Annotated in this window: 99 protein-coding genes, 2 pseudogenes and 1 riboswitch (1 of these 102 cut by a window edge); of the genes and pseudogenes, 56 read left to right on the top strand and 45 right to left on the bottom strand. The window is 64.2% G+C overall.

Features of this window, described 5'->3' with window-relative positions; genetic code table 11:
- The 11 genes from DH08_RS10380 to DH08_RS10430 form a co-directional block, all read right to left on the bottom strand.
- A partial coding sequence (locus DH08_RS10380; protein WP_192179221.1) for an NAD(P)(+) transhydrogenase (Re/Si-specific) subunit beta occupies window positions 1-238 on the bottom strand: 238 nt, incomplete at its 3' end.
- Between the two features lies 1 nt (window position 239).
- On the bottom strand, window positions 240-662 hold the full coding sequence (locus tag DH08_RS10385) for an NAD(P) transhydrogenase subunit alpha part 2 (RefSeq protein WP_006202404.1): 423 nt from the start codon (window positions 660-662) through the stop codon (window positions 240-242).
- Window positions 662-1954, bottom strand: coding sequence for a Re/Si-specific NAD(P)(+) transhydrogenase subunit alpha (locus DH08_RS10390; protein ID WP_192179222.1), 1293 nt, complete (start codon window positions 1952-1954; stop codon window positions 662-664). Before DH08_RS10390 ends, DH08_RS10385 begins: the two co-directional genes overlap by 1 nt.
- An 84-nt stretch (window positions 1955-2038) precedes the next feature.
- Entirely contained in the window at window positions 2039-2263 is a 225-nt protein-coding gene (locus DH08_RS10395; RefSeq protein WP_192179223.1) for an aa3-type cytochrome c oxidase subunit IV, read from the bottom strand.
- Window positions 2264-2643: 380 nt separating this feature from the next.
- A complete protein-coding gene (locus tag DH08_RS10400; RefSeq protein ID WP_192179224.1) occupies window positions 2644-3201 on the bottom strand; it encodes a dihydrofolate reductase family protein in 558 nt (185 codons plus the stop codon).
- 227 nt (window positions 3202-3428) lie between these two features.
- The gene (locus tag DH08_RS10405) at window positions 3429-3578 is read right to left on the bottom strand and encodes a DUF3096 domain-containing protein (protein WP_006202401.1); all 150 of its coding nucleotides are present in this window, start codon (window positions 3576-3578) and stop codon (window positions 3429-3431) included.
- A gap of 114 nt (window positions 3579-3692) precedes the next feature.
- Window positions 3693-4457, bottom strand: coding sequence for an N-acyl amino acid synthase FeeM domain-containing protein (locus DH08_RS10410; protein ID WP_246800768.1), 765 nt, complete (start codon window positions 4455-4457; stop codon window positions 3693-3695).
- Window positions 4458-4625: 168 nt separating this feature from the next.
- Window positions 4626-6938, bottom strand: coding sequence for a putative bifunctional diguanylate cyclase/phosphodiesterase (locus DH08_RS10415; protein ID WP_192179226.1), 2313 nt, complete (start codon window positions 6936-6938; stop codon window positions 4626-4628).
- 143 nt (window positions 6939-7081) lie between these two features.
- Window positions 7082-10555, bottom strand: coding sequence for an indolepyruvate ferredoxin oxidoreductase family protein (locus DH08_RS10420; protein WP_192179227.1), 3474 nt, complete (start codon window positions 10553-10555; stop codon window positions 7082-7084).
- Window positions 10556-10762: 207 nt separating this feature from the next.
- Window positions 10763-11290, bottom strand: coding sequence for a hypothetical protein (locus tag DH08_RS10425; protein ID WP_192179228.1), 528 nt, complete (start codon window positions 11288-11290; stop codon window positions 10763-10765).
- Window positions 11283-11891 carry a CGNR zinc finger domain-containing protein gene (locus DH08_RS10430; protein WP_192179229.1) on the bottom strand — a complete coding sequence of 203 codons (609 nt, stop codon included), beginning with the start codon at window positions 11889-11891 and terminating at the stop codon, window positions 11283-11285. The genes DH08_RS10425 and DH08_RS10430 overlap by 8 nt, the downstream gene beginning before the upstream one ends.
- 99 nt (window positions 11892-11990) lie before the next feature.
- Between DH08_RS10430 and DH08_RS10435 the strand changes: the two genes are divergently transcribed.
- From DH08_RS10435 to DH08_RS10450, 4 genes are all read left to right on the top strand, one after another.
- Window positions 11991-12896, top strand: a complete 906-nt coding sequence (locus DH08_RS10435; RefSeq protein WP_192179230.1) for a branched-chain amino acid ABC transporter permease — start codon at window positions 11991-11993, stop codon at window positions 12894-12896.
- A 188-nt stretch (window positions 12897-13084) separates the two neighbouring features.
- Window positions 13085-13690, top strand: coding sequence for a TRAP transporter small permease subunit (locus DH08_RS10440; RefSeq protein ID WP_192179231.1), 606 nt, complete (start codon window positions 13085-13087; stop codon window positions 13688-13690).
- Window positions 13687-15477, top strand: coding sequence for a TRAP transporter large permease (locus DH08_RS10445; RefSeq protein WP_192179232.1), 1791 nt, complete (start codon window positions 13687-13689; stop codon window positions 15475-15477). Before DH08_RS10440 ends, DH08_RS10445 begins: the two co-directional genes overlap by 4 nt.
- 19 nt (window positions 15478-15496) lie before the next feature.
- The gene (locus DH08_RS10450) at window positions 15497-16525 is read left to right on the top strand and encodes a zinc-dependent alcohol dehydrogenase family protein (RefSeq protein ID WP_192179233.1); all 1029 of its coding nucleotides are present in this window, start codon (window positions 15497-15499) and stop codon (window positions 16523-16525) included.
- A 90-nt stretch (window positions 16526-16615) separates the two neighbouring features.
- Here DH08_RS10450 and DH08_RS10455 read toward each other — a convergent pair whose 3' ends face one another.
- Window positions 16616-17725, bottom strand: coding sequence for a TRAP transporter substrate-binding protein (locus DH08_RS10455; RefSeq protein ID WP_192179234.1), 1110 nt, complete (start codon window positions 17723-17725; stop codon window positions 16616-16618).
- A gap of 307 nt (window positions 17726-18032) precedes the next feature.
- Here DH08_RS10455 and DH08_RS10460 point away from each other — a divergent pair.
- Window positions 18033-18805, top strand: a pseudogene (locus DH08_RS10460) (gamma-glutamyl-gamma-aminobutyrate hydrolase family protein).
- Between the two features lie 9 nt (window positions 18806-18814).
- Here the strand turns inward: DH08_RS10460 and DH08_RS10465 are convergent.
- From DH08_RS10465 to DH08_RS10485, 5 genes and pseudogenes are all read right to left on the bottom strand, one after another.
- On the bottom strand, window positions 18815-19228 hold the full coding sequence (locus DH08_RS10465) for a hypothetical protein (RefSeq protein WP_192179236.1): 414 nt from the start codon (window positions 19226-19228) through the stop codon (window positions 18815-18817).
- 121 nt (window positions 19229-19349) lie between these two features.
- A complete protein-coding gene (locus DH08_RS10470) occupies window positions 19350-20333 on the bottom strand; it encodes a 2-hydroxyacid dehydrogenase (RefSeq protein ID WP_192179237.1) in 984 nt (327 codons plus the stop codon).
- Entirely contained in the window at window positions 20330-21352 is a 1023-nt protein-coding gene (locus DH08_RS10475; protein WP_081482146.1) for a LacI family DNA-binding transcriptional regulator, read from the bottom strand. The genes DH08_RS10470 and DH08_RS10475 overlap by 4 nt, the downstream gene beginning before the upstream one ends.
- Window positions 21353-21420: 68 nt before the next feature.
- Window positions 21421-22305, bottom strand: a complete 885-nt coding sequence (locus tag DH08_RS10480) for a DMT family transporter (protein WP_192179238.1) — start codon at window positions 22303-22305, stop codon at window positions 21421-21423.
- A 175-nt stretch (window positions 22306-22480) separates the two neighbouring features.
- Window positions 22481-22879, bottom strand: a pseudogene (locus DH08_RS10485) (DUF2000 family protein); the annotation flags it as partial.
- A gap of 35 nt (window positions 22880-22914) precedes the next feature.
- On the opposite strand from DH08_RS10485, the gene DH08_RS10490 reads away from it, so the two are divergent.
- A complete protein-coding gene (locus tag DH08_RS10490) occupies window positions 22915-23787 on the top strand; it encodes an AraC family transcriptional regulator (protein ID WP_192179239.1) in 873 nt (290 codons plus the stop codon).
- 104 nt (window positions 23788-23891) lie between these two features.
- On the opposite strand, the gene DH08_RS10495 is transcribed toward DH08_RS10490, so the two are convergent.
- A complete protein-coding gene (locus DH08_RS10495; RefSeq protein ID WP_192179240.1) occupies window positions 23892-24362 on the bottom strand; it encodes a MarR family winged helix-turn-helix transcriptional regulator in 471 nt (156 codons plus the stop codon).
- Window positions 24363-24582: 220 nt separating this feature from the next.
- Window positions 24583-25311: an intradiol ring-cleavage dioxygenase gene (locus DH08_RS10500; RefSeq protein ID WP_192179241.1), complete on the bottom strand. Its 729-nt coding sequence runs from the start codon at window positions 25309-25311 to the stop codon at window positions 24583-24585.
- A 104-nt stretch (window positions 25312-25415) separates the two neighbouring features.
- Here DH08_RS10500 and DH08_RS10505 point away from each other — a divergent pair, with 104 nt between their 5' ends.
- Window positions 25416-26426 (top strand): CobW family GTP-binding protein, encoded by a 1011-nt coding sequence (locus tag DH08_RS10505; RefSeq protein ID WP_192179242.1) that lies wholly within the window; start codon window positions 25416-25418, stop codon window positions 26424-26426.
- Between the two features lie 222 nt (window positions 26427-26648).
- Window positions 26649-27623: a WD40 repeat domain-containing protein gene (locus tag DH08_RS10510; RefSeq protein WP_192179243.1), complete on the top strand. Its 975-nt coding sequence runs from the start codon at window positions 26649-26651 to the stop codon at window positions 27621-27623.
- Window positions 27624-27629: 6 nt separating this feature from the next.
- On the opposite strand, the gene DH08_RS10515 is transcribed toward DH08_RS10510, so the two are convergent.
- On the bottom strand, window positions 27630-28082 hold the full coding sequence (locus DH08_RS10515) for a hypothetical protein (protein ID WP_192179244.1): 453 nt from the start codon (window positions 28080-28082) through the stop codon (window positions 27630-27632).
- A 157-nt stretch (window positions 28083-28239) separates the two neighbouring features.
- Between DH08_RS10515 and DH08_RS10520 the strand changes: the two genes are divergently transcribed.
- The 3 genes from DH08_RS10520 (at window position 28240) to DH08_RS10530 (ending at window position 31752) form a co-directional block, all read left to right on the top strand.
- The gene (locus tag DH08_RS10520; RefSeq protein ID WP_192179245.1) at window positions 28240-29622 is read left to right on the top strand and encodes an aspartate aminotransferase family protein; all 1383 of its coding nucleotides are present in this window, start codon (window positions 28240-28242) and stop codon (window positions 29620-29622) included.
- On the top strand, window positions 29619-31040 hold the full coding sequence (locus DH08_RS10525; protein ID WP_192179246.1) for a glutamine synthetase family protein: 1422 nt from the start codon (window positions 29619-29621) through the stop codon (window positions 31038-31040). The genes DH08_RS10520 and DH08_RS10525 overlap by 4 nt, the downstream gene beginning before the upstream one ends.
- A gap of 175 nt (window positions 31041-31215) precedes the next feature.
- Window positions 31216-31752, top strand: a complete 537-nt coding sequence (locus DH08_RS10530) for a UdgX family uracil-DNA binding protein (RefSeq protein ID WP_246800770.1) — start codon at window positions 31216-31218, stop codon at window positions 31750-31752.
- On the opposite strand, the gene DH08_RS10535 is transcribed toward DH08_RS10530, so the two are convergent.
- The 4 genes from DH08_RS10535 to DH08_RS10550 form a co-directional block, all read right to left on the bottom strand.
- Complete coding sequence (locus DH08_RS10535) at window positions 31753-33018, bottom strand: glycerate kinase type-2 family protein (RefSeq protein WP_192179247.1); 1266 nt, start codon at window positions 33016-33018, stop codon at window positions 31753-31755.
- Window positions 33015-33518 carry a heme-degrading domain-containing protein gene (locus DH08_RS10540; RefSeq protein ID WP_192179248.1) on the bottom strand — a complete coding sequence of 168 codons (504 nt, stop codon included), beginning with the start codon at window positions 33516-33518 and terminating at the stop codon, window positions 33015-33017. The genes DH08_RS10535 and DH08_RS10540 overlap by 4 nt, the downstream gene beginning before the upstream one ends.
- A gap of 73 nt (window positions 33519-33591) precedes the next feature.
- Window positions 33592-34905 carry a guanine deaminase gene (gene guaD, locus DH08_RS10545; protein WP_192179249.1) on the bottom strand — a complete coding sequence of 438 codons (1314 nt, stop codon included), beginning with the start codon at window positions 34903-34905 and terminating at the stop codon, window positions 33592-33594.
- A 2-nt stretch (window positions 34906-34907) separates the two neighbouring features.
- On the bottom strand, window positions 34908-36125 hold the full coding sequence (locus DH08_RS10550) for a urate hydroxylase PuuD (RefSeq protein WP_192179250.1): 1218 nt from the start codon (window positions 36123-36125) through the stop codon (window positions 34908-34910).
- Between the two features lie 137 nt (window positions 36126-36262).
- Here DH08_RS10550 and DH08_RS10555 point away from each other — a divergent pair, with 137 nt between their 5' ends.
- From DH08_RS10555 to DH08_RS10565, 3 genes are all read left to right on the top strand, one after another.
- Complete coding sequence (locus tag DH08_RS10555; RefSeq protein WP_192179251.1) at window positions 36263-37183, top strand: LysR family transcriptional regulator; 921 nt, start codon at window positions 36263-36265, stop codon at window positions 37181-37183.
- A gap of 77 nt (window positions 37184-37260) precedes the next feature.
- Window positions 37261-38235, top strand: coding sequence for an LLM class flavin-dependent oxidoreductase (locus DH08_RS10560; RefSeq protein WP_192179252.1), 975 nt, complete (start codon window positions 37261-37263; stop codon window positions 38233-38235).
- Complete coding sequence (locus DH08_RS10565; RefSeq protein WP_192179253.1) at window positions 38232-39491, top strand: LLM class flavin-dependent oxidoreductase; 1260 nt, start codon at window positions 38232-38234, stop codon at window positions 39489-39491. The genes DH08_RS10560 and DH08_RS10565 overlap by 4 nt, the downstream gene beginning before the upstream one ends.
- Before the next feature lie 6 nt (window positions 39492-39497).
- Here DH08_RS10565 and DH08_RS10570 read toward each other — a convergent pair whose 3' ends face one another.
- Entirely contained in the window at window positions 39498-40331 is an 834-nt protein-coding gene (locus DH08_RS10570) for a PhzF family phenazine biosynthesis protein (protein WP_192179254.1), read from the bottom strand.
- 268 nt (window positions 40332-40599) lie between these two features.
- On the opposite strand from DH08_RS10570, the gene dps reads away from it, so the two are divergent.
- Window positions 40600-41088, top strand: coding sequence for a DNA starvation/stationary phase protection protein Dps (dps, locus tag DH08_RS10575; protein WP_192179255.1), 489 nt, complete (start codon window positions 40600-40602; stop codon window positions 41086-41088).
- A gap of 21 nt (window positions 41089-41109) precedes the next feature.
- On the opposite strand, the gene xdhC is transcribed toward dps, so the two are convergent.
- The 4 genes from xdhC to uraH all read right to left on the bottom strand — a co-directional run bounded on the left by xdhC (window position 41110) and on the right by uraH (window position 46266).
- The gene (gene xdhC, locus DH08_RS10580; RefSeq protein ID WP_192179256.1) at window positions 41110-42006 is read right to left on the bottom strand and encodes a xanthine dehydrogenase accessory protein XdhC; all 897 of its coding nucleotides are present in this window, start codon (window positions 42004-42006) and stop codon (window positions 41110-41112) included.
- Between the two features lie 61 nt (window positions 42007-42067).
- Window positions 42068-44410, bottom strand: a complete 2343-nt coding sequence (gene xdhB / locus DH08_RS10585; protein ID WP_192179257.1) for a xanthine dehydrogenase molybdopterin binding subunit — start codon at window positions 44408-44410, stop codon at window positions 42068-42070.
- Window positions 44410-45891: a xanthine dehydrogenase small subunit gene (gene xdhA, locus DH08_RS10590; RefSeq protein WP_192179258.1), complete on the bottom strand. Its 1482-nt coding sequence runs from the start codon at window positions 45889-45891 to the stop codon at window positions 44410-44412. Before xdhA ends, xdhB begins: the two co-directional genes overlap by 1 nt.
- Before the next feature lie 3 nt (window positions 45892-45894).
- Entirely contained in the window at window positions 45895-46266 is a 372-nt protein-coding gene (gene uraH / locus DH08_RS10595; protein ID WP_192179259.1) for a hydroxyisourate hydrolase, read from the bottom strand.
- 175 nt (window positions 46267-46441) lie between these two features.
- Here uraH and puuE point away from each other — a divergent pair, with 175 nt between their 5' ends.
- The 13 genes from puuE (at window position 46442) to DH08_RS10660 (ending at window position 61071) form a co-directional block, all read left to right on the top strand.
- Window positions 46442-47866 (top strand): allantoinase PuuE, encoded by a 1425-nt coding sequence (gene puuE / locus DH08_RS10600; protein WP_192179260.1) that lies wholly within the window; start codon window positions 46442-46444, stop codon window positions 47864-47866.
- A gap of 75 nt (window positions 47867-47941) precedes the next feature.
- Window positions 47942-48805 carry a bifunctional allantoicase/(S)-ureidoglycine aminohydrolase gene (locus DH08_RS10605; RefSeq protein ID WP_192179261.1) on the top strand — a complete coding sequence of 288 codons (864 nt, stop codon included), beginning with the start codon at window positions 47942-47944 and terminating at the stop codon, window positions 48803-48805.
- Window positions 48802-49305 (top strand): ureidoglycolate lyase, encoded by a 504-nt coding sequence (locus tag DH08_RS10610; protein WP_192179262.1) that lies wholly within the window; start codon window positions 48802-48804, stop codon window positions 49303-49305. Before DH08_RS10605 ends, DH08_RS10610 begins: the two co-directional genes overlap by 4 nt.
- The gene (locus DH08_RS10615; protein WP_192179263.1) at window positions 49305-49898 is read left to right on the top strand and encodes a nucleoside deaminase; all 594 of its coding nucleotides are present in this window, start codon (window positions 49305-49307) and stop codon (window positions 49896-49898) included. Before DH08_RS10610 ends, DH08_RS10615 begins: the two co-directional genes overlap by 1 nt.
- 83 nt (window positions 49899-49981) lie before the next feature.
- The gene (locus DH08_RS10620; RefSeq protein ID WP_192179264.1) at window positions 49982-51967 is read left to right on the top strand and encodes a CocE/NonD family hydrolase; all 1986 of its coding nucleotides are present in this window, start codon (window positions 49982-49984) and stop codon (window positions 51965-51967) included.
- Between the two features lie 154 nt (window positions 51968-52121).
- Entirely contained in the window at window positions 52122-53708 is a 1587-nt protein-coding gene (locus tag DH08_RS10625) for an ABC transporter substrate-binding protein (RefSeq protein ID WP_192179265.1), read from the top strand.
- Between the two features lie 16 nt (window positions 53709-53724).
- Complete coding sequence (locus tag DH08_RS10630) at window positions 53725-54684, top strand: ABC transporter permease (RefSeq protein WP_192179266.1); 960 nt, start codon at window positions 53725-53727, stop codon at window positions 54682-54684.
- Between the two features lie 10 nt (window positions 54685-54694).
- Window positions 54695-55519, top strand: coding sequence for an ABC transporter permease (locus DH08_RS10635; protein WP_192179267.1), 825 nt, complete (start codon window positions 54695-54697; stop codon window positions 55517-55519).
- Window positions 55519-57174 (top strand): ABC transporter ATP-binding protein, encoded by a 1656-nt coding sequence (locus DH08_RS10640; RefSeq protein WP_192179268.1) that lies wholly within the window; start codon window positions 55519-55521, stop codon window positions 57172-57174. Before DH08_RS10635 ends, DH08_RS10640 begins: the two co-directional genes overlap by 1 nt.
- A 99-nt stretch (window positions 57175-57273) precedes the next feature.
- Window positions 57274-58113: an alkaline phosphatase family protein gene (locus tag DH08_RS10645; protein ID WP_345892374.1), complete on the top strand. Its 840-nt coding sequence runs from the start codon at window positions 57274-57276 to the stop codon at window positions 58111-58113.
- Between the two features lie 282 nt (window positions 58114-58395).
- Window positions 58396-58962: a sigma-70 family RNA polymerase sigma factor gene (locus tag DH08_RS10650; protein ID WP_192179270.1), complete on the top strand. Its 567-nt coding sequence runs from the start codon at window positions 58396-58398 to the stop codon at window positions 58960-58962.
- Window positions 58959-59627, top strand: coding sequence for an anti-sigma factor (locus tag DH08_RS10655; protein WP_192179271.1), 669 nt, complete (start codon window positions 58959-58961; stop codon window positions 59625-59627). Before DH08_RS10650 ends, DH08_RS10655 begins: the two co-directional genes overlap by 4 nt.
- Window positions 59617-61071, top strand: a complete 1455-nt coding sequence (locus DH08_RS10660; RefSeq protein ID WP_192179272.1) for a S8 family serine peptidase — start codon at window positions 59617-59619, stop codon at window positions 61069-61071. The genes DH08_RS10655 and DH08_RS10660 overlap by 11 nt, the downstream gene beginning before the upstream one ends.
- A 61-nt stretch (window positions 61072-61132) precedes the next feature.
- Here DH08_RS10660 and DH08_RS10665 read toward each other — a convergent pair whose 3' ends face one another.
- The gene (locus DH08_RS10665) at window positions 61133-62152 is read right to left on the bottom strand and encodes a substrate-binding domain-containing protein (RefSeq protein WP_192179273.1); all 1020 of its coding nucleotides are present in this window, start codon (window positions 62150-62152) and stop codon (window positions 61133-61135) included.
- 361 nt (window positions 62153-62513) lie between these two features.
- Between DH08_RS10665 and DH08_RS10670 the strand changes: the two genes are divergently transcribed.
- The 5 genes from DH08_RS10670 to DH08_RS10690 all read left to right on the top strand — a co-directional run bounded on the left by DH08_RS10670 (window position 62514) and on the right by DH08_RS10690 (window position 69061).
- Window positions 62514-63869 (top strand): ABC transporter substrate-binding protein, encoded by a 1356-nt coding sequence (locus tag DH08_RS10670; protein ID WP_192179274.1) that lies wholly within the window; start codon window positions 62514-62516, stop codon window positions 63867-63869.
- 212 nt (window positions 63870-64081) lie between these two features.
- Window positions 64082-65095 (top strand): carbohydrate ABC transporter permease, encoded by a 1014-nt coding sequence (locus tag DH08_RS10675; RefSeq protein WP_192179275.1) that lies wholly within the window; start codon window positions 64082-64084, stop codon window positions 65093-65095.
- A 1-nt stretch (window position 65096) separates the two neighbouring features.
- Window positions 65097-66251, top strand: coding sequence for a carbohydrate ABC transporter permease (locus tag DH08_RS10680; protein WP_192179276.1), 1155 nt, complete (start codon window positions 65097-65099; stop codon window positions 66249-66251).
- A 5-nt stretch (window positions 66252-66256) separates the two neighbouring features.
- Window positions 66257-67921 carry a beta-galactosidase BglA gene (bglA, locus tag DH08_RS10685; protein WP_192179277.1) on the top strand — a complete coding sequence of 555 codons (1665 nt, stop codon included), beginning with the start codon at window positions 66257-66259 and terminating at the stop codon, window positions 67919-67921.
- 27 nt (window positions 67922-67948) lie between these two features.
- Window positions 67949-69061, top strand: coding sequence for an ABC transporter ATP-binding protein (locus tag DH08_RS10690; protein WP_006202338.1), 1113 nt, complete (start codon window positions 67949-67951; stop codon window positions 69059-69061).
- Between the two features lie 80 nt (window positions 69062-69141).
- Here DH08_RS10690 and DH08_RS10695 read toward each other — a convergent pair whose 3' ends face one another.
- Entirely contained in the window at window positions 69142-69381 is a 240-nt protein-coding gene (locus DH08_RS10695) for a DUF680 domain-containing protein (RefSeq protein WP_192179278.1), read from the bottom strand.
- A 76-nt stretch (window positions 69382-69457) separates the two neighbouring features.
- Window positions 69458-69664, bottom strand: a complete 207-nt coding sequence (locus DH08_RS10700; RefSeq protein WP_192179279.1) for a DUF680 domain-containing protein — start codon at window positions 69662-69664, stop codon at window positions 69458-69460.
- A 513-nt stretch (window positions 69665-70177) separates the two neighbouring features.
- Window positions 70178-70379: riboswitch (cobalamin riboswitch) on the top strand.
- A 114-nt stretch (window positions 70380-70493) separates the two neighbouring features.
- Here DH08_RS10700 and DH08_RS10705 point away from each other — a divergent pair.
- Both DH08_RS10705 and DH08_RS10710 read left to right on the top strand, forming a co-directional pair.
- Entirely contained in the window at window positions 70494-71741 is a 1248-nt protein-coding gene (locus tag DH08_RS10705) for an aromatic ring-hydroxylating oxygenase subunit alpha (RefSeq protein ID WP_192179280.1), read from the top strand.
- A 20-nt stretch (window positions 71742-71761) separates the two neighbouring features.
- The gene (locus DH08_RS10710; protein WP_192179508.1) at window positions 71762-72862 is read left to right on the top strand and encodes an FAD-binding oxidoreductase; all 1101 of its coding nucleotides are present in this window, start codon (window positions 71762-71764) and stop codon (window positions 72860-72862) included.
- A 10-nt stretch (window positions 72863-72872) separates the two neighbouring features.
- Here the strand turns inward: DH08_RS10710 and DH08_RS10715 are convergent, their stop codons facing one another.
- From DH08_RS10715 to DH08_RS10740, 6 genes are all read right to left on the bottom strand, one after another.
- Window positions 72873-73619, bottom strand: coding sequence for a ferredoxin reductase (locus DH08_RS10715; RefSeq protein WP_192179281.1), 747 nt, complete (start codon window positions 73617-73619; stop codon window positions 72873-72875).
- Window positions 73616-74227: a molybdopterin-dependent oxidoreductase gene (locus DH08_RS10720; protein ID WP_192179282.1), complete on the bottom strand. Its 612-nt coding sequence runs from the start codon at window positions 74225-74227 to the stop codon at window positions 73616-73618. Before DH08_RS10720 ends, DH08_RS10715 begins: the two co-directional genes overlap by 4 nt.
- A 133-nt stretch (window positions 74228-74360) precedes the next feature.
- Complete coding sequence (locus tag DH08_RS10725) at window positions 74361-75902, bottom strand: DegQ family serine endoprotease (RefSeq protein ID WP_192179283.1); 1542 nt, start codon at window positions 75900-75902, stop codon at window positions 74361-74363.
- A gap of 216 nt (window positions 75903-76118) precedes the next feature.
- Window positions 76119-76868 carry an MBL fold metallo-hydrolase gene (locus DH08_RS10730; protein ID WP_192179284.1) on the bottom strand — a complete coding sequence of 250 codons (750 nt, stop codon included), beginning with the start codon at window positions 76866-76868 and terminating at the stop codon, window positions 76119-76121.
- Window positions 76868-78034 (bottom strand): diphosphate--fructose-6-phosphate 1-phosphotransferase, encoded by a 1167-nt coding sequence (locus tag DH08_RS10735; protein ID WP_192179285.1) that lies wholly within the window; start codon window positions 78032-78034, stop codon window positions 76868-76870. Before DH08_RS10735 ends, DH08_RS10730 begins: the two co-directional genes overlap by 1 nt.
- Before the next feature lie 99 nt (window positions 78035-78133).
- The gene (locus tag DH08_RS10740) at window positions 78134-78895 is read right to left on the bottom strand and encodes a L,D-transpeptidase (protein ID WP_192179286.1); all 762 of its coding nucleotides are present in this window, start codon (window positions 78893-78895) and stop codon (window positions 78134-78136) included.
- 256 nt (window positions 78896-79151) lie between these two features.
- Between DH08_RS10740 and DH08_RS10745 the strand changes: the two genes are divergently transcribed.
- From DH08_RS10745 to xylB, 3 genes are all read left to right on the top strand, one after another.
- The gene (locus tag DH08_RS10745; protein ID WP_192179287.1) at window positions 79152-79775 is read left to right on the top strand and encodes a LysE family translocator; all 624 of its coding nucleotides are present in this window, start codon (window positions 79152-79154) and stop codon (window positions 79773-79775) included.
- Window positions 79776-79899: 124 nt separating this feature from the next.
- Window positions 79900-81222 (top strand): tetratricopeptide repeat protein, encoded by a 1323-nt coding sequence (locus tag DH08_RS10750; protein WP_192179288.1) that lies wholly within the window; start codon window positions 79900-79902, stop codon window positions 81220-81222.
- Between the two features lie 82 nt (window positions 81223-81304).
- A complete protein-coding gene (xylB, locus tag DH08_RS10755) occupies window positions 81305-82759 on the top strand; it encodes a xylulokinase (protein WP_192179289.1) in 1455 nt (484 codons plus the stop codon).
- Between the two features lie 32 nt (window positions 82760-82791).
- On the opposite strand, the gene DH08_RS10760 is transcribed toward xylB, so the two are convergent.
- Window positions 82792-83154, bottom strand: coding sequence for a nuclear transport factor 2 family protein (locus DH08_RS10760; protein WP_006202322.1), 363 nt, complete (start codon window positions 83152-83154; stop codon window positions 82792-82794).
- A gap of 110 nt (window positions 83155-83264) precedes the next feature.
- Between DH08_RS10760 and xylA the strand changes: the two genes are divergently transcribed.
- On the top strand, window positions 83265-84590 hold the full coding sequence (gene xylA / locus DH08_RS10765; protein ID WP_192179290.1) for a xylose isomerase: 1326 nt from the start codon (window positions 83265-83267) through the stop codon (window positions 84588-84590).
- 192 nt (window positions 84591-84782) lie between these two features.
- Window positions 84783-84986 (top strand): hypothetical protein, encoded by a 204-nt coding sequence (locus tag DH08_RS10770; protein WP_006202320.1) that lies wholly within the window; start codon window positions 84783-84785, stop codon window positions 84984-84986.
- 84 nt (window positions 84987-85070) lie between these two features.
- On the opposite strand, the gene DH08_RS10775 is transcribed toward DH08_RS10770, so the two are convergent.
- Window positions 85071-86051, bottom strand: coding sequence for a GlxA family transcriptional regulator (locus tag DH08_RS10775; RefSeq protein ID WP_192179291.1), 981 nt, complete (start codon window positions 86049-86051; stop codon window positions 85071-85073).
- A gap of 77 nt (window positions 86052-86128) precedes the next feature.
- On the opposite strand from DH08_RS10775, the gene bcoG reads away from it, so the two are divergent.
- From bcoG to DH08_RS10840, 13 genes are all read left to right on the top strand, one after another.
- Window positions 86129-87046: a 3-dehydrocarnitine:acetyl-CoA trimethylamine transferase BcoG gene (bcoG, locus tag DH08_RS10780; protein WP_192179292.1), complete on the top strand. Its 918-nt coding sequence runs from the start codon at window positions 86129-86131 to the stop codon at window positions 87044-87046.
- A 16-nt stretch (window positions 87047-87062) separates the two neighbouring features.
- Entirely contained in the window at window positions 87063-87692 is a 630-nt protein-coding gene (locus DH08_RS10785; RefSeq protein ID WP_192179293.1) for an HD domain-containing protein, read from the top strand.
- Complete coding sequence (locus DH08_RS10790) at window positions 87689-88783, top strand: carnitine 3-dehydrogenase (RefSeq protein ID WP_192179294.1); 1095 nt, start codon at window positions 87689-87691, stop codon at window positions 88781-88783. Before DH08_RS10785 ends, DH08_RS10790 begins: the two co-directional genes overlap by 4 nt.
- Window positions 88784-88787: 4 nt before the next feature.
- Window positions 88788-89951 (top strand): acyl-CoA dehydrogenase family protein, encoded by a 1164-nt coding sequence (locus DH08_RS10795; protein ID WP_192179295.1) that lies wholly within the window; start codon window positions 88788-88790, stop codon window positions 89949-89951.
- Window positions 89952-89992: 41 nt separating this feature from the next.
- Entirely contained in the window at window positions 89993-92071 is a 2079-nt protein-coding gene (locus DH08_RS10800; RefSeq protein ID WP_192179296.1) for an acetate--CoA ligase family protein, read from the top strand.
- Complete coding sequence (locus DH08_RS10805; RefSeq protein WP_192179297.1) at window positions 92064-92846, top strand: carnitinyl-CoA dehydratase; 783 nt, start codon at window positions 92064-92066, stop codon at window positions 92844-92846. The genes DH08_RS10800 and DH08_RS10805 overlap by 8 nt, the downstream gene beginning before the upstream one ends.
- A gap of 21 nt (window positions 92847-92867) precedes the next feature.
- Complete coding sequence (locus DH08_RS10810) at window positions 92868-93830, top strand: alpha/beta hydrolase (protein WP_192179298.1); 963 nt, start codon at window positions 92868-92870, stop codon at window positions 93828-93830.
- Window positions 93831-94250: 420 nt separating this feature from the next.
- Window positions 94251-96212 carry a hypothetical protein gene (locus DH08_RS10815; protein WP_246800771.1) on the top strand — a complete coding sequence of 654 codons (1962 nt, stop codon included), beginning with the start codon at window positions 94251-94253 and terminating at the stop codon, window positions 96210-96212.
- 10 nt (window positions 96213-96222) lie between these two features.
- Window positions 96223-100074, top strand: a complete 3852-nt coding sequence (locus DH08_RS10820) for a DUF7929 domain-containing protein (protein ID WP_192179300.1) — start codon at window positions 96223-96225, stop codon at window positions 100072-100074.
- A gap of 127 nt (window positions 100075-100201) precedes the next feature.
- Window positions 100202-102154, top strand: coding sequence for a hypothetical protein (locus DH08_RS10825; RefSeq protein ID WP_192179301.1), 1953 nt, complete (start codon window positions 100202-100204; stop codon window positions 102152-102154).
- A gap of 244 nt (window positions 102155-102398) precedes the next feature.
- Window positions 102399-103076: a ribulose-phosphate 3-epimerase gene (rpe, locus tag DH08_RS10830; protein WP_192179302.1), complete on the top strand. Its 678-nt coding sequence runs from the start codon at window positions 102399-102401 to the stop codon at window positions 103074-103076.
- Between the two features lie 341 nt (window positions 103077-103417).
- Window positions 103418-104164: a GntR family transcriptional regulator gene (locus tag DH08_RS10835; RefSeq protein WP_192179303.1), complete on the top strand. Its 747-nt coding sequence runs from the start codon at window positions 103418-103420 to the stop codon at window positions 104162-104164.
- 63 nt (window positions 104165-104227) lie between these two features.
- Entirely contained in the window at window positions 104228-105754 is a 1527-nt protein-coding gene (locus tag DH08_RS10840; RefSeq protein ID WP_192179304.1) for a malonate--CoA ligase, read from the top strand.
- 36 nt (window positions 105755-105790) lie between these two features.
- Here the strand turns inward: DH08_RS10840 and DH08_RS10845 are convergent, their stop codons facing one another.
- The 5 genes from DH08_RS10845 to DH08_RS10865 form a co-directional block, all read right to left on the bottom strand.
- A complete protein-coding gene (locus DH08_RS10845) occupies window positions 105791-106903 on the bottom strand; it encodes an NAD(P)/FAD-dependent oxidoreductase (protein ID WP_192179305.1) in 1113 nt (370 codons plus the stop codon).
- Window positions 106904-107045: 142 nt separating this feature from the next.
- Window positions 107046-108218 (bottom strand): N-acetylglucosamine-6-phosphate deacetylase, encoded by a 1173-nt coding sequence (gene nagA, locus DH08_RS10850; RefSeq protein WP_192179306.1) that lies wholly within the window; start codon window positions 108216-108218, stop codon window positions 107046-107048.
- Complete coding sequence (locus DH08_RS10855; RefSeq protein WP_192179307.1) at window positions 108215-109252, bottom strand: SIS domain-containing protein; 1038 nt, start codon at window positions 109250-109252, stop codon at window positions 108215-108217. Before DH08_RS10855 ends, nagA begins: the two co-directional genes overlap by 4 nt.
- A complete protein-coding gene (locus DH08_RS10860) occupies window positions 109249-110028 on the bottom strand; it encodes a GntR family transcriptional regulator (RefSeq protein ID WP_006202301.1) in 780 nt (259 codons plus the stop codon). Before DH08_RS10860 ends, DH08_RS10855 begins: the two co-directional genes overlap by 4 nt.
- A complete protein-coding gene (locus DH08_RS10865; RefSeq protein ID WP_192179308.1) occupies window positions 110025-110906 on the bottom strand; it encodes a BadF/BadG/BcrA/BcrD ATPase family protein in 882 nt (293 codons plus the stop codon). Before DH08_RS10865 ends, DH08_RS10860 begins: the two co-directional genes overlap by 4 nt.
- Before the next feature lie 199 nt (window positions 110907-111105).
- Between DH08_RS10865 and DH08_RS10870 the strand changes: the two genes are divergently transcribed.
- From DH08_RS10870 to DH08_RS10880, 3 genes are all read left to right on the top strand, one after another.
- The gene (locus tag DH08_RS10870) at window positions 111106-112065 is read left to right on the top strand and encodes an N-acetylmuramic acid 6-phosphate etherase (protein ID WP_192179309.1); all 960 of its coding nucleotides are present in this window, start codon (window positions 111106-111108) and stop codon (window positions 112063-112065) included.
- A gap of 2 nt (window positions 112066-112067) precedes the next feature.
- The gene (locus DH08_RS10875; RefSeq protein ID WP_192179310.1) at window positions 112068-113327 is read left to right on the top strand and encodes an ABC transporter substrate-binding protein; all 1260 of its coding nucleotides are present in this window, start codon (window positions 112068-112070) and stop codon (window positions 113325-113327) included.
- Between the two features lie 221 nt (window positions 113328-113548).
- Window positions 113549-114352, top strand: the 5' portion of a protein-coding gene (locus DH08_RS10880; protein ID WP_192179311.1) for a carbohydrate ABC transporter permease. The gene runs 126 nt beyond the window's last position; only the first 804 of its 930 coding nucleotides appear in the window; its start codon is at window positions 113549-113551; its stop codon lies beyond the right edge, outside the window.

A 114352-nucleotide genomic window follows, 5' to 3' on the forward strand; every position in this document is an offset into this window, starting at 1 on the left:
TGCGCCGCGCCGTGACGGCGCCGACGGAACCGCCGATCAGCAGCCCGAGCACGATCAGGCCGAAGCCGCCGGCCGACGGGACCGCCAGCGCCAGCGTCGTGACAATGGCGATGCCCATGCCGATCATGCCGTAGAGATTGCCCTGGCGGCTGGTGGTCGGATGCGACAGGCCGCGCAGCGCCAGGATGAACAGGATGCCGGAGACCAGATAGAGGAAGGAAGCGAAGTTGGCGTTCACGTCACTTGTCCTTCTTCTTGTACATGGCCAGCATGCGCTGAGTGACGAGGAAGCCGCCAAAGATGTTGACCGACACCAACATCAGCGCAACGAAGCCGAAGCCGGTGGCGATGCCGGACGCCGAGATGCCGACGGCCAGCAGCGCGCCGACGACGATGACCGAGGAAATGGCGTTGGTGACGGCCATCAGCGGCGTGTGCAGCGCCGGCGTGACCGACCACACGACATAATAGCCGACGAAGATCGCCAGCACGAAAATGGCGAAGCGGAAGACGAACGGATCGATGGCGCCGCCCGACAGTGCGTGCGCGGCGTCACCCGCCGCCTCGGTGCCGGGCGTGGTCGCGAGGTTCTGCACCGCAAGGCGAACTGCGGCGCTCGCCTGGTCGAGCTGGTCGAGGGCTTTCTGCAAGGTCTGATCCATCACGCGATCCCCTTCGGCTTGGCAGCGGACTTGCCCGTGGCGGCATTCTTGCCGGCTGCCTTTTTCGGCGCGGCTTTCTTCACCGACGCATCGGCGACCATGGTCTTCGCCGGGATCGCCGCCGGTTCGACGTGTTGGCCCTTTGGCGGCTCTGCCGCCGCCTTGGCGAAGGCCGGGTGCACCACCTTGCCGGCATCGGTCAGCATGGTTGCCTTGACCAGCTCGTCATCGCGCTTGATGGCAAGCGTCTTCGTCGCCTTGTCGACCAGCGTCTCCAGGAAGGCAAAGAGGTTCCTGGCATAGAGCAGCGAGGCCGAAGCGGCGACGCGGCCAGGCACGTTGAGATGACCGACGATCTTGACGCCGTTGGCCGTCGTCACGACCTTGCCTGGAACGGCGCCCTCGACATTGCCGCCGCGCTCGACCGCGAGGTCGACGAGCACCGAACCCGGCTTCATCGACGCGACCATCGCCGCCGAGACCAGCTTCGGCGCCGGACGGCCGGGGATCAGCGCCGTGGTGATGACGATGTCCTGCTTGGCGATGTGTTCGGCAGTCAGTGCCGCTTGCTTGGTCTGATATTCCTTCGACATTTCCTTGGCGTAGCCGCCGGCGGTCTCGGCCGCCTTGAACTCCTCGTCCTCGACCGCAAGGAATTTGGCGCCGAGTGACTGCACCTGTTCCTTCACCGCCGGACGCACGTCGGTGGCGGTGACAACAGCGCCAAGCCGGCGCGCCGTGGCGATCGCCTGCAGGCCGGCGACGCCGACGCCCATGATGAAGGCCTTCGCCGCCGGCACGGTGCCAGCCGCCGTCATCATCATCGGCAGCGCCCGGTCATATTCGGCGGCCGCGTCGACCACCGCCTGGTAGCCGGCGAGATTGGCCTGCGAGGACAAGACGTCCATCGACTGCGCGCGGGTGATGCGCGGCATGAATTCCATCGAGAAGGCGGTGACGCCTGCCTTGGCAAGTGCGGCGACGGCGGCATCGTTGCCATAGGGGTCCATGATGGCGATGACGGCGGCGCCGGACTTGTAGCCCTTCAGCTCCGCATCCGTTGGCCGGCGCACTTTCAGCACCACATCGGCCTTGGCGGCATCGCCGGCCTTGCCGATCGCGGCGCCCGCTTTGGCGAATTCCTCGTCGGGAATGCGCGAGGCCGTGCCGGCGCCGGTCTCGACGACCACGTCGAACCCCAGCGCCGCCAGCCGTTTCACCGTGTCGGGCGAGGCCGCGACGCGCGGCTCGTTCGCATCGAGTTCACGAGGGATGAAAACCGTCTGTCCCACCGCATGATCCTTTCGGCTGGAACCTGTTGCGCAAGACGCCGGCCGGACCTCCGGCAGCGTCCCTAGCGAAGGATTTCGGAAAGTTTATCGGAGAATGAAGGCGCCGGCAGCCAGGATCAGGGCGCAGAGGATGGTCGCCGAGAAGAAACCGCCAACGAAGAAGCCGAACGCCATCGCGATAACTATGGCGAGGCAAAAGAGCGAACCGTATTTGGCCAGCGCCAGGAAGCCCGCATAGGTGCGGTCGTGCTCGGAATAGTCCATCTTCGCGCCCAGTTCGACAGGACCGGACGGCGTGTGCTCAGCCATAGGAATACCCCTTCGAAGACATCTTTGAGGCACATAGCGAAAAGCCGGGCCAAGAGCAATGGCGCTATTGCCGCATCGCCGGAGACAACAGCCTCAAAGGAAAGTTGAAAGCCGTCCGTCGAGGCGCTTGCCCCTGGCTTTCGTGGGGGAGTGACGGGTCGGGTGCCTTGCGGAACCGACACAAGCTTCAGTGGCCGTCTAGCCCGTGAGCGGACACGCCGAAGGTCGGCAATGGGTGGGAAGCCGCCATTGCCCACAAGGCCTCCGGCCTGATCAACCGAGCTCCCATGGCAGAAGCAGCGGGTATGCCGTATTGCGCGGCGAGAAGGCTTCCTACGACGCGCAGGCCCGCGATCTGGGCGCGAAGAGGCTGCTCTGGGTCAGCGCGCGCGCCGGTAATGCATGGCGACCGCGCCGCTGCGGAGCGGCGTGGCCGAGATCAGCTCGAGCCGTCGCGTGCTGGGCAGCCCGCTCTGGTAGAGGGTCGGGCCGTGGCCGGCGATCCTGGGGTGGACGAGGAGCTTGTACTCGTCGATTAGATCCAGCCGGTCCAGCTCGGTCGCGAGCTTGCCGCTACCGAGGAGCACGCCGGCCGGGGTCGCGTCCTTGAGCCTCTGCACGCCCGTGCGCAGGTCGCCGACGATGTGGTGGCTGTTGGTCCACGGGAAGGCACTTCGCGTCGACGACACTACGTACTTCGGCTTGGCCTCCAGCTTGAGCGCCCACTCGCGTATCGCCGGCGGCGCCTCCTCGTCGCCGCGGGCGACTGCCGGCCAGTAGCTCTCCATCATCTCGTAGGTGACGCGACCCCACAGCATCGCCCCGCCCTCGTCCATAAGGCGGGTGAAGAAGGCGTGCGTCTCGTCGTCGGCAATTCCCTCCTGGTGGTCGACGCAGCCGTCCAGGGTGACGTTGATGCTGAAGGTCAATAGTCCCATGCGGCGAGTCTAAGCCATACAATGGAGAACACGTAGGCCGATTGCTCGTGGTTGATGTTGAAATTCCGCAATGGGTCGATCATTGCCATCAACACCAGGCCGGCCAGCGGACCTCCGCTCGGTCCGCATCCGGCGCTGGCGCGGGATTCCGTTTTCGACCCTTCTCGGAAGGTCAGAACGTCCGCTTCGCGACGCCGTTGGCGCCCCCTATCGCGGGTTCCGGGATATCAGCCCGCCAGGTGCGGGAACAGTCCGAGCAGGCCGGCGATGATCAGATAGATCGCGACGATGTAGTTCAAAAGCCGCGGCATCACCAGGATCAGCACACCGGCAATCAGCGAGATCAGCGGGGTGAGCGCGATCGCGGAAATGGTCATGTTCTTGGTCCTTTCTCGAGTTGATGTCCGCCGTCCTCAGCCGATGCAGCGACATTATCTGTCGCCGCGACAAGCCGGACTCCTTGCCGGCACCATCACAAAACCCGTGAAGGCTCAGGCGGCTTCGGAGAAATACTTGGCCGTCGGCAGGATGGTCAGCGGTGCAAGCTCGCCGGTCGGCGCTTTCGCGAACAGCATGCGCCGTTCCAGCGCCGTCGAGTGGAAGAACGGAAAGCGCTGCAGCGTCGGCGCCATGTTCTGCTCGCAGAGCGATTCATAGAAGAAGATCGGCATGGTGAAAGGCGGATAGATGCGCGGCTCACCAACCTGCACCGAACCGAAGATGCGATGATAGAAGGCCGTGTGCTCTTCCCGGATCATCGAGACACAACTCGTGGCGTTGAAGAACGTGTTGGCGATAACCGCAAGCCGCAGCGTGACATAGGGCAGGGCCCGGTGGGTCGACGACAATTGCGGGTCGACCGCCAGCCGGCTGGGGTCGATGAAGGTTTCGCCCCGCGCCAGGCGCAGGAGCAGCCTGTCGCCGAACACCGTCATGATTGGCGCTTCGGGTGTCTCGCGGCTCAGGTGGTGGAGCCTGACGGTGCTGACAAGCTCGCCTTCCATGAAGACGCCGAAACAATAACAGTTTGGGACTTCGTCGAGATGATCGGCAAGCTTCTGCTCGACGATGGTATCAAGCAGGCCGTGCGAATGGAACGCCTTGTAGCGCAGCCGGGAGATCGCTTCGAAATCCTCGCCGCTTTCACAGCGCCGGTACTCGACGCGCTCCAGAAGGTCGAGCACGTTGCGCGCGAACAGCGAAGGAGGCTGAGATCTGGCAGCCGAAGCCGCCGCAGGCCGACCTGACTCACGCATGTCCATATTCTTCCCTCGTACCGCCGCAGGAGAACAATATCGGACGAGAGAGTGAACAAGAAGATAAAACTACAATCGTCTTCGTTTACCGAAGGTTAACCTTAACAATTGGTTAACGCGCGGAAAAATCACCTCCTCTTGAGCCGGCTTCTGAAACGTGATCGAGGATCAGGTGGTGGCGCGCTTTGCGACCGGCCGCAGTTCCGCGGCAAAAGGCCAGGTCACGTTGGACATGGTCTCGATGCCCGACGCGCTGAGCGCGGCGCCGAAGAGGAAGCCCTGGACCAGGTCCGGCTTCACCGTATGCAGCAGGATCTTCAGCTGTTCGAAGGTTTCCACGCCTTCGACGGTGACAGTCAGGCCGAGAATCCGGGTCAGGTCGACGACGCCCTTCAACAGGTCGAGCGAGCGCGGGTTCTGGGTGACGTCCATCAGGAACGAACGGTCGATCTTGATCTTGTCGAGCGGCAGCTTGTGGAGGTAGCTCAGGCTCGAATAGCCGGTGCCGAAATCGTCGAGCGCGATGCGCACGCCAAGCTGCTTCAGCTCCTCGATGTACTGGCGCGTCAGCGACTTATCGTCGAGCAGCGCGGTTTCGGTGACTTCGATCTCCAGGCGGGCGGCCGCGAGCCCGGACGTGGCCAGCGCGTCGCGGACCTTCTGGATGACGTCACTGTTGCGGAAGTCCTTGGCGGAAAGGTTGACCGAAACGCTGGTCTGGTCGGGCCATTTGGCGCATTCCGCGCAGGCGGCCTGAAGAACGAAGGTGCTGATCTCGGAAATGATGCCCATTTCCTCGGCCAGCGGAATGAAGATGCTGGGCGAAATCGGCCCGAGATCGGGATGGTCCCAGCGGCACAATGCCTCGCAGCTGGCAATGCGCATCGTGCTCATCGAGACGATCGGCTGATAGACGACGCGCAGGCCCTTGCTCTCGATCGCGCTGCGCAAGTCCGCCTTCATCAGCTGGCGATTGCGGAAGGCGGCGTCCATCGCGGCCTCGAACAGCCGCCAGTTGTTCTTGCCGAGTTCCTTGGCCTTGTAGAGCGCCAGGTCTGCCTTGACGATCATGGCGTCGACGTCGGTGTCCTCGACCTTGGACAGCACAGCGCCGGCGCTGGCCTGGATGCGCAGCCCATGCCCGGCGACGTCGACCTCGCCCTGCAGGTCGCCGAAAACCTGGTCGAGCAGGCTGGTCAGGTGGCTTTCGTCCTCGATGCGGTCGAAAAAGACCATGAACTCGTCGCCGCCGAAGCGGCTGACGGTGATGCCGTGCCCGGCAACCGCCGCCAGTCGTTCCGCCACGGCATAGATCAGCCCGTCGCCGACCGGGTGGCCCAGCGTGTCGTTGACGCTCTTGAAATCGTCGAGGTCGAGCACGGCCAGGCCGCAGAGACGGTCGCGGTCGCCGGAGGCCATCGCTTCCCCGACCAGTTCGTGGAAATAGGCGCGGTTCGGCAGGCCGGTGAGGTTGTCGTAGCGCGCCATGAAGCGGATTTTTTCTTCGGCCTCGACGCGGGCCGTGACATCCTCGAAGGTGATGACGCCCAGGTTCTGGCTGCCTTCGCGTGCCGAAAACTCGTAGTGCTGGCCGGTGGAGAAGGAAACCAGCACCTTGCGGTCGCGCCCTTCGCGTAGCGCCCGCGTCAGCTGCGCCTCGACATAGCGGCAGTCCTTCGGCGCCAGCATGCCGCCGGCAACGCCGCGCAGGAGCAGCGAATGGATCGATCGCCCGAGCAGCTGGTTCGGCGATTTGAGCGACATCAGATGCGCGGCCTCAGCGTTGCCGACCACCACCTTGCCGTCGGGGCCAAGCATCACCAGGCCATGCGACATGGTGTTCAGCGCCCGGTTGAAGCGTTCGGCCAGCCTGGCCGCGGTCTTGCGCTCCGAAATGGCGTCGAAAAGCACCGTGCGGACGTGAGCGGCCATTCGCGTGATGATGAAGATGAACGGCACGATATAGAGGCCGAGGATGAAGGTTGGCACGTCGCCCTTGAGCATCAGCCCGATCGCGATCGGCAGCACGACCGTGAAGGCCTGCACCGCGACCATTGTCTTGGAGCCGTAATTGCGACCGACGATCGTCACCGTCGAGCCCATTATGACGGCGATCGCGGCACTTTCTCCGAACATATCCGGGATGAGGTAGATGGTCGTGAGGCAGAAAAGCCCCATGAAGAAAGCCTGGATGGTGCCGCCGACCAGATAATAGCGTTCCCAGGTCTTGGCCGCTTCATAGCTGTCGAAATTGCCTTCGCGCTGGCCTTTGCGGATGCCGTAATAGCGGTAAAGGCCGGCGCCGAGCATGACTGCCGCCAGGGCGAGGTAGGCCGGATGCTTTGAGGTCAGATAGACAAGAACACCGATGAGTCCATGGCAAAAAGCGCCGATCAGCAGGATTCCGGGATCGTTGAACAACGATCGCACGAACCCAGCATAGACGTCCTCACCTATCTCTCCGGTTTTGTGTTCTTGCATGGCCCGCGGTGTCGCACGAACCGCAGTCATTTCACATTCGCCTTAAGAAAGGTTTAGAGACGCCGTTTCAGGCCCTGTCGTCAAGTATCTTCCCCATGGGCAAGCCCGGGAAACTGGTCTTCAGGTAAACAAGGCGTATCGGCTTACTCGGCGGCTTGAAGTTCGGGCCTTGCAGGGATTTTTGCCAGGCGCTCGAGCAGCCGCGAGCGTTCTCCGGCGGCCTTTTCGGCGCTTGCCTGCCTGACGTGGCCGTAACCGCGAATGAGCGCCGGCACCGAGGCCAGCGCGGCGGCGGCCTCGATCCGGCCCGGCGCCAGCGCCGCGGTGACAAGCTCCAGATCAGCCTCGTATTGGGCAAGAAGCTGCCGCTCCATGCGCCTTTCCGCGCTGTAGCCGAACAGGTCGAAAGCGGTGCCGCGCAGGCCTTTCATCGCCGCCAGCAGGCGGAACCCCTTCATCATCCACGGGCCGAAGCTCGACTTGCGGGGCGTGCCGTCCTTGCCGCGCCGGCCCATGATCGGCGGCGCCAGATGGAATTCGAGTTTTTCGTAGCTCTGGAACTGTTTTGACATTTCGGCGGCGAAGGAGCCGTCGGTGTAGAGCCGCGCCACCTCATACTCGTCCTTGATCGCCATCAGCCTGAACAGGCTTTTTGCGGCGGCCTCGGTCACAGCGGTCGAACCCGGCACCGCCTTGGCTTCGGCAGCGCGTAGCGCGCCGATCCTGGCAGCATAGCGCTTGCCATAGGCGGCGTTCTGATAGGCGCTCAGGAAGGCGACGCGGCGGGCAATGATGTCGTCCAGCGTCTCGGCGATCGCGTTTGCCGCCTTGCCCGGCTGAGCAATGAGACCACGCACGAAATCCGGCTGATGGGCGGCGCGGCGGCCCCAGCGGAAGGCGGCGATGTTCATCGCCACCGCTTGGCCGTTGAGTTCGATCGCCTTCTCGACTGCCTCGGCCGACAGCGGCAGCCCGCCATGCTGGAAGGCAAAACCGAGCATGAACATGTTGGCGCCAAGCGAGTTGCCGAACAAAGCGGTTGCGGTGCGGGTGGCATCGAAGAAATGCGCCCTGTCGTCACCGGCGGCGGAGCGAATGGCCTTTTTCAGCCGTTCGACGGGCAGCGAGAAGTCGGCCGAGCGTGCGAATTCGCCCGGCATGATCTCGGCGGTGTTGGCGAGGAAGATGGTGTGACCTTCACGCACCGCCGCCAGTACCTTCTGGGCGCCGGAGACGACGAGGTCGCAGCCGAGCACCAGATCGGCCTTTCCGGCCGAAACCCGGATGGCGTGGATATCGTCCGGTGTACGCGCGATGCGCACATGGGTGAACACCGAGCCGCCCTTCTGGGCCAGCCCGGCCATGTCGATCATGCCGCAGCCTTTGTCCTCGAGATGGGCCGCCATGCCGAGCACCGCGCCGATGGTGACGACTCCGGTGCCGCCGACACCGTCGATGATCGCCGCCCAGCCTTGCTCGCCGAGCGGGAATTCGGCCGGCGCCGGCACACCGTCGAGCGGGTCGGACTTGCCGGCGGTGCCCTCGGCCTTCCTGATCCTGGCACCATGCACGGTGACGAAGGACGGACAGAAGCCGTTGATGCAGGAGAAATCCTTGTTGCAGCTCGACTGGTCGATCCGGCGCTTGCGGCCGAATTCGGTCTCGACCGGCTGGATCGAGACGCAATTCGACTGCACACCGCAATCGCCGCAGCCCTCGCAGACCAGCTCGTTGATGAAGACGCGCTTGTCGGGATCGGGGAAGGTGCCGCGCTTGCGGCGGCGGCGCTTTTCTGCGGCGCAGGTCTGGTCGTAGAGCAGCACGGAGATGCCTTTGACCGCGCGCAATTCGCGCTGGACGAGGTCGAGGTCGTCGCGGTGATGGATGGTGACATCGGCCGGGAACTCGGCTTTGCCGGCATATTTGCCCGGCTCGTCGGTAACGACCGCGATCCGCTCGACGCCCTCGGCGCGCACCTGCCTGGCGATCATGTCGACGGTCAGGCCGCCTTCATGCGGTTGGCCGCCGGTCATGGCGACGGCGTCGTTGTAGAGGATCTTGTAGGTGATGTTGGCGTCGGTCGACAGCGCGAAGCGGATCGCCAGCGCACCGGAGTGGTTGTAAGTGCCGTCGCCGAGATTCTGGAAGATGTGGTCGCGTTTGGAGAACGGCGCCTGGCCGATCCATTGCGCGCCCTCGCCACCCATGGCGGTGAAGCCGACGGTGTTGCGGTCCATCCACAGCGCCATGAAGTGGCAGCCGATGCCGGCGGCGGCCAGCGAGCCGTCCGGCACCTTGGTCGAGGAATTGTGCGGGCAGCCGGAGCAGAAGAACGGAGTGCGCGAGGCGATGTCCGACGTGTCCGCGAGCATCGCCTGGAACTGGCGTAATTTCGCCACCCGTGCGGCGATCTCCTCCGACGGACCGATGGTGCGCAGGATCCGCTCGCCGAGCGCAATTGCAATCTCGTTGGGATCGAGCGCACCCTTGGCCGGGAACAGCCAGTCGCCGCGTTCGTCCTTCTTGCCGACGATGACCGGCTGCGTGGCGGTGCCGTAGAGGTTTTCGCGCAGCTGCACCTCGATCAGCGAACGCTTCTCCTCGACCACGACGATGGTGTCGAGGCCGTGGGCAAACTCGGCGATATGCTGGAGGTCGATCGGCCATGGGCAGCCGACCTTGAACAGCCTGATGCCGATGCGGTTGGCGGCAGCCTCGTCGATGCCGATATCCTCCAGCGCCTGGCGGACGTCGAGATAGCTCTTGCCGATGGTGATGACGCCGAGCTTCGGCTTGCGGCCGCCCGAATAGACGATCCGGTTCAGCCCGTTGGCGTGGATGAAGGCGGACGCGGCGGCGCGTTTATACTCATGCAGCCGCTCTTCCTGGCCGAGCATGTCGATCTCGTGGCGGATGTTGAGGCCGCCGGGCGGCATCTCGAACTCCGGCACGACGATGTTCAGCCGCTCGAGCGAGGCATCGACCGAAGCCGTCGATTCGATGTTGTCCTTGACGCATTTGATCGCCGCCCAGGTGCCGGCGAAGCGCGACATGGCAAAGCCGTAGAGCCCGTAATCGATGATCTCCTGGACGCCGGCCGGATTGAGGATCGGCACCATCGTGTCGACGAACAGGAACTCGGTGGCATGCGCGTTGGTCGAGGATTCGGCCATGTGGTCGTCGCCCATCAGGGCAAGCACGCCGCCATGCTTCGAGGAGCCGGCGAGATTGGCGTGGCGGAACACGTCGCCGGAACGGTCGACACCCGGACCTTTGCCGTACCAGACCGAAAAGACGCCGTCATGCGTGCCTTCGCCCAAAAGTTCGGCCTGCTGCGTGCCCCAGCAGGCGGTGGCGGCAAGCTCTTCGTTGAGGCCGGGCTGGAAGACGATGTCGGATTGGGCGAGTTGCTTCTTGGCCTTCCACAATTGCATGTCCAGGCCGCCGAGCGGCGAGCCGCGATAGCCGGAAACGAAGCCGGCGGTGTTGAGGCCAGCGCGACGGTCGCGCTCGCACTGCATCAACAGCATACGAATGACGGCCTGCGCGCCGGAGAGGAAGATGCGCTCCTTTCCAAGATCGAACTTGTCGTCGAGCGCGACGTCGTGCAGCGTCATCAGGCATTTCCTCTGCGGAGGCCGCGCCGGAGCGCGCAGCCAACGTAGGAGTCGGATGCCGCAGTCTTTCTCCCCTTTGCAGGGGAGGTCAAACAAAATCGAAGGTGCCAGGCAGCGCGCAACGAACGATCCGATACGCTTTCCACGGCGTACGAAAATTGCGCCGTGGCGGTCTGGAAAGCGAGTTCCAGCAGCTGTGCGGGCGTGTCAGGCCTTCGAGCAATCCGGCTTCGGCTCGCCCGGCAGCTTGCCGTCGACATGGCCGACCATGTCCTTGTTGAGCTCGTAGACCGGGCCGACCACCAGGGGACGGTCGGGCAGGATCGACTGATCGAGCGACGAGGTCAGCGTCGTCTCGAAGCTCTGCAGAAGCGTGCCGCTTGAATCCTCGATGCGGATCGATACCGCATAGGGCTTGTCCTTGACCACGCAGGTCAGCGGCGGGCTGGTCAGCGTTATGTGCGGCAGCTTCGGCCAGATCTTCTGGTTGACGATGATCGGGTCGCCGCCGGCCGGGTTCTGGAAACTGACCACGGCAACCTGTCCTTCGCCCATCGGCCGCAGCGGATTGAGCGTGATGACATAGGTGGCGATGCCCAGCCGGTAGTTGAACTCGAACAGCTTGCCGGAAATGGCGAACAGCTGCTCCTTGCCGGAGTCGCGGCACGCGCCAAGCACTGCTGCCGCCAGCAAGGCGGCGCCGAGAACCATCGAACGCGAACATGTCCTAGACATTGCTGACCTCCCTGGCCGCCGTGCGGCGGCGATAGTAGCGGTTTGCCTTCTGGCGATTGCCGCAGACCGCCATGTCGCACCAGAGGCGGCTGGAGTTGCGGCTGCGGTCGACGAACAGCCAACTGCAGTTGGGACAGATTCTCAGCCTGGCGACGGTGTCGTCGCGCAGCAGCGACAGCGCCGAGACGGCAAGTGCCGCCTCGAAAGCGATCGGCGTCGCCGGGTCGCCGAACGGCTGTCCCGGCGCGCCGATTTCGGTCCGGCTGCCGGCCAGGCCTTCGGCGCAGGCTTGCAGGAACCCCGGCAGATCGCCGGTGGCCAGAGCGCCTTTCGACACCGCATGGCGAAACAGGCGGTCAGTCGTCTCGCGGATCGACAGCACGACCGGGGCAATCTCCGCCGGGGACTGCGCTTCCAGCCGACGCCCGCCAAGCTCCGTGGCGCGAAAACCGCTGGCCGCGTCGGCAAAGCGGGCGATCTCGGCCCGATTGTCGAAGCGGTCGAAGGTCTTTTCCGGATCGAACCGCAAAACGACCGTGTTCGCAGCGTCGAGCGCGAGGATGCCGCCGGTGAAGCGATGCGGGGTCCAGGAGACTGTCATGCCAGAAATCTAACCGATAAATCGCATTTGACAAGTTAGATTCCGAATGCAAACGTCCCTTGGGGATGTGGGTTCGCCACCGTCACCCAAGGGTGCTGCATGCTGTATTTCTTCCAGCAGGTTCTGAACGGGCTGCATTCGGGCGCGCTCTATGCCTTGCTCGCCTTCGGCTATGTGCTGACCAATGGGCTGCTGCACCGGACCAACCTTGCCTATGGCGCCATGTTCGCCTTTTGCGGGCACGCGATGATCCTCACGGCTGCCTTCGGCTACCAGGCGCTGTGGCTGACGCTCTATGCCGCGGTCGCGCTCGGCATCGTCGCCGCGCTCCTCTATGCGGCGCTGATCAGCCACGTCTTGTCGCGCAGCGTCTTCGAACCCCTGGCCGACCGCTCGCCCAACGCGATCGTGGTGACGACGCTGGGCATCTTGCTGGTGCTGTCGGAGGCCAGCCGCATCGCCGCCGACACCCATGATCTCTGGCTGCCGCCGATGCTGGCCCGGCCGGTGATCTTCGCGCAGAACGCCGGCTTCAAGGCGACGCTGACACTGATCCAGTTGCTCGACTGCGCAGCCGTGATAGGCGTGCTGGCGCTCACCGCCTGGGCGTTCGCCCGCTCGGGCTTCGGCCGCTCCTGGCGGGCGGTGTCGGACGATCCCAGGGCCGCCGCAATGTGCGGCGTCGACGTGCGCGCGGTGTTTCGGCTGGCGGTGCTGTTCGGCGGTCTGTGCGCTGCGCTGGCCGGCGTCCTTGCCGGCATCTACTACGGCAACATCAGCTTCGGCACCGGCCTGGTTTATGGGCTGAAGATCCTGTTCGTGACCGCTGTCGGCGGTTATCTCTCGCCGCTCAAGGCGGCGCTTGGCGCGGCCGCCTTCGGCATGGCCGAATCGCTCTGGGCCGGCTATTTCCCACTCGAATGGCGCGATGCCTGGATGTACCTCTTCCTCGTCGCCATGCTGGTGCTGATCGGCGCCGGCCGCGACCAGCAGAAGATCGCCTGACGCGTCTGCGACTTTGGTTGGATGCCGCTCGGTCAACCGGCGCTTTATCCCCACTCTCGTTTCACAACAGCGTTCGCCGGACCTATGCCTTGTTGACCAGCCCGGCCACGCACGGCATACCGTTAGGCCACAGCGGCGCGGCGGAAAATAAGGGGAGCCGGCGCGCCTCCGACATCAGGGAGGAATGCATGGCAGGGCTTCTCGCTCTATCCAGAACGATCGACCGTGTGAACGAGTTCATCGGCAAATGGGTATCGTGGCTGATCCTGCTGGCAATCCTGGTCAGCGCCGGCAACGCAGTCATCCGCAAGGTCTTCGACATATCGTCGAACGCCTGGCTGGAGCTGCAGTGGTACCTGTTCGGCGCCGCCTTCATGCTGGCAGCCGCCTATACGCTGAAGCAGAACGACCATATCCGCATCGACATCGTCTACGGCATGTTCTCGCGCCGCGTGCAGCACTGGATCGACCTGCTCGGCCACCTCTTCTTCCTGATGCCATTCGTGACGTTGATGGTGATCTATTTCGTGCCTTACGTGTCGCTGTCGTTCCGCAGCGGCGAAATGTCGAACAATTCCGGCGGCCTGATCATCTGGCCGGCAAAGGCCATCCTGCTGGTCGGCTTTTTCCTGCTGGCGCTGCAGGGCATCTCCGAGATCATCAAGAAGATCGCGATCATGCGCGGCGACATGGAGGATCCCAATCCGTTCATATCGGCGCATGAGCAGGCTGAACTCGAGGCCAAGGCACTCGCCGAAGAAGCCAAGGCGCTTGCTCAGGAGGTGCGCTCATGATCGAGTTCATCGCCCAGAACATGGCGCCGATCATGTTCGCCTCGCTGATCATTTTCCTATTGATCGGCTATCCCGTCGCTTTCTCGCTCGCCGCCAACGGCCTGATGTTCTTCTTCATCGGCGTCGTGCTGTCGCCCTATTCGGGCGGGTCGATCAACCTGGCCTGGCCGCTGCTGCACGCACTGCCCGACAATTTCTACGGCAGCCGGGTGATGTCCAACGACACGCTGCTGGCGATCCCCTTCTTCACGTTCATGGGCATCGTGCTCGAACGATCCGGCATGGCCGAGGATCTGCTCGACACGATCGGCCAGTTGTTCGGACCGATCCGCGGCGGCCTGGCCTATGCGGTGATCTTCGTCGGTGCGCTGCTGGCAGCCACGACGGGCGTGGTGGCGGCGTCCGTCATCGCCATGGGCCTGATCTCGCTGCCGATCATGCTGCGCTACGGCTATGACCGGCGCCTGGCATCCGGCGTCATCGCTGCTTCTGGCACGCTCGCCCAGATCATCCCGCCGTCGCTGGTGCTGATCGTGCTGGCCGACCAGCTCGGCCGCTCCGTCGGTGACATGTATGCCGGCGCGCTGATCCCCGGCCTCGTGCTGACCGGCATCTACATGCTCTACATCCTGATCATGTCGATCGTCCGGCCGCAGTCGATGCCGGCGCTGCCGCTGGAGGCACGCACGCTCGGCCACGGCGTGCTGTCGCTGCTGGCGGCGCTGCTGGTAACGGTTGCGGTTTCCTACGCGGCGTATCGCTATTTCGCGCCAACACATGGCGACAATGCCGACATCCTCGGCGCCTGCGTCGGCGTGGTCCTGATATACGTCGTGGCGATCGCCGACCAGCGGCTGAACTTCAACATGATGTCCAGGCTGGCGCAGCAGGTGATCATCGTGCTGATCCCGCCGCTGGCGCTGATTTTCCTGGTGCTGGGCACCATCTTCCTCGGCATCGCCACTCCGACCGAAGGCGGCGCCATGGGCGCCGTCGGCGCGCTGGCGATGGCGGCGATGAAGGGGCGGCTGTCGCTCGACGTAATCAAGCAGGCGCTGGCCTCGACAACCAGGCTGTCGTCCTTCGTGCTGTTCATCCTGATCGGCGCGCGCGTGTTCTCGCTGACCTTCTACGGCGTCAACGGCCACATCTGGGTCGAGCATCTGCTGACGTCGCTGCCGGGCGGCGAGATCGGCTTCCTCATCGGCGTCAACATCCTGGTCTTCCTGCTCGCCTTCTTCCTCGATTTCTTCGAGCTCGCCTTCATCATCGTGCCGCTGCTGGCGCCGGCCGCCGACAAGCTCGGCATCGACCTGATCTGGTTCGGCGTGCTCTTGGGCGTCAACATGCAGACAAGCTTCATGCACCCGCCCTTCGGCTTCGCGCTGTTCTACCTGCGTTCGGTCGCCGCGCGCGTGCCCTATCTCGACCGCCTCACCGGCAAGCAGATCGCGCCGGTCACCACCGGCCAGATCTATTGGGGCGCGGTACCCTTCGTCTGCATCCAGGTGATCATGATCGGCCTGACCATCGCCTTCCCGCAAATGGTGATGCACTACAAGGGCGCGGCGGTCGATCCCGGCACGATCGACATTCAGCTGCCGGACATGCCTGGTCTGTCACCGCTCGGCACGCCGCCGGCGGATGGCGGCGCCCCGGCCAATGGCGGCGCCGCACCGGCGGCACCTGCCAACGACCTGTCGCAACCACCGAACTTCGGCGACGCTCCGCCCGCCAAGCCGGCGCCGCCGGCAACTGACCTCTCGCAGCCACCGAATTTCAACTGATGCTGGAGGCCCGACAGCCATGAAAGCGGTCCGCCTGGAGGCGGTGGGCAGCATCGCGCTGCGCGAGGTCGGCAAGCCGTCAGCCGGGCCGGACGACTTGCTGGTGCGCATAGAGGCCTGCGGCGTCTGTGGCACCGACCGGCATCTGTTCCACGGCGAGTTCCCCTGCAAACCACCTGTGACGCCCGGGCATGAATTTTCCGGCATCGTCGAAGCGGTCGGGGCTGCCGTATTGGGCTTTTCCGTCGGCGACCGGGTCACCGGCGATCCCAACATCGCCTGTGGCCGCTGCAAGCATTGTCACGCCGGCCGGGTCAATCTCTGCAGCAATCTCAATGCCATAGGCATCCATCGCGACGGCGGCTTTGCCGACTATGTCGTGCTGCCGCAAAAGCAGGCGTTTCTTCTGCCCGCTGACCTCAAGCCTACGCATGGTGCCTTCTGCGAGCCGCTCGCCTGCTGCCTGCACGGCGTCGATCTGGCCGCGATCAAGCCGGGCGCTTCGGTGGCCGTGCTCGGCGGCGGTGTGATCGGTCTGCTCACCGTGCAACTGGCGAAGCTCGCCGGAGCGACCACCATCATCCTGTCGACGCGCCAGGCCTCGCGGCGCGCGCTTGCCGAGGATCTCGGCGCGACGGCAACGGTCGACCCAGGTGCTGCCGATGTCATCGATGCCGTTGCCGGACCGTCCGGACTGGTGCCCGGCGGCGTCGACGTGGTGTTCGAATGCGCCGGCGTGCGCGACACCGTCGAGCAATCGATGCGGCTGGCGAGAGCCGGCGGCACGGTCATCATCGTCGGCGTGGTGCCGCAAGGCATGAAGGTGGCGTTCGAGCCCTTCGACCTGTTGTTTCGCGAGCTGAAGGTACTGGGCTCCTTCCTCAATCCCTACACCCACGGCCGCGCGGCCCAGCTCATCGCCTCGGGCGCGATCGAGATCGAGAGGCTGATCTCCAGGCAGGTCACTCTCGAAGAGGCGCCGGCGGTGATCGCCAATCCGCCTGCCGCCGGCGAGGTCAAGGTGCTGGTGGTGCCAGGCCAGGGCTGAGCCGCCTCCCCGCAAACCTTGGTAATCTGCCGTCCCGAAAAACCCCAGGCGAGCCGCCCGGGGTCTTTTTGAGCAGGAAAATCGTAGCGCCTACAGCTTGCCGTTGCGCTGCTGGACCATCATGAACGTATCGTAATTGTATTCGGCCACCTGGGCCCACAGATAGTGCTCCTTGCGGAAGCCCTTGATCGAGTCCCAAATCTTCTTGAACGGCGCGTTCGAGGCTTCCATTTCGGTATAGACCTCGTTCGCCTTCTCGAAGCAAGCGGCCATGATCTCCTGGCTGAAGGGCTTCAGCTTGGCGCCGCCGGCCACCAGCCGCCTCACCGCCGCAGGATTGAGAGAGTCGTATTTCTGCAGCATGTTGGCGTCTGCGGCTTGCGCGGCAGTGTGTACCAGCGACTTGTAGGCCGGCGAAAGCTCTTCGTATTTCGCCTTGTTGAACATCAGATGGACCGTCGGTCCGCCTTCCCACCAGCCGGGATAGTAGTAGTAGGGCGCGACCTTGTAGAAGCCGAGCTTCTCGTCGTCATAGGGGCCGACCCATTCGGCGGCGTCGATGGTGCCCTTTTCCAGCGCCGGATAGATGTCGCCGCCGGCGATCTGCTGTGGCACGACGCCAAGCTTGGCGACCACCTTGCCGGCAAAGCCGCCGATGCGCATCTTCAGGCCGGAGAGGTCGGCGACCGTGTTGATCTCCTTGCGGAACCAGCCACCCATCTGCACGCCGGTGTTGCCGCCCGGCAGGCCGAACAGCCCCTGCGTGGCGAGGAACTCGTTGAACAGGTCGATGCCGCCGCCATGATAGTGCCAGGCATTGATACCGCGCGCGTTGAGCGAGAACGGCACCGCCGCGCCAAGCGCCCATGTCGGGTCCTTGCCCCAGTAATAATATGCCACCGTGTGGCAGGCCTCGACGGTGCCGGCGGTGGTGGCGTCGGCGGCCTGCAGACCGGGGACGAGCTCGCCGGCGGCGAAAACCTGGACCTGGAAGTTGCCGTCGGTCGCTTCCGACAGCATCTTGGAGAACACTTCGGCGCCGCCATAGATCGTGTCGAGCGACTTCGGGAAGGACGACGCCAGCCGCCACGTCACTTTCGGGTTGGATTGGGCGATAGCGGGCGCGGCAAGCGTCGCAGCCGCCGCCGCGGCCCCCACACCGGTTACGCCTGCCTTGCGGATGAATGAACGACGATCCATGCAGTTCCTCCCTTTTGGATCAGCAGACCGATTTTCGGGAACATCCTCGATATCCCGGCTCGGCCTTGGGGCGAAACAATACACAGGCAAAAGGTCGAGTCCAGCGCGACAGCCGGATTTGGCGGCGGCGCTTTCGCGGAATTCGCAGCGTCGGCGCACGGCCTGCAACTATAGTCTAATGCCAAATCCCGGACGCGATTCCGTGGCCCATACGACGCGATGAAACTTGTCATGGAAAAGCGCCTTCGGATCGCCTATTTTGTAGGCAGAATAATTCCTTAGCTCCCAATGGATACCGGAACCAAAAATGCAGCAGCCGCTCGTCGCCATCTCGACCGACGTCCGCCAATTCGACAACTACACCTGGCATGCCGCCCCGCAGCAATATCTGGAGGCGGCGATTTCGGGCGCCGGCGTCTTCCCGGTGCTGGTGCCGTCCTTCGGCGAGCGGCTCGATCTCGATGAACTCTTGTCGTCGGTCGACGGCGTCATGGTCACCGGTTCGAAGTCCAACGTGCATCCCTCGCTCTATGGCGGCGACGCCAGCGAAAAGAACGGTCCTTACGATCCGGCGCGCGACGCCACGACACTGCCGCTGATCCGCCGGGCGGTGGAGCGCGGCGTGCCGCTGCTCGCAATCTGCCGCGGCATCCAGGAAATGAACGTGGCTCTGGGTGGCACGCTGGGCACCGAGATCCAGGAGCGCGAGGGCACGCTCGACCACCGCGCGCCGGTGAGCGACAATCAGGACGAGCGCTTCGCCATCCACCAGAAAGTAACGATCAAGCCCGGCAGCTGCCTGGCAGGCGTGTTCGGCGCCGGCGAGATCATGGTCAACTCCGTGCATCGCCAGGCGGTCGATCAGCTAGGTCCGAAGCTGCAGATCGAAGCGGTCGCCGACGACGGCACGGTCGAGGCGGTCTCCGTGCGAGACTCACGCGCCTTCGCCGTCGGCGTGCAATGGCACCCCGAATACTGGGTCAAGTCGGACGATACCTCGGCAAAGATATTCCGTGCCTTCGGCGATGCCGTGCGCTTGCACGCGGCGGCAAAGTCGGGGCGCGCGCCGCGGCTGAATAATCCCGATTATCAGTTGCCGGCAGCCGAATAATCTCGGTTGTCGGCTGCCGCCAGCGACAGCAGCGGCAAAGCCGGCGCGTAGGATTCATAGCCGTCGCCATCGGCAACGGCGAAGGTGACGATCGGATCGACGCCGTTGGCGCTGAAGGCAACCGCCCCGTCCTCCCGCTCGCGCCAGAATTTCGCGCGCTCGATGCCGGGCAAAAGCCGGCGGCAGGTCGAGGCGATCGTCAGCAGCGACAGACCTTCCGAGACTTCAGCACCGCGTTTCACCGCGCAGGCCGCCTCGTCGCCATTGGCTGTCAGCCGGTAGGTGCTGGATGGCTGAGCTTCCCTGGCGACGCTTGCGCCACTGCCGCCGTGAAAAAGCTGAACGCCGCCGGCCAGTGTGGCAACCCCAATCAATGCAGGAAGCACCTTCACCCTTCTTCTCCGCGCATTTGAAGTGCGTGGGGGCAACGCGCTTCAAGAATCTTGCCTAACGAAGTATGCAGAATGATTTCAAAGCGTTAAGCCGACGTTAATAAGTGTGGCGGCCTGCCGTTCAGCTGCGCGGCCTGACCTGCATCGTCTCCGGCACGGGGGTCAGCGGCCGGCGCTCGGCGAACCAGGACACCAGATTGTCGACGCAGAGGTCCGCCATGGCGCGGCGGGTATGCTCCGAAGCCGAGCCGACATGCGGCAGTAGCGAGGTGTTGGGGGCGGCCAGCAGTGCCTGCGGCACATTTGGTTCGTCGGCAAAGACGTCAAGCCCGGCGGCGGCGATGGTGCCGCTGGCAAGCGCCGCGGCAAGGGCAGCCTCGTCGACCGTGCTGCCGCGGCCGATGTTGACGAAGACGCCGTTCGGCCCGAGCGCCGACAGGATCTCGGCATTGACGGCCTTCTCCGTCGAAGTGCCGCCCGGTGCGACCGAGATCAGCGTGTCGACCGCTTCGGCAAGCCCCTTCAGCGTCGGATGATATTGATAGGCCAAGCCCTCGACCTGGCGGCGGTTGTGATAGGCGACCGGTAGGCCGAACGCTTCCAGCCGCCGGGCGATGGCCAGCCCGATGCGGCCCATGCCGAAGATGCCGACGCTGCGGCCGCGCAAAGTAAGCCGGCTCAGGCGATAGGCGCCGTTCTTCACCCAGCTGCCGTCGCGTAGCCATTTCTCGGCGGCATACATTTCGCGCACGGTGTTGATCAAAAGGCCGATCGCCGTGTCGGCGACCTCCTCGGTCAGCACGTCGGGCGTATTGGTGACCATGATACCGCTTTGCGCGGCGTGGCTGGCGTCGACCGAATCGTAGCCGACTCCGAAATTGGCGATGATCTCGAGATTGGGCAGGGCGTCCATCAAGGCGGCATCTATCCCGCCGAACGAAGCGATGCCGCGCACCGTGCGCCGCATCTCCTCGGTGACAAGAGCCGGGTCGGCCTCTTCGATCGTCACCCGCTGGAATGCCTGGTCGATGCGGCCGATGGCGTGCTCGTTGAAATGGCCGGGCACCAGAATGGCGACCGGCTCTTCAAGTTCAGGCTTTGTCATGCACGCTCCACCGGCTTGCCGGTCGACTGACGCACATGCAGTTCCGGCTTGATCAGTTCCTGCGACGGCCGCACCGTCTGTCCGTTCAGCTTGTCCAGCAAGGCGCTCGCGGCGCGACGGCCGACCTCGCGCTGGCCGTTCCAGACCGTGGTCAATGCCGGCGTTGCGATCGCAGCCTCCTCGAGATCGTCATAGCCGGTGACGGAGATGTCGACGCCCGGCACAAGGCCAGCGCGCGCGATGCCGTTCATCAGCCCGATGGCGACGAGATCATTCCAGCAGCACGCGGCTGTCGGCTTGTCTTTCAGCGCCAAAAACTGTCCAGCGGCCTCGAAGCCGGCCTGCTTGGTGCGAGGGCCGGCGATGCGCCAGGACGGCCTGACCTCCAGTCCGGCCGCCTCCATGGCGTTGACATAACCCTGGTAGCGGTCGCGGCCGGTCGAGGTCTGGTCGGTGCCGCCGATCATGGCGATGCGCTTGTGGCCGAGCGAGATCAGGTGGTTGGTGGCAAGGCCGGTGCCATAGGAATCGTCGCCGCGGAAGACCGGCACGTCGGCCCCGGCCACCGTGCGCGCAATCAGCACCGCCGGCAGGCCGTTTTCCTCGGCCATGATGATGTCTTCGGCCGGTGTGCCGATGGCCGGCGACATGATGACGCCGTCGGCGCCGAGCTGCAGCAGCGTGTCGATGAAGGTGCGCTGCTTTTCGAGCTGGTCGTAGTGGTTGGATAGGATGAAGGTCTGCCGGCTGCGGTCGAGCTCGCTTTCGATCGAGCGCAGGATTTCGGCGAAGAACGGGTTCATGATGTCGTGCACGACGACGCCGACAATGCCCGAGCGCGAGGTGCGCAGGCTGGCGGCGCGGCGATTGTAGATATAGCCGATGGCGCGGGCATGTTCCTTGATGCGGTCGCGGGTGCTGCCGGCGACCAGCGGGCTGTCGCGCAGCGCAAGCGATACCGTGGCCGTGGACACGCCAAGGGCATCCGCGATCGTCGAAAGCTTGATCTTCTGTGCCAGCGCCTTGCGCTCCCCGAAGCGATTTAAACTGTTTAAAGGCGGCTCTTATGCCATCGATCGGGAGCAAATCAAAGTTTTTTTGCCAGCGTTTCCGCCTCCGCGTCAAGCGCCGCGTGATTGCGCAGGCGAAGCCGGTGTTCGCGATGGATGATGTAGAGGCCGCTGGCGACGATGATGGCCGCGCCCACAAGCGTCCAGCGGTCCGGAAACTGGTGGAAGATGATCCAGCCGGACAGGATCATCCACACCATCTGCGAATAGGGGTAGGGGGCGAGTGCCGTGGTCGTTGCCAGACGATAGGCCTGGACCAGCAGCCAATGACCGGTGGCGCCGAACACGCCGAGCATCAAGAGGATGAACCAGTGCCAGGCGTCCTGCGGCAGCGACAGCGAGAACGGCAGTGTGGGCAGGAGCAGCACCGACGGCGCCAGCGCCGAGAACAGGATAAGGCTTTCGGACGTCTCCGTCGCCGACATGCGGCGCGTCATGATGACATAGAAGGAGTTCGACAGCATCGAGCCGAGCGCAAACAGATGGCCTATGCCAAAAACGCCGACACCCGGCCGGGTGATGACCAGCACACCAACAAAGCCGGACAGGATCGCCATCCAGCGCCGCCAGCCCGCCCATTCGCCGAGCAGTGGACCGGCAAGTGCGGTGATCACCATCGGGCCGAAGAAGTAGATCGAAGTGGTCTCGGCCAGCTGCAAGGTGCGCAGCGCCATGATGTTGCACATGGTCGATCCGAACAGGAAGGCGCCGCGTAATATGTGTGCCGGTAAATTGTTGGCGCGGAACCGCGATGGCTCGCGCCATCCACGCAGAAAGACACCGACCAGCAGCACATGGACGACGAAGCGGGCCCAGGCGACGATCAGCGCCGAGATGCCGGCCAGCACGAGGTATTTGCTGCTGGTGTCGAGAAAGGTGAAGCAGACATAGGTGGAAAGCATCAGCAGCATCGCCGCCGGCGGCGTTGCGCTTTCGTCTGGTTTTCTGGGAACGCTCAATTTCAGGCCGAAGGAAGGTGGGCAGACACCAACCTTTGCGGCAATCGTCGCCGGCCGACAAGCCAATTGTCGGCTGTGGCCGGACCAAAAGAAGCCAGTGCAACAATGCCCAGGCGTTCAGGCGGGCGCCCTTGGTGATCTTGTCGACCAGTTTCTTCTCGGCGCGCAGCGCGATGCCGACGACCTTGGCATCCTCGGGCGCGAATTCGGCGAAGACGGCGCGGTTGGCGGCGTCAAAGCCCGTCGAGAACATCTCCTCGACATAGAGCGACGTCGTCACGCCGCGCTCCAGCGCGCGCCGGTGGATCGCGCCAAGCGTTGCGCTGTCGGCTGCAAGCACGATGACCGGCTGGATCGACAGCGGGTTGTAGATATTGCCGGTCCGGTCGCGATAGGGCTCGCCGATGATATCGGCGAACTGCGCGACGATGCCGGTGGTCAGGAAGGCGGTGACGTTGAGCTTCTGCCAGACGGGAAGATCGTGCCTGAGCACGATTGCAAATTTCGTATCGAACATGAGACAGTCGCCAGATCCAGAGTGTTGTTGAAGTGATGACGCACGATCTAGGCCGAGAGGCCCTCCAGGGTCTTGAACGTTTGTGCTGGGATGCGGCCGATGACGGTATCGTCTCGGCGCCCGGCACGGCGGGCATAGAGCGCATCGAGGCGCGCTTCCACGGCAACGCCTTCGATCTCCACCGCCACGATACCTACGCGATCGGGGTGACGCTGCACGGCGTGCAGAGCTTCCGCTATCGCGGCGCGGCGCATCATAGCCTGCCTGGCCAGATCATCGTTCTGCACCCCGACGAATTGCACGACGGCGGCGCCGGCACCGAGGAAGGCTTGCACTACCGGATTCTCTATCTGGAGCCGTCGCTGCTGCTCGACTGCCTGGGCGGCGCGCCATTGCCTTTCGTCGATGATGCCGTGGTGAGCGATCCGGCCTTGCGCGGCACACTGCTTTCTGCACTGGCGCCGCTCGATGAGGAACTGGACGAGCTGTTTGTCGCCGATTTCATTGCGCAGCTGGCGCAGAATCTGGGGCGCCATGCCGGGCAGCCGGCAAAGCCGATGGAAAAGACGGCGTGGCGCGCCGCAGCACTTGCGCGCGACTATCTGGAAGAGAATGTCGAGCGGGCGGTGCGGTCCGATGAACTGGAAGCCGTCATCGGCCTCGACCGCTATGCGCTTTCGCGCCATTTCCGCGCGACCTATTCCACGAGCCCGCACCGTTTCCTTTTGATGCGCCGGCTGCAGCGGGCACGGCGCATGATCGAGGCGGGAGAGGCGCTCGCCGAGATCGCCATTGCCGCCGGCTTCAGTGACCAGAGCCACTTCAACCGGCATTTCAAGAAGGCGTTCGGCCTGACGCCTGGACGCTGGTCGGCGCTGGTGCGCGGCTCATCGGTGGCGGCAGCCTAGATATCGAAGACGGAGGATGTAAGCCGGACGACGCAAGATGCGTCGCCGGTTAGAGGACGACGCTTTCGCATCGCGCAGGCGAGACGACGCTGACGCGTCGCTCGTTAGTCGTCGAGATCGGCGTCGTCGTCGATCAGCACCAATTCCTCATTCGAGAGATTGGCTTCAATGCGGGCAAGCAATTTGAACAGCGCCTTCTGGTCTTTCTTGTCGAGGCCCTTCAGCGCCTGCTTCTCGGTCTTCTTCACCGATTTCTCGATGGCGTGGATGATCTCGCGGCCGGTGTCGGTGAGGAAGATGTGCGCCTGACGGGCATCGTTCACCGAAGCGCGCTTTTCCAGGAAACCCTGCGCTTGCAGCCGGTTGATGGTCTTGGTGATGGTCGGCGGGCGCACGCCGAGGCGACCGGCGAGGTTGCCCGGTGTCTGGCCGTCCTCGCGGTCGAGCGACAGCATGATCTGGTCCTGTCCGGCATAGAAGCCGTGCGCCAGAAGCCGCGCGGCAAGTGCCGTACGCGCCAGCCGCGCCGCCGAATGCAGCCGGCTCATTGTTGCAGTCTTGTCCGCCTTGGCCATGGTCATCCCTCTTCGGCCGAACCGGTGCCGGCAGCATAGAGCCTGCCTGCCGGTTGGCAATCGACGATCAAAAAGAATCCGGCTTGCGAAAACAGCTTTGCCGGCAAGCATTGCGATGTCCGCCGTGGTGAATGCCAGATGTTTATTTCAGTTAGATGACAAACGACTTTTTGGGCCGGGGGACTCTTCCCGTGGCCATGGGCGGGGCTCCAAACGGAGCTCAGCCGGCCTTCACAGCGACGACCAGCAGGGCCTGATAGGCATCCGCTGCCTCGCGCAAGGCGGCCTGCGACAAGGGTCCAGCCCGTCGCGCTATGCCGTCCCGCGCATTCGAGGTGTCGCGTTTGCCGGGACGGTCGTTGTAGGGCGAGACGGTCGCAAAGATCTGATCGCTCAGGCCGTCGGGGAAAAACAATTGGCCGGTCATCACCGATCGTTCGTCGGGGAAGACCTTGAAGTGGATGTGGGTGGTGCGGCCGCGATACCAGCCGGGATAGATGGTGGCGAAGGAGACGATGCCGCTTTCGTCCGTCTTCTGCCAGCCGCGCAGGAATGTCTGGCCGGAGGTGTCGACATCTTGGCCGTCGCCCTGTCCGGGATAGCCGGAATAGGCGCCTTGCGCATCGCAATGCCAGATATCGACGCGCGCACTGGCAAGCGGGCGACAGGCGGTATCGACCACCTGCAGCCGCACATTGAGACCGACTCCCTTCTTGCCTTCGGTAACATCGGCGCGTTGGAGTTTCGGGTCGAAATAGAACGGCCCTTCCGTCACCTCCGGCGTGATGGTGCAGACGCCGGCACCGGCGTCGAACAGGGCAAGCCCGGCATAGGGTGAAGTCTGCGCCGTTGCGGCAGCCGGCAGGAAAGCGCCGCCGCCGGCGGTGACGGCGATGAGGCTCAGCGCCTGACGCCTGTTCAACGGCATGGTAGGCGGCTTGTCGGACATCTGGCTCCTCTCGCAGCGGCCAGTATGGCCCAGCGGTTTGCTACGTGCAAAAGCAAAGCGCACATCCTATATGGAGCCGACAATCACCTTTTCGAGGCCTACACATGAGCGATGCACAGACGCAGATCCCCGTAACCGTCCTGACAGGCTATCTCGGCGCCGGCAAGACGACGCTGCTCAACCGCATCCTCTCGGAAAGCCACGGCAAGCGCTATGCCGTCATCGTCAACGAATTCGGCGAGATCGGCATCGACAATGATTTGATCGTGGAGTCCGACGAGGAAATCTACGAGATGAACAATGGCTGCGTCTGCTGCACGGTGCGCGGCGACCTGATCCGTGTCGTCGAGGGCCTGATGCGCCGGCCCGGCCGTTTCGACGCCATCGTCGTCGAGACCACCGGCCTTGCCGACCCGGTGCCGGTGGCGCAGACCTTCTTCATGGACGACGACGTGCGCTCCAAGACCAGGCTCGACGCGGTGGTGGCGCTCGTCGACGCCAAGCACCTGCCGCTCAGGCTGAAGGATTCCAAGGAGGCCGAGGACCAGATCGCCTTTGCCGACGTCGTCGTGCTCAACAAGACCGATCTCGTCACGCCCGACGAACTCGCCAAGGTCGAAGCGACGATCCGCGCCATCAACCCGGCGGCCAGGATCCATCGCACGACGCGCGCCGGCGTGGCGTTGGCCGAGGTGCTCGACCGCGGCGCCTTCGATCTTTCGCGGGCGCTGGAGAACGATCCGCATTTCCTCGAGGCGCATGATCATGATCATGATCATGACCACGACCACCATCACCATCCCTCCGACATCCACGATGTGACGGTGCAGTCGGTGTCGCTGCGCGGCGGCGAGATGGATCCGAAGAAATTCTTCCCCTGGATCGAAAAGATCACCCAGATGGAAGGCCCGAACATCCTGCGGCTGAAGGGCATCATCGCGCTCAAGGGCGATGACGAGCGCTACGTCATCCAGGGCGTCCACATGATCATCGAAGGTGATCACCAGCGCGCCTGGAAGGTCGGCGAAAAGCACGAGAGCCGGCTGGTCTTCATCGGCCGCGAACTCGACGCTGAACGGCTGAAGAAGAGCTTTGACGCCTGCCAGGCCGCTTGATTTCCAGGTCAGTTTAGGGTTAGCGCTGCCCCTTCTTCCTTCTCCCCTTGTGGGAGAAGGTGGCCGAGCGAAGCTCGGTCGGATGAGGGGTGTTCCAGCTTGGCGCCGACGGTAATCCGTCCAACACCCTCATCCGTCTTGGCGCTGCGCGCCAATCCACCTTCTCCCACAAGGGGAGAAGGGCGTAGACGACCAGCGACAATCTCGAATGGACCAGTCCGCATGCCCACCGTCGCCCCGCTTGATCTCGAAGGCCATTGCGTTGCCGCCGTCTTCCTCGGCGACGTGCCGCATTTCGCGCTGGCCGATGGCGTCGTCCACCGGCTCGACCATGGCCACAAGACCGTGCAGGCCAATGACGGGCTGCTCGCCGCCTTCCATGATGCGGCCAACGACCGGCTGATCACCGCCGGCGAGGACGGCAAGGTGTTTGCCATTGGCGCCGGCGGCAATGCTGCAGAGTTGGCGAGCGCCGGCAAGAAATGGATCACCAGCGTCGCCGCCGGGCCGCAGGGGGCCATCGCCTTCGCCTCCGGCAAGACCGCCTATGTGCGCTTCGCCGATGGCAAGACCAAAGAATTCACGCATCCGCGTTCGGTCGAGGGGCTGACCTTCTCGCCCAAGGGCATGCGCTTCGGCGTTGCCCGCTACAATGGCGCGACGCTGCATTTCCCAGCCGCCGAGGGCAAGCCGGTCGAGCTCGAATGGGCCGGCGCCCATACCGGCATCACCTTTTCGCCCGATGGCGCCTTCCTCGTCACCACCATGCAGGAAAACGCATTGCATGGCTGGAAGCTGGCCGACGGTAAACACATGCGCATGAGCGGCTATCCTGGCAAGGTCAAAAGCCTGTCGTGGAGCGCCAAGGGCAAATGGCTGGCGAGTTCCGGCGCGCCGGCGGCAATCGTCTGGCCGTTTTCGGGCAAGGACGGGCCGATGGGCAAGGCGCCGCTGGAGCTCGGCACGCGTGGCAACGCCATGGTGACCACTGTCGCCTGCCATCCGAGCCAGGATGTCGTCGCCGTCGGCTATGATGACGGCATGGTGATGGCGGTGCGCTTTGCCGATGCCAAGGAGGTGCTTCTGCGCCGTCCGGGCAAGGGCGCCATCACCTCGATGATGTGGGACAAGGAAGAGCGCCGCGTCGCCTTCGGCAGCGCCACCGGTGACTGCGGCGTCATCGACATCACGGCTTGAACGCCCCTACTCGGCCCCGCACGATACTTTGCCGGTGACTTCAACCGGCTTGCCGTCCTGGTCCGTATCCGCCGCGGCGTCGTAGATGGCGAGCGTGTAGCGCCCGTCATAGACGCCTTCGTCGCTGGTCTTGGTCAGGATCGTCAGTTCGACCGAATTGTAAGTCGGCGCGGCCTCGTGCTCGCGATAGATGTTCAGCCGCAATTCCTTGCCGTCGAGCCAGTACTGCGTCAGATTCGAATCCTCGAACACGGTCTTGCGCAGGCTGTCACCGGCAGGTCTGTCGAGAATTTCGAGATCGCCGCGAAAGTTGAATGTCGGCCCGCCCATTCCCCTGGTGACGCCGGCTTCGACCTCGAATTTTACCGCCTTATCCTCGGCGGAGCACCAGATGCCGCCCGACGCGAAGGCGGAGCCGGCCGACAAAAGCAACGTAGCAGTGCAGATAATCGCCCGCATTTTTCTCCCCCAAAACCACAAGCCCGCCAGTATTGGCGCCGGATTTTGCCTCGAGGTCAAGCGCCAGCCGAGTGGCACTGAGCCAATGCAGGGCAACCAGGCGGCCAATTGCGGGTTGAGACTGCGATTGTCTACAGTGGCCGGCGAGAGGGCCCTCATGCATTCAATCGACCATTCAAGGACTTCGATCGGTGGCATCGGCCGCGACCGCGTCGCCAGGCTGCGCGAGACGGAGGCGGAGGTTTTCCGCAAGGCGCGGCCGAAATCGGCCGCAAAAATCGGCAACGGACTGCCCGGCTTCTTCGGCGGCGTGCCGATGCATTGGATGAACGACTGGCCGACGCCGTTCCCGATCCTGGTCGACAGCGCCAAAGGCGCGACCATCACCGATATCGACGGCAACCGGCTCGACGATTTCTGCCTCGGCGACACCGGCTCGATGTTCGGCCATTCGCCGCCGCCGGTCGCGCGTGCCATCCGCCGCCAGGCCGGGCGCGGCCTGACCTACATGCTGCCCAGCGAGGATGCGCTCGCCATCGGCCCGCTGTTGCCGCAGCATTTCGGCCTGCCGTTCTGGCAGATTGCGACGACGGCGACCGATGCCAACCGCTTTGCGCTGCGCGTCGCCCGCGCCGTCACCGGCCGGGAAAAGATCCTGGTCTTCAACGGCTGCTATCACGGCTCGGTCGACGAGACGATGGTGCGGCTGGTCGACGGCAGGCCGGTCAACCGGCCGGGGCTGGCTGGCGAATTCCGCGACCTCACCCGTACAACAGGGATTGTCGAGTTCAATGATTTGCCGGCGCTGGAAGCCGCACTGCGCGGCAAGGATATTGCCTGTGTCATCACCGAACCGGTGCTGACCAACTCCTGCATGGTGCTGCCTGACCCCGGCTTTCACGACGCGCTGCGCAAACTGACCCGCGCAGCCGGCACGCTGCTCTTGATCGACGAAACCCACACCATCTCGACCGGGCCCGGCGGCTACACCAGGACATACGGGCTGGAGCCGGACCTGTTCGTGCTCGGCAAGCCGATCGCCGGCGGCGTGCCGGCGAGTGTCTGGGGCATGAGCGACGATGTCGCCACGCGCTATGCCGCCTATAACCTGACCAAGCAGCCGGGTTATTCCGGCATGGGCACGACTCTGTCGGGCAATCCGCTGCAGTTCGCTGCGATGCGCGCCACGCTGGAAGAGGTGATGACCGACGAGAACTATGTGCATATGGGCCGCCTGGCGCTGCGGCTCCACGCCGGGCTGAGCGGGGTCATCGACCGCTATCGCCTGCCCTGGCACGTTGCCCGTGTCGGCGCCCGCGTCGAGTTCATCTGCGCACCCGGCCCGCTGCGGAATGGCAGCGAGGCCGAAGCAGCGCATGCGCCGGAGCTCGAGGCCGCGATCCATGTCGCACTGGTCAACCAGGGCGTGCTGATCGCTCCCTTCCACAACATGATGCTGATCTCGCCGGCAACCACGGCAGCCCAGGCCAACCGGCTGATCAGCGCCTTCGGCGCGGTTGCGGCAAGGCTTGCGGCATGAGACAAGCGCGCATGCCAACCCCAACTGCCATAGTGGCCTCACCTTCGGGCTCGACGCCCAGCGAAGCGAAAGCTTTCCTCGACACCCATCCCGAGATCGAGGCTTTCGATATCGTGCTGACCGACGCCAACGGCGTCGGCCGCGGCAAGATCGTGCGCCGGCACGAATTGATGAGCATTTTCGAGGGCGGCCGGCACATGCCGATCTCGATCCTCGGCCTCGACATCACCGGCGAGGACGTGCACGAGACCGGGCTGATCTGGACGACCGGTGACGGCGACCTCAGGGCATGGCCGATCTCCGGCACGCTGGTGCCGCTCTACGGCACAAGTCCGCCGCGCGGCCAGGTGCTGATGGCGATGTATCATCTCGACGGCCAGCCGATGTCCTCCGATCCGCGGCTCGCGCTCGCCAGGCAAGTGGACATATTGGCCGCCAAAGGCCTGCATCCCGCCGGCGCCTTCGAGCTCGAATTCTTCCTGCTCGCCAACGAGCGCGACGTCGAGGGCAAGGTGCAGCCGGCCCGCGCCGTGCTCGACGGTCGCAGTTCGGGCAAGACCGAGGTCTATTCCGTCGACCATCTGCACGGCATGGAGCCGCTGTTTTCCGACATCTATGCCGCGGCCAAGGCGCAAGGCATCCCGGCCGAGACGGTGATTTCCGAATATGCGCCCGGTCAGTACGAACTGACGCTGAACTACCGCAAGGATGTGATGCGGGCGGCCGACGATCTCGTCATGCTGAAACGGCTGGTGCGGGCGCAGGCGCGCCGCCATGGCGTTACCGCCTGCTTCATGGCCAAGCCGATCGAGAAATATGCCGGCTCGGGCATGCATTTCCATGTCTCGCTGCTGGACGATGCCGGCAGGAACGTCTTTGCCGAAGCCGCCGGAGAGACTTGGTCGCTGCCGCTGCTGCGCGGTCTCGGCGGCCTGATCCAGACCATGGCGGAATCGATGCTGGTATTTGCGCCGCATGCCAATTCCTGGCGGCGCTTCGTCTCGCAATCCTATGCGCCGGTGGCCCCGACCTGGGGCGTCAACAACCGTTCGGTGGCGCTGCGCGTGCCGGCGGGCGATGCCAAAAACCGTCGCATCGAGCACCGGCCGTCGGGCGTCGACGCCAACCCCTATCTGGTCGCTGCGACGGTACTCGCCGGCATCGTCAAAGGACTTGACGACGGCCTCGACCCCGGCCCGGAAACCACAGGCAACGGCTATGAATCGGCTGTCACGCGAACGACGATGCCGGTGGACTGGCGCGCCGCGATCGAGGCCGCGCGGGCTTCAACGTTCCTGAAAGGCGCGCTCGGCGAGGATCTGCACCGGACCTTCGTGGCGATCAAGCAATCCGAATATCTGCGGGTGGCACGCACCGTCAGCGAACTGGATTATCACCTCTACCTGCACGAGGTGTGAAAGGAACCATCGCCTGTCCCGTCCATTTCATCAGGGAATGGATGAGGCACAGGATGGCGACCCTAGGCTTGCCGCACAAGGCGAAAACACCCGTCAGACGTGCGCCGCGCGCCGAGTTGGTGCCGAATGAGGACGATGCCAACTCGATTGCGGAATTGCGCGAGGCAGCTGTCCGTTGTGGCGCGACGCCACCCAGACAGTGTTCGGCGAGGGGCCGGAGGGCGCCGAAGTTATCTTCGTCGGCGAACAGCCGTGCGACCAGGAGGATTTGGCCGGCAAACCTTTCGTCGGGCCGGCGGGCAAGATGTTCGATGCCATCCTGAACGATGCCGGTGTCGATCGCCAAAAGATCTATGTCACCAACGCGGTCAAGCATTTCAAGTTCGAGCCGCGCGGCAAGCGGCGCATTCGTTCCAAGCCGAATGCCGGCGAGGTCCAGGCTTGCCGCTGGTGGCTGGACAGGGAAATCGGGCTGACCAAACCGGATATCTTCGTGGCGCTGGGCGCGACGGCGGCGCAGTCGCTGCTCGGCAAGGCAGTGCCGGTAACCAAGATGCGCGGCGAGGTGATAGAGCGTGACGACGGCCTGCGCGTGTTCATCACCATCCATCCGTCCTTCATCCTGCGCATCCGCGAAGCGGCGGACAAGGAGGCCGAACGCAGGCGATTCCTGCAGGATATGAAACAGGTGAAGCGGCTGATGGCTGTTTGATTACCGTATCAGGATAGCCCGCAGATCATTCACGTTCGTGCCGGTCGGGCCAGGCACGAAAAGATCGCCGACGGCATTGAAGGCCGTCCAGGCATTGTTGCCGGCCAGCATCGCCTTGGCGTCGACGCCCGCCGTCCGCATGCGCGAGACCGTTGAGCCATCGGCAAAGGCGCCGGCATTGTCCTCCGAACCATCGATGCCGTCGGTGTCGGCGGCCAGCGCATGGACGCCCTCCATGCCGCTGATGCCGATGGCGAAGGCGAGCAGGAATTCCGAGTTGCGGCCGCCCTTGCCTTTGGCACGGAGCGTGACCGTGGTTTCGCCGCCCGACAGGATCAGCACCGGCTTTTGGAAAGGCCGACTGCGAGTCGCCACTTCGCGCGCGATCGCGGCATGGACGCCGCCGACTTCGCGAGCCTCGCCCTCGATCGAGTCGGAAAGGATGACGGCCTCTATACCTAGCCGCCTGGCCTCGGCGGCTGCCGCTTCCAGTGATACGCCGGCCGAGGCGATCAGGTGCACTTCGTTGCCCACGAAGCGCGGATCGTCTGGGCGCGGCGCGTCGGCTGCGGGTGAATTGATATGCGCCATGACCGAAGCCGGCAGCTTCATGCCATAAGCGGAGATCGATGCCAGTGCGTCAGCGCGGCTGCCGGTGTCGGGAACGGTGGGCCCGGAGGCGACCAGCGCCGGATTGTCGCCGGGAATGTCCGAGACGACCAGCGACACCACCTTGGCCGGATGGGCCGCAGCGGCCAGCCGGCCGCCCTTGATGGTCGAGAGATGCTTGCGGATGGTGTTCATCGCCGCGATCGGCGCGCCGGAGGCCAGCAGCGCCTCGTTGACGGCGATTTCGTCGGCGAGTGTCAGGCCTTCGGCCGGCGAAGGCAAAAGCGCCGAGCCGCCGCCCGAAATCAGCGCCACCACAAGGTCATCAGCGGTCAGTCCCTGGACTTTCTCCAGCAATCGCCGTGAGGCCTCGAGGCCGGCCGCATCGGGCACCGGATGCGCTGCTTCGATGATCTCGATCCGCTCGCATTTGGCGCCATAGCCGTAGCGCGTGACGACGAGCCCTTCGATCGGGCCGTCCCACACCTTTTCGAAGGCAGCCGCCATCTGCGCCGAGCCTTTTCCAGCGCCGATGACGATCGTGCGGCCCTTTGGCTTCGCCGGCAAATGATCCCGGATCGTCCGTTCCGGGTCAGCAGCGGCGACGGCGGCGGTGAAGATCGAGGTGAGGAAGGTCTTCGGATCGAATTCTGTCATTTTGCTTCCGGCGGCAATGCCAGTTCGGCTGCGTCGACGCGCAGATATTTGCAGATAGCATCGACCACGACACCATGGTCCTCGCGCTCCGGCAGGCCCGAGACGGCGATGACGCCGATGACGCCGGCGCCCTTGACCGTCACCGGAAAGCCGCCGCCGGCCAGCACGTAGTCGGCGATATCCAGCCCTTCGCCGACCTTGAAGGTGCGATCCGTGCGCTGCTGCTCAAGCACCATGCGGTAAGTGCTTTTCAGGAACCGCTTCACAACATTGATCTTGCGCCGCGCCCAATCCGGATTGGAGGCGTTCGAGCCAGGCATCGCAGCGTAGAAGAGCGGCCGGTCGAAAGTCCTGATGTCGACGATGATGGGCATGGTCTCGGCCAGCGCCCGATCGCGGATCGCCGCGCCGATCTCGAAGGCGACGGCCTCGTCGAAGGTCGGGAAGACCAGCGTCGCTTCCTGTTTCTTGATCAGAGCGATGTCGTCGGCAACGGCCATGTCGTTCCCCTGTCAATGTCGCCGCACGCTTTGACCGATGGCTGCCGCCGGGTCAAGCGGGGAAGGCACCAGGTCAGGCCGCCATGTCGCGCTTGGCTGGCCGCCCCGCCACATAGACCTCGCGGACAGTGCGGTCGTCTCCCAGCGTCTGCAGCAGGAACAATTCCTCCGCAAGCGACCCCACCGTTTCCATCCTCAGCCGCATGGCAGGCGTGGCGCGGGCGTCGAGCACGACGATGTCGGCGTCCGTCCCCTCATCCAGCGTGCCGACCTTGTCCGCCACCGACAGCGCCTCGGCATTGCCGCGCGTCAGCTGCCAGAAAGACTGGAACGGGTTGAGCTTCTCGCCGTTCAGCGCGATGACCTTGTAGCCCTCATCCATGGTGCGCAGCATCGAATAGTTGGTGCCGCCGCCGACATCGGTGGCGGCGGCGATGCGAAGGGCTTTGTCACGCGTGCGGTAGCGCTGATAATTGAACAGGCCGGAGCCGAGGAACAGGTTCGAGGTCGGGCAGAACACCGCCACTGAGCCGCTGTCCGAGAGCGCATCCGCCTCGCGTTCCGACAGATGGATGCAATGGCCGAACAGGCTCTTTTTCCCCAGCAGCCCGTAGTGCTCGTAGACGTCGGTGTAATCGCGCGACCAGGGGTAAAGCTCCTGGGTGAAGGCGATTTCGGCGTGGTTTTCCGATAGGTGCGTCTGCATGTGCAAATCGGGGTGTTCGCGGCAGAGCGCGCCGGCCATCTCCAGCTGCTCGGGTGACGAGGTGATGGCGAAGCGCGGCGTGATGGCATAGTGCTGGCGCCCCTTGCCGTGCCATTCCCTGATCAGCGCGTTGCTGTCGTCATAGCCGGATTGCGGCGTGTCGAGCACACCATCCGGCGCGTTGCGATCCATCATCACCTTGCCGGCGATGTTGAGCATGTTGCGGTCATGCGACTCGGCGAAGAAGGCTTCGGCCGAAGCCTTGTGCACCGAGCAATAGGCGGCGACCGTCGTCGTGCCGTGCCGTACCATCTCGTCCAGAAACAGCCTGGCGATGCGGCGACCGTGCTGGGCGTTGGCGAACTTCGTCTCCTCCGGAAAGGTGTATTTGTTCAGCCAATCGAGCAGCTCGGCGCCATAGGAGGCGATGACCTGCATCTGCGGGAAATGCACATGCGCGTCGATGAAACCCGGCAACAGCAGATGCGGCCGATGGTCGATTTTTGCGACGCCTTCGCCGGCCTGTTTCTCGACTTGCGCATAGGCGCCGGCCGCCACGATCCGGCCATCGCGGATCAGCAGGCCGCCATCCTCCTCGTAGCGCCAGGCGGCATGGTCGTCGATGCTTTCAGGCCAGCGCTGGAAGGACAGCGTGCGGCCGCGCAGAAGGAGAGAGGTCATGCTTATTTCCCTGCGCCTTCGAACCAGGCGACCAGCAGCGCCCGCTCCTTGTCGCTGATCTGGGTGACATTTGCAGGCGGCATGGCATGGCTGCGGCCGGCCTGCAGGTAGATCTCGCGGGCATGCTCGGCGATGCTGGCGTCGGTATCCAGCATCACGCCCTTCGGCGCGTGGTAGATGCCCTCATAGACCGGCTCCTGCGTGTGGCACATCGAGCAGCGGCCAAGCACGGTGTCGCGCACGGCCGGGAAATGCGCCGAGGCGATGTAGACTTCCGCCGCGGCGGAAGCCTTCGGCTCACCGGTCAGCACCTTGGGCGCCGTCGACAGCCAGATGATGATGACGAACAGCACGGCGGCGCCGAGCCAGGTCCAGGTCGGGTTGCCCTTGCGCGCATGGACGCTGTTGAAATAGTGCCGGATCAGCACGCCGATGATGAACACCAGCGAGGCGATGACCCAGTTGAACTGGGTAGCAAAGGCCAGCGGATAGTGGTTCGACAGCATCAGGAACAGGACGGGCAGCGTCAGGTAATTGTTGTGCAGCGAGCGCTGCTTGGCGATCTTGCCGTATTTCGGGTCGGGCTTGCGGCCGGCGATCAGGTCGGCGACGACGATCTTCTGGTTCGGAATGATGACCATGAAGACATTGGCCGACATGATCGTCGCGGTGATGGCGCCGAGATGCAGGAACGCCGCGCGGCCCGTGAACAGATGCGTGAGCCCCCAGGCGATGAACACCAGCACGCCATAGAGAACCAGCATCAGGCCGGTGTCGCTTTTGCCGAGCGGCGAGCGGCAGAGAAGATCATAGACCACCCAGCCGACGCCGATGGTCGCCAGCGACAGCAGGATGCCGACCGGCACCGACATCGGCAGCACGTTCGGATCGATCAGGAACAGATCGGCGCCGGCATAGTAGACCACGCACAGCATGGCGAAGCCCGACAGCCAGGTGGCGTAGGACTCCCATTTGAACCAGGTCAGGTGCTCCGGCATTTCGGCCGGCGCCACCAGATATTTCTGGATGTGGTAGAAGCCGCCGCCATGCACCTGCCATTCCTCGCCGAAGGCGCCGGCGGGCAGGCCGGGGCGCTGGCGCAGCCCAAGATCGAGCGCGACGAAATAGAAGGACGAGCCAATCCAGGCGATGCCGGTGATGACATGCAGCCAGCGCACGGCAAAACTCAGCCAGTCCCAGAAAATCGCGAAATCCATCATTGAAGTCGTCCCTGCCGATCGGCTGACTTTACGGTGTCGGGCGCAAACGGAAAGAGGCGAGGTGCGCGATGACTTTCAAAAAAAAATGGAAAATACTAGGTTGGTTATACGCAGCCGCTTGAGAGCCACGAACCCGCATGGCCTATCTCGACAACATCGCCGTTTTCGTCCGCGTCGTCGAACTCGGCAATCTGTCGGCGGCGGGCCGCGACATGCGCATTTCGCCGGCGGTCGCCTCCAACCGCATCAAGGAACTGGAGAAGCACCTCGGCGTCCGCCTGTTCAACCGCACGACCCGACAGTTGATGCCGACCGAGCATGGCACTGTGTTCTACACCGGCGCCAAACAGGTGCTGGAAGCGATCACCGAGGCGGAAGCCGCCGTCTCGGCGCTCTCCGGCCAACCGCGCGGCACCATAAGGGTGACGGCGCCGCTTGGCCTCGGCCGCCGGCTGGTGGCGTCGGGCATTCCCGATTTTCACGACAAATATCCCGATATCGAGGTGCGGCTTCGCCTCTCCGACCACAATGTCGATATCATGAAGGAAGGCATCGACGTCGCCTTCCGCCTAGGCATCATCGAGGATTCCAGCCTCCGCATGCGCGGCATCATGGAATGCGAGCGCGTGCTGGTGGCGGCGCCGAAATATCTGGAGGCGCGCGGCGAACCGGCCGAGCCGCAGGAGCTGATCGGCAAGAAGCACGACTGCCTGATGCTGCGCTATTCCGGCGCGCGCGAATATGTGTGGACGCTGCAGACGCCGACCGGCCAGCAAAAATTCGAGGTGCACGGCCCCTATGACACCGACGACGGCGATGTGCTGACCGGCTGGGCGCTGTCGGGGCGCGGCATCATCAACAAGCCACGCTTCGAAGTCGAGCCGTTCATCCGCGACCGGCGGCTGAAGGTGATCCTTGCCGACACGCCGCCGACGCCGGTTCAGTTCGCCGCCGTCTACCCGCACAAGAAGCTGCAGGACCCGAAGGTGCGGCTGCTGCTCGACTTCATGGCCGAGCGCTGCCAGCGGCTGATCAAGGATCTACTTGCTGGCAAATAAGGGCTGGCCGGCAAGTGGTGGCCTCGTGGCCCACTCGACGGGCTTGCCTTACACGGAGGCGAACTTAGGTTCGCGTCATGCATCTCGCTGTTTCGTTCAATATTGCTTCCGCTGCGGGACAGGCCGCCGAACTGGATTTCAGTCGCATCGCCGCCTTCGTGCGGAAGGCGGAAGCGGCCGGGCTGGATATGGTCGTCATTTCCGACTCCGCGGCTGGCGGCCAGCAAGCGAGCAGCCCGTTCGAGGCGACCACGCTTCTGGCGGCACTGGCGACAGTGACCGAAAGGATCGGGCTCGTTGCGGGCGCTTCAACGCTTGCCCATCAGCCTTACAATCTGGCGCGCCGTTTTGCTTCCCTCGACATCATCAGCCATGGGCGGACCGGCTGGAACGCGACCATAATCCAGGATCCGCGCGAGGCGGCCAATTTCAGCCGGCCGGAAGGCATTTCCAACGATGATTTTCGCCGCCGTGCGGAAGAGTTCATCGGCATCGTGCAGGGCTTGTGGAAGGGCTGGGATACGGATGCTCTGCTGTTCGACAAGGTCGGTGGCCGCTTCCACGATCCGGAAAAGATGCACCTGCTCGACCACAAGGGCGAGTTCTTCTCGGTGCGCGGGCCGCTGAACATTGCCCGCTCGCCGCAGGACACGCCGGTGCTGGTGGTGTCCGGGCTGGTGGAAACCGGTCTCGATTTCGCAGCCCGTATGGCCGATGTCATCCTAATTGAGGAACGGGCGTCGCAGGACGCAAAGGCCGCTTGCAATGATTTGAAGCGCCGTGCTCTTGCCAATGGCCGCAGCCCGGACGCGGTGAAGGTGCTGCTGACGATCGCTGTGGGACCCGAACTCGCTGCCGACAGGCTCGAAGCGTGGTTCGGCCCGGAAGGTTGCGACGGCTTCAACCTGGTTTTGCCGGCAGAGCCTTCAGCGCTCGAAGATTTCGTAGATCGCGTCCTGCCGGAACTGCGCCGTCGCGGCCTGCCGCGGCCCGACTACACCGGCACGACGCTGCGCGCGCGTCTCGGACTTGGCGGAGGCAACAGGCCATGACCGTGCGCAAAAGACAGATGAAGCTCGGTCTCTTCCTGTGGGCGACGGGGCACCACATCGCCGCCTGGCGCCATCCCAAGGCGCATGTCACTGCGGGAATCGACATCGACCACTACATAAGGCTCGCGCACACGGCCGAGGCGGCCAAGCTCGACATGATCTTCTGCGAGGATGCCGCCGGCCTGCGCGAGGCCAATGTCGGCATCGCCAGCCAGACCTCGCGCTCGATCGGCTTCGAGCCGATCAGCCTGCTTGCGGCGATCGCCGTTCAGACCGAGCGCATCGGCCTCGTCTCGACGGCGTCGACCAGCTACAACGAGCCCTTTGGCTTGGCGCGGACCTTTGCCTCGCTCGACCAGCTGAGCGGTGGCCGCGCCGGCTGGAATCTGGTCACCTCGGCGAACCACATCGAGGCCGCCAATTTCGGCTCGACCGGCCTTCGCCCGCACGCCGACCGCTACGAGCGGGCACGTGAATTCGCCGCCGTGGTCGCTCGCCTCTGGGGGGGTGCGGAAGCCCTCAACCATGACGGCCAGAGCTTCTCGATCAAGGACCCGCTCGATCTGCCGCGCTCGCCGCAGGGAGCGCCGGTGATGGTCCAGGCGGGAGCATCGGAGGACGGCAAGGATCTTGCCGCCAGGACCGCCGATGTCGTGTTCAGCGCGGCCCAGACATTCGAGGAAGCAAAAGCCTTTTACACCGACCTCAAGGGGCGGCTTGCGACCTACGGACGCGAGCCCGGCGACGTCAAGATCATGCCCGGCGTGGCACCGGTCGTGGCCGAGACGGAATCGGAAGCCCGCGAGAAATACGAGGAACTGCAGGAGCTGATCCCCGACGATGTCGGCGTCGCGCTGCTCTCCAGCTATCTCAGCATCTCCGACCTCTGGCGCTACCCGATCGACGGACCGCTGCCGGAACTTCCGCCCAGCGAAGGCATGAAGAGCCGGCAGGCCCTGGTCATCGAGCAGTCGCGCCGCGACAATCTTTCCATCCGACAGCTTGCCCGCCACTTCGCCGGCGCGCGCGGCCACTGGCGCGTCGTCGGCACGCCGGCGCAGATTGCCGATGAATTGCAGGCGCGCTTCGAAGGCGGCGCCGCAGACGGCTTCAACGTTATGCCATCCTGGTTCCCCGGCGAGCTCGATGCGTTTGCCACGCTCGTCGTACCTGAACTGCAGCGGCGCGGCCTGTTCCGCAAGGATTACGAAGGCCGCACTCTGCGCGAGCAGCTCGGCCTCAAACGGCCGGTGTGAAACGCCTCAGCCCTCCATCATCCGGGCGGTTCCGGAGACTCTGATCGAGCTGCCCGGCGTTGGCGGGATATCGGCATGGAGGCGCGAGCGCATGCCCATGTCCTCGCCCTGGACGAAATCGATGGCGCCACCATGCGGCCAGCCGAGGTCGCGCAGATAGCCGGCAAAGGCGGCAGTCGAGGCCCCCGTCGCCGGGTCCTCGTAGACACCACCGGACGCGAACGGATTGCGGGTATGGAAGAGGCGCGGCGTCCCGGCATAGGCGAGCAGGATCGTCACCAGGCCCTCGCGCCGCATCAGCGCCTGCCCCGTCTTCAGATCATAGGCCATGGCAGCCAGCGCTTGGCGCGACTTCAGTGCCAGCACGAGATGGTCGGCGCCGCCATGGATCAATGCCGGCGGAATGGCCGGGTCGAGATCCTCAGCCGAATAGCCGAACAGCACCAGCGTCTCGGCGATAAGCTCGGGCCGAGCCGGCTTGCTGCGCGTCGGCGGGGACTGCAGCGCGGCGGCGATGTTGGTGCCGTCGCGAAACCCTTCGACGGAGATTCTGGCCTGGTTCAGGATCAGTGCAAAAATCCCGTCCGCGAATTGCCGGACGAGGCCTGCGCCGAGCGCGATCGTGGCATGGCCGCAAAAGGGAACCTCGGTTTCGGGCGAAAAATAACGAACCCGCCAGCCGTCACCCTCGGGTGCGGCAAAGGCGGTTTCCGAAAATCCAACCTCGGCCGCGACGCGCTGCATTGTGGTGGCATCCGGCAAGGCATCGCCTATCACCACGCCCGCCGGATTGCCGCCGGTGTCGCCGTCCGAAAAGGCCGCGATTCTCAATATGTCCATATGAAGTCCGCCATGTTGAAAGGCGCGCAGGAAACACTGTCCCTGGCCATTTGTGAAACGAAGAAAGTGAGGAGCAGCTGTGAGCGGGGATCATACCTACCCCCGACTTTCTCGGTACCGTCGGCTTCCGCGGAACGAAAGCCACCCAATGCCGTTTTGGGCTCTGGCGGCCGCGCGATGGCAATCCCAGCCTGCGACCGCCGCCATTCGAGATCATTCGCCCAGCCTTTCCGCAAACACGGACTCTACCCCCCACAGGAGCCCAGTCATGGACGCCATCGTCACCAAAAACGATCTGAAATCCGACGCCAGGAAAGAGTCGATCGATCTGCTCAACGCCCGCCTCGCCGACGCCATCGACCTGGCGCTGATCACCAAGCAGGCGCACTGGAACGTCAAGGGGCCGCAATTCATCGCTATCCATGAGATGCTGGACACGTTCCGCGAGGAGATCGACGGCCATGTCGACATCATCGCCGAGCGTGCCGCGCAGCTCGGTGGCACCGCGCATGGCACATCGCAGGAGGTGGCGAGGGCTACCAAGCTGAAGCCCTATCCGACTGACATCCACAAGACCAAGGATCATCTGGCCGCCCTGATCGACCGCTATGCGGCGGCTGCCAAGCTGACCCGTGCAGCGATCGACGAGGCAGCGGATGCGGGCGACGCCGACACCGCCGATATCTTCACCGCCTATTCGCGCTCGCTCGACAAATTGCTGTGGTTCCTGGAAGCGCACACGCAGGAAAAGGAATAGGCCGCTTGGAGCCGGTTGGCATCAGCCAGCCATGGCTACCTCGGAATGGCTTGAAGCGGACGCCGAGGCGGCATGCGAAACCAGCGCAGTCATGATTTCGGCGGCGGCGAGCGCCGCGATCACCGGCGGTCGCTTGTCCTTCACCGCGTCGCCGCCGATCGGCGAGATGAGGCGGGCGAATTCCGCCTCGCTGCCGTCCGCCGACTTCAGGAACCAGTTCTTGAACGTCGCTTTCTTGGTCTTCGAGCCGATCATGCCGACATAGGCGGCATCGTCGCGCTTCAGCGCCTCGGCAACGATCAGGAAATCGAGGGCATGGTCGTGCGTGAGGATGGCGAAGGCCGATCCCGCCGGCGCTTCGCGCACCACCGCCTCGGGCATCGGCGTCAGCCGCGTCTCGACCGTTTCCGGCATGCCTTCCAGTGCGTCGGCGCGCGTCTCGACGACGATGGCATGAATGGGCAAAGGCGCCAGCGCCGATGCCAGCGCCTGGCCGACATGGCCGCCGCCGAAGAGATAGACATGAGGCAGATGCGCCTCCTCGGCCTCCGCATTGCGGATGAGTTCTGCCTCGAGGGCCGCGTCGAGCAAGCGGATCGACACCTCGACCCTGCCGCCGCAGCACTGGCCGATTTCCGGCCCGAGCGGCACGTCGAGCGTGGCGCAGACCTCGTCGACCTCGATGCGGGCTTCAGCCGGCCGCGGCGACGGCCGTGTCCCCAGTATCTGCCGTGCCTTGTCGATCGCCATGTATTCGAGCTGGCCACCGCCGATCGTGCCAAAGATCGCCAAGCGCGAGACGAGCATGGAGGCGCCCTTCTCGCGCGGCGTCGAGCCTTTTGTGCCCGCCACTTCGACCAGGGCAACCCGGCCGGCGCTGGCTAAAAAGGCTTTCAGGCTTTGCACTTTCGAGTTCATTTTCGCGTTCCCGATTGGGAAATATAGGCGTTTTCGGCCGGATTTGCACGGTTCGGCCGATTCACACCCTCGTCTTGGCCCGCAGCCGTTCGATCGCCATCAGCACCCGCTCCGGCGTCGCCGGCGCGTCGAGGCGTGGACAGACCTTGTGGTCGGCGACGCTCGCCGCCGCATCCGACAGCGCGTGCAGCACCGACATGCCGAGCGGGAAGGGCGGCTCGCCGACCGCCTTGGAGCGATGCACGGTCGGTTCGCTCGCCTCCGGCCAGTCGGCAAGCGTCACGTTGAAGATCTTCGGCCGGTCCGATGCGAGCGGGATCTTGTAGGTCGACGGCGCATGCGTGCGCAGCCGGCCCTTGCCGTCCCACCACAATTCCTCGGTCGTCAGCCAGCCCATGCCCTGAATGAAGCCGCCCTCGATCTGCCCGAGGTCGATGGCGCGGTTCAGCGAGCGGCCGGTCTCGTGCAATATGTCGGTGCGCTCGACCACATATTCGCCGGTCAGCGTGTCGACCGAGACTTCCGAGCACGACGCGCCATAGGCGAAGTAATAGAAGGGGCGGCCTTGGCCTTTGTCGCGGTTCCAGTGGATCTTAGGCGTCTTGTAGAAGCCCGCCGCCGAAAGCTGGATGCGCGCCATATAGGCCTGCTTGACCAGATCGGCGAAGGCGATCTCCTGGTTGCCGATGCGCACCCGGTTGGGCAGGAAGACCACCTGGTCGCGCGGCACCTGGTATTTTTCCGCGGCGAAGTCGGTCAGCCGGTCCTTGATCTGCCTGGCGCCGTTCTGCGCCGCCATGCCGTTCAGGTCGGAGCCGGACGACGCGGCGGTGGCCGAAGTGTTCGGCACCTTGCCGGTCGTCGTCGCGGTGATCTTCACCTGGTCGAGGTCGATCTGGAACTCTTCCGCTACCACCTGCGCCACCTTGAGATAGAGGCCTTGCCCCATTTCGGTGCCGCCATGGTTCAGATGCACCGAACCGTCAGTGTAGACATGCACCAGCGCGCCGGCCTGGTTGTAGTGCGTGGCCGTGAACGAGATGCCGAACTTGACCGGCGTCAGCGCCAGCCCGCGCTTGATGAAGCGGCTGTTGGCGTTGAACGCCTCGATGACGCGGCGGCGCCTCGTATAGTCCGAACTCGCCTCCAGTTCGGCGACGATACGGTGGATGATGTTGTCCTCGACCGTCTGGTGATAGGGCGTGATGTTGCGATCCGAGGTGCCATAAAAGTTCTGTTTGCGGATCTCGAGCGGATCCTTGCCGACGGCAAAGGCAACCTCGTCGATGACGCGCTCCGCACCCACCATGCCTTGCGGGCCGCCGAAGCCACGGAAGGCGGTGTTCGACACGGTGTTGGTGTAGAGCGGCGCCGACTGCGCATGCACCGCCGGCCAGAAATAGGTGTTGTCGCAGTGGAACAGCGCGCGGTCGGTGACCGGGCCCGACAGGTCCGACGAGAAGCCGCAGCGCGCCGCGAACATGAAGTCGACGCCCAAAATGTTGCCGTCGTCGTCGAAGCCGACTTCGTAGTCGACCAGGAAATCATGGCGCTTGCCGGTGGCGATCATGTCGTCGTCGCGATCGGGACGGATTTTCACTGCGCGATGGTGTTTCTTCGCGGCAATCGCGGCCAATGCCGCAAACTGGTTGCCTTGCGTTTCCTTACCGCCGAAGCCGCCGCCCATGCGGCGGATTTCCACCGTGATGGCGTTGCTCGGCACGCCGAGTGCATGGCTGACCATATGCTGGACTTCGCTCGGATGCTGCGTCGAGGAGTAGATGGTGACGTCCTCGTCCTCGCCGGGAACGGCCATGGCGATATGGCCTTCGAGATAGAAATGCTCCTGTCCGCCGACACGCATCTGCCCCTTGAGCCGACGCGGCGCTGCCTTGATCGCGGCGGCGGCATCGCCGCGCTTCAAAGTCAGCGGCGGCGTGACCAGTTTGTCCTTGCGTGGATCGAGGTCGCCGATGTCGGTGACGAAAGGCAGTTCCTTGTATTCGACCTTGGCCAGTCTTGTGGCGCGGCGCGCCTGTTCGCGTGTCTCGGCGATGACGCAGAAGATCGGCTGGCCGTAGAATTGCACCTTGCCGTCGGCGAGCACCGGCTCGTCATGGCGGCCGGTCGGTGAAATATCGTTCTCGCCCGGCACGTCCTTTGCTGTCAGCACGTCGACGACGCCGGGAGCGGCGCGCACAGCCGAAAGGTCCATTTTGGTGATCGTGGCATGCGTGGCCGTACAAAGCCCGAGGCAGCCATGCAGCGTGCCTGCCGGCTCAGGCATGTCGTCGATGTAGACGGCGGTGCCGCTGACATGCTTGTGCGCGGAATCATGGCGCTGGTCGGTGGCAACGCCGCCGGAAATCTTCTGCGCCTTGAGGTTGGGGGTGTGCTTGGTCATCACGCCGCCTCGTACCGTGAAACCTGGAATGGCGCTTTGGTTCCGGTGGTTTCGACAAAGAAGCGCAGCAGCAGGTTCTTCGCGGCTAGCGCCCGGTATTCGGCCGAGGCCCGCATATCGGTCAGCGGCGTGAAATCCTTGGCATATTCGGCCATCGCCGTCTCCACCGTCGCTTCCGTCCACGGCTTGCCGAGCAGCGCTTTCTCCACGCCGAAGGCCCGTTTCGGCGTCGCCGCCATGCCGCCATAAGCGATCCGCACATCGGCCACAGTGCCATCCTTGGCCAAGGTCAGGTAGAACGCGCCAAGCGCGGCGGTGATGTCTTCGTCACGGCGCTTGGTGATCTTGTAGACGGCAAATTTTTTGCCCTTGGCCGGCACCGACACATGCACGGCCTCGACGAATTCGCCTGGCTGCCGGTCCTGCTTGCCATAGGCGATGAAGAAATCTTCCAGCGGGATCGTGCGCCGCTTTTTGCCACGGCGCAGCGTCAGCTGTGCACCAAGCGCGATCAGCGGCGGCGGCGTGTCGCCGATCGGCGAGCCGTTGGCGATGTTGCCGCCGATCGTGCCCATGTTGCGCACCTGCTCGCCGCCGATGCGGTCGAACAGCGGCCCGAGCGTCGGGATGCGCTTCGCCAATATCGAGAACGCGTCGCTGTAGGTGACGCCGGCGCCGATCGAAATCACGCCCTTGTTTTCCGAAATGGTGCAGAGACCGTCGAGATTGCCGATGAAGATCACCGGCGAGATGTCGCGCATGTGCTTGGTCACCCACAGGCCGACATCGGTCGAGCCGGCAACGATTGTCGCGCCCGGCTCCTTGTCGAGCACGCTGGCCAGATCATCGGCATTGGCCGGCACGATCAGGCGCTGCTTGCCCGAACCGATCTCGACGCGCGAATCGTCCTTCATCGCCGCGAGCTTCGCCGTGATCGCCTTGCGCTCCGCCGCCAGCGGATCCTTCGCCGCCTTGCCGTAGCTGGAGATGGCACGCGCCGCGCGCACGATCGCATCGTAGCCTGTGCAACGGCAGAGATTGCCCTGCAGCGCCTTTTCGATCGCCGCGTCGGACGGCTCGGGCGAGCGCATCCACAGCGCATAGAGCGACATGACGAAACCCGGCGTGCAGAAGCCGCACTGCGAGCCGTGGAAATCGACCATTGCCTGCTGCACGGGGTGCAGTTTTTCGCCGTCGCCGCGCAGGTGTTCGACCGTCACCACATGGGTGCCGTCGAGCGAGCCAAGGAAACGGATGCAGGCGTTGACGCTCTCATAGACCAACCTGCCGGCGGACAGCCTGCCGACCAGCACGGTGCAGGCGCCGCAATCGCCTTCGGCGCAGCCTTCCTTGGTGCCGCGCAGCGAACGGTTGAGCCTCAGCCAATCGAGCAAGGTTTCTTCGGGCGCTACCGTGGTCAGCGCGATATCCTCGCCGTTGAGGATGAAGCGGATTTCGTTGCGTGTCTTGAGCTTGGCCATGCCTCAGCTCCCCCGATAGGTCGAATAGCCGTAGGGCGAGATCAGCAAAGGCACATGATAGTGCACCGGCTCCGCCATGCCGAAGCGGATTGGCACACTGTCTAAGAAGGCCGGTTCGGGCAGTTTGCCGTGCCGGCGCAGATAGTCGCCGGCCGCGAAAACCAGTTCGTACTCGCCGGTGCGGAAATCGGCCCCGGCAAGCAGCGGCGAATCGCAGCGGCCGTCATCATTGGTGACCACCGTCTTCAGATGCGTGCGAGCCTGGCGCTCTATGCGGTAAAGCTCGATCGACAGGCCTTTGGCCGGCCTGCCGATCGCGGTGTCGAGGACATGGGTCGTCAGACGCCCGCCATCGGCTTTCGACGTTTCTGCCACTGGCCGTCTCCCATTCCGGTACAGTCGAACGTTTCTGGTGAATTGTGCGCCCATTAAAGGCGATGCATAAGTCCCGGTCGAGCGGAGCGCGACAAAAAGCTCTTTCAAAAATTTTCGGGGGAATGCGCAAGCACTCCTTTCGATATCTTCATCTCGACATCCGGCAGGAGTGACAATGCGTTACGAACGGGACATGCGCGGCTACGGGGCCAATCCGCCGGATCCGAAATGGCCGGGCGGCGCGCATGTCGCGGTGCAGTTCGTCGTCAACTACGAAGAAGGCGGTGAGAACTGCGTGCTGCACGGCGACAAGGCTTCGGAAGCCTTCCTGTCCGAGATCGTCGGTGCTGCCCCCTGGGTTGGCCAGCGCCACTGGAACATGGAATCGATTTACGAATATGGCGCCCGCGCCGGCTTCTGGCGGCTCCATCGCCTGTTTACCGAAGCGCAGGTGCCGGTCACCTGCTACGGCGTCGCCACGGCGCTGGCGCGCTCGCCCGACCAGGTCGCGGCGATGCAGGAGGCCGGCTGGGAGATCGCATCGCACGGGCTGAAATGGATCGACTACCGCGACCATGCCGCCGAAGACGAACGCCGTGACCTCGAAGCGGCGATCAAGCTGCATTACGAGGTGACCGGCGCGCGCCCGACCGGCTGGTACACCGGCCGCACCTCGGTCAACACCGTGCGGCTGGTGGCCGAGGAGGGCGGCTTCGACTACGTCTCCGACACCTATGACGACGAATTGCCCTACTGGTTCGAGCGCGACGGTGCCGAAAAACCGCAGCTCGTAATCCCCTATACGCTCGACGCCAACGACATGCGCTTCGCCACGCCGCAAGGCTTCAACTCCGGCGACCAGTTCTTTGCCTATCTGAAGGACAGTTTCGACACGCTCTATGCCGAGGGCAAGGACGGGCGGCCGCGCATGATGAGCATCGGCCTGCACTGCCGCCTCGTCGGCCGTCCCGGCCGCGTCGCGGCGCTGAAGCGCCTCGTCGACTACGTCAAGTCGCATGACAGAGTGTGGCTGGCGCGGCGCATCGACATCGCCAGGCACTGGCACGAAAACCATCCGTTCCGGCAGCCCTCGCTGCGCCCGTCGAAAATGGAATTCGAGGCTTTCGTACATGCCTTCGGCGGCGTCTTCGAACATTCGCCATGGATCGCCGAGCGCGCCTATGGGCTGGAACTCGGCCCGGCGCATGACAGCGCCGGCGGCATGCACAACGCGCTCTGCCGCGTCTTTCGCGCCGCAACAGAGGCCGAGCGACTCTCCGTGCTCAACGCCCACCCCGACCTCGCCGGCAAGCTGGCAAAGGCCAAACGGTTGACGGCTGAGTCAACGAAAGAGCAGGCCTCGGCCGGGCTCGACGCGCTGACCGACAAGGAGCGCGAGCTGTTCTCCAAGCTCAACGCTGCCTACGTCACCACATTCGGCTTCCCCTTCATCATCGCCGTGAAGGGCAAGACCAAGGAAGAAATCCTGGCGGAATTCGAGGCGCGCATCGGCAACAGCCGCGGCGCCGAATTCGACACCGCCTGCAAACAGGTCGAGCGCATCGCGCTGCTTCGGCTGAGAGACATGCTGCCACTCTAAGTGTTTGTTTTTACGCAATTTCGGGCGGAAAGCCGTCACACACTTTCCTGGAATTGCTCTAAGGGTTAGGACCACATGGATATGATCAAAACGCCCGAGCGAACCTACTATGCGCCGCATGGCGGCCATCCCGGCCAGAGCGAGCTATTAACCGGCCGCGCCGTCTTCACCGAGGCCTATGCCGTCATCCCCAAGGGCGTGATGCAGGACATCGTCACCAGCGCCCTGCCGTTCTGGGACAAGACCAGGGCCTGGATCATCGCGCGGCCGCTGTCGGGCTTTGCCGAGACGTTTTCGCAATACATCGTCGAGGTCGAGCCGGGTGGCGGCAGCGACCGGCCGGAACCGGATGCTGCCGCCGAGGGCGTGCTGTTCGTGGTCGAGGGCGAGCTCAGCGTTTCGCTTGCCGGCAACACATATGTGCTGAAGCCGGGCGGCTTTGCCTTCCTGCCGCCGGGGAGCGGCTGGACGGTCCGCAACGAAAGTGGTGCGGCTGTTCGCTTCCACTGGGTCCGCAAGGCCTATGAAGCGGTCGAGGGTCTCGACGTGCCGGAAGCCTTCTTCACCAACGAGCAGCAAGTCGCGCCGAGCCCGATGCCCGGCACCGACGGCCGCTGGGCAACGACGCGCTTCGTCGACCCCGCCGACATGCGCCACGACATGCATGTCACCATCGTCACGCTGGAGCCGGGCGCGGTCATCCCCTTCGCCGAGACCCATGTCATGGAGCACGGCCTCTATGTGCTCGAAGGCAAGGCGGTCTATCGCCTCAACCAGGACTGGGTCGAGGTCGAGGCCGGCGATTATATGTGGCTGCGCGCCTTCTGCCCGCAGGCCTGTTATGCCGGTGGTCCCGGCAAGTTCCGCTATTTGCTCTACAAGGACGTCAACCGGCACGCCAAGCTCGGCGGCGTGGGTGTCGGAGGCCGCGCGCGGTGACCCGCATCGTCGCTAAACCGCTGACCCGCGAAAGCTTCGCCGAATTCGGCGACGTCATCGACATGGGTGGCGACAACCACTACCCGATCAATGGCGGCAAGGCCGAGCGCTACCACGACCTCGCCACCGCCGAAGCACGGGGGCCGAATGCGTGTGTGCTGATCTCCATGGTGCGCGGCACGCCTTACGAATTGCCGCTGAAGCTGACCATGGTCGAGCGCCATCCGTTCGGCAGTCAGGCTTTCATCCCGCTGTCGCCGCGCCCTTTTCTGGTCGTTGTCTGCCATGACGGCAAGGATGGTCCCGGCGAACCGCACGCCTTCATCACCGTGCCCGGGCAAGGCATCAACTATCCGCGCAACCTCTGGCACGGCGTGCTGACGCCGATCGGCGAGGTCCAGGACTTTGTCATCGTCGATCGTGGCGGCGACGGCTCCAACCTCGAAGAGTGCCACTTCTCGCACCCTTACGAAATTCATCTTCCCGACGGAAAGCAATAATGACCGACATTTCGCTGATCGACCGCCTGCTCGACGTCATCGAGCACGACATCGTGCCGAAGACGGCCGACGGTGTGGCCCATGGCAACAAGCTGTTCGGCGCCGCGATCCTGCGCAAGGACGACCGCTCGCTGGTGCTGGCCGAAACCAACAATGAGATCGAAAACCCGCTCTGGCATGGCGAGGTGCACTGCCTGAAGCGCTTCTACGAAATGCCCAGGGCCGAGCGCGTCGACACGAACGATGCCATCTTCCTCGCCACGCACGAGCCCTGCTCGCTCTGCCTGTCGGCGATCACCTGGACCGGCTTCGATAATTTCTACTATCTGTTCAGCCACGAGGATTCGCGCGACAGCTTCGCCATTCCGCACGATTTGAAGATACTGAAGGAGGTTTTCACCCTCGATCCCGGCGGCTACAATGCAGAGAACGCTTATTGGAAGAGCTTCTCGATCCGCAGGCTGGTGCGGTCGCTGCCCGAGGCCGAACGGTCGCGCTTGGAAGGACGGATAGGCAGGATTTCCGCCCGTTACGACGACTTGTCCGGCGCCTATCAGGCGAGCAAGGCCGAAAACGACATTCCGCTGAACTGACGCGGATTGACCAGCCGAATTCGTTGGCTGGCCCACGACGCGACCCAGCGGGCTCCATCATCTGGCGTTCCTGGAGTCCTCGCATGAAAACCGTCACCGAATTCCCCCGCAAGGTCGTCGAATTCCCTGATATGGGCATCGTCACGCCGGACGGCTGCCGGCTGTCGGCGCGGGTGTGGATGCCGGCAGATGCCGGCGACGACCCGGTGCCGGCAATCCTCGAGCATTTGCCCTACCGCAAGCGCGACGGCACCATCTTTCGCGATCAGCTGACGCATCCCTATTTCGCCGGCCACGGCTACGCCTCGATCCGCGTCGACATGCGCGGCAACGGCGATTCCGAAGGGCTGATGGACGACGAATATTCCGAACAGGAATTGCAGGACGCCTGCGACGTCATCGCCTGGGCGGCCTCCCAGCCCTGGTGCAACGGCAAGGTCGGCATGATGGGCATTTCCTGGGGCGGCTTCAACTGCCTGCAGGTGGCGGCGATGCAGCCGCCGGCGCTGAAGGCGGTGATCAGCCTGTGCTCGACCGTCGACCGCTATGCCGACGACATCCACTACAAGGGCGGCTGCCTGCTGATCGAGAATTTCGGCTGGGCCTCGACCATGCTGTCGTATTCGTCGCGGCCGCCGGATCCGCTGATCGCCGGCGACAACCGCTGGCGCGATCTGTGGCTGACCCGGCTGGAGAACCAACCATTCCTGGCGCCCCTATGGTTGAAACACCAGCACCGCGACGCCTATTGGAAACGCGGCTCGATCTGCGAAGACTATTCCGCCATCCATGCCGCGGTGCTGTCGATCGGCGGCTGGCATGACGGCTATCGCAACACGATTTCCCACCTCGTCGGCAACATCGAGGCGCCGGTCAAAGGCATCGTCGGCCCGTGGATCCACAAATACCCCCACTACGCGGCACCCCAGCCCGCCATCGGCTTCCTGCAGGAGGCGTTGCGCTGGTGGGACCGCTGGCTGAAGGGCCTCGACACCGGCCTCGATGCCGATCCCGCCTATCGCGCCTATGTCATGGACAGCGTGCGCCCGGCGCGCTGGCATCCCGAGCGCCCCGGACGCTGGATCGCCGAGCAGAATTGGCCCTCGCCGGACATCAAGGCACATACAATCGAACTCATCGCCGAGGGCGACAGGCCGGTCATCATCGCCTCGCCGCAAACCTGCGGCCTTGCCGGCGGCGAGTATTTTCCTTTCACCTTCGGCCCGGAACTGCCCGGCGACCAGCGTCCGGACGATGCGCTGTCGGTCTGTTTCGACCGGCCGCCGCTCAGCGAAGCGATCGATATCGTCGGCGCGCCGGAGGTGCTGGTCTGGGTCTCGTCGGATCGGCCTCAGGCGAACATCGCCGTGCGGCTATGCGATGTGCATCCCGACGGCGCCTCGGAGCTGATCTCCTACGGCGTGCTCAACCTGACGCACCGCAACTCGCATGAATTCCCCGAGCCGCTGGTGCCGGGCGAGCCCGCCACCGCCAGGGTCGTGCTCGACCAATGCGCCTACCGCGTGCCGGCCGGCCACCGTTTGCGCATTGCCGTGTCGAACGCCTATTGGCCGATGATCTGGCCGTCGCCCGAACCGGTCCGGCTCGAGCTCAAGGCCGCGACGCTGACGCTGCCGCTACGCCCTCTGGCGCAAGGCGCCGAGATCACGTTCGCCGCTCCGGAAGGGGCCACGCCCTGGGCGACAGAGTCGGCCCGGCCCGCCAATTCCGAACGCAATGTCGACCATGACGAGAAGACCGGCATGGTCACGCTGTCCATAACGGACGATTTCGGCGAGGTGCGCGATCTCCAGCACGGCCTCGCCAGTGGCAGCATCGCCAGGGAGACATGGGCGATCCATCCCGACGATCCGCTGTCGGCGTCTGGAAAGACCCACTGGACACAGACCTTGTCGCGAAATGGATGGTCGGTGCGCACCGAAACATCGGCGGAGATGCGGTCCGACGCCCAAAGCTTCACGGTTAGCGCCAGAATCGAAGCCTATGAAGGCGAAAAACTGGTTTTCGAGCGCAACTTCGAGGAGAAAATCCCTCGCGCCCTGCTGTGAGTGCTCACCCGATTGGTCCAATTGCGACGTACGATTTACGCCACGGCATGTCGCATTCGGTCTTGCTTACTGCTTTCCCTTGCGGTCATTATTCTCCTCACAAGAAACGAGAAAACGACCATTCAGGTCGAACCAACAGAGTGAGGAACTCATCATGTCCAATGAACTGGAATATCTAAGCCGCCGCGTTGCGTCCGGCAAACTCAGCCGTCGTGATTTTCTCGGCCGCGCCGCCGCTCTCGGCATCACCGCGACCTTCGCCAACTCACTGCTTTCGAGCGCGGCGCGCGCCGCCGGCCCGGTCAAGGGCGGCACGCTGAAGGCCGGCCTCGTCGGCGGTGAATCCACCAACAGCCTCGACCCGGCGCTGATGATGACGCAGGTGCCGTTCGCCTTCGGCAAGTGCTGGGGCGAAATGATCGTCGAGCTCTCGCCCGAGGGCAAGCTCGAGAACCGCATTGCCGAGGAGATCGGTTCGTCGGACGACGCCAAGGTCTGGACGCTGAAGATCCGCGACGGCGTCGAATTCCACAACGGCAAGACGGTAACCGCTGAGGACGTGGCCGCCACGCTCGAGCGCCATTCCGACGAGAAGTCGAAGTCCGGCGCGCTTGGCTACATGAAGGGCATCGAGAGCATCAAGGCCAGCGGCAAGGAAGTGGTGCTGACGCTGAAGGAGGCCAATGCCGACCTTCCCTACCTGCTCAGCGACTACCACCTGATCGTCCAGCCCAACGGCGGCAAGGACAAGCCCGATGCCGGCATCTCGGCCGGCCCATACGTGGTCAAGACCAACGAGCCCGGCGTGCGTCATGGCGCCGAGCGCTTCGCCAACTACTGGCAGGGCGACAAGATGGGCCATGCCGACCAGGTCGAAGTCATCGTCATCAACGACGCGACGGCGCGCACGTCCGCCCTGCAGGGCGGCCAGGTCAACATGATCAACCGCGTCGAGCCGAAGATCGTCGACCTGATCAAGCGTCTGCCCGGCGTCACCATCCGCAACCATGCCGGTCCCGGCCACTACGTGTTCATCATGCATTGCGACACGGCGCCGTTCGACAACAACGACCTGCGCACCGCGCTGAAGCTGGCGATCGATCGCGAGGAGATGCTCGACAAGATCCTTAGAGGTTATGGCTCGCTCGGCAACGACTTCCCGATAAACGCGTCCTATCCGCTGTTCACCGACATCGAGCAGCGCAAGTACGATCCCGACAAGGCCAAGTTCCACTACAAGAAGTCGGGTCACGACGGCACCGTGCTGCTCAGGACCTCGGACGTTGCCTTCCCGGGCGCCGTCGATGCGGCGCAGCTCTACCAGCAGAGCGCGGCCAAGGCCGGCATCAAGATCGAGCTCAAGCGCGAGCCCGGCGATGGCTACTGGAACGAGGTCTGGAACAAGCAGCCCTTCTGCGCCTCCTACTGGGGTGGCCGTTCGACCCAGGACCAGATGTACTCGACCGCCTATCTGTCATCAGCCGACTGGAACGACACGCGTTTCAAGCGTCCGGATTTCGACAAGATGGTGCTGGCGGCGCGCGCCGAGCTCGACGAGGCCAAGCGCAAGCAGATGTACCACGACATGGCCGTCATGGTGCGCGACGAAGGCGGCCTGATCCTGCCGATGTTCAACCAGTTCATCGACGCAACCGGCGCCAAGCTCGCCGGCTGGGTCGACGATCCGCATCAGGAGCTGATGAACGGCTACGCTCTGGCGAAGTGCTGGCTCGAAGCCTGAGCCCGGCCTTGTCGAGATGTCCTCACCCATTGTGAAACTGGTGGCCCAGCGCGTTGCGCTGGGCGTCGTCCTGCTGTTGGCCATTTCGGTCCTGATCTTCGCCGGCACCCAGATCCTGCCCGGCGACGTTGCGCAAGCCATCCTCGGACAATCGGCAACGCCGGAGTCTCTCGCCAATCTGCGCGAGCAGCTCGGGCTGAACGACCCTGCCTATGTCAGATATTTCCATTGGCTGGGCGGCGTCGTCACCGGCGACCTCGGCACGGCGATGTCGAGCGGCCAGGATATCGCAACGTCGATCAAGGGGCGGCTGTGGAACACGCTGTTCCTCGCCTTCTGGGCGGCGGTCGTCGCCGTGCCGCTGGCGATCATCCTCGGCCTGATCGCGGTGCGTTACCGCAATGGCTGGGTCGACAAGCTGATCTCCGGACTGGCGCTCGCCTCGACCTCGTTTCCCGAATTCTTCATCGGCTATGTGCTGGTCTATTTCTTCGCCGTGAAATGGCAGATATTCCCAGGCATCTCCACCGTCTATGACGGCATGCCGTTCGGCGAGCGCATGCAGGCGATCGCGCTGCCGGCCACCGCGCTGACGCTGGTGGTGCTCGCCCACATGATGCGCATGACGCGCGCCGCAATCCTCAACGTCATGCAGTCGGCCTATGTCGAGACGGCGGAGTTAAAGGGCCTGTCGGCCTTCAATGTCATTCGCAGACATGCCTTCCCCAATGCCATCGCCCCGATCATCAACGTCGTCATGCTCAACCTCGCCTACCTGATCGTCGGCGTCGTCGTGGTCGAAGTGATCTTCGTCTACCCCGGCATGGGGCAGTATCTCGTCGACCACGTCACCAAGCGCGACGTACCTGTCGTGCAGGCGGTCGGCCTGATCTTCGCCGCCGTCTACATCAGCCTGAACATCATTGCGGACATAGCGGCGATCGTCGCCAATCCGCGTCTCAGACATCCGAAGTAAGGGAGCGGGTATGCTCGATATCAAACGCATCCCCATCCCGGCGCTGATCGGCATCGTGCTGACGACGCTGTTCGTGCTGGCGGCGATCTTCGCACCCTTGATCGCACCGCACGGCAATGGCGAGATCGTCGGCGACGTCTGGGAGCCGATGTCGGCGGCGCATTGGCTGGGCACCGACAATCTCGGCCGCGATCTGTTGTCGCGCATGATCTATGGCGCTCGCATTACGCTGTTCATCGCGGTGCTCGCCACCGCCCTGTCCTTCTCGCTCGGCGCTATCCTCGGTTTTTCGGCAGCGGTTTTCGGCGGCTGGTTCGACACGCTGCTGTCGCGCCTCGTCGACCTGCTGATGTCGATCCCGACGCTGATCATGGCTCTGGTCGTGCTCTCCGTGCTGCCCACCAATCTGGTGACGCTGATCCTGGTCATGGGCATTCTCGATTCGACCCGCGTCTATCGCCTGTCGCGAGCCGTCGCCGTCGACATCAACGTCATGGACTATGTCGAAGCGGCGAAGCTGCGCGGCGAAGGTGAGGCCTGGATCATTTTCCGCGAGATCCTGCCCAATGCGCTGTCGCCGTTGGTCTCCGAACTCGGCCTGCGCTTCATCTATGCGGTGCTCTTCCTGTCGACGCTGTCCTTCCTCGGCCTTGGCGTGCAGCCGCCGGATGCCGACTGGGGTGGCATGGTGAAGGAAAACAAGGACGGCATCGTCTTCGGCATTGCGGCGGCGCTTATTCCCGCCGCGGCGATCGCAGCACTGGCGATCTCGGTCAACCTCGTCGCCGACTGGGTGCTCAACCGCACGACAAGCCTGAAGGGAGGGCGCGGGTGATGGCTGACAGCAAAGCGAAATCCGGCCTGCTGCTCGATATCCGCAATTTGCGCATCGAGGCCACGGTCTATCCGCCGGGCGAGGCGCCGAAGAACATCGTGCTTGTCCACGACGTCTCGCTGACGCTGGAAAAGGGCAAGGTGCTCGGCCTGATCGGCGAGTCCGGTGCCGGCAAGTCGACCATCGGCCTGTCGTCGATGGGCTATGGCCGCGGCGGCGTGCGCATCACTGGCGGCGAGGTCATCCTCAACGGCCGCGACATCCTCAAGGGCGGCAAGGAAGGGTTCCGCAAGCTGCGCGGCCGCGAAGTCTGCTATGTCGCACAGTCGGCGGCCGCGGCCTTCAACCCGGCGCACCGGCTGATGGACCAGGTGGTGGAAGCGACCCTGCTGCATGGCACGGCGACGCGCGCCGAGGCCGAAAAGCGCGCCGTCGCGCTGTTCAAGAAGCTCAGCCTGCCCAACCCCGAAACCATCGGCGAACGCTTTCCGCACCAGGTGTCGGGCGGTCAGTTGCAGCGCGTGATGACGGCGATGGCACTGTGTTCGGAGCCGGACCTGATCGTCTTCGACGAGCCGACCACGGCGCTCGACGTGACGACGCAGATCGATGTGCTGGCGGCGATCAAGGACGCTATCCGTGACACCCATGTGGCGGCTTTGTACATCACCCACGATCTTGCCGTGGTTGCGCAAGTGTCGGACGAGATCATGGTGCTGCGCCACGGCAGGCTGGTCGAATGGGGCGGCACCCGCCAGATCATCAAGGAACCGCGCCAGGAATACACCAATGCGCTGGTCTCGGTGCACGAGATCGAGCACCATGAGCAGAAGCCCGGCACAACACCGTTCCTGTCGGTCAAGAACGTCACCGCCGCCTATGGCCGCAGCCACATCAAGGTATTGAAGAACGTCTCGGTCGACATCTATCCCGGCCAGACGCTGGCTGTCGTCGGCGAGTCGGGGTCCGGCAAGTCGACGCTGGCGCGCGCCATCACCGGGCTTTTGCCGCCCGAGGACGGCACCGTCACCTTCGACGGCCGGCCGCTTGCCAACAAGCTCGCCGACCGGCCAAAGGAGGATCTGCGCCAGCTGCAGATGATCTACCAGATGGCTGACGTGGCGATGAACCCGCGCCAGACCGTCGGCACCATCATCGGCCGACCGCTGGAATTCTACTTCGGCATACGCGGCCGCGAGCGCGACAAGCGCGTCGCCGAACTGCTCGACAAGATCGAGATGGGCAAAGGTTTCAGCGACCGCTACCCGGCCGAGCTTTCCGGCGGCCAGAAGCAGCGCGTCTGCATTGCCCGCTCGCTCGCCGCCAAGCCGAAGCTGATCATCTGCGACGAGGTGACCTCGGCGCTCGACCCGCTGGTGGCCAACGGCATCCTGAAGCTGCTGCTCGAACTGCAGAAGGAGGAGAGCGTCGCCTATCTGTTCATCACCCACGACCTAGCCACGGTGAAGTCGATCGCCGATTCGATCGCGGTGATGTATCGCGGCGAAGTGGTCCGCTATGGGCCGAAGAGTAAGGTGCTGACGCCACCCTTCGACGCCTACACCGACCTGTTGCTGTCATCGGTTCCCGAAATGGAGATCGGTTGGCTGGAAAAGGCGATCAAGGGACGGCGCATGGCGAGCGCCGGCAACTAGGGGCGAAATCCGGAAAACACTGTTTCACGAGCAACGCGCCGCGTGTCCCAGAGACCCGCGGCGTTTTGATTTCAACTAACACATCGCATGGAGCAGCCCGTGGCGCTCGAGACCAAACTTCTGCTCATAATCCTTGATGGCGTGCCTTATCGGAACTGGCGCCGGCTGATGGGCAATCTCGAAGGCTGGGTGCAGTCGGGCGAGGCGCGCGTGTGGAAGATGCGCTCGGTGCTGCCATCGACCTCGGCCTGCTGCTATGCCTCGATTCACACCGGGGTGTCGCCGCAGGTGCACGGCATCCTGTCCAACGAGAACCGGTTCCGGGTCAAGCAGCCGGACATCTTCTCCGAGATCAGCAGGGCCGGCGGCAAGACCGGCGCGGTCACCCATTCCTACTGGTCCGAATTCTTCCGGTCCTATCCGTTCGATCTGGTCGAGGACATGGAGTTCGACGAACCGGGCGGGCCGATCACCCATGGACGCTTCCACACCATGACCGGCTACAACCTCAAGAACCAGATGACGCCGAGCGACGTCGACCTGTTCGCGACGCTGACCATGCTGACCAGGCGCCAGGGCATCAACTATGGCATCCTGCACAGCTGCACGCTGGACTCGATGGGCCATCGCTTCGGCCATGACTGCCACGAGATGGACCATGCCGTCTACGCAATGGACGCCATGCTCGCCGCCTTCCTGCCTGGCTGGCGAGCCGCCGGCTATGAGGTGATCGTCACCGCCGATCATGGCCAGACGGATCGCGGTCATCATGGCGGCCATGACGACGAGATGCAGGATTTCGCGCTGTACTATTTCGGGCCCGGCAAAGGGCCGCAAGCCGACACGTTGCTCGACCAGCTGCAGCTCGCGCCGACGGTGCTGAAGCGCCTCGGCGTGCCGGTGCCGGCGACGATGAAGGCGAAGCCGTTTTTGGGATGACGGAGGAGGCGACCACCAAAGTTCGCGGCCCCCTCTCCCCGTCACTATACGGGGAGAGGGTAAGGGTGAGGGGCAGCGCGAACGTTGAATATGAATAGCGAACGCGGGTGCCGCCCCTCATCCGCCTGCCGGCACCTTCTCCCCGTATAGAGACGGGGAGAAGGCTACACTCTGGCAACACCCGCGCTCTTCGGTTAGCCTCCCAAAATTCCTTGGCGGAGGATGAACCTTTTTGGACCGATCGGCGACAGAGCAGACAGGAGCCAGGCGGCTCGACCGGCCATGACGGCAGCGACGGAGACCGATCGCGCGCTTGTCGACCGGGTCGCGAAGGGCGACAGGGCCGCCGTGCGGCTCCTGTTCATGCGCCACCACGCGCGGGTCTATCGCTTCGTGGTGCGCCAGACGGGATCGGAAATGATGGCCGACGATATCGCGAACGAGGTCTTTCTCGAGCTCTGGCGCCAGGCGCCGGGCTTCGAAGGACGCTCGGAAGTCTCGACATGGCTGCTCGGCATTGCCCGCTTCAAGGCGCTGTCCTTGCTGCGCAAGAAAAAGGAAGACTGGATCGACGACGATGACGCGGCGCAGGTCCCCGACAGCGCCGACACGCCGGAAGTCGTCACCATGAAGGACGACAAGGCTGCCGCCTTGCGGCGGTTCATCGATGCGCTGCCGGAAGAGCACCGCACGGTGATCGACCTTGCCTACTACCATGGCCAGTCGGTGACAGAGATCGGCGAGGTGCTCGGCATTCCGGTCGCCACCGTCAAGACCCGGATGTTCTACGCCCGCAAGAAACTCGGCGAAGCCTTGAAAGCCGCCGGTTACGACAGGGGGTGGCCATGAGTGCCGCTGAAAAAATGTCGCGCCGCGACGAGATGGAAACACTGCTGCCGTTCTACCTGAACGGCTCGTTGGAAGGTGCTGAACTGGAAGCCGTCGAGGAATGGCTGGCGACCGATCCGGCGGCACTTGCCGCGCTCGGTGAGGCGGAGGCCGAATTCTCGGGCACCGCCGCCGCCAACGAGGCGATCCGCCCGCCGGCCGATGCGCTCAGCCGGTTTGCCAAGGCGCTCGACGCCGAGGCCGGCCCGGCGCGCGCTCCGGCAGGTCAATCATGGCTGGCGCAGGCTTTCAACCGCTTCATGGCGGTGCCGGTCGGCGTCGCCTGGGCGGCGGCCGCGGTGCTGCTGGCGCTCGTCGTGGTGCAGTCCTTCGTGCAGCCGGGCGGCAAGGGCAATGATTTCGAAATTGCCGGCACTGAAGACGATCTGGCAAAAATGCCGTTCGCCCTGGTCAAGTTCAAGCCGGAGGCGAAGATCTCGGACATCGCCGTCTTCCTCGGCGAGAACGGGCTGAAGATCGCTGGCGGGCCGACCGCCGATGGTGTCTTCCGCATCGCCATCGCGGCCGAGACCGCTGCCGACTACGAGAAGCTGGTCAGCCTTATTGCCGCCCAGCCTTTCGCGGATGCTGTGATCGAGGGAAGGAAACCGGCGAGTGGCGGCTAAAGCGGTCATCGGATTTGCTGGATTTTTGCTGGCGGCGACGACAATCGCCGCCACGCCCGTTTTTGCGCAGAGCACGAACCAGCCGCAGCCGAAAACCGACTGTCTCGACCGGACGAATGCGGCCGGCGCCGACTGCGCCAACGACGATGGTGGCGGAACGCCCGGCGCGACGGGCGCCGTCTTTCTCCCGGCGCTGATCGTCGACCTGTTCCCCAATCCTACCGGAGGCGGCGGGACGCCGTTGCCGACGCCCGACCCGCGTCGCGATCCGGCCAGCGCTTTGCCTTCGCCGGCCGCGCCCGCCGATGCACCGGTGGTTCCGGCCGCCGTGCCTGGCGGTCCGGTCATTTCGCCGACCGATCTCGTCGCCACCGTGCCGCAGCGCGCCATCGTCGGTGACTACGTGCCCGACGAGGTACTGGTCACGGTCGACGGCGATGCCGGCGTCGTGCAGCAGATCGCCGCTTCCTTCGGCCTCGAAGTGCGCTCGCAGCGCCAGTCGCGGCTGCTGGGCACCACACTGGCGCGCTTCGGTATTCTCGACGGCCGCCCGGTCGGCGTCGTGCTGGCGCAGTTGGCCGCCGACGGCCGCACAAGGCGGCGCGAGCCCAACCATGTCTATTCGCTGCAGCAGGCGGCCGCCATCGTCAACTATGCCTTCGACCGCATCGAACTCGACGAGAAGCAGGCCAGCGGTGAGAATGTGCGCATCGCCGTCATCGACACCGGCATCGACGACACCAATCCGGCGCTCTCCGGCGTCATCGCCGACCAGTTCGACGCCATGCCCGACGTGCCGATCGAAAAGCGCGACCACGGCACCTCGATCGATGGCCTGATCGCCGGCATCGGTGAGCTGAAGGGCATGGCGCCCGGCGCGAAGATCTACCACGCCCGCGCCTTCGAGGGCGGCAAGTCGACCATGGACGTCATCCTTTCGGCGCTCGACTGGGCGGCCGAGCAGGATGTGCGCATCATCAACATGAGCTTCGTCGGCCCCAAGAACGACCTGCTCGGCATCGCCTGCCGCAACGCCCGTGCGCTCGGCATCGTCCTGGTTGCCGCCGCCGGCAACAACGGGCCGAAGGCGCCTTATGGCTACCCGGCCGCCTTCGACGGCGTCATCGCCGTCACTGCCACCGATGCCAAGGACGGGCTGATGCCGCAGGCCAATCGCGGCGCCTACGTCTTCATCTCCGCCCCCGGCGTCGAGATGGTGGCACCGAGCGGCGCCGGCTCCGAAGTGGTCACCGGCACCTCGTTCGCGGCGGCGATCGTGAGCGGGGCCGTCGCCAATCTGATCCACATCGCGCCCGACCGCTCGGCCGACGAGATCGAGAAGACGCTGGCGGCAACGGCCAGGGATCTCGGCCCGAAGGGCCGCGACAATGATTTCGGCTATGGCCTGCTGGACACCAAGGCGGCAGAGGCGGCGAAGGAATAAGTTGCACCTACAGGCTGTGTGAGATTCAGGTCAGGCCGGCCCCACCTGAACATCACATAGCCTATGGCGCCCCAGCAACCGATCCCCGCACCACCAGGTCGACCGGCCAGACTTCGCCGCGGGCGCCCTCTTCCAGCCCGGAAATCCGCGCCGCCAGCCGTTCGGCGACGCGCGCGCCTGCGAGACGGATCGACGATCGCGTCGTCGACAGCGGCACGGAAAAATTCTCCGGCTTCAGCCATGGGAAGACGTCGTCATGGGCGATCAGCGACAGGTCGCCTGGGATGGTCAGGCCGAGATCGCGCACCGCGCGCACCACGCCCAGCGCCATGATCAGGCTGGAGCAGGCGATCGCCGTCGGCGGCTCGCTCTGCTCAAGCAGGCGCCGGGCAGCGCGATAGCCGTTCTCCTCGGTCATAGTCACGGAGCAGATATGGCGCTCGCCGAGCGTCAGGCCGCTGGCAGTGAGTGCCCGGCGCATGCCACGCTCGCGATGGATGGCGAAGGTCTCGCGGTCGTCGCCATTGATCAGCGCCAGCCGCCGGTGGCCGAGCTGGATCAGCAGCCGCGCCGCCTCGTGGAAGGCACCTTCATTGTCGATGTCGGTGAAGGGGTAGTCGAAGCCGAAGCCCTCACTGCGGCCGTGGACGATGAAGGGGATGCCGAGCGTATTGAGCAACGCCACTCGCCGGTCAACTGGCCGCGGCGAGGAGATGTAGACGGCGTCGACCTGCCGGTTGGCGACGATGCGGCGGTAGGTGGTCTCCTGGTCATCGGCGTCAGCCGGGGACAGCACCAGGTCGAGCTCGTGCGAACGGGCATAGTCGCCGAGGCCCGAGAGGAATTCGACGAAATGCGGGTCGATCTCGACGGCCGCACCGGTCGGCAGCACATAGCCGATCATCCCGGTCTTGCCGGTGGCCAGCCGGCGCGCGCTCGGATTGGGGCGGTAGCCATGGCGCTTGGCTGCGTCTATCACGCGCCGCCGCGTTTCCTCGTTGACCTCCGGATAGCCGTTCAGCGCGCGGCTTACCGTCGTCTGCGAAAGCGCCAGCATGTGCGAGAGCTGCTTCAGGTTCACCGGAGGCCTCCAAGCCTCAAAGCGCTTTTAATTTTGAATCCGAGCGGTGCCAAGGCTGGCGCTGCCGAACAGAGCAAGCATACGCACTGGTCTGGCCAGTTTGAAGCAGAATTGCTGTTGCGCCGCCATAAAACTGTGCTGCAGTGCAGTTTAGCTGCCGCTTATTTGCCGAAACTAAATCGATTAGCCAGCCACCCTCTTGACTCCCGAGCGATTCAATGGCGAGATCAAAAAGACCAAAGCGCTTTGGAAGACTCTTCGAAAGGTTGCGGTTCCTTTCTGACTGAGTCACAGTCCTGCGGCGTCGGCGGGCGGAATGGAGGTTCCGTCCGGGTGTTCATGACCACTGGGAGGAATAGCGATGAAGAAAATGCTTCTGCTGGGCGCTGCGTTCGCAACGCTCGCCCTGAGCCTGCCGGCACAAGCCGAACTGAAGTTCAAGCCGGGCGAGGACCCGCGCTTCAACTGGGCGAATTACGAAGAGCTGAAGAAGGTCGATCTCAAGGGTGAGACGCTGACCATCTTCGGGCCGTGGCGCGGCGAGGACGAGGGCCTTATCCGCACCGTTCTCGAATATTTCCAGGACGCCACCGGCGTCGAGATCAAATACTCCTCATCCGAGAATTACGAACAGCAGATCGTCATCGACACCCAGGCAGGCAGCCCGCCCAACATCGCCGTGCTGCCGCAGCCCGGCCTGATCCAGGACCTGGCCTCCAAGGGCCTTCTGACGCCGCTCGGCGACGACACCGCCAAATGGGTCAAGGACAATTACGGCGCCGGCCAATCCTGGGTCGACCTCGGCACCTTCAAGGACAAGGACGGCAAGCCCGGCTTCTTCGCCTTCCCCTACAAGGCCGACGTGAAATCGCTGGTCTGGTACTCGCCGGACAATTTCGAGGAAGCCGGCTACAAGGTGCCGAAGACGCAGGAAGAGCTGGCTGAGCTTGAGAAGAAGATTATCGCCGACGGCGGCACGCCTTGGTGCATCGGGCTCGGCTCCGGCGGAGCCACCGGCTGGCCGGCGACTGACTGGGTCGAAGACATCATGCTGCGCACCCAGCCGCCTGAAACCTACGACAAGTGGGTGAAGAACGAGATCCCGTTCAACGATCCGGCAGTCGTCAACGCCATCGACATTTTCGGCAAGATCGCCACCGACGACAAGATGGTCGACGGCGGCGCCAAGGCGGTTGCCGCGACCGACTTCCGCGACAGCCCGAAAGGCCTCTTCGCGGTGCCGCCGAAATGCTATCTGCACCACCAGGCATCGTTCATCCCGACCTTCTTCCCTGAGGGCACCAAGGTGGGGCAGGACGCCGACTTCTTCTACTTCCCGCCTTACGCTTCCAAGCCTGAGCTCGGCACCCCGGTTCTCGGTGCCGGCACGCTGGCCATGATTACCAAGGATAGCAAGGCGGCGCGCGCCTTCATCGAATTCCTGAAGATGCCGCTGGCGCATGAGATCTGGATGGCCCAGGGCGGCTTTGTGACGCCGTTCAAGTCGGTCAATAAGGAAGCTTATGCCAGCGACGCACTGAGGAAGCAGGGCGAGATCCTGGCCAACGCCTCGACCTTCCGCTTCGACGGCTCCGACCTGATGCCGGGCAAGATCGGCGCCGGTTCCTTCTGGACCGGCATGATCGACCTGGTCGGCGGCAAGTCGGCCCAGGATGTCGCCACCGACATCCAGAAGAGCTGGGACGCCATCAAGTAAGCCGCCGATGGCAGGCTTACCCGTCGTGACAGGATCCGGGCCTCGATGGCCCGGATCGCATCGTCGGCCCGACTGTAGCGTTTTCATGAAGCGTGGCCTGCCGCGGCGAGTACCCGCCCGGCACCTGCTCGCGCTTCACAACTGAATCGGCTCATGATCCCGTCGCCAAGCTCTTTCTCGAGTGGCGGATCATGCGCAGGGGAGAGGGACCCATGGCGGCTCAGATTTTTTCGGCCATATTCGTCATCATCATCGGCGTCGGCGGCTGCGTCGCCTATTTCTGGGGCGCCAACAAGCTTGTCGACATTGTTTTCCCGTCGCGCGGAGTCCAGGGTGCAGCAGCCATCGACAATCTGCGCCGGCAAGGAATGATCCGTCCCTGGCTGTTCGTCGGCCCGGCGATGATCATCCTCACCATCTATCTAATCTACCCGGTCGTCGAGACGCTGAGGCTGTCCTTCCTCGATCGCAGCGGCGGCAATTTCGTCGGCTTCGCCAACTACGAATGGGCATTCGGCGACCGCGAATTCCGCAACTCGATCCTCAACAACATCGTCTGGCTGGCGGTGGTGCCGGCCGCCTGTACCTTCCTCGGGCTGATCATCGCCGTGCTCACCGACAAGATCTGGTGGGGCACGATCGCCAAGAGCCTGATCTTCCTGCCGCTGGCGATCTCCTTCGTCGGCGCCAGCGTGATCTGGAAGTTCATCTACGAATACCGCGGCGAGGGCCAGACTCAGATCGGCCTGCTCAACGCCATCATCCAGTATTTCGGCGGCCAGCCGCAGGTCTGGATATCGTTGCCGTTCTGGAACAATTTCTTCCTGATGATCATCCTGATCTGGATTCAGACCGGCTTTGCCATGGTCATCCTGTCATCGGCGTTGCGCGGCATCCCCGAGGAGACGCTGGAAGCCGCGGTCATCGACGGCGCCAACCCGTTCCAGATCTTCTGGAAAATCATGGTGCCGCAGATCTGGGGCACGATCGCGGTGGTGTGGACCACCATCACCATCCTCGTGCTGAAGGTGTTCGACATCGTGCTGACCATGACCAACGGCCAGTGGAACAGCCAGGTGCTCGCCAATCTGATGTTCGACTGGATGTTCCGCGGCGGCGGTGATTTCGGCCGCGGCGCCACCATCGCCATCATCATCATGATCGCCGTCATTCCGATCATGGTCTGGAACATCCGCCAGGCCAACAAAGAGACGGGAGGGCACTGAGATGGCCGTCGCAACCGGAAAGTCGTTTGCCAGCCGCTTCGGCGTCCATATCGCGGTGCTCATCTTCGTGGCGATCTGGACCGTGCCGACGCTCGGCATCCTCGTCTCGTCGCTGCGCGACAAGGACCAGATCATCGCTTCCGGCTGGTGGAATTCATTCGCCAGTTCCAGTCAGACCGAAGCCGGCCGATTGCCGCCGGCCTCGGCGCAGGTCGAAAAGGACGGCAAGTTCGTCCTCCAGGGTAACATCTTCGGCGAGGGTACCGCCCGCAACGTCAGTGCCTTCGGCGTCAAGTCGGCCGCACCGACGCAATATCCGGCCGGCACGACCGCCGATCTCGGCGACGGCGTGACCTTGCAGCTCAACGCCGACGGCACATTCGTCATGGCCTCGCCAAAAGCCTTCGAGGGCGATCGCGGCCAGCGCGTCTATTATGCGTCGTCGGCGCCGCCGAAATTCACCACCGACAACTACCAGACGGTGCTGTTTTCGGAAGGCATCGGCCGCTCCTTCATGAACTCGCTCACCGTCACCATTCCGGCGACCGTCATCCCGATCCTGATCGCAGCCTTCGCCGCCTACGCGCTGGCCTGGATGCGCTTTCCCGGCCGGGCTTTGCTGATCGCCGTCATCATCGGCCTGCTGGTCGTGCCGCTGCAGATGTCGCTGATCCCGCTCCTAAAACTCTACAACGGCGTCGGTACCTTCTTCGGCGTGCCGTCGAAGACCTATCTGGGCATCTGGCTTGCGCATACCGGCTTCGGCCTGCCCTTCGCCATCTATCTGCTCAGGAGCTATATTGCCGGCCTGCCGCGCGAGATCATGGAATCGGCGCGCATCGACGGCGCCAGCGATTTCGAGATCTTCGTCAAGATCGTGCTGCCGCTGTCGTTCCCGGTGCTCGCCTCCTTCGCCATCTTCCAATTCCTTTGGGTATGGAACGATCTCCTGGTGGCGATGGTTTTCCTGGGTACCGAGGGGGATCAGATCGTGCTGACCGCCAAGCTCAATGCGCTGCTCGGCTCGCGCGGCGGCGACTGGGAGATCCTCACGACCTCGGCGTTCGTGACCATTATCGTGCCGCTGATCGTGTTTTTCTCGCTGCAGCGCTATTTCGTACGCGGGCTGCTTGCCGGCTCCGTGAAAGGAGGTTGAGAGCAATGCAATCGGCTTTGAAGGTGACATCCAGACCGGACCCCGCCGTCGATCGTGACTGGTGGCGGGGCGCGGTGATCTACCAGATCTATCCGCGTTCCTATCAGGACTCCAACAGCGACGGCATCGGCGACCTGAAAGGCATTGTCCAACGGCTGCCCTACATCGCATCGCTCGGCGTCGACGCCATCTGGATCTCGCCCTTCTTCAAGTCGCCGATGAAGGATTTCGGCTACGACGTGTCGGACTATTGCGACGTCGACCCGATGTTCGGCACGCTGGCCGATTTCGACGCGCTGACGGCGGAAGCGCACCGGCTGGGCCTCAAGGTGATGATCGACGAGGTGCTGTCGCACACCGCCGACATCCATCCGTGGTTCAAGGAAAGCCGCTCGAGCCGCACCAATGCGAAGGCCGACTGGTATGTTTGGGCCGATGCAAAACCCGACGGCACGCCGCCCAACAACTGGCTGTCGATCTTCGGCGGTTCGGCCTGGCAGTGGGACACCAGCCGCCAGCAATATTACCTGCACAATTTCCTGGCCGAGCAGCCCGATCTCAACTTCCACAACACGGAAGTGCAGGATGCACTGCTCGACGTCACCCGCTTTTGGCTGGAGCGTGGCGTCGACGGTTTCCGCCTCGACACCATCAATTTCTACTTTCACAGCCAGGGGCTGGAAAACAACCCGCCGCTGCCGCCGGAAGAGCGCAACGATCAGACGGCGCCGGCAGTCAACCCCTACAATTATCAGGACCATCTCTACGACAAGAGCCGCCCCGAAAACCTCGGTTTTCTGGAACGCTTCCGCGCCCTGCTCGACGAGTATCCGGCACAGGCCGCGGTCGGCGAAGTCGGCGATTCGCAGCGTGGGCTGGAAGTGGTGGCGGCCTACACCGCCGGCGGCAAGCGCGTGCATATGTGCTATTCGTTCGACTTCCTGGCGCCGGAAAAGATCAGCGCCGCCAAGGTACGCTCGGTTCTGGAAGCCTTCGGCAAGGTCGCCAGCGATGGCTGGTCATGCTGGGCCTTCTCCAATCACGATGTAATGCGGCCGGCCTCGCGCTGGGCCGCCGGCGAAGCCGATCCGACCGCCTATCTCAAGGTCATCTCGGCGCTGCTGATGTCGCTGCGCGGTTCGGTCTGCATCTATCAAGGCGAGGAGCTCGGGCTGGGCGAGGCCGAACTGCAATTCGAGGATCTGCAGGACCCGTACGGCATCCGCTTCTGGCCGGAGTTCAAGGGCCGCGATGGCTGCCGCACGCCGATGGTATGGGATGCCGCCGCCAGGAATGGCGGCTTCTCGACCGCAAAGCCGTGGCTGCCGGTGCCCGGCAAGCATCTGTCGCAAGCGGTCAACGTGCAGCAGGGCGACGCCAACTCGCTGCTCGAGCACTACCGGCGCTTTCTCGCCTTCCGCCGCCAGCATTCGGCGCTGGCCAAGGGCGACATCACCTTCATCGAAAGCGAGGGCGACACCGTCGCCTTCACCCGCCGCGAGGGCAATGAGCAGGTCGTCTGCGTCTTCAATTTGGGCAGCAAGCCGGCCGAGGTCGTCCTCGGCGGCCAGGCGCTGCAGCCCTTGCCCGGGCACGGCTTTTCAGGACAGTCTGGGACAGGCTCGATCCGCCTCGGCGGCTACGGCGCCTGGTTCGGGCGTATCGATTAATTTGCAGGGAACCACTGGGAGGAAATCATGGCCGATGTCACGCTGAGACAGGTGAAGAAATCATACGGCAATCTGCACATTCTCCACGGCATCGACCTCGACATAAAGTCAGGCGAGTTCATCGTCTTTGTCGGTCCTTCGGGTTGCGGCAAGTCGACCTTGCTTAGGTCCATCGCCGGGCTCGAGGAGATTACCTCCGGTGAGCTCAAGATTGCCGGTGAGGTGGTGAACGACGTGCCGCCGTCGAAGCGCGGCATCGCCATGGTGTTCCAGTCCTATGCGCTCTACCCGCACATGACGGTCTACGACAACATGGCGTTCTCGATGAAGATCGGCAAGGAAAGCAAGGCCGAGATCGACAAGCGCGTGCGGCAGGCGGCCGAGATCCTGCAGCTGACCAAATATCTCGACCGTCTCCCCAAGGCGATGTCGGGCGGCCAGCGCCAGCGCGTCGCCATCGGCCGCGCCATCGTGCGCAATCCGAAAGTCTTCCTGTTCGACGAACCGCTGTCGAACCTCGACGCGGCACTGCGCGTCGCCACCCGCATCGAGATCGCCAAGCTGAAGGAATCGATGCCGAATACGACGATGATCTACGTCACCCACGACCAGGTCGAGGCGATGACGCTGGCCGACCGCATCGTCGTGCTCAAGGAAGGCCATATCGAGCAGGTCGGCACGCCGATGGAGCTCTACAAGCGGCCAGGCAATCTGTTTGTCGCCCAGTTCATCGGCTCACCGGCCATGAACATCCTGCCGGCGACGGTCGACAAGACCGGAAACCCGACCGTCGTCAGCCATGTCGGCGGCCGCAAGGCAACGGTGCCGATCGCCACGCCGGCGTCTGCGAAAGGCGCTGCGGTCAGCTTCGGCGTGCGGCCGGAGGATCTGGTGATTGCTACCGGCACGGACTATCTGTTCGAGGGAACGGTGGACTATGTCGAGCAGCTCGGTGAGGTTCAACTCGTCTATGTCGATATCGGCCGCGCCGACCTGCCGCTGGTGACGAAGATGCCGGGCAATGTCGAGGTCAAGCGCGGGGCGACACTGCGGCTGAGCGCGGACGCCGGCGACCTGCATATCTTCGACGCGGACGGCCACTCCTTCTCGCTCCACGCGCCGGAAGTGAAGGCGGCCTAACATCAGGCCATTCGGCATCTTATAGAAACAAGAGCGGCGGGCCAGGCCCGCCGCTCTTGTTTTGCTAGCAACTTCGGCGGTTAGTGATTGCCGAAGAGGTTGCGGTCGCTGCCCTGGGGCGCTGACTTTTGCACGTCGCCCGACGAATTCAGCAGCTTGTAGACCGGCGACTCGGTGTTGCGCATCGACGAGGTCTGCGTGGTGTCGATGTTGGCGGTCGTCTGCTTGTTGACGGCACTCGAACCAACGCTGTCGTTATTGGCATAGGCGCTGCCGGCGGCGATCAGAAGCGCGGCGGCGGTAAGGACAATCTTCTTCATTTTGGGCACTCCTGGATTTCAGATCCCGGAGCGGCGGGCTTGACCGCCGCTCTGCGTCTCGTCTTGGGATCGACTGTTAGTTCTTGCCGAAGAGGTTGCGGTCGCTGCCCTGAACGACGGGCTGGTTGTCGGCATGGGCCGGCTTCTGGATCGAAGCGGTATGCGAGCCGTCGACTGCGGCGGCAGGCTGGTTCGCACCGTTGGAACCGTAGTTGTCGCTACCAGCGAAGGCGCTGCCGGAAATGGCCAGAAGGGCGGCGGCAGTGAGAACAATCTTTTTCATTCTTAATACTCCAGTATTTTCAGTTTTTCCGTCCGTCTAGCGGCGTGTCTTGGGAAGGAAATCGCGTCGTTCGGACAGCCCCGATGTGGGTGGCCCCATGACCTGTTTCCAATCACGAAGTTGTTCCGCGTGGACCATGACTCTGCATCTTGAAATTGTACCAGAGCCTACTACTACCAAGATTTTTATCAACTTTATCAGTCGGTTATCAAAAACCCGCCTATGCATCACCAACTGTGTCGGAGTGCCAGCGTTCACACCGTCCTGCACGCACCGTCAACAGAAACGAACCGTTCGGTTCGATTTTAGAATCCTCTAATAGTCACTTTTCGATACCGTTAACCATTTCGACGCCGGCTAAAGTCTGATTCGGCGAGCGAGTCGTGACCGGCGCCAAGGCGGCAGAAGCGGAAGGTCGGCGTCTCTGGAGATGGGCTGCGGGATTCACATTCCGTGTCGCGCCCGCATGGATACGATGTCGCTTTCATGCCGCCACCGAACCGGCCGTCGTGTTTAGATCATGGCATCTCAGGTGCCGCTTGGTGACGACGAAGCGGAGAATTGGGAAGCCGGTCAAAACCCGGCGCTGCCCCCGCAACGGTGGTGGAGTTCAAGTCGCAACGGGAGACCACTGGGCCACAAGCCTGGGAAGGTGTCGCGACCGTCCGCAAGGACACTCCAGAGCCCGGAAACCAGCCCGAGATTTCTAGACTCGACTGATCGCGGTGGGCGGTCAAGAGGTGGATGGTGCATGTCCGGCCTGGCGCCGGGTTGCCGCTAATCTTTCCTCCATCACCACCAGTTCAGTCCTTGAACACGAGGACAGGACATGGATGCGCGCAACGACATGCTGAGGCTGCTGCACAGCCGCAAGCAGGGCTACTCGCTGGAACAGCCCTTTTACACCGACGCCGATTTCTTCAAGCTCGACATGGAACTGATCTGGTATCGCGACTGGCTGTTCATAGGCCATGACTGCGAACTGCCGAAGCCGGGCAGCTTCATCACCGCCCAGATCGGCGACTACCCGGTCGTGCTGGTGCGCGACCAGCAAGGCAAGATCAACGCCTTCCACAATTCCTGTCGCCATCGCGGCAGCCGCGTCTGCAACACCGAGAAAGGCACGGCGGCAAAGCTGGTCTGCCCCTATCACCAGTGGACCTACGAACTCGACGGAAGGCTGTTGTTCGCCCGGCAGATGGCCGATGGTTTCGACAAGAGCCAGTTCAGCCTGAAGCCGGTGGCTTGCGAGAGCGTCGGCGGCTACATCTTCATCTGCCTGGCCAAGGAGCCGGCGGACTTCGCGCCGATGCGCGCCCTGATTGAGCCCTATCTCTTGCCGCACCGGCTGCGCGAGGCGAAGGTCGCCTTCGAATCGACCATCGTCGAAAAGGGCAACTGGAAGCTCGTCTGGGAAAACAACCGCGAGTGCTATCACTGCGCCGGTAACCATCCCGAACTTTGCAAAACCTTCCCCGAGGCCCCGACCGTAACCGGCGTTAACGGCGCCGACAGCGACCCCGAAATGCTGGCGCACTGGGCGAAATGCGAGGCGGCGGGCCTGCCTAGCAAGTTCCGCATCGACCCGGCCGGACAATATCGCGCCACCCGCGCGCCGCTGCTGCGCGATGCCGTCAGCTATACGATGAACGGCAAGCGGGCAGTGACGAAGAACCTGTCCGACACAGTCTCAGCCGACCGGATCGGCACTTTGATGCACTATCACTACCCGACGACATGGAACCACATTCTCATCGACCACGCGGTGACCTTCCGCGTGCTGCCGATCAGCGCCACGGAAACCGCTGTGACGACGAAGTGGCTGGTCCACAAGGATGCGGTCGAAGGCGTCGACTACAACCTCGAAGAACTTACGCATGTCTGGACCGAAACCAACGACCAGGACCGCCGCATCGTCGAGGAGAACGCCTTCGGCATCCTGTCGCCGGCTTATGAGCCCGGCCCCTATTCGGAGCTGCATGAGGGCGGCGTCATCCAGTTCATCGAATGGTACGCGTCCTTCATCGGCCCGCGCCTTGCCGAAGGCGGCCGGCCGGCGCTGCGCAGCGTCGCCTGAGGGGTGAGGGGATGAACGCCATGACCGATCTCGGGCTCTACCGCCACCTCGACGAGATGGCACCCTGGAACGACAAGCTGCAGGTGCTGGAAGTGATCGGCGTCGCCGACGAGGCGCCCGACGTCAAGACCTTCACCTTCCGCTCCGACAACCAGACCTGGTTCCGCTACAAGCCGGGCCAGTTCGTGACGCTGGAACTGCCAACCGCCGGCGGCCCGCTGATGCGCACCTACACGCTGTCGTCGTCGCCGTCGCGGCCGTTCTCGATCGGGGTGACGGTGAAGGCGCAGGCCGGCAGCCTCGGCACGCGCTGGATGTTCGATCATCTGAAGCCCGGCACCCACGTGAAGGCCTATGGGCCGGTGGGCGACTTTTCGCTGCACAGCCATCCGGCGGCGAAATATCTGTTCATCTCGGCCGGTTCCGGCGTCACGCCGATGATGTCGATGCTGCGCTGGCTGAACGACTGCGCGCCATGGACCGATGTCGGCTTCGTCAACTGTGCGCGGCGGCCGGAAGAGATCATCTTCCGCAAGGAACTTGAGTTGCTCGGCAGCCGCATGCCCGGCCTGTCGCTCGGCTTCATGATCGAGGAGCGATCAAGCCGTGAAGGCTGGTTCGGCCATATGGGCCGTATCGATGCCATCCGCTTGCCACTGCTGGCGCCCGATTTCCGCGAGCGCGAAATCTTTTGCTGCGGTCCCGACCCGTTCATGCGTGCGGTGCGGCAGATGCTTGAAGCCTCGGGCTTCGACATGGCCAGATACCACCAGGAAAGCTTCGCCGCTCCCGCGGTCGAGGAAGTACCGGCGCCGTTTGCCGTCCCGGCGGACGGCGGCACCGGAGCGCCTGCCGAGGCCGTGACCCCGATCCGCTTCGCGCTTTCGGATGTCGACGCCGAATGCGTTGCAGGGCAGACCGTGCTGCAGACGGCACGCGCCTCGGGCGTCAGGATCCCCGCGGCCTGCGAATTCGGCCTGTGCGGAACCTGCAAGGTCAAGAAGGTCTCGGGCGACGTCGAGATGAGCCACAATGGCGGCATCCTCGATCACGAGATCGACGACGGGTTTATCCTGGCCTGTTGCTCGAAGCCGCTGTCGGCGCTCGAAATCGAGGCCTGAAGCAGACGGCTCAGACGCCGTAGCGTTCGGTGCGGATGAGGCTGGCCGGGACATCGGCATCGATCAACGCCTGGGCGGCGGTCGACACGAAGGCGTTCGAGCCGCAGACGAAGGCAAGCTTCGGCGGCTCGGGCAGCCGAGCCATGGATTGCATCATCATCTGGGCATCGATCCGTCGCGAATAGTCCTCGGGGCGCCGTGCGGCCTCGCGCGTCAGCGTCAGCACAAGGTCGAACCCGTCGCGGCGATCGTCGAGCTTGATCAACTCATCGCGAAAGATCACTTCGTCCCAGATCCGCGCCGAAAACACCAACGCGACCGGCACTGAGGATTTCCGCGCTGCCCGGTGGCGCACCATCGCCATCAGCGGCACCACACCGGAACCGCCGCCGACCAAGAGCAGCGGTCCGTCGTCTTTGTCGGACCAGACGAAATGGCCGCCGAGCGGACCACGCAACTCGATCTCGTCGCCGACCACTGCCACCTCGTGGAAGAAGGGCGAGACCTCGCCATCGTCGAGCCGCTCAATCGCCAGCTCGATAGTCCCGCCGCTCTCGGGCGCCGAGGCGATGGAATAGGAACGGCGCGCCTGGTAGCCATCCGGCGCCGTCAGCCGGACATCGACATGCTGTCCGGCCTGATAGACAAAAGGCCGCGACAGCTTGAAGACAAAACTGGTGACGCGCGGCGTGCGCTTTTCGATGCGAATGATCTTCGCCGTCTGCCAGGGCGATTGCGCCGCCGCTGCCTCGCTCATGGGTCGCCCGAGTAGCGCTGCTCGCGCCACGGGTCGCCATAGATGTGATAGCCGCGCAATTCCCAAAAGCCCGGCTCGTCGCGTTCGGTGAACTGCAGCCCGTTCAGCCATTTGGCCGACTTCCAGAAATAGAGATGCGGCACCAGCAGCCGCGCCGGCCCGCCATGGTCCGGCGTGATCGGCTTGCCCTCATAAAGCAGCGCCACCATCGCCTTGCCGGCGACAAGATCCTTCACCGGCACATTGGTGGCGTAGCCGTCGAACGAATGCGCCAGCGTGAAGGCGGTCGGCGGCTCGATGCCGGCATCGGCGAGGATGTCGTCGATCAGCACGCCTTGCCATGCCGTGTCGAACTTGGTCCACGCGGTCACGCAATGGATGTCGCGCGTCATCCGGGTCAGCGGCAGCGCATTGAACTCGGCCCAGTTCCATTTCTTGATCGGTCGCGGTCCGTGCTTGAGCGTGAACGACCAGTCCTCGCTGCGCAAGCGCGGCGTCGGTCCGGTCGACAGCACGGGAAAACCTTGCTCGAGATACTGTCCGGGCGGGATGCGGGCATCCGTATCCGTCGGGGGCCTTCGCCCGGAAGAGAAGCCGCGGGTAACCATCGGGACAATCCGTTTGCGGTGCGGCCGAAATCGACCGCAGCCAGTGTTCGCGAAGATATCCCGGCGGGCAACAGGAATCTTGGGCGGCCCGACAGGCTCGCCGCCGACGCGGCAAGCCTGCGTTGCTCGTGCCTCAGCCGGCGGCGAAGGGCACCGCGACGAAGATCTGCGCGTCGCCGCGATCGACAAGCAGCAGCACGGATTTCCTGCCGGACTTGCCGGCCTGCGCGATCGCCTGGTTTGCCTGCCTGGCGTTCTTCACTGGGGTCTGGTCGACGCCGACGATGACGTCGCCCGGCTGGATGCCGGCGGCCGAGGCCGCCTTGTCCGGATTGACGCGTTCGACCAAGGCGCCGCGCTGGTCGTCGGTCAGGTTCAGCTGCTCGCGAACATCCGGCGTGAGGTCGGTGAGGCCGAGGCCGAGTGACGGCACCCGCAAGGCCTGTTCCTGGGACTTGCCGTCACTGCCTTCGGCCGAGGCGGTCTTCGCATCATCGCTGTTGCGTCCGACATCGGCGGAAATCTGCATGGCCTTGCCGTTGCGCCAGACATTGAGCGTTTCCCTGGCACCCGGCGCTACGTCGGCGACGGCACGCGACAGGTCTTTCGGATCCTTTATCTCCTGGCCGGCGAAGCCGGTGATGACGTCGCCGGTCTTGATGCCCGCCTTCGCGGCCGGCGATCCGTCGGTGACCTCGGAAACCAGTGCGCCGCCGGGATGGTCAAGGCCCATGGCGCTGGCGACGTCCGGCGTCACCTCCTGGATCTGGACGCCGAGATAGCCATACTGGATGTCGCCGCCCTTCATCAGCTTGGCGACCACCTTCTCGGCCTGGTCAGACGGGATGGCGAAGCCGACGCCGACGCTGCCACCATTGGGCGAATAGATCGCCGCGTTGATGCCGACGACATCGCCCGCGACATCCACCAGCGGGCCGCCGGAATTGCCGTGGTTGATCGGCGCGTCGATCTGGATGAAGTCGTCGAACGGACCGCTGTGCAGGTCGCGGCCGCGCGCCGAAACGATGCCTGCGGTGACCGTGGTGCCGATGCCGAACGGGTTGCCGAAAGCCAGCACCTGGTCGCCCGGCATTAGCTTGTCGGAATCGCCCCATTTGACGGTCGGCAGGGACTTGTCGGCCTTGACCTTGAGCACGGCGAGATCGTTCTTGGCATCGCGGCCGACCAGCTTGGCGGGAAGCTCGGTGCCATCATCGAGCGTCACCTTGATCGAGGTGGCGCCATCGATGACGTGATTGTTGGTGACGATGGTGCCATCCGAGCCGACGATGAAGCCGGACCCAAGTGCCTCCGCACGCTGCGACTGTTGCTGCGGCGGGGTCTTGGGCATGGGTGTTGCCTGGTCGCCGAAGAACTGACGGAAATAGTCGTCGAAGGGCGAACCGCCGTCGAAGGGGGAGTCTTCGCTCATCGTTTCCGGCTGCGCTTTCATGACGGTGGTGACCGTCACCACCGCCGGCTTGTCGGCCGCCACGATCGGAGCAAACGAGCCGTTCGGCGCCTTTATGCCGGCGACGGGGGTCTGGGTTGTCGGAACGGTGCTGGTTGCGCCCATATTGTTCGCACTGTCTGCGAAGGACACCACGAAGGGGGATAGGATCAGCGCAGCGCCCAGCAAGGCCGCGACGCGATGTCTGCGAAGGATATCTGACATGGTCGTCTGTCCGGGCGAGAGTTGATCCGGCGCCGTGGCCGCCTCCTGTATGGGAAACCGGCCATCCGGCGTGTCGACGGTCGCGATTGCCTGTCTCGCCTGGCATGGCAGCCGACCGGATCGACAGACCTGCATCTAGGGTCTGGATGGGTCCGAATTAGGGTTCTTGTGCCATCTTACGAAGATTTAATGTCCGCAGGCGCTTCGGTCGGCGCTTCAACGCCCATTGCTGCGGCTGAGATAGGCCGAGGCGATCTCCCGCATCCGCTTGCCGTCGAAGCTCGGCCCGTGCCCGCCATGGCCGATGCGGATCGGCAGGTCGAGCAGCCGCTGCATCGTGCGACGATAGGCGGCGCGGTCGGAATCCGGCAGGTCGTCGATCAGCATGCCGTCATAGATAGCATCGCCGGCGAAAAACAGGCCGTCGGCCTCGTCGAACAGCGCGATCGAATCAGGCGAATGTCCCGGCAGGTGCAGCACCTTGAACTGCCGGTCGCCGATATCGACGACATCGCCCTCGGCAAGCGTCCTTGTCAGCGGTGCCGGCGGGATCCTGTAGTCGGCCGCTTTCCAACAGGGCGCCGGCAATTTCGAGACGGCGCCGTCGAGGTTGTGGAACATGTAGGCGTAGGTCACCGCCTCATCCATGCTGTCGAATTTTTCGGCGCTTTGCTCCGGTCCCGCCCGCAGCGGAAATTCGTGCAGCGAGCCGACATGGTCGAGATGGATATGCGTGGCGACGACCAGCAGCGGCTTGCCGGCAGGCGTGTCGATCTGAGGCGCCAACGGGCAGATGCCCATGCCGGTATCGACGAGCAGGTCGACGTCGCGGCCTTTGAGATGCCAGATGTTGGCGCGCACGAAATCGTGCACGAACGGCTCGGTCAGCATCGTCGTCCTGGCGTCGACGCTGGTCTTGCTGAACCAGTCGCCCGCCAGACGCTCACCGACCAGACTGGCGCCCATCAGACGAAGGGCTTTCCGACCTTGTATTTTTCCGGCACCAGCCGCTTCAGATAGGCCATGCCGGCCTCGGACAGCTGGTTGACATCGGGCTTCATGAAATCGTCGGGCATGTGGCGCGTCTTGCCGGCGACGTTCTTCAGCGGCACCTTCTTCAGCACGGTCTTCGTGCCGTCATATTGCAGCGCCACCGAGCCGCCGCCCTCCTCGGCGACGGCAACGGCGAAGGCGCCGGCATCGAAGGCTTCCTTGGCGTCGACGGCGCTGATGGCGCCAACATAGCCGCGCGGCATGTAGCCCAGTGCATCGACGCGCGCCCGCTTGCCCGGCAGGCCTTCGGCGAGCGCCCGCTCGAGCGCTGCCGGCAGGTCGCTGCCCGACAGCTTGACGTTGCCATGGGCGTCGCGCTCAAGCTTCTCCGGTGGCACCAGACTTTCGACCAGTGCCTTGCCGTCGGCGGTGCTGACGCCTTCCGACACGGCGACGATGCAGCGCTTGTGGCGGTCGAGCGTGGCGCGCACGTCGTCGATGAAGCCGGCGGCTGAGAATGGCCGCTCCGGCACGTAGACGAGATGCGGGCCGCTGTCGGGGTCGAGCTGCCATGCGGCCGCGGCTGCGGTGAGGAAGCCGGCGTGCCGGCCCATGACGATGCCGACATAGATGCCGGGCAAGGCGCGGAAATCGAGATCGACCGAGAGGAAGGCGCCGGCGACGAACTCGGCCGCCGAGATGAAGCCCGGCGTGTGGTCGTTCTCCTCGAGATCGTTGTCGATGGTCTTCGGCGCGTGCACGAAGGCCATCGTGCCGCCAGCGGCGTCGGTCAGGATCTGCTGCGTGCCGGACGTGTCATTGCCGCCGATATAGATGAAGGCGTCGGCTCCGGCCTTCTTCAGGCCGTTGAGGATGACCTCGCAATAGGCGGCGTCCGGCTTGTCACGCGTCGAGCCCAGTGCCGCACTCGGCGTCGCCGCGATCAGCCTGAGCTGTTCCTCCGGGATGGAAGAGAGGTCGGCATAGTTGCCGTCACGAATGCCGCGCACGCCATGGATCGAGCCCAGCACCTTGGCGCCGGGATGCCGCTTGCGGATCTCCAGTGCTGCACCAACCATGGTCTGGTTGATGACAGCGGTCGGTCCGCCGCCCTGCGCGATCACAAACGTTCCTGACATTCTTCAATTCTCCCGGATGGTGGCTTCGCAAGCACATTCGCCTGTCTTGCGGCATCACGCAACGGGAGAGTCAAACGGCTGCGAGCAGCCGTTGAACGATCAGACGACGACGACCGGGTTCTTCTTGGAAACGCGGCTGTAGAGGTCGATTATGTCCTGGTTGATCAGGCGCACGCAGCCCGACGACATCGCCTGGCCGATGCTCCACCATTCCGGCGAGCCGTGGATGCGGTAGCCGGTGTCCTTGCCGTCCTGGTAGATGTAGAGCGCCCGGGCGCCGAGCGGATTGGTGAGGCCGCCGGGCTGGCCGCCCTGCCATTTCACCAGTTCCGGCTTGCGCGCGATCATTTCGGGCGGCGGGGTCCAGACTGGCCATTCTTTGCCGTACTGGATGTTGGCGCGGCCGGACCAGCGGAAGCCGTCTTTGCCGATGCCGACGCCGTAGCGGATCGCCTCACCGCCAGGCTGCACCAGGTAGAGCATGCGCTCCTGCAAATGCACGACGATGGTGCCGGGCGCCTCGCCGGTCTGGTCGACGACGATCTGGCGACGGAACTCCGCCTTGACCTTCTGATAGGGCACCGCCGGCACCTCGAAGCCGCCATCGGTGAGCGAGGCGTACATCACGTCCGGGCCGGTGATGTTCTTGTCGACGCTGATCGCGGGACGGATTGGTCGCACCGAGCCGGTGGTGGTGTCGTCGAGCTGCAGCTGCGGCAGGTCGAGCGTCTGGCTGCAGCCGGCCATGCCGAGCAGCGTGATCGCGCCGGCGCCTGACAGCACCGCGCGGCGGGAAAGCAGATTTTCGGTTTCGCTTGCGTCGCCATTCACTGGCGGCGTCAGATTTTGCGGCTTACGCATGCACCCAAACCCTACGCTGGCGGCGGGAAACACGGTCCGGCCGGATAGGGGCAGTTTCGCCAATCATGGTTGAAAAAGCGTGAAGGGCCGGACTTTGGTCTTAACCCTGTTCTGCCGTTGCCGGTGCCGGTAGGGCGAAACGGCCCGCCGCGGGATTTCGAAGAAGCCCCCTTTACATTCTTGCGCACCCAAGGATTTATCCTCTTCTTTGCGCACCCAAGGATTTATCCTCTTCTTTGCGCTCAAGGAGACTTCGATGTCCTTCGAAAACTGGGCCGCCTTCGCCGCCGCCTCCACCATCCTTCTCGTCATTCCCGGTCCGACCATCCTTTTGGTCGTGTCCTATGCGCTGGGCCAGGGCTGGCGCACGGCGTTGCCTATGGCGGTCGGCGTGGCGCTGGGAGATTTCACCGCCATGACGCTGTCGATGCTTGGCATCGGCGCGCTGCTCGCGGCATCGGCCACCGTGTTCACGGTGCTGAAGGTGATCGGTGCCTGCTACCTGATCTATCTCGGCGTAAAACTGTTCCGCGCTGGCGGCGCGCTCAAGGCCGAGCCGCGCACCGACGCGGTGTCCTCGGCGAAAATGATGGCGCATGCCTGGCTGGTCACGGCTCTCAACCCGAAAAGCATCACCTTCTTCGTCGCCTTCTTGCCGCAGTTCCTCGACCGCCACGCGGATTTCTGGACCCAGATGCTGGTCTTCGAAACGACCTTCCTGGCGCTCGCCTTCGCCAATGCCTTCGGCTATGCGCTGATCGCGGCCAGGGCACGCAATGTCGTGCGCAACCCGCGGGCGATCCGCATCTTCAACCGCACCGGCGGCACGCTTCTGGTCGGCGCCGGCATCGCCACCATGGCGGTGCGTTCGGGAAATTGAGGGCAGCAGAAATTTGCCTGCCCTGCCTGATTTGCTTGCTCGATGGGGCCCGGGCCCAGGGTTGGCGTGCCAGCTTTTGTTGGCCTAAGATGGGTTGGCCTCGGCATCTGATGGAGGGCAAGGCATGGCGGTCAAGGACGCATTCGGCCTGACATTATCGGGTGCGACGGAGGCCGGTTTCGCGCCTTACGCCCAGGCCGTGCGCGAACTGCAGTGCTTCATTGGCGATCCCGTCGCCTCAGCCGACCGCGCCATCGCCGAAAACCCCGATTTCGTCATGGCGCATGTCTTCAAGGGCTATCTCTTCGGCCTCGCCACCGAGCGCGAGGCAAGTTTGGTGGCCAGGACATGTCACGAGGCGGCGCTGTCGCTTGCCGCCACGCCGCGCGAACAGGCGCATGTTGCGGCCCTTGGCCATCTCGCCGCCGGTCGCTGGCATGAAGCCTCCCGAACCCTCGAGGATGTCGCCATCGGCTTTCCGCTCGACATGGTGGCGCTGCAGACCGGACACCAGATCGACTTCTTCACCGGCAATGCCCGCATGCTGCGCGACCGCATCGGCCGCGCGCTGCCATCGTGGCAAAAGGATATGCCGGGCTACCACGCCGTCCTCGGCATGCAGGCCTTCGGGCTGGAGGAGATGGGCGACTACGCGCGCGCCGAAAGGCTTGGCCGCACGGCGGTCGACATCGAGCCGCGCGACGGCTGGGCGCAGCATGCCGTTGCCCATGTCATGGAAATGCAGAGCCGGCAGAGGGACGGAATCGCCTGGATGCGCGCCAACCCGGAGGCGTGGACGAAGGACAGCTTCCTGCAGGTGCACAATTGGTGGCATCTGTCGCTGTTCCACTACGATCTCGGCGACACCGACGAGGTGCTGGCGCTCTATGATGGACCGATCTACGGCACGCCGTCGACGCTGGCGCTCAACATGGTCGATGCCTCGGCGATCCTGTGGCGGCTCTATCTCGGCGGCGCCGATGTCGGCGACCGCTGGGCAGCCCTTGCCGCCAACTGGCCCAAGGCCGGCGCCGGCAATTACGCCTTCAACGATGCGCATGCGATGATGGCCTTCGTCGGCGCCGGCCTCGAAGCGCCGGCCAAAACCCTGCTCGAAGCACAGCGCGAGGCGATGCGCGGCAACGACGACAATGCTGCCTTCACCCGGGATGTCGGCCATCCCCTCACACTTGCCATCAAGGCATTCGGCGACGGCAACTATGCCGAGACGGTACGCCTGATCCGGCCGATTCGCGCCATCGCCCAGCGCTTCGGCGGCAGCCACGCGCAGCGCGACGTCATCGATCTCACCCTGATCGAGGCGGCGCTGCGTTCCGGCGACCATGCCCTGTCGCGGGCGCTAACGGCGGAACGCACGCTGGCGCGACCGGACAGCCCGCTCTCGGCATTGTTTTCGCACCGCGCTGCCGATTTGTCCGAGAATTGACCAGCGACGAATCTTGCCTTAAAAACTGGCCAAGCCAGATTTTTTCGAGATCCGAAAAAAATAATGGCAGTGGGAGGAAAGCATGTATCTCGGCCTCGATCTGGGCACGTCGGGCGTCAAGGCGCTGTTGATCGATGCCGGTCAGACTGTTGTCGGCTCCGGCCATGGCTCGCTCGACGTGTCGCGACCGCATCCCGGCTGGTCCGAGCAGGATCCTGCTCACTGGATCCAGGCCTGCGAGACGGCAATCGCCGAACTGAAGGCATCCCATCCGAAAGAACTCGCGACGGTGAAAGGCATCGGCCTCTCCGGCCAGATGCATGGCGCCACCTTGCTCGACGCCGCAGACAAGGTCCTGTGCCCTTGCATCCTGTGGAACGACACGCGCAGCCACGCCGAAGCGGCCGCTCTCGACGCCGATCCACGCTTTCGCGAACTCACCGGCAACATCGTCTTCCCCGGCTTCACCGCGCCGAAACTCGCCTGGGTGAAGAACAACGAGCCCGGTATCTTCGCCAAGGTGGCGAAGGTGCTTTTGCCGAAGGATTTCCTGCGGCACTGGCTGACCGGCGAGCATATGTCGGAAATGTCCGATTCGGCCGGCACGTCCTGGCTCGATGTCGGCAAGCGGCGCTGGTCCGCCGACCTTCTCGCCGCCACCTCGCTCGACGAGAAGCAGATGCCGTCGCTGGTCGAAGGCACTGCGAAAGCCGGCGGCCTGCGCGCCGAATTGGCCTCGAAATGGGGCATCGAGGCCGGCATCCCGATCGCCGGCGGCGCCGGCGACAATGCGGCCTCGGCCTGCGGCATGGGCACGGTGGGCGCCGGCCACGCTTTCGTCTCGCTCGGCACGTCAGGCGTGCTGTTTGCCGCCAACGCGTCCTATCTGCCCAATCCGGCAAGCGCGGTGCACACATTCTGCCATGCGTTGCCCAACACCTGGCACCAGATGGGCGTCATCCTGTCGGCCACCGATTCGCTCAACTGGCTGTCGGAGATATCAGGCAAGGGCGCCGGCGAACTGACCGCCGAGCTTGGCGATACGCTCCAGGCACCAAGCGGCGTATCGTTCCTGCCCTATCTCTCGGGCGAGCGCACGCCGCACAATGATTCCGCCATTCGCGGCGCGTTCACCGGCCTGGCGCATGAATCCAACCGCGCCGTGCTCACCCAGGCGGTGCTCGAAGGCGTCGCCTTCGCCTTCCGCGACAGTCTCGAAGCGTTGAAAAAGGCCGGCACGACATTGACGCGGGTGACGGCGATCGGTGGCGGTTCGCGCTCACGTTACTGGCTGAAGGCGATCGCCACCGCGCTTCAGATCCCGGTCGACATTCCTGCCGACGGCGATTTCGGCGCCGCCTTCGGCGCGGCCAGGCTCGGCCTGATCGCGGCGACCGGTGCGGATCCGCTCAGCATCTGCACCGCGCCGGCCACCGACGCGACCATCGAACCGGATACGGGGCTAATCCGCGCCTATGCCGACGCCTATGACCGCTACCGGGCGCTTTATCCGGCGATCAAGGGCGCCACGGCGTGAGCGGACTTTCGCCCACGCCGTGGCATCGCGGCTCACTGCGCCGGCACCTTGTCGAGGAAGCCGGTGACGCTCTTCAGGCGGCCGTTCTCGATGACGCCGATGTCGGTGCCTTCGATGACGGACTCGGTGCCTTCCGGCCCGAGGTTCCACGAGAAGCGGATCGTGTCGGCGAACCCGTCCGGCTTGCCCTTCAGCGAGAAACGGAAGCCGGCAAAACGCTGCTGCACACCATCGATGAGTGCGGCGACTCCGTCATGGCCGTCGCCCTGCATGATCGGATCACGGTAGCTGACGTCTTCGGTGAAGGTCGCTTCCAGCAGTGCCTGCCGTCGGTCCGCATCACCCTCGTTCCAGGCGGTGATGTAGTTTTGGGCGATCGTGTTGAGGTCGGTCATGGTCTGTCTCCTTCTTTGAGTGGCTTTGACACGAACCTTTTCGACCAGCGTGAGCGTGAAACCAATTACGCCTGCGGTAATCGGGGCGAACTTTCGAGAGGACAGAAATCATGAGCAGCGGATTTTTCGGCGACATCCAGAAGATCAAATATGAGGGACCGGATTCGACCAATCCGCTGGCCTACCGGTTCTACAATCCCGACGAGGTTGTCGCCGGCAAGCGGTTGGAAGACCATCTGCGCTTCGCGGTCGCCTACTGGCATTCCTTCGCCTGGCAGGGCGGCGATCCCTTCGGCGGCCAGACCTTCGACCGTCCCTGGTTTCCCAAGGCCGGCGGCATCGACACGATGGAGTTGGCCAAGCTCAAGGCAGACGTCGCCTTCGAGATGTTTTCGCTGCTCGGCGCACCCTATTTCTGTTTCCACGACGCCGACGTGCGGCCGGAGGGCAAGGATTTTTCGGAGAGTGCCGCGCGCCTCGACGAGATCGGCGACTACTTTGCGGGAAAGATGAAGCAGACCGGCGTCAAGCTGCTCTGGGGCACCGCCAACCTGTTCTCGCACCGTCGCTTCATGTCCGGTGCGGCCACCAACCCCGATCCCGATGTCTTTGCCTATGCGGCGGCAACGGTGAAGAGCTGCATCGACGTCACCAAGCGGCTGAAGGGCGAGAACTACGTGCTATGGGGCGGCCGCGAGGGCTATGAGACGCTGCTCAACACCGACCTTGGCCGCGAGCAGGACCAGGCCGGACGCTTCCTCAGCCTTGTGGTCGATTACAAGCACAAGATCGGTTTCAAGGGCACCATCCTGATCGAGCCGAAGCCGCAGGAACCGACAAAGCACCAGTACGACTATGATGTCGCGACGGTGTACGGCTTCCTCAAGCGCTTCGGGCTGGAGAAGGAGGTCAAGCTCAACATCGAGCAGGGTCACGCCATCCTGGCCGGCCATTCCTTCGAGCACGAGCTGGCTCTGGCCAATGCGCTCGGCGTCTTCGGTTCGATCGACATGAACCGCAACGACTACCAATCCGGCTGGGACACCGACCAGTTCCCCAACAACGTGCCGGAAATGGCGCTCGCCTACTACCAGGTCTTGCTGGCCGGTGGCTTCAAGACCGGCGGCACTAATTTCGACGCCAAGCTGCGCCGCCAGTCGCTCGATCCGCAGGACCTGCTGATCGGCCATATCGGTGGCATGGACGCTTGTGCACGCGGGCTCAAGGCCGCCGCCCGCATGGTCGAGGACAAGGCGCTGTCGGGACCGCTGGCCGAACGCTATGCCGGCTGGAATTCGGCCGAGGCCAAGGCGATGCTGTCGGGCAAACGCACGCTGGAGGAGATCGCCGAGCGTGTGGTGAAGAAGAAGATCGAGCCACAGCCGCGCTCGGGCCGCCAGGAACTGCTCGAGAATATCGTCAACCGCTACGTCTGAGCGCGAAATTCCGTCCATACCCTTTCCAGGGCGGGCCAAGCCCCGGAACGGCTTTGCGCTATGGGCGGGACCGACGACACGGTTCTGCCCCGCATCGCCCCTCAATCGCCTCGCTCTTGCCTTCAAACAGCCGTCACGGATCTCGTATAAGTATGCTCCTGTGGCGGGTGAAGAAGAAGGAGGCGAACCGATATGCAGCACGAACGCGAAATCGACGCCCTGCTCTCGTCCGGCGAGACCGGATCGATCATCGATCGGCTGATGGCGTTGCCGAGACCTACCGACGATGTGAAGAACGAATGGGATCGCGCTGTCAGCAGCCGATTCGAAGTCCGTCTGGCGAGACAGATGCGCTCGCAGATCGACAACGGCAGCGATCGTCAAAACGCGGCTTGATCCACCAATGCGGTCCGCGCTTTGGAATCTTTGTTCTATGCATGTCGTTATCCCAAAACTGCTACACACTTTGGGCGACACGCACTATCCCCGGCGCAGCCTGACCGGCGCTTCGCCGAAAGCTCTTGAAAACGCTCTGGAAAACGCTGCGGCGGACGAAAACCCCGTCCGCCCGGCGATGTCTGCCATGGCGACGCGCGTATCGACCACCAGCCGGCGTGCGGCACCCAGCCTGAGCCTGAGGTAATAGGCGCCCGGCGTCTCTCCGATCGACTTGCGAAAAATGCTTTCCAGCGTCCGCGCCGTCACCCCGGCGCGCTTGGCCACCGCGGCGATGGTCAGCGGCTGGTCGACATGCGCTTCCATCAGCCGGATGGCTTGCGCCAACCTGGGATCATAGCCATCAAGGCGCCCAAGCGAGACCAGCGGCTGAGCGTCGGTGGCGGCGCGTGCCTGGTCGTAGATGAACACGCTGGCGACATCGAGCGCCACCGCCATGCCGAGTCGGGTGCGAATCAAATGCAGCATCAGGTCGAAGGTCGGCGAGGCGCCGCCGGAGGTGAAGACGGGACCGTCGATGACGTAGCGGTCGGGGCGCACGTCGACACCGGGAAAGGCCGACGAAAAATCCTCCATGTCTTCCCAGTGGGTGGTGGCGCTGCGCCCTTCCAGCAGGCCGGCGCGCGCGACCAGCCAGGTGCCGGCCTCGACGCCGCCGCAGGCCCGTGCGGCCCGCGCAGCCCGGCGCAGGCCGGCAAGCAGCGCCGACGTGGCATAGTTCTGCGTGCCGAAACCGGCGACGACGACAAGCACGTCAGTGACGTCGGTGGCATCGAAGCGGCCGCTGACCGCCACCGGCAGGCCGCAAGTCGTCACCGGCGCCTCGCCCGTCACCGAAACCAGTTTGAAGTCGAACAGTGTCTCGCCGGCGATGCGGTTGGCGGCGCGCAGCGGATCGATGGCCGAGGCCACGCACATGATCGACGAGCCTGAAAACACCAGCAGCGTCACCTTGAGCGGTGAACGCTCGGCGCGAAAGATTTCAGATTTTTCGCTTTTGATCATATCACCTTCGTAAAACGCAAAACAGTTTCCGGCAAGTAGCGCAATGTTGTCGTCTGTTTCGATTGGGAGGAAATTTCATGCCGCTCGCAATGAACCGTGAGGTCTTCATTACCTGTGCCGTGACCGGGTCCGGCGGCTCGCAGGACCGCAGCCCGCATGTGCCGCGTTCGCCCAAGCAGATCGCCGATTCGGCGATCGACGCAGCCAAGGCCGGTGCGGCGATCGTCCACTGCCATGTCCGCGATCCCGAGACCGGCAAGCCGCGCCGCGACGTGCATCTCTACCGCGAAGTGACCGAGCGCATCCGCGACGCCAATGTCGACGTGGTGCTGAACCTGACCGCCGGCATGGGCGGCGACATGGTGTTCGGGTCGCCGGAAGCGCCGCTGCCGCTGAATGAAAAAGGCACCGACATGGGCGGTGCCACCAACCGCGTCGAACATGTGCGCCAGTGCCTGCCGGAAATCTGCACGCTGGATTGCGGCACGATGAATTTCGCCGAAGCCGACTATGTCATGACCAACACGCCAGGCATGCTGCGCGCCATGGGCGGCATGATGACGGCGCTCGGCGTCAAGCCGGAGATCGAGGCGTTCGACACCGGCCATCTGTGGTTCGCCAAGCAATTGGTCGAGGAAGAGGTGCTGAAGCCGGACGCCTTGGTGCAGCTCTGCATGGGCGTGCCGTGGGGGGCACCCGACGACCTCAACACCTTCATGGCCATGGTCAACAACGTGCCGTCGACCTGGAACTGGTCGGCCTTCTCGATCGGCCGCAACCAGATGGCTTATGCTGCCGCCGCGGTGTTGGCCGGCGGCAATGTCCGCGTGGGGCTCGAGGACAATCTGTGGCTCGACAAGGGCGTACTGGCTACCAACGCACAACTGGTCGAGCGCGCGTCCAGCATCGTCACCAATCTCGGTGCCAGGATCCTCGGGCCGGAGGAAGTGCGCCAGAAGCTCAACCTGACCAAGCGGGCGCCGATCGCCGCGTAGTTTGGAGGGTGTCGAAATGACTACCGTCAAATTCACCGCGATGAAGGATGGCGACCGGGAGGACTATGAGTTCCTGACCGCGCATGAGATCGACTACGCTGCCAGGACCGGCGAGCGGCTGCTCGACGCGCTGGTGCAGCTCGACGAGGGCCTGTCCGGCTACAAGATCACCCGGCTCGGCCATTCGCTGCAGGCCGCCACCCGCGCCTGGCGTGACGGTGCCGACACGGACTGGATCGCCTGCGCCCTGCTACACGACATCGGCGACATCTACGCGCCCTACAACCACGACGAATATGCGGCTGCGATCCTAAAACCTTTCGTGCGCGAGCAATGCACCTGGGTGGTGGAAAAGCACGGCGATTTCCAGCGCCTCTATTACGCCCATCATCTCGGCGGCAATCCTCACGCGCGCGACCGCTTCGCCGGGCACGCCTATTTCGACGATTGCGACCAATTCTGCGAGCGCTGGGACCAGTCAAGCTTTGACCCCGACTACGAGACGCTGCCGATGGACTTCTTCCGGCCCTTCGTGCTCGAAGTCTTTGCCCGCAAGGCCTACGACCCATCGGTCATCCGCACCGGCGAGCGCGTGCCCCTCATCGATCCAGACATGGCGAACAAAAGAACCGGAGCCTCCGCATGAGCATCATCAACAAGGCGGCCGCCATTGGCGGCGGTGTCATCGGCGCCGGCTGGGTGGCGCGGCTGCTCTTGAACGGCATCGACGTGTCGATCTTCGATCCCGATCCGGAAGCCTCCCGCAAGGTCGGCGAAGTGATGAAGGGCGCGCGGCGCGCCTACAAGCAGATGCTGCCCGGCGGCCTGCCCAAGGAAGGCAAGCTCACTTACGCCAAGACCATCGCCGAAGCGGTTTCCGACGCTGACTTCATCCAGGAAAGCGTGCCGGAGAGGCTCGACCTCAAGCACCGCGTGCTGGCCGAGATCGACGCGCACGCGCCCGCCAATGCCATCGTCGGCTCCTCGACCTCCGGCATCAAGCCAACCGACATGCAGGTGGCGATGAAGAAGCATCCGGAGCGGCTGGTCGTCGGCCATCCGTTCAATCCGGTCTACCTCTTGCCGATCGTCGAGATCGTCGGCGGCGAGCAGACCTTCCCCGAGGCGATAGAGGTCGCCAGGGAGATCTACGCCTCGATCGGCATGAAGCCGGTGGTGATCCGCAAGGAGATCGAGGCCTTCGTCGGCGACCGCCTGCTGGAAGCGGCCTGGCGCGAGGCGCTATGGCTGATCAAGGACGGCATCTGCACGGTCGAGGAGCTCGACGACATCATGCGCTATGGCTTCGGCCTGCGCTGGGCGCAGATGGGCATGTTCCAGGTCTACCGCGTCGCCGGCGGCGAGGCCGGCATGCGCCACTTCATGGCGCAGTTCGGACCTTGCCTGCAATGGCCGTGGACCAAGCTGATGGACGTGCCGGAGTTCAACGACGAGCTGGTCGACCTGATCGCCACCCAGTCGGACGACCAGGCGCATGGCCTGTCGATCCGCGAACTGGAAAAGATCCGCGACGACAATCTGGTCGCCATCATGGAAGCACTGTCGAAGCAGAACAAGGGCAAGGGCTGGGGCGCCGGCGCCCTGCACAAAGACTACACCAGGCAGCTGGCCAAGCTGGCGGCGAAGAAGCCGACCGCTTCCAAAGCGGCCGAAAAGGCCAAGGCGAGCAAGCCGGTGAAGAAAGCCGAAAAGCCGAAGAAAAAGAAGAGGGGCTGAGACCATGGATTTCGGTCTGTCGGAGGAGCAAAAACTCATCGTCGAGACGACGCGCGCGTTCGTCGAAAACGAGCTTTACCCGCATGAGCGCGAGGTGGAACGCACCGGTGTGCTGCGCCGCGAGCTGATCGAGGAGATCAAGGTCAAGGCGATCGAGGCCGGGCTCTATGCCGCCAACATGCCGGCTGACGTCGGTGGCGCCGGGCTGGATACGGTGACCTGGCTGCTCTACGAAAAGGAGCTTGGCCGCGCCAACTACGCGCTGCACTGGACCTGCGTGGCGCGTCCCTCCAACATCCTTCTCGCCGGCACGCCCGAACAGCGCGAAAAATATCTGTTCCCATGCATCCGCGGCGAGAAGTGGGACTGCCTGGCGATGACGGAGCCGGGCGCCGGCTCCGACCTGCGTGGCATGAAGGCGACCGCCGTGCAGGACGGCGACGACTGGGTACTCAACGGCACCAAGCACTTTATCTCGCACGCCGACCTCGCCGACTTTGCCATCGTCTTCATGGCTTCGGGCGAGGAGGATTCGCCCCGCGGCAAGCGCAAGAAGATCACCGCCTTCTTTGTCGACAAGGGCACCAAGGGTTTTGCGGTGCGCGACGGCTACCGCAACGTTTCGCACCGCGGCTACACCAACGCCATCCTGGAATTCGACGATTGCCGCTTGCCGGCAAGCCAGGTGCTCGGCGAGGTGCATAAGGGTTTTGACGTTGCCAACTCCTGGCTCGGCGCCACCCGCCTGCAGGTCGGCGCCACCTGTCTAGGCCGCGCCGAGCGTGCGCTTGGCCATGCCGTCGAATATGCCGCCCAGCGCCAGCAATTCGGCCAGCAGATCGGAAAATTCCAGGGCGTGTCGTTCAAGCTCGCCGACATGGCGACCGAACTGAAGGCCGCCGACCTGATGGTGTTCAAAGCCGGCTGGAAGTACGATCAGGGCACCGTCACCGATCAGGACATGGCCATGGCCAAGCTGAAGGCCACCGAGATGCTCGCTTTCGTCGCCGATGAGGCGATCCAGATACATGGCGGCATGGGCCTGATGGACGACCTGCCGCTGGAACGCATCTGGCGCGACGCCCGAGTAGAGCGCATCTGGGAAGGCACTTCGGAGATTCAGCGACATATTATTTCGCGGGCGCTGCTGCGTCCGTTCGGCGCTTAGAGCATGTTTGGAAAAGATCGTGCTCAAACGAAAAGATGACCATGCATAAACTCGAACGTCTCCTGCGCCCGAAATCGATTGCCGTGTTCGGCGGGGCGCAGGCTGCCGCCGTGGTCGCCCAGTCGATCAAGATGGGCTTTGCCGGCGAGATCTGGCCGGTGCACCCGACCAAGGACGAGGTCGCCGGGCGCAAGGCCTATCGTTCGGTCGCCGACCTGCCGGGTGCACCCGATGCCGCGTTTGTCGGCGTCAACCGGCATCTTTCCATCGAGGTGGTCAAGGCACTCGCCGAGCGTGGCGCCGGCGGCGCCGTCTGCTTTGCCGCCGGCTTCCTCGAGACGGAAGCCTATGACGAGGATGGCGAGCGTCTGCAGGCCGAGCTGGTCGCCGCTGCCGGCGAAATGCCGATCATCGGCCCGAACTGCTATGGCCTGATCAACTATGCCGACGGTGCGCTTTTGTGGCCCGACCAGCATGGCGGCATCAGGTTGGCCGAGGGCGGCCGCGGCGTCGCCATCATCACCCAGTCATCCAACATCGCCATCAACATGACGATGCAGAAGCGCGGCTTGCCGATCGCCTTCCTGATGACCGCCGGCAACCAGGCGCAGACGGGCCTGTCCGAAATGGCGCTTGGCCTGATCGAGGACGAGCGCGTCACCTCGCTCGGGCTGCATATCGAGGCCTTCGATTCGGTAGCCGGCTTCGAGCGGCTGGCGGCACGTGCCCGCGAGTTGAAAAAACCGATCATCGCCATGAAGGTCGGCCGCTCCGAACAGGCCAGGCAGGCGACCGTTTCGCACACCGCCTCGCTGGCCGGCTCGGACGCCGCCTCGGGCGCGTTCCTGAAGCGGCTGGGCATCGCTCGCGTCGATTCCATCCCCGCCTTCATCGAGGCGCTGAAGCTGCTGCACGTCACCGGCCCGTTGCCCGGTTACCGGCTGTCGTCGATGAGCTGTTCGGGCGGCGAAGCCTCCGTGATGGCCGACAGCGCCGAAGGGCGCTGGGTCAATTTCCCGGAGCTCACCCACAAGCACCGCGCCCATGTCAAATCGACGCTCGGGCCGTTGGTCGCGGTCGCCAACCCGCTCGACTACCACACCTTCATCTGGAACAACGAACCGGCGATGACCGCCACCTTCACCGCCATGGTGTCGGGCGGCTTCGACCTCAACATGCTGGTGCTCGATTTCCCGCGCCCGGACCGCTGCTCGGATACCGACTGGTGGGCAACCTTGCGCGCTTTCGAATCGGCGCTCAAGACCAACAAGGCGCAAGGCGCGATCGTCTCGTCGCTGCCGGAAAACCTGCCCGAGGAATACACGGCAGGCCTGATGGCGCGCGGCATGGTGCCTCTGTTCGGCATTTCCGAGGCGATGGACGCCGCCCAGGCGGCCGCGTTCATCGGCTGGGCCTGGCGCGAGCCGCAGGCACAGCCGATCGACACCTCGGCATCGGGCGCGCCGGTAGGCGGCCATGTCACGCCCGACGAGTCCGAAGCCAAGGCGCGACTGATCGAGGCCGGATTGCCGGTGCCGAAAGGCGAGCGCGCCGGCAATGCCGTCGAGGCGGTGATCTCGTCCATGGCGTTGGGCTTCCCGGTGGCGCTGAAGGCTTTGGGCGTCACCCACAAATCCGAGATGGGCGCCGTGCTGCTCAACCTCAAGGATGCCGAATCCGTCAGCACCGCCGCTCATGATCTCGGCCCGCTGGGCACCGGCCTCTATGCCGAGCGCATGGTGCGCGATGGCGTCGCCGAGCTGATCGTCGGCTTCACCCGCGACCCGATGTTCGGCGCGGTGATGACGCTGGGCACCGGCGGCGTGCTGGTCGAACTGTTGCGCGATAGCGTCACGTTGATGCTGCCGGCGACGCGCGACGACATCGAGGCGGCGCTTCGCGGCCTGAAACTTTATCCGCTGCTCGAAGGCTATCGCGGCCGGCCGAAAGCCGATGTCGCGGCTGCCATCGAGGCGATATCGGGCATCGCCGCCTTCGTACAGCAGAATGCCGGCGAGATCGAGGAACTCGACATCAACCCGCTGATCGTCTGCGCCGAAGGCAAGGGCGCCTGGATCGCCGACGCGCTGCTGGTGCTGGGAGAAAAGAAGAATGGCTGAGGTCATCACCACCCGCCGCGAGGGCACGATCCTCGAAGTCACGCTCGATCGGCCGAAGGCCAATGCCATCGACCTCAAGACATCGCGGCTGATGGGCGAGACGTTCAAGGCGTTCCGCGACGATCCCGGGTTGCGCGTGGCGATCGTGAAGACCGCCGGCGACAAGTTCTTCTGCGCCGGCTGGGATCTCAAGGCGGCAGCCGGCGGCGATGCTGTCGACGGCGATTATGGCGTCGGCGGCTTTGCCGGCCTGCAGGAATTGCGCGACCTCAACAAGCCGGTCATCGCCTGCGTCAACGGCATGGCGGTCGGCGGCGGCTTCGAACTGGCGCTGTCCTGCGACCTCATCTACGCCTCCGACCATTCCTCCTTCGCGCTGCCGGAGATTCGCGCCGGCACTTTGGCCGACGCGGCGACGATCAAGCTGCCGAAGCGCATTCCCTACCATGTCGCCATGGACCTTCTGCTCACCGGTCGCTGGATGGATGTCGCCGAGGCGCATCGCTGGGGGCTGGTCAACGAGGTGCTGCCGAAGGACAAACTCGAGGACCGCGTCTGGGAGATTGCCCGCCTGCTCGCCAGCGGCCCGCCGCTGGTGTTTGCCGCGATCAAGGAGACCGCGCGCGTTGCCGAGGCGCTGACCTTCCAGGAGGCGATGAACAAGGTGACGCGCCGGCAGCTGCCGACCGTCGATGCCCTCTACGGTTCCGAGGACGGCATGGAAGGTTTTCGTGCTTTTGCCGAAAAACGCGACCCGGTGTGGAAGGGCAGGTAGGACGCAGTCCGTTCAGCAGCCATGACCGACTACAAAACCCTCATCGACGCCGAGACCTGGGCCTTCATCGAGCGCACCAATTCCCATTATCCGCCCGACACGATCGACTACACGATCGCCGAGCAGCGTGCGATCTATGACCGGATGTGCCGGGAATTCTTTGCCGGCTATCCGAAAGGCGTGACGGCTGAAACCACTGTCATTGCAGCGCCCATTCACGACATCCCGATCCGCATCTACCGCAACGCGACGCCAAACAACGCCGCGATGGTGCTCTATGCCCACGGCGGCGGCTTCATTCTTGGTGGGCTGGACAGCCATGACGATGTCTGCGCCGAGATTTGCGCCCGCACCGGCTACGAGGTGGTCTCCGTCGACTATCGGCTGGCGCCGGAGCATCTGCACCCCGCTGCCTTCGATGACGTATTGGGCGCCTTCGAATGGGCCACCAAGACCTACAACTGCCCGGTCCTGCTCTGCGGTGACAGCGCCGGCGGCAATCTCTGCGCCGCCGTCAGCCATGCGACGCGCGGCCGCGCTAAAAAACCGATCGGCCAGGTGCTGATCTATGCAGGGCTTTTCGGCGACCGTTCGAATGGCTCAGGAGATCGCTCGCGCGACTCCTATGTGACTCATGCCGAGGCGCCGATGCTGACGGTGCGCGACATCGAATACTACAAGCACATCCGCACCGGCGGCGTGGATCGGACCGGCGACATCACTGTGTCGCCGCTCGCCGACACCGATTTCGCCAACCTGCCGCCGACCGTGCTGATCACCGCCGAATGCGACCCGCTATCCTCCGACGGCGAGGCCTATCGCGACCGCATCCTTGCCGCCGGCGGGCGCGCCGTCTGGTTCGAGGAGCCGGGGCTGGTGCATGGCTATCTCAGGGCCAGGCACACCGTCGGCCGGGCTCGTGTGAGCTTCACCCGCATCGTCGATGCGGTGTCGGTGCTGGGCAGGGGCGACTGGATCTGGTGAAACCCTTCGCCAATTGCGCCGATCCGCAATGACGGCACCTTGCCGTCAGTCACTTCGATCAAACTGAGCGACCAACGCACGGGCCTTTGTCCCGGCCGATGAACCTTTCCGCCTCCTTCCGCGACTGACGTGAGGTTGCCGCATGATGCGGCCCGGAAAGGAAAGCCCGCCATGACCAGACACCCAGAGGCTCCATGGTCTCCGGGAACAACAGAAGCTCAGCGCGACCACCGCCTTCGGGACGGAGTCGATGCGCTGGGCTTTCCGCTGATTCCGTTGACCCTGCGTAAGAGCCGGCGTATCGTGACTATGAGGAAAGCAGACAATTCGATCAGGGACGAACGTGACGGAACGCCGCGCCTTGCCCTGATTCGCGCGGCAACTCCGGACGTTTCTCCAGTATCCTGTGGGGGGAATGTCATGTCTCGCGATCACGGCTCGTTCGTGCCCTCTCGCGCTGGCCGTTTGCGCCGCGCAAGGCAAACCGCCAGCGCTTTACTGGTATTGGCGCTGACCGCCGGCCTGTGGCTGGGCAGCCCTGCCCAAGCGCAGGAAACCCAGATCATCTATCCCGGTTCGATGGCGGTGACCGGATTTTCCGGCACCATCATTCCCGGCTTCGAGGAAGGCTTGCCGCCTGGCGTCGATCCGGTCGACGAAACCTTCATCGACACCACGCGCGCAACCTTGCGCGTTTTCGACGTTTCAGGGCTGGGCGGACCGGCCTCGGGCCAGCTCGTCTACACGCCGCCGCCCTTCGAGGTGACGGCCGAGCAGGTCGGCCAGGTGTTTGCGCTGGCCTATGACGACGGCGTGCGCGACGGCGTTCCCTCGGGCATTCCGAACCTCTATGCCGGTGCCACGTCGATGCACGGCATCCGCATCGTCACGCCTGACGAAGACGCCGACGGACGGCCGGAACGCCAACGCCGCGGCACGGCGGGCGCTACCTTCATGGACGGCCAGTTCGGCATCGAGAACGGCGGCGGTCCCGGCACGATCTGGAAGATCGACGGCATCACCGGCGCCGTGTCCAAATTCGCCGACATCGACACCAACAGCGGTCCCGGCCTCGGCGATATCAGCTTCGACAGCATTCACCGCCAGTTCTTCGCCAGCGACCTCGACACCGGCCTCATCCATCGCATCGACGCCAACGGCGCGCTGATCGACAGCTTCGACCACGGCGTTGCCGGGCGCCCGGCGCACGGGCTCGCCCCTGTCGCCGACGACGGCGCGGTGATCGACATCCAGGGTGCGGCCTTCGACAGCGAAGACCCCGACAGCTGGGGCTACACGCAGGACGAACGCCGCGTCTGGTCCGTCGCCTATCATGGCGGCCGGGTTTACTATTCTGTCGGCGAAAAGGCCGAGATCTGGTCGGTGGGCATTGCGCGCGACGGCAGCTTCGCCGGCGATCCGCGCTGGGAGCTGACGGTCAAGGCCGACAAGGATTACGCCGTCACCGACATCGCTTTCGACAACCAGGGCTTCATGTACCTGGCGCAGCGCGGCCCGGTGGAAAACCGCTACGACTACAGCCAGTTCGCCGATTCCGGCAAAGGCGAGGTCATCCGCTACTGGCGCGAGAATCCGGACGATCCGGCAACGGAATCGGTCTGGGTGGAAGAGCCGCAGGAATATGCGGTCGGCTTCCCGCAGGGCAACCGGCAGTCGGCCGGTGGCCTGGACCTGCAGTATGGCTATGACGCGGACGGCAATCTCGACACCCGCTCCTGCGCCGACACGCTGGTCAACACCGGCGACAAGTTGCGCGACAATCCGGCATTGGCCGAACAGCTCGCCGCCGGCGGGCCGCCTGCCGTGCACGGCGTGCAGATCACGCCGACGCCGCTGGTCAAGCCGGCCAACGTGCCGCCCTTCGGCTCGTGGTTCGTCGACTTCGACGGCTATTTCGAAGACCCCGAGGTGGAAGGCCATGTCGGCGACGTCGAGGTCTGGCGCCCCTGCGAGGGTCGTGCCGGCTACTATGAGGAGATACCGGGCGGCTATCTGCCACCGTTCTATCCGCCGGACTTCCCACCGCCCGGCGATCTGCCTCCATGTCTCGATGTGGAAGACGTCCAGTATTTCTGCACGCCCTCCGGCCTCGAGGCCGATCTCTATCTCCATGACCATGCCGGCTTCGGCGGCGATTCGATCAAGGCTTCGTCCAGGACGCCAGGCGTCGGGGTAACCTCACCCATGTCGCATGCGCCCGGCGCGCCCTACACGATCAACATCACCGGCCATTATCCGGGCGACACCGTCAATGTCGGGCTCTGCTTCTACAGGCAGTCCGACCGCGACAAGGGCGGCTACTTCCCTTGCTGCAAGATGACCGTGCCGCTCAGAACGCCAGCCGTCAGCTGCGAACCGTGAGGAGGGAAAGATGATGAATCTCGCACTTTCCCCGCTCGCCCAGAGCAACCGGTCAACCAGCACGCAACCAACCGTCATGGAGACGATCATGAAACCCCTGTCACTCGCCAGGCGCGGCGCGCGCTGGCTGATGGCGGCCGGTATCGCGGTCGCCATGCTGACGCCGGTACAAGGCTTCGCGCAAGACGCTGTCCCGATCAGCCCGGAGCTGCGGCTCGACCTCGACAATTCGCGCGTCGTCAATCCAAGGCCCGACCGGATCGTGCCTTTCCTCACCAAAAAGGGCACTCAAAGAGGCTGCGACTACGTCGTCTATTCGCTGAGCTTCGGCTTGCGCGGCGATCCGCAGGGATTTGCCGATCCAAGCTTCGTGGCCAGACTGAAAAAGGTCAGGGTCGACTTCAAGGACCAGCTTCCGCACGGCCTTGAGATCGTCAACGTGAACGTGTCCGGCGACGGCACGGATTCGTCCGGCGGCCCGCTGCCGGGTGCCACGATCAGCACGTCGGCAGATCCGAACGACACGGCGACGGTTTCCGATTTCCGGATTTCCGCCGCCGATCTCGACGGCGTCGGCGCTCCGAACGAGCGCATCATAAATTTCCGCATCACGGCCAAGATCGATCATGCGGCGTTTCCCGCGCCGACGATCGTCGACAACCAGGGTCTGATCACCGTGACCGCCGGACCAGGCACCGCGAAGATCATCCCGTCGCAGGATCCGAGCAAACCGGATGATGGCGATTTCCTCACCGGCGAAAAGACCTCGATCAAGATCGACCTGACCAAGTGCAACCGGCCGCCGCCACCTCCCGGCAAGGAGTGCTTCAAGGTGGAGCGCGGCAAGGTCGATTGCGTGCCCGGTGGCGGCGCCTTCATCTACCACATGCCGGTTGGCCCGGAGATGGGCGGCAAGTGGGTGCAGGTGTCGACGACGACGCCCGGCATCACCATCGTCCCCGACACGCAACTGGTGCCGGCGGGCGGTGGTGTGCTCAACTGGAAGATCGTCGGGGCATCACCCGGCGACGTCATCCACCTCATCGTCACCGGCATCGAGACCTATGCCGGTCCGGAAGAGGGTTGGGGCCTGTGTTGCTCGCAGACCATCGACATCGTCATTCCACGCGACCTCAGATGCCCGCCCGACAAGGAGCCGGACCTCAAGGTCGAGAAGCGCGCCGACGTGTCGCGTTGCACGATGGCCGGCGGCTGCGACTTCACCATCCGGGTCACCAATGTCGGCGGCGCGCCCTATCACGGCAAGATCGTGCTCGACGAGGTGACGCTGCCGGCCGGTTCCACGCTCGATTCAGGGCCGAATCCGCCCTGGGCCTGCGTGCCCGGAGCAACGCCGATGACGTGCACCCATCCGGTGACCACGCTCAACCCGGGGGCTTCCGTCGACCTCAAGCTCGGCTTCAAGCCGACCGGGGGCTGGCAAGGCGGTGCTTTGCGCAACTGCGCCACCTACAATTATGGCGCCAGCGGCAAGCCGTTGTTCGGCAGCCAGCAGAACGATCGCGGCTGCGCCTCGATCCCGATCTGCCGGCGTGGCGATCGTGATCCGGAATGCCGGCCGCCGGTCGAAAAGAAGGTCGACCTGATCCTGAAGAAGCGTGCCCGCATCCCGGTCTGCACGCCCGACGGCATCTGCTACTTCGTGATCGACATCATCAACAACGGCAGCGTCCCCTATAACGGGCCGCTGACGGTCATCGACAACTATCCAGGCGGCGCGCCGGCGTCCTCGACCTTCGGTCCGAGCCCACCCTGGACATGCGGACCGAATGGCCCCGGCCAGTTCCGCTGCGACAATGCCGGCATCGTGCTGATGCCGGGCGCCTCGACGCCGATCGTCGTCAAGGCGGTGATGCCGGCCGGCTACCAGTCGGACACCGTCGAGAACTGCGCGGCGCTGAAGCCCATCCCCGGTGAGGTCGACCTCACCAACAACAAGGCCTGCGCCAAGGAACGCTTCCGTCATCCCAATGGCGGCAAGCCGACCCTGCGCATCACCAAAGTGTGCAACGGCTCGCTCGCCGGTGCCGCGGTCATCTCTTGCCGCATCACCGTCATCAGCCTCGGCACCGCTGCCCCCACCGGTCCGGTGCGGGTCAACGATGCCGCGACGCTGGTGGCAGGCGGCGCGCCCGTCCAGATCCAGACCGTCACTCCTGACGGCGCGGAATGGACTTGCGGGCCGGTCCCGGCCAATGCGCTGTCGTGCCAGATTCCCGGCGCCGTGATGACGCCCGGAACGTCCAGGCATTTCGACGTGACGGTCTCGGCCAATGGCGAGTTCGAGAACTGCGCGCGCGGCTCCTACGGACCGGCGCCGGGAGACGACATCGTCTACCCGATCGGCCAGGCTTGCGCCAAGGGCGGCGGGGTCTCGACCATCCGCGTCGAGAAGACCGGCGACAGCGAGTGCCAGCCAGGTGCGCCCTGCACATTCGAGATCACCATCACGAATGACGGGACGACCCCCTTCTCAGGTCCGGTCCGCATCGGTGATGCGATCGGCGTGGAAGGCCTCGGCAGGCTGGAAGGCGTTGCGATCACCTCGATCGAGCCGCCCTTCGGCTGCTCGCCGGAACCGGCAACCTTGCCCCTGTCCTGCGTCGCCAGCCTGACGCTCGGCGCCGGGGAAAGCCACGTACACGCTGTCACCGTGGTCATTCCCGACGACGGCCGTCTGGCCAATCTGCAGGGCACGGTCAACGGCCAGAACTGCGTTGGCGTCCTGTCTCCCGACACAAGGGTACAAGGCGGCGGCGACATGCTTTCCGGCGATCAGGCCAACATCCAGGGCGATCGCGGCAGGGCCTATGCCTGCCATCCCTTCACCATCAGGAACGAGGTGGAGAAGGAATGCTCGCAAGGCTTCGTCATGAACGATGCCGGCAGGTGCGTCTGCCCGCCCGGCACCACCTTCCGCAACGGCCAGTGCTCGCCCGGCGGCGGCGTCATCACCGACCCGAAGCCGAAGCCCTGCGTCCTGCTGAAGGGCCAGATCCGCACCGAGGACGGACGCTGCATCTGCCCGCGCGGAACCGAGCTTGAGAATGGTGCCTGCGTAAAAGTCACGCAGGGCTGCACCATCCCCGGTTCGGTCCCGACAGCGGACGGCAGCAGCTGCCGCTGCCCCGCCGGCACGCATCTCGACAGGAATGCGAATGCCTGCGTGCGGGACAAGCAGAAGCCCGAGCAGTGCACCATTCGCGGTCAGGTCCATGACGCAGACGGCGATTGCGTCTGCCCGAGGGGGACCGAGGTGCGCAATGGCGCCTGCCGGCCGATCAGGCCGAAACCGGAGCAGTGCACCATTCGCGGCCAGGTCCACAACGCCAACGGCGATTGTGTCTGCCCGAAAGGAACCGAGGTGCGCAATGGTGCCTGTCGTCCGGTTCGGCCAAAGCCGGAGCAGTGCACGATCCGCGGCCAGGTCCACGACTCCAACGGCAATTGCGTCTGCCCGAAGGGTACGGAGATCCGCAATGGCGCCTGCCGGCAGAAGAAGCCGCAGCTCGAGCAGTGCACGATCCGCGGTCAGGTGCATAACAAGCGCGGCGAATGTGTCTGCCCGCGCGGCACCGAGGTCCGTGACGGCGCCTGCCGCAGGGTTCGGCAGGAATGCGCGCCGGGCTCGCAGCTGATCAACGGCCAATGCCAGCCGATCATCATCAGGCGCTGCCCGTCCGGGACGACTGGAAGGTATCCGAACTGCGTGCCGATCCGCAGGCAGCCGGAGATCAACCCGAACCTGCTGCTCAATCCGAACATCCTCCAGCAGGTCCTGCCAAGGCGCGCGCCGCAGGTGGACCAGCAGGATCCGGCCACCCTGAACTCCAAGCCGTAATCCTGGTACCAAAAGACCAAACCCCGCCGGAGCAATCCGGCGGGGTTTTTCGTGGCTTGATCGATTGCGTGAACCTTGATGCGGCAAGCGGCGACCAACGCCTGAAGGAACACATCAGGAGAGAGACATGTCTTCAGTCAGCCACGCCTTTCGCAATACGGTTGCGACCGTTGCCTTGCTCGCAGCCGGACTAGCCACCACCTCGGCCTTCGCCGAACAGGCCAACATCAAGTCGATGTCCTTCGACACGCAGAGCGTCAACACCACCCTCCATGTCGTATCGAGCGACAAACAGAAATGGGACACGCTGAAGAGCGGCACCGTCCAGTTCTGGGGCCACATGAAGATCAATACACGCTGGCCCGGCTACGTTCAGGATGTCGGCGTCGCACTCGGTGTCTGCGGACCCGGCCAATGCGGCCCGTTTCCGCCGATCTGGAGCGACGCGCCGGTCAGCCGCGACTACGACCACCAGGAAAACTTCGCCTTTGACCCGTCCAAAATACCGCTGTCGTCCGATACCGGCATTGCCGTCGTGCCCTATGGCGACCAGATCATCGCCAAGTGCAACCAGCACCTGCAAGCCGACGGACCGACGAAATCCTATACGTTCAACCACACTTTTCACGCCAGCTTCACGGCGCTTACCGACAAGGCGCTCGACATGGACAATGCCGTCGCCGAAACCCAGCCGGGCAGCTGGCCTTATCCACTCTTCAACTCGCATTACGCCGAGCACGGCACGTTCCAGGTCCAAATCGTCTGCGATCCGGTAATCAAGCCCGCGGTCCAGGACGTCGCTGCCGATTTCGGCAAGTTCGAGGTCGACAACGTCAAGCTGTTCTTGACCACCTACCAGTCCAATCAACCGGGCTCGACGCCCGGCACGGTCTGCCCCTCGCTGAAGGTTACCAGCCGGGCGCAGGCCAACCAGGCCGGGCCGGTCTCTATGCGCATCTGGCGACAGAAGGACGGCGGACCGATCACCTCCGAGTTCAAGCAGGCGTGGGCGTCATATGACGCGGCCAAGAACGGCTATTTCGCGACCTATGAGAAATGGGAGAATGTCGGCGCAACTGCCTACTTCCAGTACATGACCGAAATCGTCGGCAATGGTCCGTTCGAACCCTTCGACGGCTGGAAGAACATCACGGTGCATTGTACCGGCGCCGGCGGCGGCGGCTTCACCGATGCACCGCAGGCCGATCCCGACAACCCGCCGGCAAAGGCCGATTGGCAAGGCGAAGTGACCGTTTCCGATAGTGCCGGAGGAAAGAAACTGTGCCCACGCAAGGGCCAGGTCGCATTCGAAGTGAGCCGCAACGAGCCCGGCGCGTTCCACTACAGGATCAGCTGCTCGAACGGCGCCTTCTTCACCGGAACCAAGGTCGCCTTCAACGATGGCGGTGCGTTCAAGGCGAGCGCTTTCCACGATCTCAGCATCGTCAGAACCCGCGCGATCCAGTGCACGCTGCAGGAGATCAAGCAGAATGGCGCCATCGCCACCGTCGATACGGACAAGGAGGATTTCACCTGCATAAAGCGCACCTTCGAACCAGAGGCCGACGATCTTGTCTCCAGCACGCGTCCGGACTTCGGCCAGCCCAGGCAGCCTCCGGTGGTGGTCGATCCAGGCCGCAAATGCCTGCCCGGCCAGAAACAGGTGGGTAGCAAATGCATCGACAGGCCGCTCGTTGCCGTGTGCAAAAGCACCGAGAAGCTCGTCAACGGCAGGTGCATCGGCGTCAGCATCCACTGCCTGCCGGGCTATCGTCAGCTCGGCTTGAAATGCGTGAAGAACCCGGTGATCGCCGACAAATGCAGGCGCGACGAACTGCGCATCAACGGCAAATGCGTGCGCAAGCCTCCCGTCATCATCGACTGCAAGCGCGGCTACCATCTGGTCGGCAAGGCGTGCGTGAAGGACGCGATCATCACCATTGGCTGCCGGGCAACCGAAAAGCTGGTGCGTGGGCATTGCGTGCCCAAGCCGGGCGTGACGGACTTGCAGAAGTTGAAGCAAGGCAGGGCCAAGTCTCTTCTGCCGGGGCAGGCCAAGCTGCGGCGGCAGGCGAACTGAAATCCTGATGCATAGGAAGGAGAGAGGCGGCTGAGGCTGCCTCTCTTCTTGTGCGGAGAACGCACCGGCGCCGGATTTCTGTCGACAAGCAGCGTCGGGACCATTAGAGCGACGTGCGTCCATTTGGACGCACAAAGTACGCTCTAACGCTTTTGAATCTACGCATCGTGCTTTCCGAAAATCGGTTCCGATTTTCGGGCCGATGCGTTAGGGCGGAAGCGGGTTCCAAGAACGGGAAGCGGACATGGCTCAAAAGACCCTGATCGCGCCATCGGTGCTGGCGTCGGATTTCTCGAAGCTCGGCGACGAGGTCGAGGCCGTCGCGGCGGCCGGCGCCGACTGGATCCATCTCGACGTGATGGACGGCCATTTCGTGCCGAACATCACCTTCGGCCCACCGGTGGTCAAGGCGATCCGCAACCGCACCAAGGTCTTCTTTGACTGCCATCTGATGATCGCGCCGGCCGACCCCTATCTGGCCGCCTTCGCCGAGGCCGGCTGCGACGGCATAACGGTGCATACCGAGGCCGGCCCGCATCTCGACCGCTCGCTGCAGACCATCAGGAACCTCGGCAAGAAGGCCGGCGTGTCGCTCAATCCGGCGACGCCTGAAAGCGCAATCGAATATGTGCTCGACCGGCTCGACCTGATCCTGATCATGACCGTCAATCCAGGTTTTGGCGGCCAGGCCTTCATTCCGGCCGTTGTCGACAAGGTGAAGCGGGTCAAGGCGATGATCGGCAAGCGGCCGATCCGGATCGAGATCGACGGCGGCGTCTCGCCGGAGACGGCGCCCCTGGTCACCGCTGCCGGCGCCGACGTGCTGGTCGCGGGTGCGGCCATCTTCAAGGGCGGCAGCGTCGAAGCCTATCGGGCAAACATCGAGGCGATCAGGATGGCAGCGGACCGCGCCGCCATCTGAAATCGATTGCAGCAAGATTCGACAGCTTCAGCCGGCCCTGACGATGAAACCCGAAATGCTAGGCCAGGCACGGGCTTGGTCACCAAACTTCCGATTGTAACGGCAAAGGAAACGCGCCAAACGCCTCTTGTTCGGCGCGCGCAGGTTTCTTCGGGACAAAGAGATTTTCCTTACAATAGTTACATTGGCGGATGGGGTACTACCATCTCTCCTCTTTAAGTCGAATACCGCCATCTTCTGCTTGAGCGTCGAAAGCAGGGCGCGGTATAGTACGCGTACGGGATCAATGCTGCTTTGACACAAGAATCCACAACGGGCCCAAGCAGGCAACAGGAGCTATATTGACATACGGAACCGCCGATCTGGGCGATGAAGGGGCCGGACCCAAGAGCACCCTCGCCAGCACGGTCTATCATCAGCTACGCGACGATCTTCTGCGCGGCGTGCTCGAAACCGAAAGCAAGCTTCGGGTCGAGTGGGTGGTTTCGCGGTATGGCGCCGGGGCTTCGCCCGTGCGCGAAGCTCTCAACCGTCTCGCCTCGGAAGGTCTGCTTGGCCGCCACGACCAGCGCGGCTTCTTCCTCATGCCTGTCAGCGCCGAGGAACTGGAGGAATTGACCCGCACGCGCTGCTGGCTGGAAGAGCGGGCGCTGCGCGAATCGATCGCCCACCGTACGGCGGAATGGGAAGAGCAGCTCGTGCTGGCGCTGCATCGCCTGGCGCGCGCCCCGCGCCGCCTGCCGGACGAGCCCTCGTCAAACAATCCGGATTGGGAAAAGCTGCATCGCTCCTTCCATCGAACGCTGATTGCAGCCTGCCGGTCGCACTGGCTGGTCGGGTTCTGCGACCAGCTTTCTGATCAGGCCTCCCGCTACCGGCTGATGTCGCAGGTCAGCCCGGCAATCGAACGCGACGATCTCGGCGAGCATCGCCTGATCGCCGAACGCACGCTGGATGGCGACGCCGACGGCGCGGTCGAAGCCCTGCTCAGCCACTACCGCCTGACGGCGGCCATGTGCATGGAGCGCTTTGCCCAGGAGGAACAGGCCAAGGCCGGCACCGGCAAGGCGTCGCGCGGCCGCAAATAGCTTCTCGTCCCACGCCAAAAATCTGATATTTGCGCTGCTGCAGACGCCATATCAGGGAAGACCATGAGCAATCACCTGTTCGACGCTTTCCGCGCCCGCATGCCCGGTCCCGAGCGGCTGTTGATGGCGACGGATGACGGGCGCTCGATCACCTATGGCGATATGCTGGCCCAGTCGGCGCAGCTGGCGCATGCGCTGGTCCAATTAGGCGTCAGACCGGACGACCGCGTCGCCGTCCAGGTCGAGAAGTGCCCGGAGGCCATTTTTCTCTACCTTGCCTGCCTGCGCGCCGGTGCCGTCTTCCTGCCGCTCAACACCGCCTACACGCTGGCGGAGCTCGGCTATTTCTTCGGCGATGCCGAACCGCGACTGGTCGTCTGCGATCCCGCGAAGGCCGCCGATATCGGACCTCTGGCGGAGGCATCGGGCGCCGCCGTGGCCACGCTTGGCAGCAAGGGCGAAGGTTCACTGACCGAGAGTGCTTCACACCAGCCAAAGGAATTCCGCGATGTTGCGCGCGAGCCCGACGATCTGGCGGCTATTCTCTACACGTCAGGCACGACCGGCCGCTCGAAGGGCGCCATGCTCAGCCACGATAACCTTGCTTCGAATGCGCGGGTGCTGGTCGAGCATTGGCGTTTCACCAGTGACGACGTGCTGATCCATGCGCTGCCGATTTTCCATACGCACGGCCTGTTCGTCGCCACCAACGTCATCCTGATGGCCGGCGCCTCGATGCTGTTCGAGCAGAAATTCGACGCAGGCCGCATCGTCGCGCTGCTGCCCGGCGCCACGGCGCTGATGGGCGTGCCGACCTTCTACGTCAGGCTTTTGCAGCAGGCGGGCCTGAACGGCCAGGCGGCAAAGAACATCCGCCTGTTCATATCCGGGTCGGCGCCGCTTCTGGCCGAGACGCATGCGGCGTGGCGCGAGCGCACCGGCCACGCCATTCTCGAGCGCTACGGTATGACCGAGACCAACATGAACACGTCGAACCCCTATTATGGCGAACGCCGTGCCGGCACGGTCGGCTTTCCCTTGCCGGGCGTTTCGCTGCGCATCGCCGATCCCGACAGTGGCCGCACACTTGCCCTGGGCGAGGTCGGCATGATCGAGGTCAAGGGTCCGAATGTCTTTGCCGGCTATTGGCGCATGCCGGAAAAGACCGAAGCCGAATTCCGCGATGACGGCTTCTTCATCACCGGCGATCTCGGCCTGGTCGATGCCGACTTCTATGTCCACATCGTCGGACGCGGCAAGGACCTGATCATCTCCGGCGGCTACAACATCTATCCGAAGGAGATCGAGAGCGAGATCGACGCGCTTGCCGGGGTCAGCGAAAGTGCCGTGATCGGCATTGCCCATCCGGATTTCGGCGAGGGCGTCACGGCGGTCGTGGTTCGCAAACCGGGCTCCACCGTCGGCGCGGCCGATATCATCGGAGCTATTGCCGGGCGGCTCGCCAAATACAAACACCCCAAGCAGGTGATCTTCGTCGACGAATTGCCGCGCAACACCATGGGCAAGGTGCAGAAGAACCTTTTGCGCGAGACCTACAAGGACCTTTTCGCGTCGAAAGCCGGCTCATGAGCTGAGCTCGCTCCGGACATCGCAGCCTGCGCGAGATCAGTTCGGATACAACAGCCCGAAAACATGCTCGGCGATGGCGAGGCTCGCGGTCAGGCCGGGGCTCTCGATGCCGAGCAGGTTGACGATCCTGCCGGCGCCATGGTCGGCCGGGCCCTGGATCAGGAAATCGGCCGCCGGCTGGCCCGGGCCGGACAGTTTCGGCCTGACACCGGCGTAGGCCGGGAGCAGGGCGTCGTCCGCAAGGCCCGGCCAGTAACGCCTGATTTCGCCGTAGAATGAATTGGCTCGGCCGGGATCGACCGTATAGTCGACATGGTCGATCCATTCGACATCGGGCCCAAAGCGCGCACTGCCGCCGAGATCGAGGGTCAGATGGACGCCAAGGCCGCCATCGACCGGAACCGGATAGATCAGCCGCGAGAAGGGCGACCGGCCCGAAAGCGCAAAATAATTGCCGCGCGCCAGCCGCTGACGAGGAATGAGGCCTTGCGGGAAACCCTCGATCCGCCCGGCCAAGGCCTGCGCGTCCAGGCCTGCGGCGTTGACGAAGGCGCCGGCCTTCAATTCGAACGGTTCACCCCCGGCACCCAGCGTGCGAATTTGCACCCCATCGGCGCCAGTGACCGCCGCGACAATCGTAGTCAGGAAGGCGAAAGACGCGCCGGCGGCTTCGGCGTCGCGGTGCAGCGACAGCATCAGCGCGTGGCTGTCGACGATGCCGGTCGAAGGCGACAGCAACGCGCCGGCGCAGGTCAGATGAGGCTCAAGGCTTTCCGCCTCCTGGCGCGTCAGCAATTCGAGATCGGCAACGCCGCTGCGTTGCGCATTGGCCCGGATCGTCTGCAGCCTGTCGAGCTGCGCCGCTTCGACGGCAACGATCAGCTTGCCGGTGCGGGCATGGCCGATGCTGCGCTCGCGGCAATAGGCATAGAGCCTTTCGCGCCCTTCGACGCAGAGCCGCGTCTTCAGGCTTCCCGGCGCATAGTAGATGCCGGCGTGGATGACTTCGGAATTGCGCGAACTCGTTCCGGTGCCGATGTCTGCGGCCTTTTCGACCACCAGCACTTCGCGGCCGGACAAAGCGAGTGCGCGGGCGACGGCGAGGCCGACGACACCCGCCCCGGCAACAACGCAATCGACTGTGTGCATCGGGCCGCTTTCAGCGCTGGAGCAATTCCAGGAAAAGTGTGAAACGGTTTTCCCGGGAAAAGCGCGTAGCGCTTTCCCTTGGGAATTGCGTCGAAACAAACAGATAGAGCGGTTTTGCATTTCCGTGAAACAGTGAACCGCTCTAAATGGCGCTGCTGTCCGTAAACACTTTCGCGCCGTCGATCCAGACCCCCTTGACGTTCAGATCGTCCGACAAGGCGACGATATCGGCCGCGGTGCCGTTGGCGAAACGGCCGAGCCGATGCGACTGGCCGATCGCCTGCGCCGGATAGAGCGAGGCCATGCGTAACGCCTCCGACAACTCCAGCCCGACGACACGGTGGACGTATCGAACCGCCGAGATCATGTCGAGATCGGCACCCGCAAGCGTTCCGTCGGCCAGCCGCAGGCTGCCGTCCTTGCGGTAGATGGTGCGGCCGTTCAGCGTGAACGACGTCATGTCGGTGCCGATCGTCGCCATGGCGTCGGTGACCAGCACGATCTTGCCCGGCCCCTGCTTGGCGCGCAGAGCGATCGCCATGGTGGCGGGATCGACATGGATGCCGTCGGCGATTATGCCGGCAAACAATGTGCCGGTGTCGATGGCCGCACCCGCCAGCCCCGGCTCACGGTTGCCGATCTGGCTCATGGCGTTGAACAAATGGGTGACCACCGTCGCGCCGGCCGCGGCGAAGGCGCTGGCCGTGGCATAGAAGGTGTCGGAGTGGCCGAGGCTGACGACGATGCCGGCCGTGGCCAGCGCGGTGACGCGCTCAGGCTCGACGGATTCAGGCGCGATCGTCGTCAGCAGGACGGGAAGCCCTTTTCGCGCCGCGATCAGCGCCGCCTGGTCGGTGTCGGTCATCGGCCGGATCAAGGCCGGATCATGCGCGCCCTTGCGGGCAACCGACAGATGCGGGCCTTCGAGATGCAGGCCCAAAAAGCCCGGCAGCTTCTGCCGCGCGGCTTCGGCTCCTGCGGCAACTGCCGCGGCGGTGATGGCGGGCGTGTCGGTGATTAAAGTCGGTAGCAGTGCCGTCGTGCCGAAAGGCGCATGCGCCCGGCAGATGGTCTCGATCGAGGCGACATCGGGGTGGTCGTTGAGCATGACGCCGCCACCACCATTGACCTGCAAATCGACGAAGCCCGGCGCGAGCAGCCCGCCGCCAGTCTCGACATGGGCAACCCCGGACGGGATGGCGCTGGTCGCGACGATGGCCTCGACCACACCGCCCTGCACGACGAGGGCGGCATTGTCGTACCAGTCGGTGCCGTCGAAGATGCGGGCGCCAGTCAGGGCAAAACGATCGCTCATACGGTTTCCGTCACTTTGCGCAGATTGCGCGGCGTGTCCGGATCGAGGCCGCGATGACGGGCAAAGGCCTCGACGAACATGTAGAAGGACACGATCAGCGCCAGCGGATCGGTCAGGGGATGGCCGGTAGCGACATGCGGCAGGCGCGTGGCGCGGTTGGCAAGCGCCGAGGTGACGAACACCGGTGCCCCCTTGCCCGCCAGGCTATCGGCGACCTCGGCCACCGAAGGCTCCGAGGCATCGCGGGCGGCGAGCGCCAGCACCGGGAAGCCCGGTCCGACCAACGCCAACGGGCCATGCATGACTTCGGCCGCACTATAGGCCTCGGCATGCATGCCGCAGGTTTCCTTGAATTTCAGCGCCGCCTCGTTGGCCATCGCCGCAGACGGGCCACGGCCGAGGATGAACAGCGACTTCTGCTTCTCGATCGTCTCGGCCAGCGCGGTCATCCAGTCGCAGGCGATGGCCTTGCGGAAATGCTCGGGCAAGCGGGCGAGTGCCGCCAGCAGCGCATCGTCGCCAGTGGAATGCGCCATCAAGGCGAGACCGGCAACGGCGGAATTGATGAAGGTCTTGGTCGCAGCGACACTGCGCTCGGGTCCGGCGAGGATATCGATCGCATAGTCCGAGGCGCGCGCCAGCGGCGAATCGGCGGTGTTGGTGATGGCGACGGTCAGCGCGCCGCCGGCCCGTGCCGCTTGCGCCATGGCGACGATGTCGGGGCTTTTGCCCGACTGCGAGATCGCCAGGCAGGCCGAGCCGGCGAGCCTCAGCTTCGCGCCATAGATGGACGCGATCGATGGACCGACCGACGCGACCGCAAGGCCGGCGGTCAGTTCGACGGCGTATTTCATGAAGGTGGCGGCATGGTCGGACGAACCGCGCGCCACTGTGACGACGAAGCTCGGATCGCGCTCCCGAATGCCGCGCCCGGCCTCGGTCAGCACCGCCGCCGAGCCGTCGAGCAGACGGGCGGTGGCCTCCGGGATCTCCTCGATCTCGCGCCGCATATGGGTGGTTGATGTTGTGCTCATGGCCGGCCCTCTTCGCCCGGCCCGCTCAGCCGGAGTTCGGCGACGAAATCATAGGCGTCGCCCCTGTAGATGGAGCGGGTGAATTCGATCACCTTGCCGCTCGCCAGATAGGAAATACGTTCGATGTGCAGTCCGGCAATGCCTGGCGGCACTTCGAGCAGACGCGCGTCGCTGTCGCCGAGATTGGCGGCCGAAATGCGCTGCACCGCTCGCACCGGCCGATTGCCGGATGTTTCCAGCGCCGCATAGAGCGACGAGCCGATTGCCTCCGGGTCGGGCAGCACGCTGGCCGACAGCGAGGCGCGCTCGATTGCCAGCGGCGTGTCGTTGGCAATGCGCAGGCGCGCCACGCGCGCCACAAGTTCGCTCGACGACAGGCCAAGCACCATCATCTCGTCGGGCGAGGGCGCATAGAGGCCGCGGTCGAGCCAGGCCGAACGCACCGCCATGCCGCGCCGCGCCATGTCCTCGGTGAACGAGGTCAGCCGCGACAGCGACTGCTCGACGCGCTCCATGCGCGGTGCCACGAAGGTGCCGGAACCATGGCGCTGGACGAGAATGCCGCCCTTGACCAGATCCTGCACCGCCTTGCGCACGGTGACGCGCGAAATGTCGGCCTTGCTGGCGATGTCGCGCTCGGACGGCAGCGCATCGCCGGGTCCGATCAGCCCGCGATTGACCGCGTCCTCGATGCTTTTCCTGAGCTGCAGATAGAGCGGGGCGCCGCTTTGCGACGACTCCTTCAGCATGGCGAAGATCTGGTCGGCGGCGTTCATCCGGCCGTCTCCGCGGCATTGGCGAAAATACGCACCGCCATCTGCACCGCGCCACCCAGCGCATCGTCGAGCGGCGGTTTGAGCAGGGCCTGGTAGCGAGCCGACAGGCGCGGCGCATAGAGCGGCGCCAGCCCGCCGAGCAGGCAGAGCGGCGCGCCGCCCGAGAGATCGAGCGCGCCGAGCGAGGCTTCGACATCGGCGATCGCCTTGTCGAGGATCCAGTTGGCGACATTGTCGCCCTTGGCGGCGTGATCGAAGACCTTGGGCGCGAAGCCGCCGAAATCGCCGGGCTTGGCGTTGGTGGTGAACTCGACCACGTCTTCCGGATTGTTGCGGAAGACCGCGAGCATGGCGTCCGTCAAAGGCGAGGCCGGTCGAATGCCGTCATAGGCGAGCAGCGTTTGTTCGAGCAGGTCGCGGCCGATGCGCGCGCCGCTGCCCTGGTCGCCGACCTGGAAACCCCAGCCCCCTATGGCGCGCGACGTGCCGTTCTTGCGCGCCATATAGGCGGTGCCGGTGCCGAGGATGGCCATGGCGCCGTCGCCGGAGCCGACCGCGCCTTCCAGCGCGATCTCGGCATCGGTCTCGACGCGGCTTTGGCTGAACGGCAGGATCGCCTCGAGTTGCTGCCTGTAGGTGCCGACATTGGCGCCGGCCAGGCCGAGAATGGCCGGCGTTTGCGGGATCAGTTCCGGATCCTGTCCGGCAGCAATGAAGGCCTGCCGGGCCGCCTCGACGATGTTGGTTCGGGCGCCGGTGAGGTCGGTGCGGATGTTGGCGGCGCCGCTCTTGGCGCGGCCGACGACCGTGCCGCCCGCTGTCGCAAGGGCTGCCCTGCAGCTGGTGCCGCCGCCATCGATGCCAAGCACGAAATTCACGCGTTTTCTCCTCCGGGCGAATAATACCAATAAAATACCAATAGCCAAGAGTTAATTTTGGTTTCAAAAAGATTAAGGCATATTTTATTGAAAAATCAGCGAATTTTGCCGACAATCCGATTTCTGAGCGACGATTTCGTTAATGCGTGTAGACAAGTGGTATTTTTTTGGTATTGTTTTACGAGTTGGAGGGAATTGGATGACCGAGAAGCGCACAGAAGCGCATCATCAGAACGCCGAGGGACTGGACATCCAGGCCCCGGACGCCATCCTTTCTTTCCTGGCCGACGCACAGATCGAGGCCGCCAGGGCCGTGCGCGGCGCCATTCCCGCCATCGCCAACGCTGCCGAGATCATCGCCGGCCGGCTGGCAGGCGGCGGCAAGCTTGCCTATGCGGCAGCCGGCAGCTCGGGCCTGATGGCAGTGGCAGATGCCCTGGAACTTCCAGGCACATTCGGCATTGCCCGCGATCGGATCGCCATCCTGATCGCCGGCGGCGACGAAGCCTTCAAGACACTGGCCGGCGGGCCGGAGGACGACACCGACGAAGCCTCGGCGGCCGTCGCTGGTGCCGGCCTCAGTGAGGGCGACTGCCTGATTGCCATCTCGGCCAGCGGCACGACGCGCTATGCGGTCAGGGCGCTGGAGGATGCGCGCAGCCGCGGTGCCGCAACCATCGCCATCGCCAACAACAAGGACACGCCGCTGCTCAAGCTTGCGGATGTCGCCATCCTGCTTGAGACACCGCCGGAGCTGATTGCCGGCTCGACGCGCATGGGCGCCGGCACGGCGCAGAAGATCGCGCTCAACATGCTGTCGACGCTCACCGCCATCCATCTCGGCCATGTCCATGACGGCTACATGGTCAATCTCACCGCCGACAACATCAAGCTGCGCGATCGCGCGGCACGCATCGTCGCCGCCATCAGCGGGCGCGGCAGGGACGATGCTGCGCGCCTGCTCGAAAAGAGCGGCGGCGTCGTCAAGACAGCCATTCTGCTCGCCGCCGGCGCCGCCAACGCCGATGCGGCCGAGAAGATACTGGAAAGAACCGGCCAGAAGCTGCGGCCGGCACTTTCCGCGATCGAGGGGAGCAAGGGGCCGCAAGCCTCTGTTCTCATCAAAACCGAACCTGAAAAAGGTCAACAGGGAGACTGAGCATGACAACGAAACTACTGACGGCCCTTCTTCTCGGCACCAGCATTCTCGGCACCGCCGGGGCGGCTTATGCCGACGACGTAACGCTCAACATCGAAAGCTGGCGCGGCGACGACCTTGCCATCTGGAAGGACAAGCTGATCCCGGCCTTCGAAGCCAAGAACCCAGGCATCAAGGTGGTGTTCGCACCGTCTGCGCCGACTGAATATGACGCCGCACTCGGCGCCAAGCTCGCCGCCGGCTCGGCGGGCGACCTGATCACCTGCCGCCCGTTCGACAAGTCGCTGGAACTCTACAAGAAGGGCAACCTCGCCGACCTCTCGGCGCTGCCTGGCATGGAGAACTTCTCCCCGGTGGCCAAGGCCGCCTGGCAGACCGACGACGGCAAGGCGAGCTTCTGCGTGCCGATGGCCTCGGTCATCCACGGCTTCATCTACAACAAGGACGCCTTCGACAAGCTCGGCATCAAGGTGCCGGAGACTCGCGACGAATTCTTCGCCGCGCTCGACAAGATCAAGGCTGACGGCACCTACATTCCGATGGCGATGGGCACCAAGGATCTCTGGGAAGCAGCGACTATGGGCTACCAGAACATCGGCCCGAACTACTGGAAGGGCGAGGATGGCCGTACAGCGCTCATCAAGGGCGAGCAGAAGCTGACCGACAAGGACTGGGTGGCGCCGTATGAAGAACTTGCCAAGTGGAAGCCTTATCTTGGCGACGGCTTCGAGGCGCAGACCTACCCGGACAGCCAGAACCTGTTCACGCTCGGCCGCGCCGCCATCTACCCGGCCGGCTCGTGGGAAATCGCGCTGTTCAACACCCAGGCGCAGTTCAAGATGGGCGCCTTTCCGCCGCCGGTCGAGAAGGCCGGCGACACCTGCTACATCTCGGACCACACCGACATCGGCATCGGCCTGAATGCGGCCTCGAAGAATGCGGATGCGGCCAAGACCTTCCTGACCTGGGTCGCCTCGCCGGATTTCGCCACCATCTATGCCAATGCGCTGCCGGGCTTCTTCAGCCTGAACTCGGCGCCAGTGAAGATGGAAGATCCGCTGGCCCAGGAATTCGTCTCCTGGCGCGACAAGTGCAAGTCGACGATCCGCTCGACCTACCAGATCCTGGGCCGCGGTACGCCGAACCTCGAAAACGAGACCTGGGTTGAATCGGCCAACGTCATCAACGGCACCGACACGCCCGAAGCTGCCGCCAAGAAGCTGCAGGACGGTCTCGACAGCTGGTACAAGCCGGCAAAGTAAGAGCTCAGGCAACGGGCCGGCCGGGCACATGCCCGGCCGGCATTCGAAAAGCGTCTGTTTTGAGATTGCGATTGTCGGCCCTGCCTCTCAGCCTTACCCTCGCTTTGCGGGGAAGGCGAAGCTGACGTGTCGGAAGCCTCCATTCTTGGAGGCAGGCCGTGCATCGAGGCATCATCTAGCATCGCATCACCTGGAACCGAGAGACGGCGGGGACCGAACTCATGGCCGCACAAACACGACCCAAACGACCGTTCCGCTGGCACATCGGCATCTTCCTGGCGCCGGCGGTGCTGGTCTATACGGCGATCATGATCCTGCCGCTGGCCGGCACGCTGCAGCTGTCGCTGTTCCGCAACATCGAGCAGTCCCAGGTGTTCGTCGGGCTTGAGAACTTCCGCACCCTGTTCGGTAACCCCAACTGGTCCGTGGGCTTCTGGAATGCGCTGCGCAACAACGTCTGGTTCTTCATCATCCACATGCTGGTGCAGAACCCGATCGGCGTCCTACTGGCAGCGCTGCTCTCCAGCCCCAGGCTCAGGTTCTCCGCCTTCTACCGCACGGCGATCTTCGTGCCGACCATCCTGTCCTTCGTCATCGTCGGCTTCGCCTGGAAGCTCATCCTGTCGCCGCTATGGGGCGTGGCGCCGCATATGCTCGACCTGGTCGGATTGAAAAGCCTTTTCACGCCTTGGCTAGGCAAGGAAGAATACGCGCTGACCGCGCTCAGCCTGATTTCGGTATGGCAGTTCGTCGGCATCCCGATGATGCTGATTTATGCCGCCCTGCTGTCGATCCCCGACGAGGTGCTCGAGGCGGCCGAATGCGACGGCATCACCGGCATGTCGCAGTTCTGGAAGATCAAGCTGCCGCTGATCCTGCCGTCGATCGGCATCATCTCGATCCTCACCTTCGTCGGCAATTTCAACGCCTTCGACCTGATCTACACCGCGCAAGGCGCGCTGGCCGGCCCGAACTATTCGACCGACATCCTCGGCACCTTCCTCTACCGCGCCTTCTTCGGCTTC

It is taken from the genome of Mesorhizobium amorphae (genome assembly GCF_014843845.1).
Taxonomy (GTDB): Bacteria; Pseudomonadota; Alphaproteobacteria; order Rhizobiales; family Rhizobiaceae; genus Mesorhizobium; species Mesorhizobium amorphae_A.

What these genes read in the sequence shown, in the direction of transcription:
- DH08_RS10860 (WP_006202301.1), bottom strand. Translation starts at nt 110,028, where the DNA reads ATGAACGCCGCCGACCAGATCTTCGCCATGCTGAAGGAGTCGTCGCAA.
- DH08_RS10650 (WP_192179270.1), top strand. Translation starts at nt 58,396, where the DNA reads ATGACGGCAGCGACGGAGACCGATCGCGCGCTTGTCGACCGGGTCGCG.
- DH08_RS10760 (WP_006202322.1), bottom strand. Translation starts at nt 83,154, where the DNA reads ATGACCGACCTCAACACGATCGCCCAAAACTACATCACCGCCTGGAAC.
- DH08_RS10495 (WP_192179240.1), bottom strand. Translation starts at nt 24,362, where the DNA reads ATGGCCAAGGCGGACAAGACTGCAACAATGAGCCGGCTGCATTCGGCG.
- DH08_RS10570 (WP_192179254.1), bottom strand. Translation starts at nt 40,331, where the DNA reads ATGGACATATTGAGAATCGCGGCCTTTTCGGACGGCGACACCGGCGGC.
- DH08_RS10745 (WP_192179287.1), top strand. Translation starts at nt 79,152, where the DNA reads ATGTCCTTCGAAAACTGGGCCGCCTTCGCCGCCGCCTCCACCATCCTT.
- DH08_RS10520 (WP_192179245.1), top strand. Translation starts at nt 28,240, where the DNA reads ATGCATTCAATCGACCATTCAAGGACTTCGATCGGTGGCATCGGCCGC.
- DH08_RS10775 (WP_192179291.1), bottom strand. Translation starts at nt 86,051, where the DNA reads ATGATCAAAAGCGAAAAATCTGAAATCTTTCGCGCCGAGCGTTCACCG.
- DH08_RS10555 (WP_192179251.1), top strand. Translation starts at nt 36,263, where the DNA reads ATGGCCTATCTCGACAACATCGCCGTTTTCGTCCGCGTCGTCGAACTC.
- DH08_RS10710 (WP_192179508.1), top strand. Translation starts at nt 71,762, where the DNA reads ATGACCGATCTCGGGCTCTACCGCCACCTCGACGAGATGGCACCCTGG.
- DH08_RS10730 (WP_192179284.1), bottom strand. Translation starts at nt 76,868, where the DNA reads ATGGGCGCCAGTCTGGTCGGTGAGCGTCTGGCGGGCGACTGGTTCAGC.
- DH08_RS10490 (WP_192179239.1), top strand. Translation starts at nt 22,915, where the DNA reads ATGACGCACGATCTAGGCCGAGAGGCCCTCCAGGGTCTTGAACGTTTG.
- DH08_RS10705 (WP_192179280.1), top strand. Translation starts at nt 70,494, where the DNA reads ATGGATGCGCGCAACGACATGCTGAGGCTGCTGCACAGCCGCAAGCAG.
- DH08_RS10435 (WP_192179230.1), top strand. Translation starts at nt 11,991, where the DNA reads ATGCTGTATTTCTTCCAGCAGGTTCTGAACGGGCTGCATTCGGGCGCG.
- DH08_RS10735 (WP_192179285.1), bottom strand. Translation starts at nt 78,034, where the DNA reads ATGTCAGGAACGTTTGTGATCGCGCAGGGCGGCGGACCGACCGCTGTC.
- DH08_RS10420 (WP_192179227.1), bottom strand. Translation starts at nt 10,555, where the DNA reads ATGACGCTGCACGACGTCGCGCTCGACGACAAGTTCGATCTTGGAAAG.
- DH08_RS10655 (WP_192179271.1), top strand. Translation starts at nt 58,959, where the DNA reads ATGAGTGCCGCTGAAAAAATGTCGCGCCGCGACGAGATGGAAACACTG.
- DH08_RS10630 (WP_192179266.1), top strand. Translation starts at nt 53,725, where the DNA reads ATGTCCTCACCCATTGTGAAACTGGTGGCCCAGCGCGTTGCGCTGGGC.
- xylA (WP_192179290.1), top strand. Translation starts at nt 83,265, where the DNA reads ATGAGCAGCGGATTTTTCGGCGACATCCAGAAGATCAAATATGAGGGA.
- bglA (WP_192179277.1), top strand. Translation starts at nt 66,257, where the DNA reads ATGCAATCGGCTTTGAAGGTGACATCCAGACCGGACCCCGCCGTCGAT.
- DH08_RS10815 (WP_246800771.1), top strand. Translation starts at nt 94,251, where the DNA reads ATGTCTCGCGATCACGGCTCGTTCGTGCCCTCTCGCGCTGGCCGTTTG.
- DH08_RS10620 (WP_192179264.1), top strand. Translation starts at nt 49,982, where the DNA reads ATGAAAACCGTCACCGAATTCCCCCGCAAGGTCGTCGAATTCCCTGAT.
- DH08_RS10625 (WP_192179265.1), top strand. Translation starts at nt 52,122, where the DNA reads ATGTCCAATGAACTGGAATATCTAAGCCGCCGCGTTGCGTCCGGCAAA.
- DH08_RS10740 (WP_192179286.1), bottom strand. Translation starts at nt 78,895, where the DNA reads ATGCGTAAGCCGCAAAATCTGACGCCGCCAGTGAATGGCGACGCAAGC.
- rpe (WP_192179302.1), top strand. Translation starts at nt 102,399, where the DNA reads ATGGCTCAAAAGACCCTGATCGCGCCATCGGTGCTGGCGTCGGATTTC.
- DH08_RS10440 (WP_192179231.1), top strand. Translation starts at nt 13,085, where the DNA reads ATGGCAGGGCTTCTCGCTCTATCCAGAACGATCGACCGTGTGAACGAG.
- DH08_RS10560 (WP_192179252.1), top strand. Translation starts at nt 37,261, where the DNA reads ATGCATCTCGCTGTTTCGTTCAATATTGCTTCCGCTGCGGGACAGGCC.
- guaD (WP_192179249.1), bottom strand. Translation starts at nt 34,905, where the DNA reads ATGACCTCTCTCCTTCTGCGCGGCCGCACGCTGTCCTTCCAGCGCTGG.
- DH08_RS10535 (WP_192179247.1), bottom strand. Translation starts at nt 33,018, where the DNA reads ATGACAGAATTCGATCCGAAGACCTTCCTCACCTCGATCTTCACCGCC.
- puuE (WP_192179260.1), top strand. Translation starts at nt 46,442, where the DNA reads ATGCGTTACGAACGGGACATGCGCGGCTACGGGGCCAATCCGCCGGAT.
- DH08_RS10805 (WP_192179297.1), top strand. Translation starts at nt 92,064, where the DNA reads ATGGCTGAGGTCATCACCACCCGCCGCGAGGGCACGATCCTCGAAGTC.
- DH08_RS10795 (WP_192179295.1), top strand. Translation starts at nt 88,788, where the DNA reads ATGGATTTCGGTCTGTCGGAGGAGCAAAAACTCATCGTCGAGACGACG.
- DH08_RS10405 (WP_006202401.1), bottom strand. Translation starts at nt 3,578, where the DNA reads ATGACCATTTCCGCGATCGCGCTCACCCCGCTGATCTCGCTGATTGCC.
- DH08_RS10785 (WP_192179293.1), top strand. Translation starts at nt 87,063, where the DNA reads ATGACTACCGTCAAATTCACCGCGATGAAGGATGGCGACCGGGAGGAC.
- DH08_RS10800 (WP_192179296.1), top strand. Translation starts at nt 89,993, where the DNA reads ATGCATAAACTCGAACGTCTCCTGCGCCCGAAATCGATTGCCGTGTTC.
- DH08_RS10515 (WP_192179244.1), bottom strand. Translation starts at nt 28,082, where the DNA reads ATGCGGGCGATTATCTGCACTGCTACGTTGCTTTTGTCGGCCGGCTCC.
- DH08_RS10870 (WP_192179309.1), top strand. Translation starts at nt 111,106, where the DNA reads ATGACCGAGAAGCGCACAGAAGCGCATCATCAGAACGCCGAGGGACTG.
- DH08_RS10750 (WP_192179288.1), top strand. Translation starts at nt 79,900, where the DNA reads ATGGCGGTCAAGGACGCATTCGGCCTGACATTATCGGGTGCGACGGAG.
- bcoG (WP_192179292.1), top strand. Translation starts at nt 86,129, where the DNA reads ATGCCGCTCGCAATGAACCGTGAGGTCTTCATTACCTGTGCCGTGACC.
- DH08_RS10445 (WP_192179232.1), top strand. Translation starts at nt 13,687, where the DNA reads ATGATCGAGTTCATCGCCCAGAACATGGCGCCGATCATGTTCGCCTCG.
- DH08_RS10400 (WP_192179224.1), bottom strand. Translation starts at nt 3,201, where the DNA reads ATGGGACTATTGACCTTCAGCATCAACGTCACCCTGGACGGCTGCGTC.
- xdhC (WP_192179256.1), bottom strand. Translation starts at nt 42,006, where the DNA reads ATGAACTCGAAAGTGCAAAGCCTGAAAGCCTTTTTAGCCAGCGCCGGC.
- DH08_RS10720 (WP_192179282.1), bottom strand. Translation starts at nt 74,227, where the DNA reads ATGGTTACCCGCGGCTTCTCTTCCGGGCGAAGGCCCCCGACGGATACG.
- nagA (WP_192179306.1), bottom strand. Translation starts at nt 108,218, where the DNA reads ATGAGCGATCGTTTTGCCCTGACTGGCGCCCGCATCTTCGACGGCACC.
- xdhA (WP_192179258.1), bottom strand. Translation starts at nt 45,891, where the DNA reads ATGGCCAAGCTCAAGACACGCAACGAAATCCGCTTCATCCTCAACGGC.
- dps (WP_192179255.1), top strand. Translation starts at nt 40,600, where the DNA reads ATGGACGCCATCGTCACCAAAAACGATCTGAAATCCGACGCCAGGAAA.
- DH08_RS10395 (WP_192179223.1), bottom strand. Translation starts at nt 2,263, where the DNA reads ATGGCTGAGCACACGCCGTCCGGTCCTGTCGAACTGGGCGCGAAGATG.
- DH08_RS10670 (WP_192179274.1), top strand. Translation starts at nt 62,514, where the DNA reads ATGAAGAAAATGCTTCTGCTGGGCGCTGCGTTCGCAACGCTCGCCCTG.
- DH08_RS10450 (WP_192179233.1), top strand. Translation starts at nt 15,497, where the DNA reads ATGAAAGCGGTCCGCCTGGAGGCGGTGGGCAGCATCGCGCTGCGCGAG.
- DH08_RS10845 (WP_192179305.1), bottom strand. Translation starts at nt 106,903, where the DNA reads ATGCACACAGTCGATTGCGTTGTTGCCGGGGCGGGTGTCGTCGGCCTC.
- DH08_RS10425 (WP_192179228.1), bottom strand. Translation starts at nt 11,290, where the DNA reads ATGTCTAGGACATGTTCGCGTTCGATGGTTCTCGGCGCCGCCTTGCTG.
- DH08_RS10690 (WP_006202338.1), top strand. Translation starts at nt 67,949, where the DNA reads ATGGCCGATGTCACGCTGAGACAGGTGAAGAAATCATACGGCAATCTG.
- DH08_RS10675 (WP_192179275.1), top strand. Translation starts at nt 64,082, where the DNA reads ATGGCGGCTCAGATTTTTTCGGCCATATTCGTCATCATCATCGGCGTC.
- DH08_RS10550 (WP_192179250.1), bottom strand. Translation starts at nt 36,125, where the DNA reads ATGATGGATTTCGCGATTTTCTGGGACTGGCTGAGTTTTGCCGTGCGC.
- DH08_RS10700 (WP_192179279.1), bottom strand. Translation starts at nt 69,664, where the DNA reads ATGAAAAAGATTGTTCTCACTGCCGCCGCCCTTCTGGCCATTTCCGGC.
- DH08_RS10470 (WP_192179237.1), bottom strand. Translation starts at nt 20,333, where the DNA reads ATGACAAAGCCTGAACTTGAAGAGCCGGTCGCCATTCTGGTGCCCGGC.
- DH08_RS10875 (WP_192179310.1), top strand. Translation starts at nt 112,068, where the DNA reads ATGACAACGAAACTACTGACGGCCCTTCTTCTCGGCACCAGCATTCTC.
- DH08_RS10615 (WP_192179263.1), top strand. Translation starts at nt 49,305, where the DNA reads ATGACCGACATTTCGCTGATCGACCGCCTGCTCGACGTCATCGAGCAC.
- DH08_RS10855 (WP_192179307.1), bottom strand. Translation starts at nt 109,252, where the DNA reads ATGAGCACAACATCAACCACCCATATGCGGCGCGAGATCGAGGAGATC.
- DH08_RS10385 (WP_006202404.1), bottom strand. Translation starts at nt 662, where the DNA reads ATGGATCAGACCTTGCAGAAAGCCCTCGACCAGCTCGACCAGGCGAGC.
- DH08_RS10840 (WP_192179304.1), top strand. Translation starts at nt 104,228, where the DNA reads ATGAGCAATCACCTGTTCGACGCTTTCCGCGCCCGCATGCCCGGTCCC.
- DH08_RS10480 (WP_192179238.1), bottom strand. Translation starts at nt 22,305, where the DNA reads ATGCTTTCCACCTATGTCTGCTTCACCTTTCTCGACACCAGCAGCAAA.
- DH08_RS10680 (WP_192179276.1), top strand. Translation starts at nt 65,097, where the DNA reads ATGGCCGTCGCAACCGGAAAGTCGTTTGCCAGCCGCTTCGGCGTCCAT.
- DH08_RS10510 (WP_192179243.1), top strand. Translation starts at nt 26,649, where the DNA reads ATGCCCACCGTCGCCCCGCTTGATCTCGAAGGCCATTGCGTTGCCGCC.
- DH08_RS10540 (WP_192179248.1), bottom strand. Translation starts at nt 33,518, where the DNA reads ATGGCCGTTGCCGACGACATCGCTCTGATCAAGAAACAGGAAGCGACG.
- xylB (WP_192179289.1), top strand. Translation starts at nt 81,305, where the DNA reads ATGTATCTCGGCCTCGATCTGGGCACGTCGGGCGTCAAGGCGCTGTTG.
- DH08_RS10695 (WP_192179278.1), bottom strand. Translation starts at nt 69,381, where the DNA reads ATGAAGAAGATTGTCCTTACCGCCGCCGCGCTTCTGATCGCCGCCGGC.
- DH08_RS10500 (WP_192179241.1), bottom strand. Translation starts at nt 25,311, where the DNA reads ATGTCCGACAAGCCGCCTACCATGCCGTTGAACAGGCGTCAGGCGCTG.
- DH08_RS10410 (WP_246800768.1), bottom strand. Translation starts at nt 4,457, where the DNA reads ATGCGTGAGTCAGGTCGGCCTGCGGCGGCTTCGGCTGCCAGATCTCAG.
- DH08_RS10605 (WP_192179261.1), top strand. Translation starts at nt 47,942, where the DNA reads ATGGATATGATCAAAACGCCCGAGCGAACCTACTATGCGCCGCATGGC.
- DH08_RS10820 (WP_192179300.1), top strand. Translation starts at nt 96,223, where the DNA reads ATGATGAATCTCGCACTTTCCCCGCTCGCCCAGAGCAACCGGTCAACC.
- DH08_RS10525 (WP_192179246.1), top strand. Translation starts at nt 29,619, where the DNA reads ATGAGACAAGCGCGCATGCCAACCCCAACTGCCATAGTGGCCTCACCT.
- DH08_RS10770 (WP_006202320.1), top strand. Translation starts at nt 84,783, where the DNA reads ATGCAGCACGAACGCGAAATCGACGCCCTGCTCTCGTCCGGCGAGACC.
- DH08_RS10790 (WP_192179294.1), top strand. Translation starts at nt 87,689, where the DNA reads ATGAGCATCATCAACAAGGCGGCCGCCATTGGCGGCGGTGTCATCGGC.
- DH08_RS10715 (WP_192179281.1), bottom strand. Translation starts at nt 73,619, where the DNA reads ATGAGCGAGGCAGCGGCGGCGCAATCGCCCTGGCAGACGGCGAAGATC.
- DH08_RS10455 (WP_192179234.1), bottom strand. Translation starts at nt 17,725, where the DNA reads ATGGATCGTCGTTCATTCATCCGCAAGGCAGGCGTAACCGGTGTGGGG.
- DH08_RS10430 (WP_192179229.1), bottom strand. Translation starts at nt 11,891, where the DNA reads ATGACAGTCTCCTGGACCCCGCATCGCTTCACCGGCGGCATCCTCGCG.
- DH08_RS10505 (WP_192179242.1), top strand. Translation starts at nt 25,416, where the DNA reads ATGAGCGATGCACAGACGCAGATCCCCGTAACCGTCCTGACAGGCTAT.
- DH08_RS10415 (WP_192179226.1), bottom strand. Translation starts at nt 6,938, where the DNA reads ATGCAAGAACACAAAACCGGAGAGATAGGTGAGGACGTCTATGCTGGG.
- xdhB (WP_192179257.1), bottom strand. Translation starts at nt 44,410, where the DNA reads ATGACCAAGCACACCCCCAACCTCAAGGCGCAGAAGATTTCCGGCGGC.
- DH08_RS10635 (WP_192179267.1), top strand. Translation starts at nt 54,695, where the DNA reads ATGCTCGATATCAAACGCATCCCCATCCCGGCGCTGATCGGCATCGTG.
- DH08_RS10825 (WP_192179301.1), top strand. Translation starts at nt 100,202, where the DNA reads ATGTCTTCAGTCAGCCACGCCTTTCGCAATACGGTTGCGACCGTTGCC.
- DH08_RS10565 (WP_192179253.1), top strand. Translation starts at nt 38,232, where the DNA reads ATGACCGTGCGCAAAAGACAGATGAAGCTCGGTCTCTTCCTGTGGGCG.
- DH08_RS10725 (WP_192179283.1), bottom strand. Translation starts at nt 75,902, where the DNA reads ATGTCAGATATCCTTCGCAGACATCGCGTCGCGGCCTTGCTGGGCGCT.
- DH08_RS10810 (WP_192179298.1), top strand. Translation starts at nt 92,868, where the DNA reads ATGACCGACTACAAAACCCTCATCGACGCCGAGACCTGGGCCTTCATC.
- DH08_RS10640 (WP_192179268.1), top strand. Translation starts at nt 55,519, where the DNA reads ATGGCTGACAGCAAAGCGAAATCCGGCCTGCTGCTCGATATCCGCAAT.